The sequence below is a fragment of the Roseivivax sp. CAU 1753 genome, from assembly GCF_054482575.1.
The window spans coordinates 96,939-207,880 of sequence record NZ_JBTLRF010000006.1 but is presented as its reverse complement, the minus strand read 5'-3'; the positions used below and the strand labels follow the sequence as shown (position 1 = coordinate 207,880).

112 protein-coding genes and 1 tRNA gene (1 of these 113 only partly in view) are annotated in these 110,942 nt (G+C 65.5%); 58 read left to right on the top strand and 55 right to left on the bottom strand.

The annotated features are described in order from the left end of the window. The 3 genes in view from ACXYMN_RS14265 to ACXYMN_RS14255 are tightly spaced (at most 30 nt apart) and all read right to left on the bottom strand, a layout consistent with a single transcriptional unit that may run on beyond the window. A protein-coding gene (locus ACXYMN_RS14265; RefSeq protein WP_459014387.1) for a C45 family autoproteolytic acyltransferase/hydolase crosses the window boundary here: on the bottom strand, positions 1-569 show its beginning. The gene continues 580 nt to the left of window position 1, outside the view; 569 of the gene's 1,149 nt are visible here — the first part of the coding sequence; its start codon is at positions 567-569; its stop codon lies off the left edge, out of view. 1 nt (position 570) lies between these two features. Beyond that, positions 571-1,653: an extracellular catalytic domain type 1 short-chain-length polyhydroxyalkanoate depolymerase gene (locus tag ACXYMN_RS14260; protein WP_459014386.1), complete on the bottom strand. Its 1,083-nt coding sequence runs from the start codon at positions 1,651-1,653 to the stop codon at positions 571-573. 30 nt (positions 1,654-1,683) lie between these two features. Continuing rightward, the gene (locus ACXYMN_RS14255; RefSeq protein ID WP_459014385.1) at positions 1,684-2,100 is read right to left on the bottom strand and encodes a CopG family transcriptional regulator; all 417 of its coding nucleotides are present in this window, start codon (positions 2,098-2,100) and stop codon (positions 1,684-1,686) included. A gap of 209 nt (positions 2,101-2,309) precedes the next feature. Here ACXYMN_RS14255 and ACXYMN_RS14250 point away from each other — a divergent pair, with 209 nt between their 5' ends. After that, a complete protein-coding gene (locus tag ACXYMN_RS14250; RefSeq protein ID WP_459014384.1) occupies positions 2,310-2,900 on the top strand; it encodes a glutathione S-transferase family protein in 591 nt (196 codons plus the stop codon). On the opposite strand, the gene ACXYMN_RS14245 is transcribed toward ACXYMN_RS14250, so the two are convergent. Then, positions 2,897-4,102, bottom strand: coding sequence for a TIGR03862 family flavoprotein (locus ACXYMN_RS14245; protein ID WP_459014383.1), 1,206 nt, complete (start codon positions 4,100-4,102; stop codon positions 2,897-2,899). The genes ACXYMN_RS14250 and ACXYMN_RS14245 overlap by 4 nt on opposite strands. 63 nt (positions 4,103-4,165) lie before the next feature. On the opposite strand from ACXYMN_RS14245, the gene ACXYMN_RS14240 reads away from it, so the two are divergent. After that, positions 4,166-4,459 carry an HNH endonuclease family protein gene (locus ACXYMN_RS14240; RefSeq protein ID WP_459014382.1) on the top strand — a complete coding sequence of 98 codons (294 nt, stop codon included), beginning with the start codon at positions 4,166-4,168 and terminating at the stop codon, positions 4,457-4,459. Positions 4,460-4,679: 220 nt separating this feature from the next. Here ACXYMN_RS14240 and ACXYMN_RS14235 read toward each other — a convergent pair whose 3' ends face one another. Genes ACXYMN_RS14235 through ubiA form a run of 3 tightly spaced genes read right to left on the bottom strand, consistent with a single transcriptional unit; the run spans position 4,680 to position 7,926 of the window. Next, positions 4,680-5,009: a hypothetical protein gene (locus ACXYMN_RS14235; protein WP_459014381.1), complete on the bottom strand. Its 330-nt coding sequence runs from the start codon at positions 5,007-5,009 to the stop codon at positions 4,680-4,682. Beyond that, the gene (locus ACXYMN_RS14230; RefSeq protein ID WP_459014380.1) at positions 5,006-6,907 is read right to left on the bottom strand and encodes an OmpA family protein; all 1,902 of its coding nucleotides are present in this window, start codon (positions 6,905-6,907) and stop codon (positions 5,006-5,008) included. Before ACXYMN_RS14230 ends, ACXYMN_RS14235 begins: the two co-directional genes overlap by 4 nt. Before the next feature lie 59 nt (positions 6,908-6,966). Further along, positions 6,967-7,926, bottom strand: a complete 960-nt coding sequence (ubiA, locus tag ACXYMN_RS14225) for a 4-hydroxybenzoate octaprenyltransferase (RefSeq protein ID WP_459014379.1) — start codon at positions 7,924-7,926, stop codon at positions 6,967-6,969. Between the two features lie 11 nt (positions 7,927-7,937). Here ubiA and ACXYMN_RS14220 point away from each other — a divergent pair, with 11 nt between their 5' ends. From ACXYMN_RS14220 to ACXYMN_RS14210, 3 genes are all read left to right on the top strand, one after another. After that, positions 7,938-8,675 carry a 16S rRNA (uracil(1498)-N(3))-methyltransferase gene (locus ACXYMN_RS14220; protein ID WP_459014378.1) on the top strand — a complete coding sequence of 246 codons (738 nt, stop codon included), beginning with the start codon at positions 7,938-7,940 and terminating at the stop codon, positions 8,673-8,675. Continuing rightward, positions 8,672-9,202, top strand: a complete 531-nt coding sequence (locus ACXYMN_RS14215) for a hypothetical protein (protein ID WP_459014377.1) — start codon at positions 8,672-8,674, stop codon at positions 9,200-9,202. The genes ACXYMN_RS14220 and ACXYMN_RS14215 overlap by 4 nt, the downstream gene beginning before the upstream one ends. Positions 9,203-9,265: 63 nt before the next feature. Continuing rightward, positions 9,266-10,636 carry a glutamate--cysteine ligase gene (locus tag ACXYMN_RS14210; protein WP_459014376.1) on the top strand — a complete coding sequence of 457 codons (1,371 nt, stop codon included), beginning with the start codon at positions 9,266-9,268 and terminating at the stop codon, positions 10,634-10,636. Between the two features lie 105 nt (positions 10,637-10,741). Here ACXYMN_RS14210 and ACXYMN_RS14205 read toward each other — a convergent pair whose 3' ends face one another. The 4 genes from ACXYMN_RS14205 to ACXYMN_RS14190 all read right to left on the bottom strand — a co-directional run bounded on the left by ACXYMN_RS14205 (position 10,742) and on the right by ACXYMN_RS14190 (position 14,646). Continuing rightward, positions 10,742-12,316, bottom strand: a complete 1,575-nt coding sequence (locus ACXYMN_RS14205) for a gamma-glutamyltransferase family protein (RefSeq protein ID WP_459014375.1) — start codon at positions 12,314-12,316, stop codon at positions 10,742-10,744. Positions 12,317-12,816: 500 nt separating this feature from the next. Continuing rightward, positions 12,817-13,275, bottom strand: coding sequence for an ATP-binding protein (locus tag ACXYMN_RS14200; protein ID WP_459014374.1), 459 nt, complete (start codon positions 13,273-13,275; stop codon positions 12,817-12,819). A 4-nt stretch (positions 13,276-13,279) separates the two neighbouring features. Continuing rightward, a complete protein-coding gene (locus ACXYMN_RS14195) occupies positions 13,280-13,618 on the bottom strand; it encodes an STAS domain-containing protein (protein WP_459014373.1) in 339 nt (112 codons plus the stop codon). Between the two features lie 116 nt (positions 13,619-13,734). After that, positions 13,735-14,646, bottom strand: a complete 912-nt coding sequence (locus tag ACXYMN_RS14190) for a zinc-ribbon domain-containing protein (RefSeq protein ID WP_459014372.1) — start codon at positions 14,644-14,646, stop codon at positions 13,735-13,737. A gap of 112 nt (positions 14,647-14,758) precedes the next feature. On the opposite strand from ACXYMN_RS14190, the gene ACXYMN_RS14185 reads away from it, so the two are divergent. The 4 genes from ACXYMN_RS14185 to ACXYMN_RS14170 are packed head-to-tail and all read left to right on the top strand — an operon-like array spanning position 14,759 to position 17,700. Then, entirely contained in the window at positions 14,759-15,475 is a 717-nt protein-coding gene (locus ACXYMN_RS14185; protein WP_459014371.1) for a cell division ATP-binding protein FtsE, read from the top strand. Then, positions 15,472-16,377 (top strand): cell division protein FtsX, encoded by a 906-nt coding sequence (locus ACXYMN_RS14180; RefSeq protein ID WP_459014370.1) that lies wholly within the window; start codon positions 15,472-15,474, stop codon positions 16,375-16,377. Before ACXYMN_RS14185 ends, ACXYMN_RS14180 begins: the two co-directional genes overlap by 4 nt. Further along, a complete protein-coding gene (locus tag ACXYMN_RS14175; protein ID WP_459014369.1) occupies positions 16,377-17,111 on the top strand; it encodes a lysophospholipid acyltransferase family protein in 735 nt (244 codons plus the stop codon). The genes ACXYMN_RS14180 and ACXYMN_RS14175 overlap by 1 nt, the downstream gene beginning before the upstream one ends. Next, a complete protein-coding gene (locus ACXYMN_RS14170) occupies positions 17,098-17,700 on the top strand; it encodes a pyridoxamine 5'-phosphate oxidase family protein (protein ID WP_459014368.1) in 603 nt (200 codons plus the stop codon). Before ACXYMN_RS14175 ends, ACXYMN_RS14170 begins: the two co-directional genes overlap by 14 nt. 128 nt (positions 17,701-17,828) lie before the next feature. On the opposite strand, the gene lpdA is transcribed toward ACXYMN_RS14170, so the two are convergent. The 9 genes from lpdA to sucC form a co-directional block, all read right to left on the bottom strand. Next, positions 17,829-19,217: a dihydrolipoyl dehydrogenase gene (gene lpdA, locus ACXYMN_RS14165; RefSeq protein ID WP_459014367.1), complete on the bottom strand. Its 1,389-nt coding sequence runs from the start codon at positions 19,215-19,217 to the stop codon at positions 17,829-17,831. Positions 19,218-19,251: 34 nt separating this feature from the next. Then, the gene (locus tag ACXYMN_RS14160) at positions 19,252-19,647 is read right to left on the bottom strand and encodes an MAPEG family protein (protein WP_459014366.1); all 396 of its coding nucleotides are present in this window, start codon (positions 19,645-19,647) and stop codon (positions 19,252-19,254) included. Beyond that, complete coding sequence (locus ACXYMN_RS14155) at positions 19,644-19,877, bottom strand: hypothetical protein (RefSeq protein ID WP_459014365.1); 234 nt, start codon at positions 19,875-19,877, stop codon at positions 19,644-19,646. Before ACXYMN_RS14155 ends, ACXYMN_RS14160 begins: the two co-directional genes overlap by 4 nt. A 57-nt stretch (positions 19,878-19,934) precedes the next feature. Continuing rightward, positions 19,935-20,480: a uracil-DNA glycosylase family protein gene (locus tag ACXYMN_RS14150; protein WP_459014364.1), complete on the bottom strand. Its 546-nt coding sequence runs from the start codon at positions 20,478-20,480 to the stop codon at positions 19,935-19,937. Between the two features lie 3 nt (positions 20,481-20,483). Then, a complete protein-coding gene (gene odhB / locus ACXYMN_RS14145; protein WP_459014363.1) occupies positions 20,484-22,073 on the bottom strand; it encodes a 2-oxoglutarate dehydrogenase complex dihydrolipoyllysine-residue succinyltransferase in 1,590 nt (529 codons plus the stop codon). A 5-nt stretch (positions 22,074-22,078) separates the two neighbouring features. Further along, positions 22,079-25,051 carry a 2-oxoglutarate dehydrogenase E1 component gene (locus tag ACXYMN_RS14140; RefSeq protein ID WP_459014362.1) on the bottom strand — a complete coding sequence of 991 codons (2,973 nt, stop codon included), beginning with the start codon at positions 25,049-25,051 and terminating at the stop codon, positions 22,079-22,081. Between the two features lie 187 nt (positions 25,052-25,238). After that, the gene (sucD, locus tag ACXYMN_RS14135; protein WP_459014361.1) at positions 25,239-26,126 is read right to left on the bottom strand and encodes a succinate--CoA ligase subunit alpha; all 888 of its coding nucleotides are present in this window, start codon (positions 26,124-26,126) and stop codon (positions 25,239-25,241) included. A gap of 52 nt (positions 26,127-26,178) precedes the next feature. Further along, positions 26,179-26,478 carry a hypothetical protein gene (locus ACXYMN_RS14130; RefSeq protein ID WP_459014360.1) on the bottom strand — a complete coding sequence of 100 codons (300 nt, stop codon included), beginning with the start codon at positions 26,476-26,478 and terminating at the stop codon, positions 26,179-26,181. Further along, the gene (gene sucC / locus ACXYMN_RS14125) at positions 26,475-27,668 is read right to left on the bottom strand and encodes an ADP-forming succinate--CoA ligase subunit beta (protein WP_459014359.1); all 1,194 of its coding nucleotides are present in this window, start codon (positions 27,666-27,668) and stop codon (positions 26,475-26,477) included. The genes ACXYMN_RS14130 and sucC overlap by 4 nt, the downstream gene beginning before the upstream one ends. 290 nt (positions 27,669-27,958) lie before the next feature. Here sucC and ACXYMN_RS14120 point away from each other — a divergent pair, with 290 nt between their 5' ends. Further along, positions 27,959-28,999 carry a glycosyltransferase family 2 protein gene (locus ACXYMN_RS14120; protein ID WP_459014358.1) on the top strand — a complete coding sequence of 347 codons (1,041 nt, stop codon included), beginning with the start codon at positions 27,959-27,961 and terminating at the stop codon, positions 28,997-28,999. Between the two features lie 3 nt (positions 29,000-29,002). Next, entirely contained in the window at positions 29,003-29,962 is a 960-nt protein-coding gene (locus ACXYMN_RS14115; RefSeq protein ID WP_459014357.1) for a glycosyltransferase family 2 protein, read from the top strand. 52 nt (positions 29,963-30,014) lie between these two features. Here ACXYMN_RS14115 and mdh read toward each other — a convergent pair whose 3' ends face one another. Beyond that, positions 30,015-30,977: a malate dehydrogenase gene (mdh, locus tag ACXYMN_RS14110; protein WP_459014356.1), complete on the bottom strand. Its 963-nt coding sequence runs from the start codon at positions 30,975-30,977 to the stop codon at positions 30,015-30,017. A 171-nt stretch (positions 30,978-31,148) separates the two neighbouring features. On the opposite strand from mdh, the gene ACXYMN_RS14105 reads away from it, so the two are divergent. Next, on the top strand, positions 31,149-31,901 hold the full coding sequence (locus tag ACXYMN_RS14105; RefSeq protein ID WP_459014355.1) for a sulfite exporter TauE/SafE family protein: 753 nt from the start codon (positions 31,149-31,151) through the stop codon (positions 31,899-31,901). 3 nt (positions 31,902-31,904) lie between these two features. On the opposite strand, the gene ACXYMN_RS14100 is transcribed toward ACXYMN_RS14105, so the two are convergent. Next, the gene (locus tag ACXYMN_RS14100) at positions 31,905-32,210 is read right to left on the bottom strand and encodes a hypothetical protein (RefSeq protein ID WP_459014354.1); all 306 of its coding nucleotides are present in this window, start codon (positions 32,208-32,210) and stop codon (positions 31,905-31,907) included. Between the two features lie 228 nt (positions 32,211-32,438). Between ACXYMN_RS14100 and ACXYMN_RS14095 the strand changes: the two genes are divergently transcribed. From ACXYMN_RS14095 to ACXYMN_RS14035, 13 genes are all read left to right on the top strand, one after another. Further along, positions 32,439-33,290, top strand: coding sequence for an HpcH/HpaI aldolase/citrate lyase family protein (locus ACXYMN_RS14095; protein ID WP_459014353.1), 852 nt, complete (start codon positions 32,439-32,441; stop codon positions 33,288-33,290). Positions 33,291-33,295: 5 nt separating this feature from the next. Beyond that, the gene (locus ACXYMN_RS14090) at positions 33,296-33,841 is read left to right on the top strand and encodes an NnrU family protein (protein ID WP_459014352.1); all 546 of its coding nucleotides are present in this window, start codon (positions 33,296-33,298) and stop codon (positions 33,839-33,841) included. Between the two features lie 19 nt (positions 33,842-33,860). Further along, the gene (locus tag ACXYMN_RS14085) at positions 33,861-34,064 is read left to right on the top strand and encodes a DUF1737 domain-containing protein (protein ID WP_459014351.1); all 204 of its coding nucleotides are present in this window, start codon (positions 33,861-33,863) and stop codon (positions 34,062-34,064) included. Further along, entirely contained in the window at positions 34,064-35,116 is a 1,053-nt protein-coding gene (locus ACXYMN_RS14080) for a MaoC family dehydratase (protein ID WP_459014350.1), read from the top strand. The genes ACXYMN_RS14085 and ACXYMN_RS14080 overlap by 1 nt, the downstream gene beginning before the upstream one ends. A gap of 57 nt (positions 35,117-35,173) precedes the next feature. Next, entirely contained in the window at positions 35,174-35,908 is a 735-nt protein-coding gene (locus tag ACXYMN_RS14075; protein WP_459014349.1) for a DUF4344 domain-containing metallopeptidase, read from the top strand. A gap of 212 nt (positions 35,909-36,120) precedes the next feature. Then, positions 36,121-36,504 carry a succinate dehydrogenase, cytochrome b556 subunit gene (gene sdhC / locus ACXYMN_RS14070; RefSeq protein WP_459014348.1) on the top strand — a complete coding sequence of 128 codons (384 nt, stop codon included), beginning with the start codon at positions 36,121-36,123 and terminating at the stop codon, positions 36,502-36,504. A gap of 11 nt (positions 36,505-36,515) precedes the next feature. After that, entirely contained in the window at positions 36,516-36,887 is a 372-nt protein-coding gene (locus tag ACXYMN_RS14065) for a succinate dehydrogenase, hydrophobic membrane anchor protein (RefSeq protein WP_459014347.1), read from the top strand. Between the two features lie 21 nt (positions 36,888-36,908). After that, entirely contained in the window at positions 36,909-38,714 is a 1,806-nt protein-coding gene (gene sdhA / locus ACXYMN_RS14060; protein ID WP_459014346.1) for a succinate dehydrogenase flavoprotein subunit, read from the top strand. Continuing rightward, positions 38,714-39,031, top strand: a complete 318-nt coding sequence (locus ACXYMN_RS14055) for a hypothetical protein (protein WP_459014345.1) — start codon at positions 38,714-38,716, stop codon at positions 39,029-39,031. The genes sdhA and ACXYMN_RS14055 overlap by 1 nt, the downstream gene beginning before the upstream one ends. 94 nt (positions 39,032-39,125) lie before the next feature. Next, positions 39,126-39,905, top strand: a complete 780-nt coding sequence (locus ACXYMN_RS14050) for a succinate dehydrogenase iron-sulfur subunit (protein ID WP_459014344.1) — start codon at positions 39,126-39,128, stop codon at positions 39,903-39,905. Between the two features lie 196 nt (positions 39,906-40,101). Further along, positions 40,102-40,254: a hypothetical protein gene (locus tag ACXYMN_RS14045; RefSeq protein ID WP_459014343.1), complete on the top strand. Its 153-nt coding sequence runs from the start codon at positions 40,102-40,104 to the stop codon at positions 40,252-40,254. Between the two features lie 86 nt (positions 40,255-40,340). After that, on the top strand, positions 40,341-40,535 hold the full coding sequence (locus ACXYMN_RS14040; RefSeq protein ID WP_459014342.1) for a hypothetical protein: 195 nt from the start codon (positions 40,341-40,343) through the stop codon (positions 40,533-40,535). Positions 40,536-40,665: 130 nt separating this feature from the next. Further along, complete coding sequence (locus ACXYMN_RS14035) at positions 40,666-41,514, top strand: urea carboxylase-associated family protein (RefSeq protein ID WP_459014341.1); 849 nt, start codon at positions 40,666-40,668, stop codon at positions 41,512-41,514. A gap of 33 nt (positions 41,515-41,547) precedes the next feature. Here the strand turns inward: ACXYMN_RS14035 and deoD are convergent, their stop codons facing one another. The 3 genes from deoD to ACXYMN_RS14020 all read right to left on the bottom strand — a co-directional run bounded on the left by deoD (position 41,548) and on the right by ACXYMN_RS14020 (position 44,689). Beyond that, the gene (gene deoD / locus ACXYMN_RS14030) at positions 41,548-42,255 is read right to left on the bottom strand and encodes a purine-nucleoside phosphorylase (RefSeq protein WP_459014340.1); all 708 of its coding nucleotides are present in this window, start codon (positions 42,253-42,255) and stop codon (positions 41,548-41,550) included. Then, positions 42,255-42,566, bottom strand: coding sequence for an H-NS histone family protein (locus ACXYMN_RS14025; RefSeq protein WP_459014339.1), 312 nt, complete (start codon positions 42,564-42,566; stop codon positions 42,255-42,257). Before ACXYMN_RS14025 ends, deoD begins: the two co-directional genes overlap by 1 nt. 143 nt (positions 42,567-42,709) lie before the next feature. Further along, positions 42,710-44,689 (bottom strand): methylmalonyl-CoA mutase family protein, encoded by a 1,980-nt coding sequence (locus ACXYMN_RS14020; protein ID WP_459014338.1) that lies wholly within the window; start codon positions 44,687-44,689, stop codon positions 42,710-42,712. 278 nt (positions 44,690-44,967) lie between these two features. On the opposite strand from ACXYMN_RS14020, the gene ACXYMN_RS14015 reads away from it, so the two are divergent. The 6 genes from ACXYMN_RS14015 (at position 44,968) to ACXYMN_RS13990 (ending at position 51,889) form a co-directional block, all read left to right on the top strand. Beyond that, complete coding sequence (locus ACXYMN_RS14015; RefSeq protein WP_459014337.1) at positions 44,968-46,332, top strand: 1-acyl-sn-glycerol-3-phosphate acyltransferase; 1,365 nt, start codon at positions 44,968-44,970, stop codon at positions 46,330-46,332. A 143-nt stretch (positions 46,333-46,475) separates the two neighbouring features. Beyond that, complete coding sequence (gene ccrA, locus ACXYMN_RS14010) at positions 46,476-47,762, top strand: crotonyl-CoA carboxylase/reductase (RefSeq protein ID WP_459014336.1); 1,287 nt, start codon at positions 46,476-46,478, stop codon at positions 47,760-47,762. Positions 47,763-48,105: 343 nt separating this feature from the next. Continuing rightward, positions 48,106-48,852 carry a helix-turn-helix transcriptional regulator gene (locus tag ACXYMN_RS14005; protein WP_459014335.1) on the top strand — a complete coding sequence of 249 codons (747 nt, stop codon included), beginning with the start codon at positions 48,106-48,108 and terminating at the stop codon, positions 48,850-48,852. Positions 48,853-48,947: 95 nt separating this feature from the next. Continuing rightward, complete coding sequence (locus ACXYMN_RS14000) at positions 48,948-49,586, top strand: acyl-homoserine-lactone synthase (RefSeq protein ID WP_459014334.1); 639 nt, start codon at positions 48,948-48,950, stop codon at positions 49,584-49,586. Positions 49,587-49,625: 39 nt separating this feature from the next. After that, a complete protein-coding gene (locus ACXYMN_RS13995; RefSeq protein ID WP_459014333.1) occupies positions 49,626-51,164 on the top strand; it encodes an ATP-dependent DNA helicase in 1,539 nt (512 codons plus the stop codon). Then, on the top strand, positions 51,161-51,889 hold the full coding sequence (locus ACXYMN_RS13990; protein WP_459014332.1) for an SDR family oxidoreductase: 729 nt from the start codon (positions 51,161-51,163) through the stop codon (positions 51,887-51,889). Before ACXYMN_RS13995 ends, ACXYMN_RS13990 begins: the two co-directional genes overlap by 4 nt. A 136-nt stretch (positions 51,890-52,025) precedes the next feature. Here the strand turns inward: ACXYMN_RS13990 and ACXYMN_RS13985 are convergent, their stop codons facing one another. Next, positions 52,026-53,042 (bottom strand): NADP-dependent oxidoreductase, encoded by a 1,017-nt coding sequence (locus ACXYMN_RS13985; RefSeq protein ID WP_459014331.1) that lies wholly within the window; start codon positions 53,040-53,042, stop codon positions 52,026-52,028. A 103-nt stretch (positions 53,043-53,145) separates the two neighbouring features. Here ACXYMN_RS13985 and ACXYMN_RS13980 point away from each other — a divergent pair, with 103 nt between their 5' ends. Genes ACXYMN_RS13980 through ACXYMN_RS13965 form a run of 4 tightly spaced genes read left to right on the top strand, consistent with a single transcriptional unit; the run spans position 53,146 to position 57,467 of the window. Beyond that, positions 53,146-54,777: a long-chain-fatty-acid--CoA ligase gene (locus tag ACXYMN_RS13980; RefSeq protein ID WP_459014330.1), complete on the top strand. Its 1,632-nt coding sequence runs from the start codon at positions 53,146-53,148 to the stop codon at positions 54,775-54,777. Continuing rightward, positions 54,767-55,216 carry a MaoC family dehydratase gene (locus tag ACXYMN_RS13975; protein WP_459014329.1) on the top strand — a complete coding sequence of 150 codons (450 nt, stop codon included), beginning with the start codon at positions 54,767-54,769 and terminating at the stop codon, positions 55,214-55,216. Before ACXYMN_RS13980 ends, ACXYMN_RS13975 begins: the two co-directional genes overlap by 11 nt. After that, complete coding sequence (locus tag ACXYMN_RS13970; protein WP_459014328.1) at positions 55,216-56,451, top strand: acyl-CoA dehydrogenase family protein; 1,236 nt, start codon at positions 55,216-55,218, stop codon at positions 56,449-56,451. The genes ACXYMN_RS13975 and ACXYMN_RS13970 overlap by 1 nt, the downstream gene beginning before the upstream one ends. After that, on the top strand, positions 56,451-57,467 hold the full coding sequence (locus ACXYMN_RS13965) for a phosphotransferase family protein (RefSeq protein WP_459014327.1): 1,017 nt from the start codon (positions 56,451-56,453) through the stop codon (positions 57,465-57,467). Before ACXYMN_RS13970 ends, ACXYMN_RS13965 begins: the two co-directional genes overlap by 1 nt. Before the next feature lie 81 nt (positions 57,468-57,548). On the opposite strand, the gene ACXYMN_RS13960 is transcribed toward ACXYMN_RS13965, so the two are convergent. The 7 genes from ACXYMN_RS13960 to ACXYMN_RS13930 all read right to left on the bottom strand — a co-directional run bounded on the left by ACXYMN_RS13960 (position 57,549) and on the right by ACXYMN_RS13930 (position 64,888). Next, positions 57,549-58,484: a 2-hydroxyacid dehydrogenase gene (locus tag ACXYMN_RS13960; RefSeq protein ID WP_459014326.1), complete on the bottom strand. Its 936-nt coding sequence runs from the start codon at positions 58,482-58,484 to the stop codon at positions 57,549-57,551. A 5-nt stretch (positions 58,485-58,489) separates the two neighbouring features. Continuing rightward, complete coding sequence (rodA, locus tag ACXYMN_RS13955; protein ID WP_459014325.1) at positions 58,490-59,629, bottom strand: rod shape-determining protein RodA; 1,140 nt, start codon at positions 59,627-59,629, stop codon at positions 58,490-58,492. Next, a complete protein-coding gene (mrdA, locus tag ACXYMN_RS13950; protein WP_459014324.1) occupies positions 59,626-61,569 on the bottom strand; it encodes a penicillin-binding protein 2 in 1,944 nt (647 codons plus the stop codon). Before mrdA ends, rodA begins: the two co-directional genes overlap by 4 nt. Next, positions 61,566-62,102 carry a rod shape-determining protein MreD gene (locus ACXYMN_RS13945; RefSeq protein ID WP_459014323.1) on the bottom strand — a complete coding sequence of 179 codons (537 nt, stop codon included), beginning with the start codon at positions 62,100-62,102 and terminating at the stop codon, positions 61,566-61,568. Before ACXYMN_RS13945 ends, mrdA begins: the two co-directional genes overlap by 4 nt. After that, a complete protein-coding gene (gene mreC, locus ACXYMN_RS13940; protein ID WP_459014322.1) occupies positions 62,099-63,040 on the bottom strand; it encodes a rod shape-determining protein MreC in 942 nt (313 codons plus the stop codon). The genes ACXYMN_RS13945 and mreC overlap by 4 nt, the downstream gene beginning before the upstream one ends. 32 nt (positions 63,041-63,072) lie before the next feature. Further along, complete coding sequence (locus tag ACXYMN_RS13935; protein ID WP_459014321.1) at positions 63,073-64,119, bottom strand: rod shape-determining protein; 1,047 nt, start codon at positions 64,117-64,119, stop codon at positions 63,073-63,075. 130 nt (positions 64,120-64,249) lie between these two features. Continuing rightward, a complete protein-coding gene (locus ACXYMN_RS13930) occupies positions 64,250-64,888 on the bottom strand; it encodes an alpha/beta hydrolase family protein (protein ID WP_459014320.1) in 639 nt (212 codons plus the stop codon). 218 nt (positions 64,889-65,106) lie between these two features. Here ACXYMN_RS13930 and ACXYMN_RS13925 point away from each other — a divergent pair, with 218 nt between their 5' ends. From ACXYMN_RS13925 to mutT, 4 genes are all read left to right on the top strand, one after another. Beyond that, a complete protein-coding gene (locus tag ACXYMN_RS13925; RefSeq protein WP_459014319.1) occupies positions 65,107-65,502 on the top strand; it encodes a hypothetical protein in 396 nt (131 codons plus the stop codon). A gap of 166 nt (positions 65,503-65,668) precedes the next feature. Beyond that, on the top strand, positions 65,669-68,170 hold the full coding sequence (locus ACXYMN_RS13920) for a GcvT family protein (RefSeq protein ID WP_459014318.1): 2,502 nt from the start codon (positions 65,669-65,671) through the stop codon (positions 68,168-68,170). A gap of 173 nt (positions 68,171-68,343) precedes the next feature. After that, a complete protein-coding gene (locus tag ACXYMN_RS13915; RefSeq protein WP_459014317.1) occupies positions 68,344-69,042 on the top strand; it encodes an alpha/beta fold hydrolase in 699 nt (232 codons plus the stop codon). A gap of 82 nt (positions 69,043-69,124) precedes the next feature. Then, complete coding sequence (mutT, locus tag ACXYMN_RS13910) at positions 69,125-69,523, top strand: 8-oxo-dGTP diphosphatase MutT (protein WP_459014316.1); 399 nt, start codon at positions 69,125-69,127, stop codon at positions 69,521-69,523. A 174-nt stretch (positions 69,524-69,697) separates the two neighbouring features. Here mutT and infB read toward each other — a convergent pair whose 3' ends face one another. The 6 genes from infB to ACXYMN_RS13880 all read right to left on the bottom strand — a co-directional run bounded on the left by infB (position 69,698) and on the right by ACXYMN_RS13880 (position 76,675). Beyond that, the gene (gene infB, locus ACXYMN_RS13905; protein ID WP_459014315.1) at positions 69,698-72,223 is read right to left on the bottom strand and encodes a translation initiation factor IF-2; all 2,526 of its coding nucleotides are present in this window, start codon (positions 72,221-72,223) and stop codon (positions 69,698-69,700) included. Next, positions 72,220-72,867: an RNA-binding protein gene (locus ACXYMN_RS13900; protein WP_459014314.1), complete on the bottom strand. Its 648-nt coding sequence runs from the start codon at positions 72,865-72,867 to the stop codon at positions 72,220-72,222. The genes infB and ACXYMN_RS13900 overlap by 4 nt, the downstream gene beginning before the upstream one ends. Positions 72,868-72,874: 7 nt before the next feature. Next, positions 72,875-74,500, bottom strand: a complete 1,626-nt coding sequence (gene nusA, locus ACXYMN_RS13895) for a transcription termination factor NusA (RefSeq protein WP_459014313.1) — start codon at positions 74,498-74,500, stop codon at positions 72,875-72,877. Between the two features lie 3 nt (positions 74,501-74,503). After that, entirely contained in the window at positions 74,504-75,076 is a 573-nt protein-coding gene (rimP, locus tag ACXYMN_RS13890; protein WP_459014312.1) for a ribosome maturation factor RimP, read from the bottom strand. 232 nt (positions 75,077-75,308) lie between these two features. Beyond that, the gene (locus ACXYMN_RS13885) at positions 75,309-75,929 is read right to left on the bottom strand and encodes an enoyl-CoA hydratase/isomerase family protein (RefSeq protein WP_459014311.1); all 621 of its coding nucleotides are present in this window, start codon (positions 75,927-75,929) and stop codon (positions 75,309-75,311) included. Then, positions 75,926-76,675, bottom strand: a complete 750-nt coding sequence (locus ACXYMN_RS13880) for an SDR family oxidoreductase (protein ID WP_459014310.1) — start codon at positions 76,673-76,675, stop codon at positions 75,926-75,928. The genes ACXYMN_RS13885 and ACXYMN_RS13880 overlap by 4 nt, the downstream gene beginning before the upstream one ends. Before the next feature lie 136 nt (positions 76,676-76,811). Here ACXYMN_RS13880 and ACXYMN_RS13875 point away from each other — a divergent pair, with 136 nt between their 5' ends. Further along, on the top strand, positions 76,812-78,332 hold the full coding sequence (locus ACXYMN_RS13875) for a DUF2125 domain-containing protein (protein ID WP_459014309.1): 1,521 nt from the start codon (positions 76,812-76,814) through the stop codon (positions 78,330-78,332). 268 nt (positions 78,333-78,600) lie between these two features. On the opposite strand, the gene ACXYMN_RS13870 is transcribed toward ACXYMN_RS13875, so the two are convergent. Genes ACXYMN_RS13870 through ACXYMN_RS13860 form a run of 3 tightly spaced genes read right to left on the bottom strand, consistent with a single transcriptional unit; the run spans position 78,601 to position 80,935 of the window. Continuing rightward, positions 78,601-79,068, bottom strand: coding sequence for a GNAT family N-acetyltransferase (locus ACXYMN_RS13870; protein WP_459014308.1), 468 nt, complete (start codon positions 79,066-79,068; stop codon positions 78,601-78,603). Next, a complete protein-coding gene (locus tag ACXYMN_RS13865; protein WP_459014307.1) occupies positions 79,065-79,868 on the bottom strand; it encodes an SDR family NAD(P)-dependent oxidoreductase in 804 nt (267 codons plus the stop codon). The genes ACXYMN_RS13870 and ACXYMN_RS13865 overlap by 4 nt, the downstream gene beginning before the upstream one ends. 59 nt (positions 79,869-79,927) lie before the next feature. After that, the gene (locus ACXYMN_RS13860; protein ID WP_459014306.1) at positions 79,928-80,935 is read right to left on the bottom strand and encodes a DNA topoisomerase IB; all 1,008 of its coding nucleotides are present in this window, start codon (positions 80,933-80,935) and stop codon (positions 79,928-79,930) included. Between the two features lie 108 nt (positions 80,936-81,043). Between ACXYMN_RS13860 and ACXYMN_RS13855 the strand changes: the two genes are divergently transcribed. Next, entirely contained in the window at positions 81,044-82,528 is a 1,485-nt protein-coding gene (locus ACXYMN_RS13855; RefSeq protein WP_459014305.1) for an AMP nucleosidase, read from the top strand. A gap of 129 nt (positions 82,529-82,657) precedes the next feature. Next, entirely contained in the window at positions 82,658-82,945 is a 288-nt protein-coding gene (locus tag ACXYMN_RS13850; protein ID WP_459014304.1) for an HU family DNA-binding protein, read from the top strand. 189 nt (positions 82,946-83,134) lie between these two features. Here the strand turns inward: ACXYMN_RS13850 and ACXYMN_RS13845 are convergent, their stop codons facing one another. Both ACXYMN_RS13845 and ACXYMN_RS13840 read right to left on the bottom strand, forming a co-directional pair. After that, the gene (locus tag ACXYMN_RS13845; RefSeq protein WP_459014303.1) at positions 83,135-84,526 is read right to left on the bottom strand and encodes an aminotransferase family protein; all 1,392 of its coding nucleotides are present in this window, start codon (positions 84,524-84,526) and stop codon (positions 83,135-83,137) included. An 81-nt stretch (positions 84,527-84,607) separates the two neighbouring features. Continuing rightward, a complete protein-coding gene (locus tag ACXYMN_RS13840) occupies positions 84,608-85,987 on the bottom strand; it encodes a multicopper oxidase family protein (RefSeq protein ID WP_459014302.1) in 1,380 nt (459 codons plus the stop codon). Between the two features lie 110 nt (positions 85,988-86,097). On the opposite strand from ACXYMN_RS13840, the gene crcB reads away from it, so the two are divergent. The 5 genes from crcB to ACXYMN_RS13815 all read left to right on the top strand — a co-directional run bounded on the left by crcB (position 86,098) and on the right by ACXYMN_RS13815 (position 90,108). Then, entirely contained in the window at positions 86,098-86,475 is a 378-nt protein-coding gene (gene crcB, locus ACXYMN_RS13835) for a fluoride efflux transporter CrcB (protein WP_459014301.1), read from the top strand. Further along, entirely contained in the window at positions 86,472-87,515 is a 1,044-nt protein-coding gene (locus tag ACXYMN_RS13830) for an RluA family pseudouridine synthase (RefSeq protein WP_459014300.1), read from the top strand. The genes crcB and ACXYMN_RS13830 overlap by 4 nt, the downstream gene beginning before the upstream one ends. Next, on the top strand, positions 87,512-88,192 hold the full coding sequence (locus tag ACXYMN_RS13825) for an HAD-IA family hydrolase (RefSeq protein ID WP_459014299.1): 681 nt from the start codon (positions 87,512-87,514) through the stop codon (positions 88,190-88,192). The genes ACXYMN_RS13830 and ACXYMN_RS13825 overlap by 4 nt, the downstream gene beginning before the upstream one ends. Beyond that, positions 88,189-88,926 carry an ATP12 family chaperone protein gene (locus ACXYMN_RS13820; protein WP_459014298.1) on the top strand — a complete coding sequence of 246 codons (738 nt, stop codon included), beginning with the start codon at positions 88,189-88,191 and terminating at the stop codon, positions 88,924-88,926. The genes ACXYMN_RS13825 and ACXYMN_RS13820 overlap by 4 nt, the downstream gene beginning before the upstream one ends. Before the next feature lie 168 nt (positions 88,927-89,094). Continuing rightward, the gene (locus ACXYMN_RS13815) at positions 89,095-90,108 is read left to right on the top strand and encodes an amino acid ABC transporter substrate-binding protein (RefSeq protein WP_459014297.1); all 1,014 of its coding nucleotides are present in this window, start codon (positions 89,095-89,097) and stop codon (positions 90,106-90,108) included. 160 nt (positions 90,109-90,268) lie between these two features. On the opposite strand, the gene ACXYMN_RS13810 is transcribed toward ACXYMN_RS13815, so the two are convergent. From ACXYMN_RS13810 to ttcA, 7 genes are all read right to left on the bottom strand, one after another. Beyond that, complete coding sequence (locus tag ACXYMN_RS13810; protein ID WP_459014296.1) at positions 90,269-90,760, bottom strand: SixA phosphatase family protein; 492 nt, start codon at positions 90,758-90,760, stop codon at positions 90,269-90,271. Between the two features lie 3 nt (positions 90,761-90,763). Then, complete coding sequence (gene argB / locus ACXYMN_RS13805) at positions 90,764-91,639, bottom strand: acetylglutamate kinase (protein ID WP_459014459.1); 876 nt, start codon at positions 91,637-91,639, stop codon at positions 90,764-90,766. Positions 91,640-91,729: 90 nt separating this feature from the next. Continuing rightward, the gene (gene yihA, locus ACXYMN_RS13800) at positions 91,730-92,380 is read right to left on the bottom strand and encodes a ribosome biogenesis GTP-binding protein YihA/YsxC (RefSeq protein WP_459014295.1); all 651 of its coding nucleotides are present in this window, start codon (positions 92,378-92,380) and stop codon (positions 91,730-91,732) included. Continuing rightward, on the bottom strand, positions 92,377-93,144 hold the full coding sequence (locus ACXYMN_RS13795; protein WP_459014294.1) for an MOSC domain-containing protein: 768 nt from the start codon (positions 93,142-93,144) through the stop codon (positions 92,377-92,379). Before ACXYMN_RS13795 ends, yihA begins: the two co-directional genes overlap by 4 nt. Further along, a complete protein-coding gene (gene yidC / locus ACXYMN_RS13790) occupies positions 93,141-94,979 on the bottom strand; it encodes a membrane protein insertase YidC (RefSeq protein WP_459014293.1) in 1,839 nt (612 codons plus the stop codon). Before yidC ends, ACXYMN_RS13795 begins: the two co-directional genes overlap by 4 nt. A gap of 145 nt (positions 94,980-95,124) precedes the next feature. Continuing rightward, a complete protein-coding gene (locus tag ACXYMN_RS13785) occupies positions 95,125-96,642 on the bottom strand; it encodes an EAL domain-containing protein (protein ID WP_459014292.1) in 1,518 nt (505 codons plus the stop codon). Between the two features lie 96 nt (positions 96,643-96,738). Then, positions 96,739-97,635, bottom strand: a complete 897-nt coding sequence (ttcA, locus tag ACXYMN_RS13780; RefSeq protein ID WP_459014291.1) for a tRNA 2-thiocytidine(32) synthetase TtcA — start codon at positions 97,633-97,635, stop codon at positions 96,739-96,741. Positions 97,636-97,774: 139 nt separating this feature from the next. Between ttcA and ACXYMN_RS13775 the strand changes: the two genes are divergently transcribed. After that, the gene (locus tag ACXYMN_RS13775) at positions 97,775-98,176 is read left to right on the top strand and encodes a hypothetical protein (protein ID WP_459014290.1); all 402 of its coding nucleotides are present in this window, start codon (positions 97,775-97,777) and stop codon (positions 98,174-98,176) included. Between the two features lie 3 nt (positions 98,177-98,179). Here the strand turns inward: ACXYMN_RS13775 and yidD are convergent, their stop codons facing one another. From yidD to rpmH, 3 genes are read right to left on the bottom strand one after another with little or no spacing between them, the layout of a single operon-like run. Continuing rightward, complete coding sequence (gene yidD, locus ACXYMN_RS13770) at positions 98,180-98,401, bottom strand: membrane protein insertion efficiency factor YidD (RefSeq protein ID WP_459014289.1); 222 nt, start codon at positions 98,399-98,401, stop codon at positions 98,180-98,182. Beyond that, positions 98,398-98,892 (bottom strand): ribonuclease P protein component, encoded by a 495-nt coding sequence (rnpA, locus tag ACXYMN_RS13765; protein WP_459014288.1) that lies wholly within the window; start codon positions 98,890-98,892, stop codon positions 98,398-98,400. The genes yidD and rnpA overlap by 4 nt, the downstream gene beginning before the upstream one ends. 28 nt (positions 98,893-98,920) lie before the next feature. Further along, positions 98,921-99,058, bottom strand: a complete 138-nt coding sequence (gene rpmH, locus ACXYMN_RS13760) for a 50S ribosomal protein L34 (protein WP_459014287.1) — start codon at positions 99,056-99,058, stop codon at positions 98,921-98,923. 296 nt (positions 99,059-99,354) lie between these two features. On the opposite strand from rpmH, the gene ACXYMN_RS13755 reads away from it, so the two are divergent. The 5 genes from ACXYMN_RS13755 (at position 99,355) to ACXYMN_RS13735 (ending at position 103,885) form a co-directional block, all read left to right on the top strand. Beyond that, the gene (locus tag ACXYMN_RS13755; RefSeq protein ID WP_459014286.1) at positions 99,355-100,107 is read left to right on the top strand and encodes a TVP38/TMEM64 family protein; all 753 of its coding nucleotides are present in this window, start codon (positions 99,355-99,357) and stop codon (positions 100,105-100,107) included. Positions 100,108-100,110: 3 nt separating this feature from the next. Then, entirely contained in the window at positions 100,111-101,529 is a 1,419-nt protein-coding gene (locus ACXYMN_RS13750) for a dihydrolipoyl dehydrogenase family protein (protein ID WP_459014285.1), read from the top strand. Between the two features lie 23 nt (positions 101,530-101,552). Then, complete coding sequence (locus ACXYMN_RS13745; RefSeq protein WP_459014284.1) at positions 101,553-102,932, top strand: sensor histidine kinase; 1,380 nt, start codon at positions 101,553-101,555, stop codon at positions 102,930-102,932. A gap of 68 nt (positions 102,933-103,000) precedes the next feature. After that, a tRNA-Arg gene (locus tag ACXYMN_RS13740) sits at positions 103,001-103,077 on the top strand. A 439-nt stretch (positions 103,078-103,516) separates the two neighbouring features. Next, complete coding sequence (locus ACXYMN_RS13735) at positions 103,517-103,885, top strand: DUF6768 family protein (RefSeq protein WP_459014283.1); 369 nt, start codon at positions 103,517-103,519, stop codon at positions 103,883-103,885. Positions 103,886-104,020: 135 nt separating this feature from the next. Here ACXYMN_RS13735 and ACXYMN_RS13730 read toward each other — a convergent pair whose 3' ends face one another. Continuing rightward, a complete protein-coding gene (locus tag ACXYMN_RS13730) occupies positions 104,021-104,977 on the bottom strand; it encodes a UDP-glucuronic acid decarboxylase family protein (protein ID WP_459014282.1) in 957 nt (318 codons plus the stop codon). Positions 104,978-105,431: 454 nt separating this feature from the next. On the opposite strand from ACXYMN_RS13730, the gene ACXYMN_RS13725 reads away from it, so the two are divergent. The 5 genes from ACXYMN_RS13725 to ACXYMN_RS13705 all read left to right on the top strand — a co-directional run. Continuing rightward, positions 105,432-106,403 carry a radical SAM/SPASM domain-containing protein gene (locus ACXYMN_RS13725; RefSeq protein WP_459014281.1) on the top strand — a complete coding sequence of 324 codons (972 nt, stop codon included), beginning with the start codon at positions 105,432-105,434 and terminating at the stop codon, positions 106,401-106,403. Next, positions 106,400-107,368 (top strand): phosphopantetheine-binding protein, encoded by a 969-nt coding sequence (locus ACXYMN_RS13720; protein ID WP_459014280.1) that lies wholly within the window; start codon positions 106,400-106,402, stop codon positions 107,366-107,368. Before ACXYMN_RS13725 ends, ACXYMN_RS13720 begins: the two co-directional genes overlap by 4 nt. Before the next feature lie 332 nt (positions 107,369-107,700). Beyond that, a complete protein-coding gene (locus tag ACXYMN_RS13715; RefSeq protein ID WP_459014279.1) occupies positions 107,701-108,327 on the top strand; it encodes a hypothetical protein in 627 nt (208 codons plus the stop codon). Positions 108,328-108,367: 40 nt separating this feature from the next. After that, positions 108,368-108,826, top strand: a complete 459-nt coding sequence (locus ACXYMN_RS13710; RefSeq protein ID WP_459014278.1) for an NUDIX hydrolase — start codon at positions 108,368-108,370, stop codon at positions 108,824-108,826. A gap of 404 nt (positions 108,827-109,230) precedes the next feature. Continuing rightward, positions 109,231-110,942: Ig-like domain-containing protein (locus ACXYMN_RS13705; protein WP_459014277.1), on the top strand; the 1,712-nt coding region annotated here is incomplete at its 3' end.

The following is a 110,942-nucleotide window of genomic DNA, read 5'->3' as shown; positions in this document are numbered from 1 at the left end:
TGCAGCGCGGCCACGGCATCGTCGACGGTCTCGCAGGTCTCGAGCAGATAGCGCAGGATGGTCGTGATCCCGAAACCCTCACTGGTGTCCGAGCGCCCGCCATAGGCCAGTGCAACGCTGAGGCCCGCATCGTTGATCCCGTCCGACAGCCCCCAGAGGAACTCGACCATGCCCATCACCTTGCGTCCGGTCCATTCGGTGCGCAGCATCAGGCCTTCGTTCAGGTCGGGCGACAGATCGTAGTTGCGCACCAGGCGGACATTGCGATCGTCCGCCATGGCCGCAATCGAGCAGCCGCCAAGGTAATGCGGCGGGCACCAGGTCGACAAAAAACGCGCCGCCCGGTCAGAGCCGCCCGCCAGCGCCACCAGCCGGTCGTAAAGCGCGACGATCTCGGGCATGTGGCGTTCAAGCGCCGCGCGGCATTCCCGGGCCGACGGCCCCCGATCGCCGCCCCTGCCGATGAACCAGGCCTCGTAGGCGGGCCAGGAGCGGTCCCAGCGGGCGGCCCATTTCGGCCCCGGCGTCGGTTCGTCGACCGCATCGAAGGTCAGTGTCATTGTCGTCATCTCATTGCCCTCCGGCAGTTGTTTCAAGAAAAAAGCGGATCATCTCGGCGCTGGCGTCCGGACCTGCGGGATCGGTATAGCTGCCCGTCGGTTGACCGCCCGACCAGGCATGGCCCAGCCCCTCGATGCGCCAGTGTTCCAGGACCGGCGCGCCAAGCGTGGTGGTCGCGACCGTGCGATGCACACCGCGTCCCGCAACGGTGCGGCGGTCCTCGGTCTCGACGATGTCCTGACCGACCGCGCCGCGCACATGCCGCGCGATCCGGTCCCCGTTCGAAGCATGCACGGTCGCATCGGTGCTGCCGTGAAAGACGATGGTCGGAACCGCCGCGGTGGCCGCCGGGCGGGGCGGTTCGGCGCCTTGACCGGCCATCGCCGCGAAGGCCGACGGAACGTCGGTCGCGGCCCCGAAGGGCAGGCCGGAATGCGCACCCACGGCGGCGAAAACGTCCGGGTAGGTTTCGCCCAGAACGATGGCCATCGCCGCCCCCGCAGAGAGGCCCGCAACGAAGGTGCGGCTGGGCGGCAGATCATGCACGCCCATCACGTCCCGCGAGATGCCCGCAAGGATCGCAGGCTCGCCCCGGTCCCGAAGCTGATCGCCCCGACGGAACCAGTTCCAGCACGATTGCGCGTTCTCGCCGCGGGCCTGATGCGGATAGATCACCACCAGCCGGTGCAATTCGGCCAGCGCGTTCATGCCGGTCCCGGCGGCGAAATCCTCGGGCGTCTGGGTGCAGCCATGCAGCATCACGACCACCCCGGTCAGTCCCTGGCTGGCGGTGGACGGCACATAGGTGCGATAGGCCCGGCTGCCCTCGGCACAGGTGAATGTCTGGTGCCGGAACGTGGCACCATCGGGCAGCGGCGCTTCGGGCGTCCTTGCCCCCGGCAGCGACAGCCCGCCCAGAAGTGCGGTCATGTCCGGCAATCCGGCGTTCAGGCCCGACAGGCCGTCGCCGGTTTTGCCCGGCATCAGGCCATGTTGGGCAAGCGTGCGGTTGACGAGATCGTTGGCGGCGGCGAGGCGCGCAGAGCGTGCGTCATCCGTCGCCGGGCGCGGTGCGCCGGCGTTGAATTTCATGGGAAGGTTTCCTTTTATCGGTGGCGACGCTTACTTGATGCGATCCGCCAGCGCTTTCCTGATGTCCGGGCTGGCCTGCAGCGCACCCAGCACGGTGATGGATCCAATCGTGGCCAAGGCCAGTTCGGGGGTGACGTCCTTGTCGATCCGGGCAAGACCGACGACCTTGACGTGCAGGACCTCCCCGGCGTCGCGCAGCGCCTCGAGGTCGGCGCGGGAATAGTCTCGCAGCCCCAGCTCCATGGTGTGGCGTTCGATGGACTGGCGCACCACGTCCACATGCCCGTCCAGGTGATTGCGGATCGCTGTCCGGATGAAATCGCTGCGGTTCGAGTAGAATCCCTCCTGCACCAGAAGGTCGATCCGCCCGAGATCCACATACCCGAGGTTGATGGTGATCTTTTCGCTTTCCGGGGTCTTGTCGCGCAGCTGTCTGACGTTGCTCATACTGATTTCTCCATCTGTATGGATGGTATATAGATGTTATGTGGCTGTTGCAAGGATACGGGCCACCGGAAATCCGGCGCATGACGCGACGTTGAGTGGCGCGGCCGCCACCGAATGACCGAATGACAGAAGGGCCGAACCACCGACCTCGTGCGCTCTTGTGATCGGCTTGCCCGGCTGGCACCGTACCGGCGACACAGGAGGTTCCCATGCGCTACACCTTGATCGGGACGTCGAAGACCCGCGCCTTTCGTCCGCTCTGGCTGCTGGAAGAGCTGGGCGTCGACTACACCCATGACCCGGCGGCCCCGGGCTCCGAGGCGGTGCGCCGGGCCAGTCCGCTTGGCAAGGTTCCGGTGCTGATGGCCGACGACGTGGCGATTCCCGATTCGGGCGCGATCCTGCAATTTCTGGCCGACCGGCATGGCGCGTTCACCCACGCGCCGGGCACCACCGACCGCGCGCTGCAGGATGCCTGGACCTTCCGGATCCTCGACGAGCTGGATGCGCTGCTCTGGACCGCCGCGCGGCATTCCTTCGTCCTGCCGGAAGCCGACCGGGTGCCCGCGATCAAGGACAGCCTCAAGGCCGAGTTCACGCGCAACCTGTCCCGCATCACCGACAGCATCGAGGGTCCGTATCTGATGGGGGCCGAGATGACTGTGCCGGACATCCTGCTGGTGCATTGCGGCGGATGGGCGCTTTCGGCGAAGTTCCCCGAGATGCCGTCGGCGTTCAAGGCCTATGCCAAGGGGCTGCGCGCGCGACCGGCCTTTCTGCGCGCCGCGGCGCTGCCCTAACCCGGCTGTGTGCCGCTTGCCGCCCAGGCCGCCGCATGGCGCCCGGCCCATCGCCCGGTGGCAAGGCAGGCGGACAGCAGGTAGCCACCGGTCGGCGCCTCCCAGTCGAGCATCTCTCCGGCGGCGAATACCCCCGGATGCGCGCGCAGCATCAGCCCGTCGTCGAGCGCGGCGCGCGGCAGCCCCCCGGCGGTCGAAATTGCCTCGTCCAGGGGGCGCAGCCCCGCATGGGGAATGCGCAGCGCCTTGACGCATTGTGCCAGCGCCGCCGCATCCTCGGGCAGGGGGCGGGCGCATTCCATCAACAGCGCCTGCGCCTGCGGCGGCAGTTTCAGCGTCTTTCGCAGCCAGTTCGAGCGGCTGTCCTTGCCGCCCTTGCCCCGCGGACGCGACAGCCGCGCGATCAGCGTCTCGCGGTCCAGATCCGGCGCAAGGTCGAGGGTCAGGGCCGCGCTGGTCCGCAACGCCGGGGACAGGGGATAGAGGCCACCGCCCTCCAGCCCCGTCGCGGTGATCACCGCCTCGCCGCGCGCGGTTCGATCGCCCGCGTGAAACGCCACGTTCTTCAGCGGCGCACCGAAATGCCGCCGCATGTGATCGGACCAGAGCACCGAGAGCCCGGCATTGGCCGGGGCGAACGGGGCAAGCTCGATCCCCAGATCGCCCAGCACACCCGCCCATGCGCCGTCCGACCCGAGCCGTTGCCAGGACGCGCCGCCAAGCGCCAGCACCGCAACCTCGGGAGCCAGCGCCGTGCTGCCTTCGGGGGTGTCAAAGACGAACGGCCCCAGCCCGCCTGTCCAGCGCCAGCGCGTCCGGGTCACGAGGCCCTTGTCATGCAGCCGCCCAAGCCAGGCCCGCAACAGCGGCGATGCCTTCATCGCACGCGGGAAGACACGCCCGGTGGAGCCGGTGAACACCGTCTGCCCCAGCGCTTCGGCCCAGGCCGTGACCGCGGCAGGCGGCATCGCGTCAAGCATCGGGGCCAGCCAGGGGGCCGCATCGCCATAGGCCGCGCGGAAGGCCGTCGGGTCTTCATCTTTCGTCAGGTTCAGACCCGATTTGCCGGCCATCAGGAACTTCCGCGCCAGGCTGGGCTTCTGATCGACCAGCAGAACCTGCCGCCCGGCATCGAGAAGCGCCTCTGCGGCCATCAGCCCCGCCGGTCCGCCACCCAGCACCAATGCGTCGCAATGTGGCATGCTTGACCCCTTGTTGCCCCGTGCCATTCTCTTGGCGGAGCGATGTCAGAGGCACAAGCATTCATGTCCGATCCGATCTGCCCCCTTTGCCTGCGGCCGATCCCGCCCGAGGCACGACAGAGCCTGCACCATCTGGTTCCGAAGCTGAAAGGCGGCAAGGGCGGCCCGGTCGTGCTGTTGCACCAGATCTGTCACAACGAGATCCACGCGACCTTCACCGAGGCGGAACTGGCGCGGCAATACAACACGCCCGACGCGTTGCGGGGGCATTCCCGGATGGCGGCGTTTCTGCGATGGGTCGCAAAACGCCCGCCGAGCTTTCACAAGCGGTCATCGGGCGGACGGCGCAAGCGGTGATCCGGCGGTGTGCGCGGTGCCCGCGCACCCATGTCTGGCCCGCTGATCGTACCGATCCCCGGGCGGGCAGAGGGGCCTTGCCCCTCTCTTGGCGGCAGGCCGCCAATTCACACCCCGCGCGTTTTTCTGGAAAGGCGAAGCGAAAAGGGGCCGGGGCTGAAATGCGCGCGCCCTGAGTTGCGGGGTCAGGCAGGGCCGCGGGCCATCCGGGGGCTGGGGGTCAACTGGCCGCCTGGGAGCGTTCGAGATAGGCGCGCAGCTCTTCGGCCTCGTGGCGTGCTTCGCGCAGCCCTTCCATTGCGGCGGACAGTTCAGCTTCGGTCTGGATCAGCTGGTTGGTCAGCTCGGCCTCGCGCTGCTGCAGATAGGTGATTGCCTGATCGCGCGTTTCCTCGGCCTCGTGAAGTTCCTGGCCCATTCTTTCCAGTTCGGACAGGTCGCTCTGGCTGACCCGGGTGAAGCGGTGCACCAGCCAGTTCGCGAACCAGCCGAGGCAGAAGGCGACGAACAGGATAATCGCCGTCGTGATGATAAACTCGGTACGGTTCACTCGCCTGTCCCATTCGTCCCGGAGGTGTCACCCCCTTGTGCCCCATCTTGGGCAGTGGCTTCAACGTCTTCCGACGTTGTTTCTTGTTCGGATGCGATCAGGGTGAACTCGATCCGGCGATTGGCCTCGCGCCCGTCGGCGGTGCCGTTGTCGGCAATGGGCTGTTCTTCGCCATAGCCCACCGCGCGGTAGGACGACGTCAGGACCCGACGTTCGGTCAGCGCCATCAGCACCGACTGGGCGCGCTGTTGGCTCAGTTGCTGGTTCATGGTCTCGCGTCCCTGGCTGTCGGTATGGCCCTGGATCTCGAGCGGGATATCCCCGCAGATCTTCAACAGGTCCGCGATTTCGTCGAGAATGTCCTTGGCCGAGGCATCGAGCGTCGCGGACCCCGGCTCGAAGGTGATCTTGCGGGTGCCGACGATGATTCGGATGTCCGCGACGCATTTCTCGGGGGTGGGGATGCCGAGCGAGGGGTCGAGCCGTTCGCGATAACTGATGACCAGATCGAAAACCTCGGTGCCGAGCTTTTCGGTCATCATCGCGGCGATCTGGACCGAGGCGTCGGGATTGCCGGTGTCGCCGGTGATCTTGATGGTTTCGGGGGTGACGACGGCCGAGCCGTGTTCAAGCTGTGACAGGGCCTCGAGCGCGGCCAGAACGCGGGTGCGCCAGCCCTGCGGCAGATCGTCGTCGATCCGCGCCCCGACGCGCACCGCGTCCGAGCCGAAGGCCGCCCGGGCGAAACTGTCGACGGCGGTGCGGGTGATCGCGTCATCGACCAGTCCGCGCAGCGCCACCTGACCCTCGGGGCTGACCGTTGCCACAAACTCGACCGGGCCGCGATCCGCCACGTCTTCGGGGGGTTCGGGCAGAACCGCATCCAGCACGAAAGCCTCGGTCAGGGCGTTTTCAAGCCCACCGACGGCCTGATCGAAAGCGGCGGCATCGCTGCCCTGTGCCGCCAGCAAGGCGATATCGGTATTGGAAAAGGTCACCGTGCCCGCGCCGATGTCGCCGAGCGCGTTGATCGCCGCAGACACCGCCTTGCCCCAGTCCGGCGATGGCACGCCGAGGGCAAGGGTGCAGGACGCTTCCGCGGAGGCCCCGGCGTCGCGTGCGGCGGCGAGGATGGCGGCGCGGGCCACTTCGGTGTCGGCGGCGCAGGATTCGAAGCGCGCGCCGTCCTCGTCGATCACGAAGCGCATGGCGAAGGGCGACACCACCGGGCGCGGCGATTCGATGTCGAGATCGAGCGCGACACCCTCGGGCACCAGCCCCTCCAGCTTGGCGATGATGACGCTTTCATCCGCCGCACTTTCGGCCATGGCCTCGATGGCCACCCTCTCGGCATCGACGGAGATCTTGGCGCGCGGCAAGTCCTCGAGCGCGCGGGCGGCAAAGCGCATCACCTGGTTCCAGGTTTCGGGGGCGGGATAATCCGCGGTCTCGAGCAGGTCCGAGACGGTCATGGAGTCGCGCACCAGCGTGCTCAGCTCCTCGACCAGGCGGTCGCGGTCGAAGCTCGTGGGAACCAGGCCGATCAGCGACAGGCGATTGTCGTTGCGCAGGATCTCGACCGAGAAGCGCGGGGCGTCGATCGCCATTTCGTCCTCGACGATCAGATCGTCGATCACGCGGGCGGCGTCCACGATCTGACCGGCGATCGACAGCGCGCGAAAGCGGTCGGCTTCGGAGGGGGCGGTGCCGAAGACGAAGACCTGCAGGCCGTTGGCGTCGACCTCGGCCCAGTCGATGCCGTTGTTTTCCAGCGCCCGGGCCACGCCCGCCATCGAGCTGTCCTCGACCACCCGTGCCGACAGGCTGGCAGCAAGGACGGACAGCGCCGCGGCAGCGAGGAAGGTTCCGGAGAGGGTCGCGAATGTGGAAAGACGCATCTTGGCACCGATGTTTTGTTTGGCAGCAGCCTTCTAGGCGTCTGATCCACCGGGCGCAATCAGACCAGCAGGGCAGCGGCGAAAAACAGCACAGGCAGAAACCCCGCATCGCGGTTGGACCGAAAGAGCGCGAGCAGGCCGTCATGGTCATCGAGCTTGAGCCGACGCATCTGGCGGAAGAGGTGCCAGCCCATCGCCAGGACACCGGCGAGACAGAGCGCCAGGGCGGTCGTGTTGTCGCGCGGAACGGCGAGAACAACGGCGAGCGCCATCAGCGCCACGGTCAGGACCAGAAACGCCGCAAGATAGCGGGGCGTGGCGTCACCGAACAGGCGCGCGGTCGATTTGACGCCGATCAGCGCGTCGTCTTCCTTGTCCTGATGGGCGTAGATCGTGTCGTAGAACAGCGTCCAGGCCATGCCGCCCGCATAAAGCAGCACGGCGGGCAGCCCCAGCGTGCCGGTATGCGCGGTCCACGCCAAGAGCGCGCCCCAGTTGAAGGCCAGCCCGAGGAAGATCTGCGGCCACCAGGTAAAGCGCTTGGCATAGGGGTAGATCGCCACCGGCAGAAGCGCGAGAATGCCCAGATAGACCGCCGTCGAGGTGTAGGTGATGAGGATGCCGAAAGCGATCAGGCATTGCAGCGCGGCCCAGGCCATTGCCTGCCGCACGCTGACATCGCCCGCCGGAATGGGCCGTTGCGCGGTGCGCGCCACCAACCCGTCGATGTCGCGGTCGGTGATGTCGTTCCAGGTGCATCCCGCGCCGCGCATCAGGATTGCGCCGATGCCGCAGCTGACGCCGATCCAGAGATCGTAAAGCCCGAACCAACCCGACGACACCGATGCCAGCGACAGCCCCCACCAGCAGGGCAGCAGCAAGAGCCAGGTGCCGATCGGACGGTCGAGGCGCGACAGGCGGAAGTAGGGCTTCCAGCGGCTCGGTGCGCGTCTGTCGACCCAGTTTCCTTTGACGGCGTCGGCAATCTGGCCCTCTGGCGCTTTGTCTTGGTGGGTCATAGGGTCCGCCCATGGCTGAGATCAGGCTCTTTGTATCAGCGCCCTTAGCAGAGGGCCAACAGATCGTGCTCGACCGCGATCAGGCGCATTATCTCTTCGGGGTGATGCGGCTGGCCCCGGGCGACCAGGTGACGGTGTTCAACGGGCGCGACGGGGAATGGCGCGCGCAGGTCGCGGAGGCGGGCAAGCGGCGCGGGGTGTTGCTGTGCCGGGTGCAGACCGCGCCGCAATGGCTGCCGCCCGATCTGTGGCTTGTCTTTGCGCCGGTGAAAAAGGCGCGCACCGATTTCATCGTCGAGAAGGCGGTGGAGATGGGCGTGCGCCGGCTGGTTCCGGTGGCCACCGACTTCACCAATTCGGAACGTATCCGGCAGGACCGTCTGCAGGCCCATGCGCGCGAGGCGGCCGAGCAATGCGGTGCGGTTTACGTGCCCGAGGTCGCCGCGTTGCAGAAGCTGTCGGCCTTGCTGGACGGGTGGGATGCGGCGCGCCATCTGATGTTCTGCGACGAGACGCAGGCAGGCGGCAGCTTATCGGCCCGGGCGGGCCTCTTCGCCGACGCGCCCGCAGCGGTGCCCTGGGCCGTGCTGATCGGACCGGAAGGTGGCTTCTCGGAAGCGGAGCGCGCGCGCCTGCACCGCATGGAGGGCGCGCATGTGGCCGGTCTCGGCCCACGGATCCTGCGCGCGGACACGGCGGCGGTGGCGGCGCTGACCCTGTGGCAGATGCGCTTTGGGGACTGGGCATGAGCTTCGTGCGACCCGAAGCGCAGGCGGTCTTGCGCCGCTGGCGCGAGGCGCTGGCAGGCTTTGCGCTGATAGCCATCGGCGGGCTGGTCTATCTTGGCGCGCTGGGCTGGGTCTTTGCCGCATTTGGCGCGGTTCTGGCGCTTGCGGGCGCTGTGCTGGCCTTCATCGGGGTACAGCGCGGGCGGTTCCGGTCGGGCGAGGACGGACCAGGCGTGGTCAATGTGACCGAGGGGCGGCTGGCCTATTTCGGCCCGCTGTCGGGGGGCGTTGCCGATCTTGACGATGTGACGCAGATCCTGATCGACCGGTCGGCCACGCCGGACCACTGGTGCATCGAACACCGTAGCGGGCCGTCGCTTTACATCCCGCTGACCGCCGCCGGGGCCGATGGGCTGTTCGATGCCTTCGCCGGATTGCCGGGCTTCGACACCGAGGCAATGCTGCGCGAGATGCATCGCAAGGGCACCGGCCGCGCGCTGATCTGGGCCCGCGCGCGCCCCGCCGAGGCCCCCCGCCACCTGCATTGACACCCGCGCCATTCCTGACCATGCCTTGAACCCAGTTTCAGGCAACACAGACGGAGCGCCACCATGTCCATTCCCCAAAGCGGCGGCGGGCTGATCGAGGATCAATCCCAATTGGCGGACTACCTCGCGGATGGCTGCAAGCCCAAGGACGACTGGCGCATCGGCACCGAGCACGAGAAGTTCGGCTACCTGAAAGGGTCGCTCGATCCGTTGCCCTACGAGGGCCGCCAATCGGTGCGCGCGATGCTCGAGGGGCTGCGCGACCGGCATGGCTGGACAGAGGTCACCGAGGCGGGGCACCTGATCGGCCTGGAAAAGGACGGCGCCAACATCTCGCTCGAGCCGGGCGGGCAACTGGAATTGTCGGGGGCGCCGCTCGAGACCATTCACCAGACCTGCGACGAGGTGAACAGCCACCTCGCCGAGGTGCGCGACGTCGCGGATGCGCTGGATGTGGGCTTTATCGGGCTCGGGGCAGCGCCGCACTGGACGCACGAGGAAATGCCGATGATGCCCAAGGGCCGTTACCGGCTGATGACGCGGTACATGGACGAGGTCGGCACCATGGGGAAATCCATGATGTACCGGACCTGCACCGTGCAGGTGAACCTCGACTTCAGCTCCGAAGCGGACATGGTGCAGAAGCTGCGCACGGCGATCGCGCTGCAGCCGGTGGCCACGGCGCTGTTCTCGAATTCGCCGTTCTTCGAGGGCAAGCTGAATGGCCACAAGAGCTGGCGTTCGCGCATCTGGCGCGATCTGGATCCGGCGCGCACCGGCACGCTGCCCTTCGTATTCGAAGACGGCTTCGGCTTCGATGCCTGGGTCGATTACGCGCTCGATGTACCGATGTATTTCGTCTATCGCGACGGCGAATACATCGACGCGCTGGGCCAGTCCTTCCGCGATTTCCTGAAGGGCGCGCTGCCCGCGCTGCCCGGCGAAAAGCCGATGATGTCGGATTGGGCCGATCACCTGACAACGATCTTTCCCGAAGCGCGGATCAAGAAGTTCATCGAGATGCGCGGCGCGGATGGCGGCCCCTGGCGGCGGCTTTGCGCGCTGCCGGCCTTTTGGGTCGGGCTGATGTATGATCAGGGGGCACTGGACGCGGCCTGGGACATCGCGAAAGACTGGGATGCGGACACCCGCGAGGCGTGGCGCGTTGCGGCCTCGGTCGACGGGCTCGCGGCAGAGGTCGGCGGACGCCGAATGATCGACCTTGCGAAAGACGTGGTGGCGCTGGCCGAGGGCGGGCTGAAGGCGCGCGCACGCCCCGGCGCGGGCGGGCTGCTGCCCGACGAAACCCATTTCCTGAACGCGTTGAAGGATAGCCTGGAAACCGGCGAGACCCCGGCAGACGAGTTGATCCGCCGATACAACAGCGACTGGGACGGCGATGTCACCCGCGTCTTTCAGGAATATTCCTACTGACGCGAGACCCGGTGCGCAGCCTGACCTGATCTTGACGGCAAAGGCGTTATCGGTTGGGCTGTGCCGGGACGTCCCGCGCGGGGCTGACGCCCTGCGCAGGCACCGCTAGTACCCCAGGGCAGCGCCGTCCTTGCGGGGGTCCGATGCCCCCTCGAGAGTGCCGTTGTCATGCATGCGGATGGCCTGCGCGCCGCCGATCGGTGCCTCGGGGATCACCACGTCATGGCCCATCTCTGCCAGTGCTGCGCGCACCTCGGGTGCATATCCGCGTTCGATCTGCAGCGTCGTGCCCTCGGCGAAGGACCGCGGCGCGTCGATGGCCGCCTGCGGGTCAAGCCCGAAGTCCAGCAGGTTGGTGACCATCCGCGCATGGCCGGTGGACTGATATTGGCCGCCCATCACTCCGAACGGCATGGTCACCTGCCCGGCGTCGCGCAGCATGGCGGGGATGATGGTGTGCATCGGACGCTTGCCCGGCGCCATCTCGTTGGGATGACCTTCGCTCAGCGAGAAGCCCGCCCCGCGGTTTTGCAGCAGAATGCCGAATTTCTCCGATGCGATGCCCGAACCGAAGCCATGGAAGATCGAATAGATCAGCGACACCGCCATGCGATCGCGATCCACGACCGTGATGTAGACCGTATCCTTGTGCACCGATTCCGTGACCGCCGTCACCGCGCGCTGGGCGCGTTTGGGGTCGATCAGCCCGGCCAGTCGATCGGCGGTGGTGTCGCTGAGCATGTGGTCGAGCCGGGTCATGTGGTCGGGGTCGGCCATGAAGCGGTTGCGCGTGTCATAGGCAAGCTTCGTGGCCTCGGCCTCGAGATGCGCGCGCTGCACACCCCAGGGGTCCAGCGCCGCCAGATCGAACCGCTTGAGAATGTTGAGCAACAGGATCGCCGTCGCACCCTGGCCGTTGGGCGGGTGTTCCAGCAGGTCCAGCCCCTTGTACCGACCCTCGACCGGGGCGGCGATGGTCGCTTCGACGGCGGCGAAATCCTCGGTCGTTTGGGTGCCGCCCGATGCGCGCAACGCCGCGACCATGTCTTCGGCCACCTCGCCCCGGTAGAACGCGTCTGCGCCGTCCCGGGCGACGCGCCGCAGCACCTCGGCCTGGCCGGGCAGGGCGAATATTGCGCCGCAGGGAAGTGGCTGGTCGTCCTTCAGATAGTGCCTGCGGGCCGCCCCTTGCAGCACGTCGCGCTTGTCGGCCCAGTCGAACGCCACGCGCGGGGCGACGGGCACGCCCGCGTCCATATAGCGGATCGCCGGTGCCAGGCTGTCGGCGAGGCCCAGCTTGCCCCAGCGGTCGGACATGCGGGCGAAGGCGTCCATCGCCCCCGGGATCGTGACCGCCTCGGGGCTGTTGACCGGAACCGACGTATGGCCGGCATCGCGCAGGGTCGCGGCATTGGCTGCGGCATGGGCCCGGCCCGAGCCGTTGACCGCCACGACATCCTTCCCGGCCTCCGAGATCAGCGCGAAACAGTCGCCGCCGATACCGGTCATCTGCGGTTCGCACAGACCCAGAAGCACGGCCCCGGCGATGGCGGCGTCGACGGCGTTGCCCCCGGCCTTGAGAATGTCGATCGCGGTCGCGGCGGCCAGAGGATGCGAGGTGGCGGCCATGCCGTTGGCGGCATACACCGCCGAGCGACCGGGATGATGGAAATCGCGCATGCCAGGGTTTCCTTCCAATGGTTTGGAACGGACCTTATGCCGGTGGAGCGCGACGTCAACGATGCGGGGGGATCCGGGTTCAAGAACCTCGACGTCACGCACTGGGTGGGGGCTATTACAGCGTGACGCCGAGGGAAGCTTATTGCAGCTACAAGACGATGTTTGCCCGCCCACTGTGTCGCGAGTGGGCGCAAAATAGGGTCTTTTTGCGGCGTTGCGCCCGGTGTGCGTGAAAGGCGCACGCAGAGTTTGAAACCGGCCTTGGACAGGGTCGGAACAAAGGGAAAATGGCGGCGGGGCGGATGTGTGCATCGCCGGGATCGTCGCCAAGGTAGCGCGATCGGGGCTTGCGGCCGCCGGATGCCGCGCGCGGCGCGGGCGGACCGTGGTGGGGTGGGGTGGCCACCGGGTCGGGGGCGTGCGCCGCGCCCGCGTGGGGCCGTTACAGCCCGGGCCGATGATCGGCAGACCCGGATGTCCGGACCTGCCCGCGCCTGCGCTTACCTGAGCGTGACGCGCAGCGTGTTTTCACCGTCTTCGTGGCTGTAGTCCAGGTCCGACGACAGACTGCGGATCAGCAGCCAGCCAAATCCCCCCTCGGGCAGGCTCTGGGTCGATTGGCCGGGCATTGCGGGCCGACCCTGCGGCAGGATGCCATCCGTGATCGGGGCACCGTTGTCCCGAAAGGTGATCTGGCAGGGCGTATCGGTCCGGACCGCAACCCTGATCCAGCCACCTTCGCGGTCGGCATGCGCGTGCTCGACGATGTTGTTGAGCGCCTCGGCGCAGATCAGCGCCATCCGCACCGCGTTTTCCGGTGGAACACCCGCCGCGACCAGATCGGATTCGATCTGGACGCAGGTCCGGCTGACGTCCCCCATGCCGGGATCAAGCGTATAGCGCAGTTTTCGGCCGCTGGCGGTGCAATCCGATCCGGGCGACTCGGGTGGTCTGGACATGCGTCTAAGCTGCATCTTGAGACAGCCCGTCATCCACGCTTTGATGGATCGGAAAGATCGTATCCATCCGGGTCAGCCGAAACACGGTTTCGACAATCGGGGACAGCGCCACAAGTTCGAGCTTCTGGCCGCCGTCGAGTTGTTTCATCGACGCGACGATGGCCCCGAGACCGCTGGAATCGATAAACCGGACCGACCCCAGATCAAGCAGGATGCGACCGGGGGCCCCGGCACTGCGGTCGCGCATCATGTCCTTGAATTGCAACGCCACGGCGGCATCGATGCGTTCCGCGTCCACGTGGATGATCCTGGCCTGGCCTGAATCACTGGCAGTAAGCTTCATCCTGATGACCCTTTTATTCCGTCCTTGGGGTCACGCTAGGGGCAAAAACTTACCATTCCATGTCGATCAGAATTCGAATTGAACGGATTTTGGACGAAAAAGCCGCGCGCTGGCGATCAGTTCCCGCCCGGGGTCTCGGACCCGGCGACATTGCCGCCCACCATCTGGCCCAGCCCTTCGAGCATCGATTGCAGCCAGACCCGAAGATCGTTGGCCTGCGCCACGTAGACATCGAGGACGGGCGCGAGCGCAGGGACCGCTTCGGCAATGGGGGCCGCGAAGACATACACCGCCAGCAACAGGATCGCGATCAGAACGCCGATACTCAGACCGCGCGCAAAGCCGGATCGCGGCGGCTCGGCCTCGTCCGGGGCACGGCCCTCGGCGGTTTCGACCGGGCGGCGGTCCGTGGCCGCGCGCAGCGTCTGGTTGATTTCGTCGATATCGGGCAGCATTTCGCTGCGCGAGGATGCAGTCGCCCGCGATATGGCTTCGGGTTTGGGGGCCGCGTCCGCGCCACTTGCGGTGTCGTCCGCGTCGGCAGAGGCGGCGGCGGGGCCGCGCATCTTGGCCATGCGGTCCCGGGCCTGACGGGCACGGCGCTCTTCCTCGGTTTCGACGGGGCTTTCAAGGCCAAGCTCGGGCTGGCTCTCGAGGCCACCGCCGTTGACGCGGCGGGCCTGAGCCTCGCGTTCGGCCTCTTCGCGCAACACTTCGGCGACCGACGGATCAAGTCCGCGCCGGGTTCCGGTCGAAGGCGGCGTCGGCTGGGTTTCGGGGGCGGGAAGCTGCGATGTGTCGGCATCGGTATCGTTCGACGCTTCGGCGGATCCTGCCGCTTCGGCATCACTGTCGCCCGACCGTGCCAGATCCGCGTCCGGGTCAGCCTCCTGTTCGGGCGCGTTGTCGGGATGGTGCTGAAACCACGTGTGTCCGCAATTCGAACACTGCACGTCGCGACCGGCCTCTGGGATGACCTCGGTGGGCACTTCGTACTGTGCGCTGCAATTTGGACAGATCAGTCGCATTGTGGTCGCGGGTTCCCTTTGGCCGCCGAAAATTCTTTGTTTGGAAACAATAAGCCGCGGAGCAGGCCGTTAAAAGCCGTTTTCGACGTGGCGATGGATTGAAACCGCGACGATGCTCGGGCACAACATCGCCGATGGTGAGGGGGCTCAAGTGATCGCGTTTGACAAGGTGGGCTACAGCTATGGCGGCGGCGAGCTTCTGACTGACCTGTCGCTCAGCCTGCCGCCTGGCTCCTTCCACTTTCTGACCGGACCTTCCGGCGCGGGAAAGACGACATTGCTCAAGCTGTGTTACGGTGCCCTTTTCCCGACGTCGGGACAGGTGCGGCTGTTCGATCAGGACGTGAACCAGATGGATCGGGACGGCGTTGCCATGGCGCGGCGACGGATCGGGGTGGTGCATCAGGACTGCCGCTTTCTGGACCATCTTTCGGTGGCCGAAAACATCGCCCTGCCGCTGGCCGTCGCGGGTGAGGACAGCGGCGCGATGTCCGGCGATCTGGACGAATTGATGACCTGGGTCGGGCTGACCGACCGTGCCGATGCCTTGCCGCCGGAGCTTTCGGGCGGCGAACGTCAGCGCGCGGCGCTGGCCCGCGCGGTCATCATGTCGCCCGACGTGATCCTGGCCGACGAGCCCACCGGGAACGTCGACTGGGAGATGTCGCAACGGCTGTTGCGATTGCTCATCGAATTGAACCGCATGGGCAAGACCGTGATGATCGCGACCCACGACCTGAGCCTTATCCGGGCCGCCAAGGCCCATGTGCAGGCGCGGGTGCTGCGGATCTCGAACCGGCGGCTGCAACTTGCGGGGGCGGATCTGTGACGGGGCTTCTGGCGGATCTGCGCGGCGTGTTTTCCCGCGATGCGGGGGCCGACCGGGTGGTGCCGCCGGCCGGGTTCACGGTGCAGCTGACGCTGTTTTCCGCCGCCGCGATGGCGTTTCTGGCGATCTTCGCGTTGGCGATGTCGCTGGCCGCCGGGCGTCTGGCCGAGCGTTGGGGCGACGAGCTTGCCCGGTCGGCCACGATCCGCATCTCGGCCCCCGTTGAGGAAATGGGCCGCCAGACCGCCGCGACCCTTGCCGTTCTTGAAACGACGCCCGGCATCGCGTCGGCCCGTGCCCTGGACGACGCCGAACAGCGCGCGCTGCTCGAACCCTGGTTCGGACCCGATCTGCCGCTTGAGAACCTGCCCGTGCCCCGCCTGATCGAAATCGTCGAGACCGAAGAGGGTCTCGATCCCGCCGGGTTGCGGCTGCGGTTGCAGGCCGAGGTGCCGGGGGCGGTGCTGGACGATCACGCGCGCTGGCGCGAACCGCTTCTGGCGGCAGCGGGCGGGCTGCGGCTGCTGGGCTGGGCAGCGCTCTTGCTGATCTTCGGGGCGATGGCGGCGATGGTCACGCTGGCGGCCAACGCGGCACTCGCGGCCAATGCGCAGGTCATCGCCGTGCTGCGGCTGGTGGGCGCGACCGACGCCTATATCGCCGGTGCCTTCGTGCGGCGGTTTACCTTGCGGGCGCTGGGCGGTGCTGCCGCAGGCGCGCTTCTGGGCATGGTGGCGGTGACGCTGATGCCCGATACCGGCGACGCCGGTGGCGTGCTGACCGGCCTGGGGTTCCGGGGCACCGACTGGTTCTGGCCGCTTCTGGTTCCGCCGCTTGCGGCGCTGGTGGCACTGCTGGCCACCCGGCACTCCGCGAAACGCGTCTTGGAGGAGCTCGCCTGATGGCCTATGCGATACAGTGGCTGCGCTCTCTGGCGCATATCGCGACGATTTATGTCGGCATGCTGGTGGTGGGGATCGTCTATTTCCCATGGGCGGTGATGTCCGAACGCGGCGCGCGGGCGGCCTGCAACGCCTGGTGCGTCTGGGTCAAATGGACCGCGCGCTGGATGATCAACCTGCGCTACGAGGTCCGTGGCACGCCGCCCACCGACGAGGTGCTGGTCGCCGCGAAACACCAAAGCTTTCTTGACATCATCCTGATCTTCCACGCCGTCCCGGCGGGCAAGTTCATCATGAAGCGCGAGATCATGTACACGCCGATCATCGGCCAGTACGGGCTGCGCATCGGGTGCGTTCCGGTCAATCGCGGCAAGCGCGGGCAGGCGATCAAGAAGATGGTGGCCGACGTGAAAAAGGGGCGTGCATCGCCCGGCCAGCTGATCATCTATTCGCAAGGCACGCGCGTGCCGCCGGGGGTCAAGGCCCCCTACAAGGTCGGCACCTCGGTCCTGTTCGATCAACTGGGGCAGGATTGCGTGCCGGTGGCGACCAACGCGGGCATCTACTGGCAGCGCAAGGGGATCTACCGCAAGCCCGGCGTGGCGGTGATCGAGTTCCTGCCGCGCATCCCGGCGGGCACCGAACGGGCCGAATTCCTCAGGCTGCTGGAGGAGGAGGTTGAAACCGCGTCCGACAGGCTGATGGCCGAAGCGGGATTTCATGCGCCGGATTGACAGCATCGCGGCGCTCGAGGCGTTTTATGACGCGCCGGTGCCCGCATCGCTGGCCAAAGTGACGACGCGGCTGGGCCACGCCCATCGCCAGTGGATCGCGGCGTCGCGTTTCTGCGTCCTGTCGACCGTTGGCCCCGAAGGCACCGACGGCAGCCCGCGCGGCGATGACGGCCCGGTGGTGCAGATCGTCGACGACCGAAGGCTGCTGCTGCCCGACTGGCAGGGCAACAACCGCATCGACACCCTGCGCAACATCGTGCGCGACCCGCGCGTCGCGCTGATGTTCTTGGTGCCGGGCTGCAAGAACGTGCTGCGCCTGAACGGCACTGCCTTCCTGACCGACGATGCCGGAACGCGGCAGCGGTTCGAACAGCGCGGACGGCATCCCAAGACGGTGATCGTGATCGACATCAACGAGGCCTACGGTCAATGCGCCAAGGCGATCATGCGCTCGGGCCTCTGGGGCCGCAACGATGCGGACCGGGTTCCCAGCATGGGCACGCTGATCGCCGAAGCCTCGGACGGGGCGGATGGCGGGCCCGCGTACGACGATGGCTATGAGGAACGCGCGCAGCCCCGGATGTGGTGAGCGCGGGCGGGTCTCGGACCGGGATCAATCCCCTCGGCAAGGCCGCATCCGGAACATCGGCGCGCATGGTCTACAAACGAAAGGGGCCGCACCCGAAGGCGCGGCCCTGTCGTGTCGCGGAAACCGGATCACATGTGGATCGGGCCGTCGCCGCAGGCCATTGCCGCCTCGCGCACCGCTTCGGAATAGGTCGGATGCGCGTGGCAGGTCAGCGCCAGATCCTCGGCGGCGGCACCGAACTCCATCGCGACGCAGATCTCGTGGATCAGATCGCCCGCCATCGGCCCGATGATATGCGCGCCCAGAATGCGGTCGGTCTTCTTGTCGGCCAGCAGCTTGACGAAGCCATCCCCCGAGAAGTTGGCCTTGGCGCGGGCGTTGCCCATGAACGAGAACTTGCCGACCTTGTAGTCGTGCCCCGCTTCCTTGAGCTGCTCTTCGGTCTGACCGACCGAGGACACTTCAGGGTGGGTGTAGATCACGCTCGGGATGACACCGTAATTGACGTGCCCGGCCTTGCCCGCCAGCACTTCGGCGACGGCCATGCCCTCATCCTCGGCCTTGTGCGCCAGCATCGGGCCTTCGGTGGCGTCGCCGATCGCGTAGATGCCGTCGGTCGTGGTCTTCCAGTGGTCGTCGGTCTTCACGAAACCCCGGTCGGTAAGCGCGACCCCGAGATCCTTCAGGCCAAGCCCGTCGGTCACCGGCACGCGGCCCGTCGCGACCAGCACCACATCGGCATCAAGCGTCTCTTCGCTGTCGTCCTTCTTGAGCTTGTAGTTCACCTTGGCCTTGGTCTTCATCGTCTCGACGCCCTGTACCGCCGCACCGAGGATGAAGGCGATCCCCTGCTTCTGCAGCAACTTCTGAAAGGTCTTCGACACCTCGCCATCCATCGTCGGGGTGATCTTGTCGAGATATTCGATCACCGTGACCTCGGTGCCGAGGCGGGCATAGACGGACCCCATCTCAAGCCCGATCACGCCCGCGCCGATCACCACCATCTTCTTGGGGATCTTGGGCAGGGTCAGCGCGCCGGTCGAGGACACGACGATCTTCTCGTCGATCTCGACCCCCTTGAGGGTCGCCACGTCCGAACCGGTGGCGACGACGATGTTCTTGGCCTCGTGGATCTCGTCGCCGACCTTGACCTTGCCCTTCTCGGGGATCGACCCCCAACCCTTGAGCCAGTCGACCTTGTTCTTCTTGAACAGGAACTCGATGCCCTTGGTATTGGTCTCGATGGTTTCGGCCTTGTAGGTCTGCATCTGGTCCCAGTCGACCGACGGGGATTTGCCCTTGAGACCCATCTTGGCGAAGTTGTGCTCGGCCTCGTGCAACTGGTGCGTTGCGTGCAGCAAGGCCTTGGACGGGATGCAGCCGACGTTCAGGCAAGTGCCGCCCAGCGTCTCGCGCCCCTCGACGCAGGCGGTCTTGAGGCCAAGCTGTGCCGCGCGGATCGCGGCAACATAGCCGCCGGGGCCGGAGCCGATGATGATGACGTCGTAAGAGGCCATGGGGTCGTCCTTTCAGTTCGAATCGAAGCGCGTCTCAGAACAGCGCGTAAAGCAGCATGAAAACGGTGGCGAGCCAGCCGACCATCCAGATCAGCGACCGCCAGGGCCGAAGCCCGAAATAATAGGCCGGCACATAGAGGATCCGCGCCAGCAGGTAGAACGCCGCCGCCAGCGCCGTCCGTTCGTCGGCGATATCGGCATAGGTCACCACCATCACGGCGATGCCGAACAGGATCAGCCCCTCGAAATGGTTGTTCAGCGCCCGCTGCATCCGCGCTGTCCGCTCGCGCATCGGGCGGGACGGGGCGCGGTCGCGCGGGGACGTGGTGTAACCCGTCCCGAGGTCGCGATTGGCCATGACCGAGAAGACCACGAATTGCAGGCATTGCAGCAGCGCCGCAAGTGTCAGGATGGTCAGTTCCGGGGTCATGCGGTCTCCAGGAAATGCGACTCCGACGGTCCGTGGCCGAGGGCGCCGCTCTTATCCAGCCAGCCGCGCGCTTTGTCGACATCGTTCACCTGGAACAGCGCCCAATGCGCGCCGCCCTCCGACCGCCAGAGCTGAAGCAGCGACAGCCCCGCATTGCCACGGTTCTCGGCGTCGTCATCGAAATCCGCCCGGTCGAAGGTCGCGTAGCGGACGAGAAGCTGGTGGCTCATGGGAAGGCTCCTGTTCGGGACCGTGCCTGACTTGGCCGGTCTGGTTTTAGCGGTGGCTCATGTCTGGGCCAGGGATCGGGCAATGATCGCGGCGCGGTCCCGATAGGCAAGGCCCCGTGCCGAGGGGTGGATGGTCTTGATATGGTCGATGCCGAAGTGATCGAGCACGCGCCCCGCATCGGACCCCGCAGCAATCGGGCGGCGGCCCATCAACTCGAAACGGGTGACGGCCTCGAACGAGGCGCGCGCCTCGGACGACGTGATCGGGTGCGAACGGACCGGCGGCAGCAGCTTGAATACCGGCGTGATGTAGATGTCTTCGCGGCGCATCCCGACCAGCGCCAGCGCGCGGTCGATCACCTGGTTGAAGGGGATGCCGGGCAGATAACCCGTCTTCGCGAGAACCGGGCGGTTGGCGATGGCGGATGGCGCATCCAGCCAGTCCTTCGTGATCAGCATCGGCCCCTCGAGATTGCCCGAGGTGATCTGGATCGGCGATACATACGCGCCGTCGAACCCGGTCTCGGCCAGCGTCCGGTACCCGGGCAAAGCAAAGCGTCGACGTCGCGCGACGGCCTCGTCATATTGCTCTGCCCGGGTCACGGTTTACAGGTCCATCAACAACCGGCGCGGATCTTCCAGGGCTTCTTTCACCCGCACGAGGAAGGTCACGGCACCCTTGCCGTCGACAATGCGGTGATCGTAGCTGAGCGCCAGGTACATCATCGGGCGGATCTTGATTTCGCCGTCGATCACCATTGGGCGGTCCTGGATCTTGTGCATCCCGAGGATCCCCGATTGCGGCGGGTTCAGGATCGGCGAGGACATCAGCGAGCCGTAGACGCCACCGTTCGAGATGGTGAAGGTGCCGCCCTGCATTTCGGCCATCGAGAGCTTGCCGTCGCGGGCGCGCTTGCCCTTGTCGGCGATGTCCTTTTCGATCTCGGCGAAGGACTTGGCATCGGCGTCGCGGATCACAGGCACGACAAGACCCTGCGGCGTGCCCGCCGCGATGCCCATGTGCACGAAGTTCTTGTAGACGATGTCGGTGCCGTCGATCTCGGCGTTGACCTCGGGCACTTCCTTCAGCGCATGGCAGCAGGCCTTGGTGAAGAAGGACATGAAGCCCAGCCGCGCGCCATGTTTCTTCTCGAACAGGTCCTTGTATTGCGACCGCAGCGCCATCGTCTCGGTCATGTCCACCTCGTTGTAGGTGGTCAGCATCGCAGCGTTGTTCTGCGCGTCCTTGAGGCGCCGCGCGATGGTCTGGCGCAGGCGCGTCATCTTCACGCGTTCTTCGCGGCCCTCGTCCTCGGCCGAGACCGGCGCGCGCGGCGCGGATTTGGCCGCGGAACCGGCGGCAGGCGCGGATTTGGCGGCGGCGATGGCGGCATCGACATCCGATTTCATCGCCCGACCGTCGCGGCCCGAGCCCTGAACCTGATCGCGGCTGATGCCCTTTTCGGCCATGGCCTTCTTGGCCGAGGGCGCGTCCTCGACATCGGCGCGGCCCTTGCCCGCCTCGGGGGTGGAGTACTGCGTGTCGCCCTCGGGGGCCGCGGCCTTGTCGCCGCCATCTGACTTGCCGGCCCCGGGCCTGGCCTTGCCGCTTTCCCCGGCTGCGCCCTTGGCGATCACCGCGAGATGGCCATTGGCCTCGACGGTGGTGCCTTCCTCGGCGACGATTTCCGCCAGCGTGCCCGCGGCGGGGGCGGGCACCTCGACCGACACCTTGTCGGTTTCCAGCTCGCACAGCGTCTCGTCGGCCTCGACGCTGTCGCCGACTTTCTTGAACCAGGTCGAGACCGTGGCCTCGGACACCGATTCGCCCAGGGTGGGCACCATCACGTCGACCTTGTCGCCCTGCGCGTCGCCCTGATCGCCGCCGTCGCCCGCGACCTCCTTCGGCGCGGCCTCCTCGGTCTCTTTCGAGCCCTTCTCGGCCTTGCCGCCCTCGGCCCCTTCCGAGATATTCGCCAAAAGCGCGTCGACGCCGACGGTTTCGCCTTCGCCCGCGACGATGTCGGCCAGCGTTCCGGCGGCGGGCGAGGGCACTTCCACGGTGACCTTGTCGGTCTCCAGTTCGCAGAGCATCTCGTCAACCTCGACCCGGTCGCCGGGCTTCTTGAACCAGGTGGCGACAGTCGCCTCTGAGACGGATTCACCCAAGGTGGGCACTCGGACTTCGGTGGTCATGTCGGTCACTTTCCTTCGATCGTGAGCGCTTCGTCGACAAGCGCCTTTTGTTGTTGCTTGTGCGTGCTGGCAAGGCCGGTCGCCGCCGAGGCCGAGGTCGCGCGGCCCACGTAGCGCGGACGCTTGTGATCGGCACCGATGCGACCCAGGACCCATTCGATATTGGGTTCGATGAAGCTCCAGGCCCCCTGGTTCTTGGGCTCTTCCTGGCACCAGATGATCTCGGCGGTCTTGAAGCGCTCAAGCTCGTTGACCATCGACACGGCGGGGAAGGGATAGAACTGCTCGACCCGCATCAGGTAGACATCGTCGATGCCCTGGGCATCGCGCTCTTCGAGCAGGTCGTAATAGACCTTACCGGAACACAGAACGACGCGCTTGATCTCGGCGTCGGGTCTGAGCTCGTTGTCGGAATGGCCCTTCTCGGCATCGTCCCACAGAACGCGGTGGAAGGACGATCCGGTCACGAAGTCTTCCTTGTCCGAAATGCACATCTTGTGGCGCAGCAGGGACTTCGGCGTCATCAGCATCAGCGGCTTGCGGAACGACCGGTGCAACTGGCGGCGCAGGATGTGGAAGTAGTTCGCCGGGGTCGAGCAATTGGCCACGATCCAGTTGTCCTGACCGCAAAGCTGCAACCAGCGTTCCAGCCGGGCCGAGGAATGTTCGGGGCCCTGGCCTTCATAGCCATGCGGCATCAGGCACACGAGTCCCGACATCCGCAGCCACTTGCTTTCGCCCGACGAGATGAACTGGTCGAACATGATCTGCGCGCCGTTGGCGAAGTCGCCGAACTGCGCCTCCCAGAGCGTCAGCGCGTTGGGTTCGGCCAGCGAGTAGCCATATTCAAACCCCAGCACCGCATATTCCGACAGCGCCGAATCGATGACCTCGTACCGGGCCTGGCCCTCGCGGATATGGTTGAGCGGATAGTAGCGTTCTTCGGTTTCCTGATCGATCAGCGCGGAATGGCGCTGCGAAAAGGTGCCGCGTGTCGAATCCTGGCCTGACAGGCGCACCGGAAAGCCTTCGGTCAGAAGCGAGCCGAAGGCGATGGATTCCGCCGTTGCCCAGTCAAAACCCTTGCCGGTGTCGAACATCTTCTTGCGGGTTTCGAGCAGGCGACCGACGGTCTTGTGGATCGGAAAACCGTCCGGGGCGCGGGTGATCGATGCGCCGATATCGGCGAAGGTCTCGGGCGCGACCGATGTCTTGCCGCGCTGGTACTTGCCCTGCTTCTGCCGGTCGAGATGCGACCAGCGCCCATCCAGCCAGTCGGCCTTGTTGGGCTTGTAGTTCTTGCCGACCTCGAACTCGTCGTTGAGAAAGCTCTGGAACGACGCCTTCATGTCCTCGATCTCGCCCTCGGGGATCAGACCGTCCTTCACCAGCCGTTCGGTATAGAGCGACAGGGTCGTCTTGTGCCCCTTGATCTTCTTGTACATCAGCGGGTTGGTGAACATGGGCTCGTCGCCCTCGTTGTGACCGAACCGGCGATAGCAGAAGATGTCGATGACGACGTCCTTGGCGAATTTCTGGCGGAACTCGGTGGCCACCTTGGCGGCATGCACCACCGCCTCGGGGTCGTCCCCGTTGACGTGGAAGATCGGCGCCTCGACCACCAGCGCGTTGTCCGTCGGGTAGGGCGACGAGCGCGAGAAATGCGGCGCGGTGGTAAAGCCGATCTGGTTGTTCACGACGATATGGATGGTGCCGCCGGTGCGATGCCCGCGCAGACCCGACAGCGCGAAACACTCTGCCACCACGCCCTGGCCCGCGAAGGCCGCGTCGCCGTGCAGCAGGATCGGCAGGACCTGGGTGCGGGCGCTGTCCTTGTACTGGTCCTGCTTGGCGCGCACCTTGCCCAGAACAACCGGGTTCACCGCCTCGAGGTGGCTGGGGTTCGCAGTCAGCGACAGGTGGACCTCGTTGCCGTCGAAGGCGCGGTCCGACGAGGCCCCGAGGTGATATTTCACGTCGCCCGATCCGTCCACGTCCTCGGGTTTGAAGCTGCCGCCCTGAAACTCGTTGAAGATGGCGCGGTAGGGCTTGCCCATGACGTTGGCCAGCACCGACAGACGACCGCGATGCGGCATGCCGATAACGACTTCCTTCAGACCCAGCGCGCCACCGCGCTTGATGATCTGCTCCATCGCCGGGATCAGGCTTTCGCCGCCATCGAGGCCGAAACGCTTGGTGCCCATGTATTTGACGTGCAGGAACTTCTCGAAGCCCTCGGCCTCGACCATCTTGTTGAGGATGGCCTTGCGCCCTTCACGGGTGAACTTGATCTCCTTGCCGTACCCTTCGATCCGTTCCTTCAGCCAGGCGGATTGCTCGGGGTCGGAAATGTGCATGTATTGCAGCGCGAAGGTGCCGCAATAGGTGTTTTTGAGGACCGACATGATCTCGCGCAGGGACGCGATTTCGAGGCCCAGAACGTTGTCGATGAAGATCGGGCGGTCGATGTCGGATTCGGTGAAGCCGTAGGACTTGTAGTCCAGTTCCGGGTGCTCGGCGTTGTCGCGCATGCCCAGCGGGTCAAGCTCGGCGGCCAGGTGGCCCCGGATCCGGTAGGCCCGGATGATCATCAGCGCCCGGATCGAGTCGAGCACGGCGCGCTGAACCTGATCGTCGGTCAGCTTGACCTCGGCGGCATCCGCCTTTGCCACGATCTTGTCCCGGGCGCCCTTCGCTTCGGGGGGCAACGCGGGCATCGGCCATTCGCCGGTCAGCGCGGCGGTCAGGTCGTCATGCGGCTGCGGCGGCCAGTCGGGGCGCGCCCAGGACGGGCCTTCGGCCTCGCGTCGGACCGAGGTGTCGTCATCGCCGAGGCTTGCGAAGAAGGCCTGCCAGGCGTCGTCGACCGCCGCGGGATCATTCGCATAGCGGGCATACATCTGTTCGAGGTATTCGGCATTGTGCCCCTGCATGAAGCTGGAGGCACGGAAGCCGTCATTTGGGGTTTGATCCGTCACTTTGGTATCCTTTCGACCGATCCCGGAGCGTCGTGAAAGAGGTCCGGACGTATGGGCGTCCATCGCGAACCTTCGGGGGTTTGTGCAGGGGCCCCGGGCGTGACCCGGGGCCTCGTCGATGTTGTTGTGCCCGGACCGGGCCGCGCCGGACCGGGGCGAGGTCCCGGATCGGGTCCGGGACCCGGCGTCAGCCCTTGTCGATGGCCGACAGAACCGCCTCGCCCAGCGTCGCGGGGCTGTCGGCGACCACGATCCCGGCGGCCTTCATCGCCTCGATCTTGTCGTCAGCCCCGCCCTTGCCACCGGCGACGATGGCACCGGCGTGGCCCATGCGACGTCCCGGAGGGGCCGTGCGGCCCGCGATGAAGCCCGCCGTGGGCTTCCAGCGGCCCTTCTTCCTCTCGTCGGCAAGAAACTGTGCCGCTTCTTCTTCCGCAGAGCCGCCGATCTCGCCGATCATGATGATCGCCTCGGTCTCGTCATCGGCCAGGAACCACTCCAGCACGTCGATATGTTCTGTGCCCTTGATCGGGTCGCCGCCGATGCCGACGCAGGTCGATTGGCCAAGGCCCACATCGGTGGTCTGCTTGACCGCCTCGTAGGTCAGGGTGCCCGAGCGCGACACCACGCCGACCTTGCCGCGCTTGTGAATGTGGCCCGGCATGATGCCGATCTTGCAGGCATCGGGGGTGATGACGCCGGGGCAGTTCGGGCCGATCAGCGTCGACTTCGAGCCTTCGAGCGCGCGCTTGACCTTCATCATGTCGAGCACCGGAATGCCCTCGGTGATGCAGACGATCAGCTCCATCTCGGCGTCGATCGCCTCGAGGATCGAATCGGCGGCGAAGGGCGGCGGCACATAGATCACCGATGCGTTGGCCTCGGTCCTGGCCTTCGCCTCGTGCACCGAGTTGAAGACCGGCAGGTCGAGATGGGTCTGCCCGCCCTTGCCGGGCGTCACGCCACCGACCATCTTGGTGCCGTAGGCAATCGCCTGTTCGGAGTGGAAGGTGCCTTGGCTGCCGGTAAAGCCCTGGCAGATCACCTTGGTGTTTTCGTCGACAAGTACGGCCATCGTTCAGTCATCCTTTTCTGTCACCGGCGGGCCCTTGCCCCCGGCGCGCCGGTCAGTAATCGGCGGTGTCATCATCCACGAGTTCATCGAGCGCCCGGACGGCCACGAGGGCGGCACCCATCAGGATCATCGTCCGGCCCAGCGATTTCGTGAGGTTCGCAGGCATGAAACCCGCGATCCCGTCCCGTGCGGCCCGCGCGGCATCCTTGCCGCTGCGGATCCCGCGAAAGTCGGGGCGGTCGCCGGGTTCCGGCAGGCGCAGCGTCTCGGGCTCGACCCGGCGCGCGGCCAGCCCGAGACCGATCAGCCCCAGCCCGATCAGGAAGGGCGTGTATTCAGCCTGACGGCTCACCCCTTCACCGCCTTCACGATCTTCTCGGCACCGTCCTTTAGGTTGTCCGCGGCGATCACGTCGAGGCCGGAATTGTTGATGATCTCCTTGCCCTTCTCGACGTTGGTGCCTTCGAGGCGCACCACCAGCGGCACCTTCAGGCCGACCTCTTTCACCGCCGCGACGACGCCCTCGGCGATCACATCGCAACGCATGATGCCGCCGAAGATGTTCACAAGGATGCCTTTGACCTGCGGGTCCGAGGTGATGATCTTGAACGCCTCGGTGACCTTTTCCTTGGTGGCACCACCGCCCACATCGAGGAAGTTGGCAGGCTCCGCGCCGTAAAGCTTGATGATGTCCATCGTCGCCATGGCAAGGCCCGCGCCGTTGACCATGCAGCCGATCTCGCCATCGAGCGCGATGTAGTTGAGGTCGTATTTCGAGGCTTCGAGTTCCTTGGGGTCCTCTTCGGTCTCGTCGCGCAGTTCGGCCACTTCGGGCTGGCGATAGAGCGCGTTGCTGTCGAAGCCGACCTTGGCGTCGAGCACCTTGAGATCGCCGCTGGTCATCACGATCAGCGGGTTGATCTCGAGCATTTCCATGTCGCGCTCGATGAAGGCCTGATAGAGGATGCCCATCAACTTGACGCATTGCTTGACCTGACCGCCGGTGAGGCCGAGCGCGAAGGCGATGCGGCGGCCGTGGAAGGCCTGGTAGCCGGTCGCGGGATCGACCGGGAAGGACAGGATCTTTTCGGGCGTGGAGGCCGCGACTTCCTCGATGTCCATGCCGCCCTCGGTCGAGCAGACGAAGGACACCCGGCTGGAGCCGCGATCGACCAGCAGGGCCAGGTACAGCTCTTTCTCGATGTCCGAGCCGTCTTCGATGTAGATGCGGTTGACCTGTTTGCCCGCGGGGCCGGTCTGGTGCGTCACCAGCGTCTTGCCAAGCATCTTGCGGGCTTCGTCCGCCGCCTCTTCGACCGACTTGGCCAGCCGCACGCCGCCTTTTTCGCCGGCATCGGCCTCTTTGAAGGACCCCTTGCCGCGTCCGCCCGCGTGGATCTGCGCCTTGACGACCCAGAGCGGACCGTCGAGGTTTGCCGCCTCGGTCTTGGCGTCCGCCGCCCGCAGCACGACCCGGCCATCGGAAACCGGCGCACCGTAGCTGCGCAGGAGCGCCTTGGCCTGATACTCGTGGATATTCATGTCATCCGTCCCGTTTTACATTGGTTGTTACCGCTATAGCCGACATGTCCCGGGCATTTGCACTGAAAATCACGTTGTCCTGCGCTAACATGGGTAAAATCCGACATTTGTGATCACAGGACTTTTGGTGTGATCACAATAGGCCCGAAGCAAATTCGAATCCGGCTGTCACGAGGCGCGGTGCGGGCTTGCATCACTCGTGCGGCATTCCCCCGGGGTGGTTTTGACAGGATCGGACCGCACGGCCTACCTTTCCGACAATTAAAAGAAAAACCGGCAGGTTCAGAGCAATGAGGTCCATCCCCCCGCCAGACGCGGGAGCGTCCGGGTTCGGCACGCCCCGCTGGAGCGTTGTCGCGACGGTGCGCGAGCCTGCGGCGCTGCTGGCGGCCTTTGCTGCGCATCACCTATATCTCGGGGCCTCGGCGGTGCATCTCTATCTCGACGGGCCAAACCCCGAACTGCGCAGGCTGATCGGCGACGATGCCCGCGTGACGCTGATCGACTGCGACGCGCAATTCTATGACAGTCTGGATCGCCGCTATCCGCAATGGATCAACCGACGCCAGATCATCAACGCCAACCATGCCGAGACGCAAAGCGCCGCCGACTGGCTGTTTCACCTCGATGCGGACGAGTTTCTGGACGGTAATCCGGGGGCCGAACTGGCCACCGTCCCACAAGAGGCGCGCAGCATCTGGGTGCCCAACGGCGAACGGGTGTTCCTGCATGCGGACCGCCCGGTGTCGATCTTCGACGGCGCGTTGGCGCTGCCGATGACCAATGTTGCGCGGCTCGACCGGGTGCGGGGGCCGGACCTGTCGTCGCTGACCCGCTTCGGACTCCTGGCGCATGACATGGGCAAGGGCGCGGTCCGGGTCGGTCACGGCGTCGGCGCGGGTATCCACCGGGCGCGGGTCGGACCCGACCAGACCCATGTGGCCGAAGGTTTGACGGTCAGCCATTTCGACGGCCTCACGCGGCTGCACTGGGCGCTGAAACTGCAGCGCCACGCGCGGAACGGGATAAAATCCAGGGACGGACGGACAACCTATCGGTATCGCGACCGGCAGATCGCGCTGGCCGCGGAAAGCGACGGCGCGCTTGAGGCGATCTTCGCACTGCATGACCGCCTGCGCGTCATCCCGCCCCGGATCGCGCGGCAACTGACGCGGATCGGGCGGCTGCGGCCCACCGGCGTAGATGCCGACGCGGCCATCGCAAGCGCGTTTCCCGGCCTGTCTGTGGACCTGTCGATTGCGGCTTTCGACCGTGCGCTGGCGGCGCATTTTCCGACCGCGACCGTGCCGCTTCAGCAAGACGCGGGCTGAGAAATGCGTTGGGGTGTCACCGCCACCGTGGCCGAACCGCCCGCCCTGCTGGCGGCCTTTGCCGCGCATTATGCGCACCTCGGGGCGGCAGCGATACGGCTGTACCTCGACCGGCCCGACCCTGCGGTCGCGCGCCTGCTGGCGACCGTCCCGGGTGTGGAGGTGATCGACGCGGACGCGGCTTTCTACGTGCAGTCGCTTGGCTGCCGGACCAAGCCCGGCGCGCTGAACCGCAAGCAACGCTTCAACGCGGACCATGCGCTCGAGACGATGGATGTGGACTGGCTGCTGCATGTGGATGCCGACGAATTCCTGGCCGCCGGTGATTTCGCGGCGGAACTGTGCGCCGTGCCGGACGATGTCGACAGCCTGCACATCCCCAACGGAGAGCGGGCCTGGCTTGCCGGAGCGCGCTCCGACACGATCTTTGACGGGGTGCTGCGCTGGCCGATCCCGGGACCGCCACGGCGCGTGCGGCGCATTCTGGGTGACGAGGTCGCGCGCTTCACCGACCGGGGTTTTTGCGGTCACATGTGGGGCAAGAGCGTCACCCGGACCGGGCGCGGGCTGAAACTGGGCTTGCACAAACCGCGCCGCGACCCGCCCGCGCGCCAGATCGAGGCTTCGGAGGCGCAGCTGTGCCATTTCGACGGACTGACGCGGGCGCATTGGGTGTCGAAACTGCTGCGCTACGCCAGGCTTGGCATGTATGCCAAACCGGTCGGCCCCCACCGGTGCCGCCATGAACAGGTGGCGTTCGTGCAGGCGGCGGGGTCTGACGCTTCGGCGGGATCGGCGCTGCATGACAAGGTGCGGATCATCTCGGCCACGGATGCGGCGGCCTGGCAAGAGGCGGGCTGGCTGGCGCCGATGCCGTGCGATCCCGCCGCCGCGACGCGCCTTTATTTCGGCGACAGCGTCGATCTGTCACCCGCCGCCTTCGATGCCATCCTGCTGAACTGAAAACGCGCGCCCCGGGTGGGACGCGCGCCTTGTGTTCGGGTCGCCGGAACGATCAGGCCAGACTGTCGTCGATCCCCTTGCAGGCGTCGACAAGTCCCTTGACCGCTGCGACCGAGCTTTCGAACATGGCCTTTTCGTCCTTGCTCATCTCGATCTCGACGATGCGCTCGATGCCGCCCGCGCCGATCACTGTGGGAACGCCCACATAGAACCCCTTGAGGCCGAACTGGCCGTCGCACCATGCCGCCGCGGGCAGGACGCGCTTCTGATCCTTGAGGTAGGCCTCGGCCATCTCGATCGCGGATGTCGCGGGCGCATAGAACGCCGAGCCGGTCTTGAGCAGGCCGACGATCTCGGCACCGCCGTCGCGGGTGCGCTGCACGATCGCGTCGAGCTTTTCCTGCGTTGTCCAGCCCATCTTCACCAGATCGGGCAGCGGCACACCGGCCACGGTCGAATAGCGTGTCAGCGGCACCATGGTGTCGCCGTGACCGCCCAGAACGAAGGCGGTGACATCCTTCATCGAGACGTTGAATTCGAGCGACAGGAAATGCCGGAAGCGCGCCGAATCGAGCACGCCCGCCATGCCGCAGACCTTTTCGTGCGGCAGACCCGAAAACTCGCGCAGCGCCCAGACCATCGCATCGAGCGGGTTGGTGATGCAGATCACGAAGGCGTCGGGGGCGTTGTCGCGAATGCCTTCGCCGACCGATTTCATGACCTTGAGGTTGATGCCCAGAAGGTCGTCGCGGCTCATGCCGGGCTTGCGCGGCACACCGGCGGTGACGATGCAGACGTCTGCGCCCGCGATATCGGCGTAGTCCTGTGTGCCCTTGAGATTGGCATCGAAGCCTTCCGAGGGACCCGATTCCGCGATGTCGAGCGCCTTGCCCTCGGGGGTTCCTTCGGAAATGTCGAACAGGACGACGTCGCCGAGTTCCTTCAGCGCGGCAAGGTGGGCAAGCGTGCCCCCGATTTGCCCTGCGCCGATCAGCGCGATCTTGGGTCTGGCCATGAATCTTACTCCGGTTCGGTCAAATTTCGTCCGTTGGCCTAAGCAATCGCGCGACCTCGCGCAAGCCTGCTGCGACACCCCCTGCAATTTGGCAGCGCTAACCTAACCCTGTCGCCTGCGACCGGAACGCGGTAATCACGCTGCAAACAGGCAATTTACGGACCGATCTCGATGGATTTGCTGACCTGGCCCGTTTTTGCGATCTGCGTGCCCGCGGTCGTCTTCGCGGGCATTTCCAAGGGCGGTTTCGGGTCCGGCGCGGCCTTCGCGTCGGCCTCGATTCTGGCCATCGTGCTGGAACCGGGCGCGGCGCTGGGCATCATGCTGCCGATGCTGATGCTGATCGACGTGGCCTCGCTTCCGGCCTATTGGCGCAAGTGGCGCTGGCCCGAGGCCCGCATCCTGATCTACGCGGGCGTGCCCGGCACGCTTCTGGGGGCGCTGTTCTATCAATCGACCAGCGACGACGCCATCCGGCTGGTGATCGGGCTGGTCTGCCTGCTGTTCATTGCGTGGCAATGGGCGCAGAAGGCGCAGCTGATCCAGCTCAGGCGGGACATGGGGGCAAAGACCGGCATCGCCATGGGCGTGCTGATGGGCTTTACCAGCTTCGTCAGCCATGCGGGCGGACCTGCCGCCGCGGTCTACCTTCTGGGGCGCAAGCTGCCCAAGACCGCGTATCAGGCGACGACCGTGCTGGTGTTCTGGGCGGTCAACCTGCTCAAGGCCGGGGTCTATGGTGGCATGGGGATCTTCACCCGCGACAGTCTGCTCCTCGACCTGGCGCTGGTACCCGCGGCGCTGCTGGGCACCTGGGTCGGCGTCAGGATGCACCATCTGGTGCCCGAGCGGGTGTTCTTCGGGCTGACCTATATCTTGCTGGGGGCCACCGGCACCAAGCTGGTCTGGGATGCGCTGAGCTGATCGTCAGGCCGGGCGACCCGGCAGGATCTGGGCCAGGGTCTCAAAGGCGGACCCGTTGGCGACCAGGCAAGAGATGCCGTCGGCACGGGTCATCAGGATCGTCCAGGTGCCGCTTTCATCCGAGGCGAACACTTCGATCAGGGTGTCGCTTGCCACCAGACCCACCGATTGCGGCGCTTCGCCGAATTGCCGCGCCAGGCGATCGACAATCAGGGCCCGCGGGGCGCAGGCGGTTTGTGCCGACGCCGGTTCGGCCAGCCCGAGGACGCCCGCACAGACCCCGGCAGGGACGAGAAGAAATACACGCATGGGATATCCCCCTGAAGTTGCCTGCCGTCCCGATGCGGACGACCTGAACACCCTGTCGCAAGGTGGCCCAAGATCGGGTTAACCCCGCGGGCGACGCGGGTGTTGCGCCCTCCGCTCTCTGCGCTGCGGCATTTTTCTGCTTGAATGTTATGTAAAAAACTGGTGGGTCTGGGCGCAACAATCTTTCGCGCCCAATCTCCTGCGTCTGCATCCCGAGGATACCCGCCCATGATGAACCGTCCGCTCCGTTCCGTCCTCTACATCCCCGGATCCAAGCCGCGGGCCATCGACAAGGCGCGGGGCCTGCCGGTCGACGCGATCATCTTCGACCTCGAGGACGCGGTGTCGCCGGACGAAAAGGCGCTTGCCCGCACGACCCTCGCCGAGGAGTTGGCCAAGGGCGGCTTCGGCGCGCGGCTGACACTGGTGCGGATCAACGGGCTCGATTCCGAATGGGGGGCCGAGGATGCCCGCGCCGCCGCAGCCATGCAGGCCGACGCGATCCTGCTGCCCAAGGTCGAAAGCACCGGGCAACTCGATGCGCTGGCGGCAATCACCGGCGACGCCCGGCTCTGGGCGATGATGGAGACGCCGCGCGGCATCCTTGCCGCCGCCGAGATCGCGGCGCACGGTCAGATGGACGGCTTCATCATGGGCACCAACGATCTTGCCAAGGAACTGGGCGCGCGGGCCACCCCCGACCGGGTCGCGATGCTGCCTGCCCTTGGACATTGCATGCTGGCGGCGCGCGCGGCGGGAATCGCCATCGTCGACGGCGTCTACAATGCCTTCAAGGACGCCGAAGGGCTGGCGGCAGAGTGCAGGCAGGGCCGCGACATGGGCTTTGACGGCAAGACGCTGATCCACCCGGCACAGGTCGACGTGGCCAACGCGGCCTTCGGACCCTCGGAGGCAGAGCTTGACCTCGCGCGTCGCCAGATCGAGGCTTATGAGGCCGCCAAGGCCCAAGGGGAGGGCGTTGCCGTGGTCGATGGCAAGATCGTCGAGAATCTGCACGTGGACACGGCGACCCGATTGCTGGCAAAAGCCAAGGCAATCGACGCCATCGCGAAAGGCTGAACCCCATGCTCCTGCTCATCCTCGGACTCCTGCTTTGGGTGGCCGCCCACCTCTTCAAACGTGTCGCCCCCGAAAAGCGCGCGGCGATGGGCAATGCCGGCAAGGGCGTCGTGGCTGCCGCAGTCCTTGCGTCGCTGGTGATGATCATCTTTGGCTACCGCGCGGCCCCCTTCATCAACGTCTGGACGCCGCCCGCCTTCATGGTGCACATCAACAACCTGCTGATGCTGGGCGCGGTGTTCCTTTACGGGATGAGCGCCACCACCGGACGTCTGCGCGGCGCGATGCGGCATCCGCAACTGACCGCCGTCAAGGTCTGGGCCGTGGCGCATCTTCTGGTCAACGGCGATCTGGCGTCGATCATCCTTTTCGGCGCGATGCTGGCCTGGGCCGTGGCCGAGGTGATCGTGATCAACCGCACCGCCACCTGGGACCGCCCCACGCCGGGGGACGCGAAGAAGGACATCCTTCTGGTCGTGATCACCGCGGTGATGTTTGCCGTCATCGCTGCAATCCACGCATGGCTCGGCGTCTGGCCGTTCCCCGCCTGATCCTTCCGGAGATCCCGACATGAAGCTTTACCGCCTGCTGACCGAGGACGACACATCAGCCTTTTGCCACAAGGTATCTGACGCGCTGTCGAAAGGATGGGAGCTTTACGGCGACCCGACCTATGCTTTCGATGCCGCGAACGGCGTGATGCGCTGCGGTCAGGCCGTGGTGAAGGAGGTCGAAGGCGACTACGCCCCCGACATGAAGCTCGGAGCCCAGTGATGAAAGACGACATGACCCCGACGCCCAAAACCAACCCTGGCAACTTCTTCGAGGATTATTCCGTCGGTCAGGTGCTCGAACACGCGGTGCCGCGCACGGTGGGCGCGGGCGAACGGGCGCTTTACCACGCGCTCTATCCGGCGCGGCATGCACTCTATTCGTCGGACGCCTTCGCAAAGGACTGCGGCCTGACGGTGGCGCCTCTCGACGACCTGATCGCCTTTCATGTCGTGTTCGGCAAGACCGTGCCGGATGTGTCGCTGAACGCGGTAGCCAACCTGGGCTATGGCGAAGGCCGTTGGCTGAAGCCGGTCTTTTCCGGCACGACGCTGCGTTCGCGGTCCGAGGTGATCGGGTTGAAACAGAACTCGAACGGCAAGTCCGGCGTGGTCTGGGTCCGCACCCGTGGCTTCGACCAGCACGACGCGGTGGTGATGGAATATTGCCGCTGGGTCATGGTGCGCAAACGCGACCCGAACGCGCCCGCACCCGCGACGGTGGTGCCAGATCTGAAGTCCACGCTTGGGCCCGGCGATCTGGTGATCCCCGAAGGGCTCGATTTCACGGGCTACGATTTTGCGCTTGCAGGCGAACCGCACCGCCTGGGCGACTACGCCGTGGGCGAGGTCATCGACCATGTGGACGGCGTCACCGTCGAGGAGGCCGAGCACATGCTGGCCACGCGGCTGTGGCAAAACACCGCCAAGGTGCATTTCGACGCCACCCAGCGCGAGGATGGCAAGCGGCTGATCTATGGCGGGCACGTCATCTCGATGGCGCGGGCGCTGTCGTTCAACGGGCTGGCCAACGCGCAGATGATCGTCGGGCTGAACGCGGGCGCACATGCCAATCCGTGTTTCGCGGGCGATACCATACGCGCCTGGTCCGAAGTGCTGGACACGGCCGAAACCGACACCCCCGGTGTCGGCGCGATCCGGCTGCGGCTTGTGGCGACCAAGGGCGGTGCGCCGGGCGCATTGCGCGGCGCGGACGGCAAATACCTGCCCGACGTGCTGCTCGACCTCGATTACTGGGCGCTGATGCCGATCTGAGTTTCCAGACCGGGGCGCGCCGTGCAACACTGGCACGACCCGTTCCGGATTTTGCCCATGACCCTGTTCCGCCCTGTTTGCCTGCTTTTCGCGCTTGGCCTTGCGACCGCGGCGCGGGCCGACGACGCCGAAGATGCCTTCGTCGAGGCCAACCTGCTGTCGGTCTTCTATCACGAGCTTGGGCATGCCCTGATCGACATCATGGCGCTGCCGGTCTTCGGGCAGGAGGAAGATGCCGCCGACGTGGCCTCGGTGCTGCTGATCGACTGGATCTATGACGCGGAAAGCGCGCTCGATCTGGCGTATGACTCAAGCTTCGGCTTCGCCGTCGAGGCGATGATGGAGGCCGATGACGATCCGGCCTTCTGGGATGTCCACGGGGCCAGCGCGCAACGGTTCTACAACGTCGTCTGCCTGTTCTACGGGGCGGATCCCGATCAGCGCGACGATTTCGCCGCCGACATGGACCTGCCCGAAGCGCGGCAGGAGACCTGTGAAGAGGAATTCACCCTTGCCGATGAAAGCTGGGGGCCGGTCTTTGACGAGGTGTTCGGTGCCACCGGCCCGCAGATCGAGGTCGAGATCTATTCGGACACCGGCCTGACCGCCGATCTGATCATCGGCGAGGTGGGCTTTCTCAATGACACGATGCGCCTGCCGGATCCGCTCGTGGTCTCGGTCGAGGATTGTGACGAGATCAACGCCTTCTACATTCCCGACCAGCGCGCCATCGTGATGTGCACCGAGTTCGAGGGCTATCTTCGCACGCTTTACCGCGCCAGCCCGGAGTGACGACCGGACCCGGCCAGTGCGCCAAGGCGGCGACACAGTGCAAGACGAAGATGTTAGCGCCGGACATGTGATCACAGAGTTGCGGCGCGTGATCACATATTGATAATCCTGTCGGCATACAGCGCCAAACCAGCGAAAATGCTGGCCTCTCCCCGTGACAGCGCGGCAAAAAACGTTAGAACCTTTCCCAAGGGAACCGAAAGGACACTTCCATGGCCGACGTGAACCGGGGCAACCGGCCCCTCTCGCCGCATTTGCAGATCTACCGCCCGCAACTCACCTCGATGACGTCCATCCTCACCCGTCTGACCGGCAACGCGCTGATCGTCGCGATGTTCATGATCGTGTGGTGGTTCATCGCCGCCGCGTCGGGACCCGAGCATTTCGCCACCGCCAACGGTTTCGTCACCAGCTGGTTTGGCGATCTGGTGATGTTCCTGTCGCTCTGGGCGCTTTGGTATCACAGCCTTGCCGGGGTGCGGCATCTGATCTGGGACCAGGCCATCGGGCTTGAGATCGACATCGCCGAAAAGCTCGGCTGGGGTGTGATCGGCGGCTCTGTCGTCCTGACCATCCTGACCGTCATCATTATCTGAGGGGCGCTGACATGGCATTTCTGACCGATCGCAAACGGGCCGAAAACTGGGGCAGCGCCAAGTCCGGCACGCAGCACGCCTGGCGCATGAAAGTGCAATCCGTCGGGCTGATGATCCTCATTCCGCTGTTCGTCTTCACCTTCGGCCCGATCCTCGGCGGCACCTACGAAGAGGTCGTCGCCTATTATTCGCGGCCGTTCCCGGCCATCGTGGCAGGGCTGACCATCGCTGTGACCTGCCTTCATTTCAAGGACGGTTTCCAGACCCTGATCGAGGACTATGTCCACGGCATCTGGGAAAAGGTGCTGATCCTCGGCATGACCTGCCTGATGTACGCCCTCGCGGCGACCGGCCTTTTCGCCGTCGCGCGCCTGGCGCTTTGAACTAGCGGAGCTTCTAGAGACATGGCTGAATACGAATACGAGACGCATGACTATGACGTCGTGGTCGTGGGTGCCGGCGGCGCCGGCCTTCGCGCGACGCTTGGCATGGCCGAACAGGGGCTGCGCACCGCCTGCGTGACCAAGGTTTTCCCGACCCGGTCGCACACCGTGGCGGCGCAGGGCGGTATCGCCGCGTCGCTGTCCAACATGGGCCCGGACCACTGGCAATGGCACATGTACGACACCGTCAAGGGGTCGGACTGGCTGGGCGACACGGACGCGATGGAATATCTCGCCCGCGAGGCCCCCAAGGCGGTCTACGAGCTTGAGCATTACGGCGTCCCGTTTTCGCGCACCGAAGAGGGCAAGATCTACCAGCGTCCCTTCGGCGGCCACACCACCGAATTCGGCGAAGGCCCCCCGGTGCAGCGCACCTGCGCCGCCGCCGACCGCACCGGCCACGCGATCCTGCACACGCTCTATGGCCAGTCGCTGAAGAACAACGCCGAGTTCTACATCGAGTATTTCGCCATCGACCTGTTGATGGACGCAGACGGGGCCTGCACGGGCGTCGTCTGCTGGAAGCTTGATGACGGCACCATGCATGTGTTCAACGCCAAGACCGTCGTGCTGGCCACGGGCGGCTATGGCCGCGCCTATTTCAGCGCCACCTCGGCGCATACCTGCACCGGCGATGGCGGTGGCATGGTGGCGCGCGCGGGTCTGCCGCTTCAGGACATGGAATTCGTCCAGTTCCACCCCACCGGCATCTACGGCGCGGGTTGCCTGATCACCGAAGGCGCACGCGGCGAGGGCGGCTATCTGACCAACTCCGAGGGCGAGCGCTTCATGGAACGCTACGCGCCCAACTACAAGGACCTCGCCCCGCGCGACTACGTTTCGCGCTGCATGACGATGGAGATCCGCGAAGGCCGCGGCGTCGGCAAGGAAGGCGATCACATCCATCTCAACCTATCGCATCTGCCGAAAGAGGCGCTGCATCTGCGCCTGCCGGGCATCTCGGAATCGGCCCGCATCTTCGCCGGTGTCGACGTCACCAAGGAACCGATCCCGGTCATTCCGACGGTGCATTACAACATGGGCGGCATTCCCACGAACTACTGGGGCGAAGTGCTCGACCCCACCGGGGACGACCCCAACCGCATCGTGCCGGGTCTGATGGCGGTCGGCGAGGCGGGCTGCGCAAGCGTCCATGGCGCCAATCGCCTCGGCTCGAACTCGCTGATCGACCTCGTGGTCTTCGGCCGGGCCGCCGCCATTCGCGCAGGCAAGGTCGTTGACCGCGACGCCAGCCCCCGCCCCGTTGACGCGGCCCAGGTGGACAAGGCGCTCGACCGCTTCGACGCGATCCGCCACGCCAAGGGCAACACGCCCACCGCCGAGTTGCGCCTCGAGATGCAGAAGACCATGCAGGCGGATGCCGCTGTGTTCCGAACCGGCGAGACCCTGAAGAAGGGCCTCGACGAGATGACCGCGATCGCGGGCAAGATGGATGATCTGAAGGTCACCGATCGCAGCCTCGTGTGGAACTCGGATCTGATGGAAACGCTCGAGCTGACCAACCTGATGCCCAACGCGCTGGCAACCATCGCCGGTGCCGAGGCGCGCAAGGAAAGCCGGGGCGCCCATGCCCACGAGGATCATTCCACCCGCGATGATGAAAACTGGCGCGTGCATACCATCGCGCGGGTCGACGACGCGAAGATAGACCTCAGCTATCGCCCCATCGTCACCGAACCGCTGACCAACGAAGACCAGGGCGGCATTTCGATGCAGAAGATCGCGCCCAAGGCACGGACGTTCTGATGCGTCTCGTCGCGCTTCTTGGCGGTCTGGTCATGGTTTCGGCCTGTTCGGTCGAGACGCAGGACCAGATTGCCCGGAACGCGGCGAAGTCGGCCGTCAACCGCGTCGTGCTGGAACGCTATCCCAGCCTGCCGATCGAGCCCGCGATCAACTGCGTGATCGACAACGCGACGTCGCAGCAGATCTATGCGCTGGCAACCGACAGCGTCGGCGGGCTGACCGCCGCCACCGGTGAAATCGTCGCCGGGATCGTGCAGAAGCCCGAGACGGTGCGCTGCCTGAGCGGCGCGGCCCTGACCGAACTGGCTGCGCAATGATACCGGCGCGACGCATCACCACACCGCCCCGCGGCAGCCTTTTCCCGGCCCGCACCGCGCGCTACATCCCTATTGCAACCACGGAGGCCCCGTCATGGTCCAACTGACGCTCCCCAAGAATTCGACCATCCGCACCGGCAAGACATGGCCGAAACCGGAGGGCGCGAACCGGCTCAAGACCTTCAAGATCTACCGCTGGACGCCCGACGACGGTGAAAACCCGCGGGTCGACACCTATTTCGTCGATCTCGACAGTTGCGGGCCGATGATGCTGGACGCGCTGATCAAGATCAAGAACGAGATCGACCCGACGCTGACCTTCCGCCGGTCCTGCCGCGAAGGCATCTGCGGGTCCTGCGCGATGAACATCGACGGGATCAACACGCTGGCCTGCATCTACGGCATCGACGAGGTCAAGGACGACGTGAAGATCTACCCGCTGCCGCACCTGCCGGTGGTGCGCGACCTGATCCCCGATCTGACGCATTTCTACGCGCAGCACGCGTCGATCATGCCGTGGCTCGAGACCAAGACCAACAAGCCCGCGAAGGAGTGGAAGCAGTCCATCGAGGATCGTGAAAAGCTCGACGGGTTGTACGAGTGCGTGATGTGCGCCTGTTGCTCGACCTCGTGCCCGTCCTACTGGTGGAACGGCGATCGCTATCTTGGACCCGCAGCCCTTCTGCATGCCTATCGCTGGATCATCGACAGCCGCGACGAGGCAACGGGCGAGCGGCTCGACGATCTTGAGGATCCGTTCAAGCTTTACCGGTGTCACACGATCATGAACTGCGCCAAGACCTGCCCCAAGGGTCTGAATCCGGCCAAGGCCATCGCGGAAATCAAGAAGACCATGCTGGAACGCGCGATCTGACATCGCCTGTCCATGTCGCGGATCAAAGCCCCGGTGCGCCATTGCGCCCGGGGCTTTTTCTGTCTGCTGGGCGGGGTTGCGGCGCATCGCCATGCAGTGAAGGCATACCGACTATGCGTTGGCGGGCGTATCCACGCGGTCGATTGACCCTAACTGTCACGATGAGGGAGGCAGACAAGCCAGAGCGAGGCCTATCATGCCTGACACCAAGACACCTGCCCAAGCCGACGAGGCGCTGAGGATCCTGGAAGACGCCTTTGCGTATTACGAGTTGCCGACCCGGCGCAGGACAACTGCCAACGGCCAGAATGACGCGCAGAAAGCCGACAGCGCGAAGCGGAACGCCTGATGTCGCGTGATCGCGATTGAATTGTCCCCCTGTCCGGAACCCGTTAACCCGGTCCGGGCAGGAATTGCGGCACGAAAGGCACAGCCATGCTTGTCCCGATCGGATTGATCATCGCCTTCATCATTGTCGCCATCGTGGCGCGCAAGGGCATGCGGGCGTGCCGCTGGCGCGAGACGCGCGATGGTCAGGGCCAAAGCGACTGGGTATGCGTGCAATGCGGCGCGACCATGCAAGGCCCCTCGGGCGTGCCCCCGAAACATTGCCTGCGGCCCAAAGGCTGAGCGCAGCGCCGTATCGGTCGCAAATGCGGGTCGCATCCGGCCTGCGACAACCGCGCCGATTGTCGGCGCCGCCCTTGCAAAGCCACCCGACAGAGCCGACGCTTGGCCCACCTAGCCCGGAGCGACCGCCATGTCCCAAGCCCCGCCCGACGCCGACCAACGGCGCGTCATTCCACCCGTGATCTGCTATCCGGACGACACGCTGCCACCTGCACCCCTGGCGCTGTACGCGCGCGCGCAGGCCACCGCGTCGGTCATCGACACGGTCGTGGCACCACCGCGCGACGCGGCCACCTTCGTTGTGCCCGCGGGCTGCTTTTTCCGGATCGTTTCGGTCGATGGTCCGCAGGTCGGCGACCTGAACCTGTGGAACGCGCAGGATCTGTCCGAGCGGTTCTACTCCGGCAAGACCCGCGCGCTCCATGGCACCCATGTCACCACCGGCGACAGGCTCTGGTCCAGCTTTCCGACCTTGCGCCCCATGGCCACGATCGTCGCCGACAGCCTCGACTGGTATGGTATCGATTCCTTTGGCGGGTCGGTGCATGACGTGATCGGCACGCGCTGCGACCCCTACACATCGCACCTGCTTTCGGGTGGGCAGCACTATCATCACTGCTGCCATTCGAACCTGACGCGGGCGCTGGCGGCGCATCTTGGCGTGCCGCTTCATGCGGCCGAGGCGCATATCCATGACGTGCTGAACGTGTTCATGTGCACCGGGTTCACCCGCGAGACCGGGCAATACTTCATGAAGGCCTCACCGGTGCGGCCCGGCGACGCCCTGACCTTCTTCGCCGAGATCGACCTTCTGGGGGCGTTGTCCGCCTGTCCGGGGGGCGATTGCTCGGCCCAGCATTCATCTGACAGGGCGGCGTGCTACCCGCTCGGGATCGAGGTGCTGCGCCCAGACCCTGACGCCCTGGCCGGGTGGCAGCGCCCCGCGCCCAACGGATATGACCGCAGCCACGGCGCCTGACAGGGGGCGTGCAGCGCAAAAGGCGACCGGTTCTCAGCCCGAGAACGCCGCTTCCAGCGCGATCTCGACCATGTCGCCAAAGCTGCGTTCGCGGTCCTCGGAAGGCAGGGCCTCTTTGGTCAGCAGGTGGTCGCTGACCGTCAGCACCGCAAGCGCCCGGATGCCGTGCCGCGCGGCAAGGTTGTAGAGTTCCGCGGCCTCCATCTCGACGCCCAGAATGCCGTGCCGGGTCATCTGCTCATTTAGGTCCGGGCGTTCGTCGTAAAATACATCCGCGGAATAGATCCCGCCGACATGGACCGCCGCGTCCTTTGCCTCTGCGGCGGAAACAGCAGCCCGCAAAAGACCCCAATCGGCGGGCGGCGCGAAATTCAATTCGCGGAATATCCCGCGCGACGGGGTAGACAGCGACGACGCGGTCATCGCGATGATCACATCGCGTATTTTGACCTGCGTCTGCATCGCACCGCAGGAGCCGATGCGAATAAGTTTCTTTGCGCCATAATCGCGAATAAGTTCATTGGCATAGATCGACAACGACGGCATGCCCATTCCCGAACCATGGATCGAGACGCGATTGCCTTTCCAGCTGCCGGTATAACCCAGCATGCCGCGGACGTCGTTGATGCATTCCGGATTGTCGAGGAATTGTTCTGCCGCCCAACGCGCCCGATAGGGATCGCCGGGCAGCAGTACCGTTTCCGCGATCTCACCCGGCTTTGCGCCGATATGGATCGACATCAGATTGCAAGGCTGTCCAGCGACTTTCCGGAGTCGAGCGCATCGTTGACCCATTTCGGCTTGCGTCCGCGTCCGGTCCAGGTTTGCGACGGATCCTCCGGGTTGGCGTATTTCGCAACGCCCTTGGTGCCCTTGGAGGATGTTCCTCCAATAAGATCATCAAGCGAGAAACCGTATTCCTTTGCCGCCTGATCCGCGGCGCGTTTTGCTTCGCCTTTTCGGCGAGCATCCAGCGTTTTCAAGGCGCGATCCACATCCTTGCGAAGTGTTTCGAGGTCCTCTTTGGACATCTTATCAAGATCGATTGTCATTCAACTTCTCCCATACCTAATTTCCCTATTAGCCAAAATTTCGAATTGGACAAGCTCTTTATTGTGACACTCGACAATGACGGGAACCCCGCGCAACGGCTGGTGCGCGGGGACTCGTCGGATTGCAACGTCTGGAAACCGGTCTATTCGGCGGCGACCGCTTCCGGATCCGCCAGCGTAACGATATCCATCATGATCGCATTCAGAATGAAGTCTTTCGGCGTATAGACCCGCGCCACACCCATCTGCCGGAGTCTGCGGGCATCGTCTTCGGGAATGATCCCGCCGACGATCAAGGGAATATGCCCCAATCCCGCAGACTTGAGGCGCGCCAGCGTGTCTTCCACCAAAGGCAGATGGCTGCCGGAGAGGATCGACAATCCGATCACATGCACATCGCCGGATTGCGCCGCGGACACGATTTCCTCGGGTGTCAGGCGAATGCCTTCGTATTCGATGTCCATGCCACAATCGCGGGCGCGGAAGGCGATCTGTTCGGCCCCGTTCGAATGACCGTCGAGGCCGGGCTTGCCGACAAGAAACTTCAACCGCCGCCCGAGCTTGTCCGACACGAGGTCGACGGCCTCGCGGATGTCGTCCAGCCCCTCGGTCTTGTTCGATACGGATTTCGACACGCCGGTCGGGCCGCGATATTCGCCAAAGGCCGCGCGCATCTCGCCGGCCCATTCGCCGGTGGTGACGCCTGCTTTCGCCGCGGCGATCGACGGCGGCATGACGTTGCGCCCCTCGCGGGCTGCGGCGCGCAGATCGGCGAGCGCGCGGGCCACGGCGTCGGCGTCGCGTCCGGTGCGCCAGGCTTCGAGGCGCGCCACCTGTTCGGCTTCGACCGCAGGGTCCACCAGCATGATGCCGCCATCTTCGCCCAGCAACGGCGACGGCTCTGTCTCGGTCCAGCGGTTGACCCCGACCACCACGGTCTCGCCGGTTTCCACGCGGTTCACGCGGTCGGCATTGCTTTCGACGAGGCGCGATTTCATGTAGTCGATTGCGTCGATGGCACCGCCCATCCCGTCGAGATTGGCCAGCTCGGCGCGCGCGCCATCCTTGAGGGCGGCGACTTTTCGCTCGACCGCGGGGTTCTGATCGAAGAGGTCGTCATACTCCAGCAGATCGGTCTCGTAGGCCATGATCTGCTGCATCCGCATCGACCATTGCTGGTCCCAGGGCCGCGGCAGACCCAGCGCCTCGTTCCAGGCGGGCAATTGCACGGCGCGGGCGCGGGCGTTCTTCGACAGGGTGACGGCCAGCATCTCGATCAGAATGCGGTAGACGTTGTTTTCGGGCTGCTGTTCGGTCAGGCCAAGGCTGTTGACCTGCACGCCATAGCGGAATCGCCGGAACTTGGCATCGGTCACGCCATAACGGTCCAGCAGGATCTCGTCCCAAAGATCGACGAAGGCGCGCATCTTGCACATCTCGGTCACGAAGCGGATGCCCGCATTGACGAAGAATGAAATCCGGCCCGCAAGCGTCGGGAAATCCGCGTCCGGGACGCGCGGCTTCAACTCGTCGAGCACGGCAATGGCGGTGGCCAGCGCATAGGCAAGTTCCTGTTCGGGCGTCGCCCCGGCCTCTTGCAGGTGATAGGAACACACGTTCATCGGGTTCCATTTCGGGATGTGCTTGTAGCAATACTCGGCCACGTCTCCGATCATCTTCAGCGATGGCTTGGGCGGACAGATATAGGTGCCGCGCGACAGGTATTCCTTGATCAGGTCGTTCTGCACCGTGCCTTGCAGCTTGGATGGATCGGCCCCCTGCTCTTCGGCGACGGCGATATAAAGCGACAGCAGCCAAGGCGCCGTGGCGTTGATCGTCATCGAGGTGTTCATCTGTTCCAGCGGGATCTGATCGAACAGGCTGCGCATGTCGCCCAGATGGCAGACCGGCACGCCGACCTTGCCGACCTCGCCGCGCGCCAGCACGTGGTCGCTGTCATAGCCGGTCTGGGTCGGCAGATCGAAGGCGACGGACAGGCCGGTCTGCCCCTTGGCCAGGTTGCCGCGATAGAGTTGGTTCGAAGCCTCGGCCGTGGAATGGCCCGCATAGGTCCGGATGAGCCACGGTTTGTCTTTCTGCGGCGGGGACTTGGTGTCGGTCATCTCGGTCCTCATACTGAATCGATGTGGTAATAATCTTGCGCTTGGCCGTGCATAGGCGAAACTTTGTGGCAAAGTCAATTCGCTGCGTTGCGGCGCACCCGCGACGGTTCTGGCGCTGTTGGTCCGGGGAATCAATGCCGGCCGGGCAGTTGCGCGGTCTGCATCCGGCCTGTTGCCCGAAATTTCCGGCGTTGCGCCACCGTATGGCCGTCGCAAGCGCAGGAACGTGACGCCATCGATGGGATTGCCCCGGTGCCGCTGCCGGGCAATGTTGGCGCATGACCGCGACTGTCTCGCTTCCCATCTGGCTTCTGGCGCTGATCCTGATCTTCGCGGGCATCACCTTTGCGTCGCATTTCCTGTTCCCATCGGTGCGCTGGTTCGTGCGTCGCCGGGCGGAGAGGATCGTCGCGCGTCTGAACCAGCGGCTCGAGCGCCCGATCCAGCCCTTCAAGCTGGCGCGGCGGTACGACCTCATCCAGCGGCTGATCTACGATCCGGAAGTGACCGAAGCGGTGCTTGTCCATGCCAGGGAAAACCAACAGCGCGAAGACGTGGCCTTCCAGGATGCCCGTCGTTACGCCCGCGAGATCGTGCCCGCCTTTTCGGCGACGGCCTATTTCGGCTTTGCGATTCGTGCCGCGCGCTGGCTGTCGGATGCGCTCTACCAGGTCGACGTCATGGATATCGATCACGCCGCCATCGAGGCAATCGATCGTGACGCGACGGTGATCTTCGTGATGAATCATCGCTCGAACATGGATTACGTGCTGGTGACGTACCTTGCCGCGCGCCGGTCGGCCTTGTCCTATGCGGTGGGGGAATGGGCGCGGGTCTGGCCGCTGTCGGGCCTGATCCGTGCGATGGGGGCCTATTTCATCCGGCGCAAATCGCGCAACGCGCTTTATCGCAAGGTGCTAGAGAAATATGTGCATATGGCGACCCGGGGCGGTGTGGCGCAGGCGATCTTCCCCGAAGGCGGGCTCAGCCTCGACGGGGCCATCAGGCCGCCCAAGGTCGGGCTGATGAAATACATGGCCGAGGGGGCGGATCTTGCCCAGCGCGATGTGGTCTTCGTGCCGGTGGCGCTGAATTACGACCGGGTTCTTGAAGACACCATCCTGATTGCCGCCGACAATCGCGGCGACCGACGCTTCCGGGCCGGCGTGTTGTCGGCGTTTCGCTATGCGTTCCTGCTGCTATGGGGGCGGCTGACCGGAAAGTTGCAACGCTTTGGCCTGACCGCCGTGCGATTCGGCACGCCGCTGTCGTTGCGGGCCAATGTCGCGCTCGCGCGTCGCCCCGAGGCGTTGAGCCGGGAAATCCTTGACCGCATCGCCGCTGCGGTACCGATCCTGCCGGTGCCGCTGGTCTCGTATCTGCTGCTTGAGCAGGGGCCGATGACGCGCAGCGAACTGGAAGCCGCGGTGGGCCGGGTCGAGGCCGCCACCGGGCACACGCTGGTGCTGCCGGGCAAGGATCGCTGCCACGCGGTGGATTATGCACTCGAGCGGCTTCGCGCGCGCGATCTGGTGACGCCGGACGGCGACCGGTTTGCGCCGAAATCGGCGGGTACGCCGATTCTCCGGTTTTACGCCAACTCGATCCGCCACCTGCTGGTCACCTATGCAGGCGCGGCGTAAAATGCTGCAATTGCTCGGTCATAAAGTTACAATCAGGGCTTATATCTGATTGCATTGTTGCGCGAGCAGCGATATTCCCGGCAAAGCATTTGCATTCATCGCCGCAGCGCGGCGCAATCTGAGAACTTCGACAGGAGGCAGCCATGGCTCTCGATACGCAAACCGGCATCGCGGAATACGATGCGCCCGAAAAGGATCTCTACGAGATCGGCGAGATCCCCCCGATGGGCTACGTCCCGAAGCAGATGTATGCCTGGGCGATCCGCCGCGAGCGTCACGGAGAGCCGGACAAGTCCTTCAAGATGGAAGTGGTCGATGTGCCTGTCCTCGATAGCCACGAGGTTCTGGTTCTCGTGATGGCGGCGGGCGTCAACTACAATGGCGTCTGGGCCGGGCTTGGCCAGCCGATTTCGCCGTTCGACGTGCATGGCGCAGAGTTTCATATCGCGGGTTCGGATGCCTCGGGTATCGTCTGGGCCGTGGGCGACCGGGTGAAGACCTGGAAAGTGGGCGACGAGGTCGTGATCCACTGCAACCAGGACGATGGCGACGACGAGGAATGCAACGGCGGCGATCCGATGTTCTCGCCGACGCAGCGGATCTGGGGCTACGAGACGCCCGACGGCTCGTTTGCGCAGTTCACCAACGTGCAGGCGCAGCAGCTCATGCCGCGCCCCAAGCACCTGACCTGGGAAGAAAGCGCCTGCTACACGCTGACGCTGGCCACCGCCTACCGGATGCTGTTCGGCCACCACCCGCACGAACTGAAGCCCGGTCAGAACGTCCTGGTCTGGGGCGCGTCGGGCGGCCTCGGCTCTTACGCGATCCAGCTGGCCAATACCGCCGGTGCCAACGCGATCGGCGTGATCTCGGAAGAGGACAAGCGCGAATTTGTCATGTCGCTGGGCGCGAAGGGCGTGATCAACCGCAAGGACTTCAAATGCTGGGGCCAGCTGCCGATCGTCAACTCGCCCGAATATAACGAGTGGCTGAAGGAAGCGCGCAAGTTCGGCAAGGCGATCTGGGACATCACCGGCAAGGGCGTCAGCGTCGACATGGTGTTCGAACACCCCGGCGAGGCGACATTCCCGGTCTCGACCCTTGTGGTCAAGAAGGGCGGCATGGTCGTGATCTGCGCCGGTACGACGGGGTTCAACGCGACCTTCGACGTGCGCTACATGTGGATGCACCAGAAGCGCCTTCAGGGGTCGCACTTCGCGCATCTCAAGCAGGCGGCGTCGGCCAACAAGCTGATGCTCGAGCGGCGGCTGGACCCCTGCATGTCCGAGGTCTTCCCGTGGAGCGAAATCCCCGACGCGCACATGAAGATGCTGCGCAACCAGCACAAGCCCGGCAACATGTCGGTGTTGGTGCAGGCACCGACGACCGGCCTGCGCACGCTTGAGGATGCGCTCGACGCCAGAGCTTAATCTGACTTGACGAATGTTAAGACGACAAGGCCCGCGGGTCGCCACTGGCGGTCGCGGGCCTTGCGCGTTCCCGAGCGGGCGAATCCCTGTTTTCAGCGGCTTCGAAAACCCGGCCTCACCATATTTGATGAGGGGTATTTTGCGAATATGCGACTTTAGGTTTGCATGTTAGGATTGTATTAACGTTTCGTTAACCATTTAGGGTTGAGCATTCTCATGGGACATGACTGGATAATCGACGTTCTCTCGGACTTGAAAAGATTTGCTAACGCAAATGCGTTCGACCTGTTGGCTGCTCAACTGGACGAAGCGCAAATGGTCGCCCACGCCGAGATAGCGTCCCATGGAAGGGAATCTGCCGGTGGGAATTGTGTTGCCGAGTTCCGGCTTGGACGAACAGCTAGCGCGGCTCGAGGCCGCTAGGTCGCAGGACGATCTGCAACCCCTGATCGAGGCGCTGCGCGATCACTACGGTGTCGATCACATCGTCTATCACTGGGTTGCTGCCGACGGGGAACAATTTGGCTGCGGAACCTATGCGCCGGAATGGGTCGCGCACTATCTCGACAAAGGGTATCTGCGGATCGATCCGGTCATTCAGGGGTGTTACCAGCGCTTTCACCCGGTCGACTGGAAACGCTTTGACTGGTCGTCGCGCGCCGCCCGCGCCTTTCTGCGCGATGCGGTCGAACACGGGGTCGGAAACCAGGGGTATTCGGTTCCGATCCGGGGGCCGAACGGGCAGTTCGCGCTGTTCACGCTCAACCACTCTTGCGATGACGCGGAATGGACCGCCTTCACCGAGACGCATCGCCGCGAGCTGATCCTGATCGCGCATTACTTCAACCAGAAGGCGCTTGAATTTCAGCCCGGACGCGGCCTGCAACCCACCCCATCACTCTCCCCGCGCGAGATCGACGCCATGACCCTGATCGCGGTCGGCTATTCCCGCGCGCAGGTCGCCAACACGCTGTCGATCTCGGAGAATACGCTGCGGGTCTATATCGAAAGCGCCCGGTTCAAGCTGGGCGCGCTGAATACCACGCATGCCGTCGCGCAGGCCCTGCAACGGGGGTTGATCGTCGTCTGACGGACCGGTTGAACGGACGCAACGCCCGTTCGGGTTAACCACCGTTAACGGCCCAAACGCTTAGCTCATTCTGTCATTACAGAAAGGGCTGACCGATGATCCGCTACCTTTACGCCGCCGACCTCGTGCGCCACCCCAAACTGGCCCGCAGCATGTTTCGCGACCGTGCGGACCAGTTCAAGACGCGGCTCGGCTGGGAGGTCTCGGTCGACGCCGACGGTGAAGAGCGCGATGCCTATGACGCGATGAACCCGCTTTACGTGATCTGGGAACGCGCCGATGGCAGCCACGGCGGCTCCATGCGGCTGATGCCCACCACCGGGGCCACGATGGTCAACGACCACTTCGGCCATCTGACCGACGGCGTGCGCATCGAAAGCCCGCTGATCTGGGAATGCACCCGCTTCTGTCTGGCGCGCGACACCGACCCCGGCGCCGCCGCCGCGCTGATGCTGGCGGGCGGCGAGGTCATGACCGGGTTCGGCGTGAAGCACTACGTCGGCGTGTTCGACGCCCGCATGGTGCGCATCTACAATCGGATCGGTGCGGCCCCCGAGGTTCTGGGCAGCGAAGGCGCGGGGAGGGCGCGCATCTCGGTCGGGTTGTGGTCCTTTTCGGACGCGGCGCGGGCGCGGGTCGCGGCCTCTGCGGGGATCGATCCGGCGCAGTCGCGCTACTGGTTCGACCATGCCTTCACTGCCGCGGCGGCAAAGCTCGAAGCCAACGCCGCCTGACCTCTGGCGAAGCCTCGGGCGGGCATATAGTGTCCGCCCATGACCGTGCCTGCGCTTACCTTTTCCGACGACCAGGCCCAGGCCTATGACCGCGTGGCCGAGATGCTGCGCGGTGCGGGCGTCGATCTGGAGGCAGGGTTCTGCACGCCGCCTCAGGAGGGTCAGAGCCAGGTCATGGCGCTGATGGGCAAGGCCGGATCGGGCAAGACGATGCTGCTGGCGCAGCTGGCCCGGGCGCTGGGCGAGGCGGGCGTCGAGACGGTGTCGGGCGATTACGAGAGCCGGCGCCGCAAGGATCGCCGCACCCTCGCCATTCTTGCCCCCACCAACAAGGCCGCGAGCGTGCTGCGCAATCGCGGCGTTCCGGCCACCACGATCCACCGCATTCTCTACACGCCGGTCTATCACCCGGAATACGAAAAGATCGCCGAGTGGCTGATGGGCAATGGCGAGAAGCCCGAGATCGAGGCGCTGACCGAGGCCGCGCTCGATCGCGCCTTCGCGTCGTTCCAGGGCCACAAGTCGGTGCCCGCGGCGCTGGCGGCGGCGGGGCTTCGGGGGTCGGATTTCATCACCGGCTGGAAGCGCCGCGAGGATCCGCTGGATATCGGATTCGTCGACGAGGCCTCGATGCTGGACGATCGCCAATACGCCGATCTGCAGGAGATCTTTCCCAACCTTCTGCTGTTCGGCGACCCGGCGCAGCTGGCCCCGGTAAACCAGTCGGGCGCGATGGTCTTCGACGGCATGCAGGACGCCCAGAAGATGGAATTGGCCCGCGTCCACCGGCAGGAGGCCGACAACCCGATCCTCGATCTGGCGCATGCGCTGTCCGACCCGGCGCTGACGTTCCAGGATTTCGAGCGGATGATCGAGGACAAGGCGCGGCAGGACGACCGCGTCGTCTGGGCGCAACGGGTCGAGGTCGACCGGATGGCGCGGTCGCCGTGCCTCGTCTGGCGCAATGCCACGCGGATCCGGCTGATCCAGGCGTTCCGCGCCGTTTACGGGGCCCCCGATACCGAGCTGCTGGAGGGTGAGCCGCTGATCTGCGACGGCATCGAGCTGCCGCTCAAGCACCGCAAGAAACGGCTCGACCTCGAGGCGCGCGGGCTGATCAAGGGCGCGCAGGTGATCTACCTCGGACCCGGCAGGAAGCCCGGGTTTTCGCGGTTGCACGTGATGGGCGCGCCGGAGCCGCGGATTTCCGCTGCGTCGATCGTGAAGATCGAGAAACCCGGCGAGGAAGAGCCGTTCATCCCCTTTGCCGCGCGGATGGGGGCGACGTTCCTGCACGGGGCGGCGGTGACGATCCACAAGGCGCAAGGGTCGCAATGGGACGCGGTGCAGGTGTTTGCGCCGGATCTGTTCGTGGCGGCGCGGATGGGGCGGTCAGAGGCGGGGCAGCCATTGTGGAAGCGGCTTGCCTATGTGGCGATCACCCGCGCGCAGGAGCGGCTTTTCTGGGTGGTGCGCAACCGGCTGGCGAAACCGACCCTGCCGCTGAGCGTCGACGACCTGCGCACCGCCCCGGCCGCGCCGCTTGAATTGAGCGCACAGACGGAGGACGAGATATGAAGAGCATCCTGGTGACCGGGGCCAGTTCGGGCATCGGCGCGGCGGTGGCGCGGGACTTTCTTGCGGCGGGTTGGCACGTGGGGCTGCTGGCGCGACGCGAGGACGCGCTGCGCGCGGTCGCGGCAGGATACGAGGCCGCCACGGTGCTTCCCGTCGACGTGCGCGACGCGGACGCGGTCGAGGCGGCGTTCGACAGGTTTGTGGCGCGGGCGGGTCGGTTGGACGTGCTGTTCAACAATGCCGGTCTCTTCGGCCCTTCGGCCCTCATCGACGATGTCGCGCTGGCGGAATGGGACGCGGTCGTCGGGGTCAACCTGACGGGCATGTTCCTGTGCGCCCGCGCCGCCTTTGCCCGGATGCGGCGGCAGGACCCGCAAGGCGGGCGGATCATCAACAACGGCTCGATCTCGGCGCATGTGCCGCGCGAGACCTCGGTCTGCTACACCACCACGAAACACGCGATCACCGGTCTGACCAGGAGCCTCAGCCTCGATGGCCGCGGCTTCGACATTGCCTGCGGGCAGATCGATATCGGCAATGCCCGGACCGAGTTGCTGGAGGGGATCATCGAGACCAATCGCGCCAGGGGACTGGCGGAACCCGCGGTGATGGATGTGGCCGAAGCGGTCGCGTCGGTGCGTCTGATGGCGGAGATGCCGCTGTCGGCCAATGTGCAGTTCATGACCGTGATGGCCACCAGTATGCCCTATATCGGGCGCGGCTGACCCGGTCTGCTGACCCGGGCGGCGGTGCGGGCGGCATCGGCGGGATTGCGTTTTTTTGGAAAGATGAAGGGGCAAGGGTGGGATTGCCCACCCCCGCCAGGGTGCGGCGGCAGGTGGGTCGATGGCTGTCGGCAGCTCAGATCCGGACGATCTGCTTGCCGGTATTGCCGCCCTTCAGCATCGCCATGAAGGCGCCGGGTGCGGCCTCGAGCCCTTCGGCCACGTCCTCGAGCGCGGCAATCTCGCCGCTGGCGACCCGCGGGGCGACGTCGCGCAGGAAGTCGGGGTAGTGGTCCCAGTGGTCGAAGATGATGAAGCCGTTGACCGACAGGCGTTTGACCAGGATCGACCGCCAGGCCATCGGCAGGCGGTCCGCGTCGCTGTCGCTGCCGCCATACCAGGCAACCGCGCCGCAGAGCGGGATGCGGCCATGGGTGTTCATCAGCGGCAGCACCGCCTCGAGCAGTTTGCCCGCGACGTTTTCCCAGTAGATGTCGACGCCGTCCGGGGCCGCCTCGGCGATGGCGGCGCGCAGGGAACTGGCATTGTCATGGGCGCGGTGGTCGATGGCGGCGTCGAACCCGAAGGTGTCGCGGGCGATGCGGCACTTTTCGGCCCCGCCGACAATGGCCACGGTGCGCAAACCCGCAAGCCGGGCCAACTGGCCGACCATCGAGCCGACAGGGCCGGTCGCGGCCCCCACCACCAGGGTTTCGCCCGCCTTGGGCCGACCGTATTCGTGCAGGCCGCGCCAGCCGGTGAAGCCCGGCATGCCGAGCACGCCCAGCATCGCCGAGGGCGGCGTTCCGGCCTCGAGCTTGCGGCATTCGGCGGCGGGTAGCACCGCGTGATCGGCCCAGCCGGTCATGCCGGTGACCATGTCGCCTTCGGCGAACCCTTCGGCCTTGGACCGCAGCACCCGGCCCACCCCCTGACCGGTCATGGTGCCGCCGATGGCCACAGGTTCGGCATAGCTCTTGGCGTCGTCCATCCGGCCCCGCATGTAGGGATCAAGCGACAGCCATTCGGTGGCGATCAGAATGTCGCCCGCGCCGGGTTCCGGCAGCGGATCGGTCTCGAGCGAGAAGTCCGCGGGCACCGGCGTCCCCTTGGGGCGACGGGCAAGGGCGATGCGGCGATAGGTTTCGGTCATGTTGAGACTTTCGTTGCAAGTTGGGGGCTTTGCGGTTGCGGAAGCAGGGCAGCCCCGCCACGGTAAGGTGGCATGATACGCTTGGACGGCAAGGGAGGGCCAGATGAACGGCATGATGATGAACCAACCGCTGTCGATTATCGAGATCCTGCGATATGCGGCGGGGGCGCATCCGGGCGGCGAGGTCGTATCGGTGCGAACCGAGGGCGACATGCACCGCGAAACCTATGCCGAGGCCTATGCGAGGGCCGGGCAACTGGCGCACGGGCTTGCCGGGATCGGTATCGGACAGGGCGACCGGGTCGCGACGCTCGCCTGGAACGGATACCGGCATTTTGAGCTGTATTACGCGGTGTCCGGCATGGGCGCGGTCTGCCACACCATCAATCCGCGCCTGTCGGCAGAGCAGATGCTGTATATCATCGGCCATGCCGAAGATAAGGTGCTGTGCTTCGATGTGACCTTCACGCCGCTGCTCGAGGCACTGGCCGACAAGCTGCCCGAGGGGCTTGTGCTGGTGGCGATGACGGATCGCGCGCATATGCCCAACAGCCCGCTTGACCTGACGTGCTACGAGGATCTGATCGACGGCAACCCGACCACGTATGACTGGCCCGACCTGCCCGAAGAGACCGCCGCGGCGCTGTGCTATACGTCCGGGACGACCGGCCACCCGAAGGGCGCGCTGTATACCCATCGCTCGACCGTGATGCATGCCATGACGGTGGCCATCGCGCTGTCGAAATCGCTGACCGAGGGCGCGAAGGTCCTGCCCGTGGTGCCGTTGTTCCACGTCAATGCCTGGGGGCTGCCCTATGCCGCGCCGCTGACCGGGGCGTCGCTGATCATGCCGGGGGCGAAACTGGACGGGCCGTCGCTGTTCGACCTGATGGATGCCGAGAAGGTCACCTCGGCCTGGGGCGTTCCGACGGTCTGGCAGGGCCTGCGCGCCGAGATCGACAAGCGCGGGCGCAACCCCGAAGGCTTTGCGCAGGTGGTGGTCGGCGGCTCGGCGGCACCCCGTTCGATGATCGAGGGGTTCGAGGCGTCGGGTGTCGAGGTCTGCCATGCCTGGGGCATGACCGAAATGAGCCCCGTGGGTACGCATGGCCTGCTGTCCGCGCCGATGAAAAAGCTGCCCCGCGAAGAGCAGATGGCGCTCAAGGCCAAGCAGGGGCGGCGTCTTTTCGGGGTCGAGCTGAAGATCGTCGACGAAGCGGGCAAGCGCCTGCCCCATGACGGCAAGGCCGCGGGCGAGTTGTACGTGCGCGGCAACACGGTGGTGTCTGGCTATTTCAACAACGAAGAGGCGTCGCGCAAGGCCATCGATGCCGAGGGCTGGTTCGGCACCGGCGATGTGGCGTCGATTGACGAGCTGGGCTTCCTGACGATCCAGGACCGCACCAAGGATCTGATCAAGTCGGGGGGGGAATGGATCTCGTCGATCGATCTGGAAAACGTGGTGATCGCCCATCCCAAGGTGGCCAGTTGCGCGGTCATCGCCGTGGCGCATCCGAAATGGGACGAGCGCCCGGTGCTGGTCGTGGTGCCCGCGGGCGACGAGGCTCCGACGCTGGAAGACCTGCATGCCATGCTGCTGGACCACGTCGCCAAGTGGCAGTTGCCCGACGCGCTGATCTGCGTCGAGGAATTGCCGCTGACCGCGACGGGCAAGGTCTCGAAGCTTACCCTGCGCAAGCAATTCGCCGACTACGTGTTGCCCGATGCTGGCTGACTCGTTCCGGACAGGCAAACCCAAGGCGTCGCGCTGGTATGATGTGACGCCCGCGCGGGTGCAGGCCTTTGCCGATGCCACCGAGGACTGGCAGGGCATCCATCTCGACGATGCCGCGGCGCGGGCGGCGGGATTCGACGGGCCGGTGGCGCATGGTTTTCTGGTGCTGTCGATGCTCTCGGCGATGGTCTTCGAGGTGCTGGAGGAGTTGCCCAAGGGGGCCGTGACGGTGAATTACGGCTTCGACCGGGTGCGCTTTCTTGCGCCGACGCTGGTCGGCAGTCGGGTGCGCGGCAACTTCCAGATCGCCGAGATGCAGGATCGTGAGGGCGGTGTGTTGCTGCGCTGGGACGTGACGGTCGAGCGTGAAGGCGCGGAAAAACCCGCGCTGGCCGCGGATTGGCTGACGCTGGTCAGCTGGCAGGAAGGGGAAAGCTGATGGATCTTGGAGTGACCGACACGGTGCGTCCGCTGATCGAGGCGGTGCGGCGCATGGTCGAAGACGATATCGCGCCGCTGGATGCGGAATTTCACGCCGAGGTGGGCAAGCACCCGTCGGGCGACCGGTTCCGGCATACAGACAGGCAGCTTGAGATCCTCGACGGGCTCAAGGCGCTGGCGCGCGAGCGGGGGCTGTGGAACTTCTGGCTGACCGACAGCGACCGGGGCTACGGGCTGACCACGGTGGAATATGCCTATTTGGCCGAGGAAATGGGCAAGGTCGCCATCGCCGCCGAGGTGTTCAACTGCAACGCGCCCGACACCGGCAACATGGAGGTGCTCGAACGCTACGGCGAAGACTGGATGAAAGAGCGCTGGCTGGGGCGGCTTCTGGCGGGCGAGATCCGGTCGGCCTATGTGATGACCGAACCGGAGGTGGCCTCGTCGGATGCGGCGCAACTGGCCTTCGAGGCCAAGCGCGATGGCGATGATTTTGTTCTGAACGGCGAGAAGTGGTGGATTTCGGGGGCGGGCGATCCGCGCTGCGGGCTTTACATCCTGATGGCCTGCACCGATCCGGACGCCCCCAAGCATCAGCGCCACACGATGCTTGTCCTCGATCCGGATCTGCCGGGCATCGAGGTGCTGCGCCCGATGACCGTGTTCGGGGCGGATGACGCGCCGCACGGCCACATGCATATTCGCTTTACCGATGTGCGCGTGCCCGCGAAGAACATCGTGCTGGGCGAAGGGCGCGGCTTCGAGGTCGCGCAGGGCCGTCTTGGGCCGGGACGTATCCATCACTGCATGCGCGCCATCGGGCAGGCCGAAAAGGCGCTTGGAATGATGTGCGCGCGGGGTCTCGACCGCGAAGCCTTCGGCAAGCCGATTGTCGAGTTGGGGGCGAATTACGACATCATCGCCAATGCCCGGATGGAGATCGAGATGGCGCGCCTTCTGTGTCTGAAGGCGGCGTGGATGATGGACACGGCGGGCGTGCGCGCGGCGCAGCCCTGGATCTCGAAGATCAAGGTTGTGGCACCGTTGATGGCGGGCCGCGTCGTCGACGAGGCGATGCAGCTGTTCGGGGCCGAGGGGATCAGCCAGGACACAGATCTGGCGCATATGTGGACCCATATCCGCACCCTGCGCTTTGCCGACGGGCCGGACGCGGTGCACCGCCGACAGGTCGCCCGGGCCGAGTTGAAGAAGCACGTGCAGCGGGCGGGCTGATGGCCGAGCTGGATCTTGCCCGCGTCGCGGACTGGATGGCCGCGGCGGTGCCCGGCTTTTGCGGGCCGCTGACGGCCAGCAAGTTCGCGGTCGGACAGTCGAACCCGACCTACAGGCTCGACGCGCCGTCGGGGTCCTATGTGCTGCGCCGCAAGCCGCCGGGGCAGTTGCTGAAGTCGGCCCATGCGGTGGACCGCGAGTACCGGGTGCAGAAAGCGCTCTATCCGACCGATGTTCCGGTGCCGAAAGTGCTGGCGCTGTGCGAGGATGACAGCGTCACGGGCGCGATGTTCTATGTCATGGAGCACGTGGCGGGACGCAATATCGACGACCCGTCGATGCCCGGTCTCGGTCCTGCTGCGCGCGGCGCGATCGTGGCGGAAATGGCGCGCGTCCTCGCCGCGATCCACGATGTCGACCTCGATGCCACGGGACTGGCGGACTATGGCCCGCCGGGGCACTACTTCGAACGGCAACTGGCGCGCTGGTCCGCGCAATACCGCGCCTCCGAGACCGGGGCGCTGACCGACATGGACCGCCTTATCGCGGCGCTTGGCGCGCAGATGCCGGACGACGACGGCGCGCGCACGCTTGTGCATGGCGATTACCGCATCGACAACATGCTGTTCGACGAGGACGGACCGCGCTGCAAGGCGGTGCTCGACTGGGAATTGTCGACGCTGGGCCATCCCTATGCGGACCTTGCCGGTGTCGTCATGCAATGGCAGATGCCGACCGGGGCCGAGGGGCGGGGGCTGGCCGGGCTCGACCGGGGCGCGCTTGGCCTGCCCACCGACGCGGAGTTCGTGGCGCTGTATTGCGCCGCACGCGGCATCGCGCCGCCGGAGCGGTTCGGTTACTACGTGGCGTTCGCGTTTTTCCGCATGGCGGCGATCCTGCAGGGCGTCAAGAAGCGCGCGCTTGACGGCAATGCGTCCAATCCTGCCTCGGCGCTGCGGCTGGGCGCGTTCGTGCCGCGCTTTGCCGCGATGGGGCTGGAATGGCTGGCGCGCTGAAGCCCGGCGGCAAGCAAGGGGGGCTCTGCCCCCCTTGAACCCCCCGGAGTATTTCCGGTCCGATCGTGAGCAGGGGCCGCGTCAGTAACCGGCGGTGCGGTCGACCAGATGCAGCAGGGGCAGGCCTGCCGCGCCGCGCCGGATGTTGTCGGCCACCACGCGGGCGGCGCTGGTGCTGCGGGTTTCCGAGGCAATATGCGGCGTTACGGTCACCTTGGGGTGCGCCCAGTAGGGGTGGTCGGCGGGCAGGGGTTCGGTGCGGAAGACGTCGAGCGTCGCGTGGCCGACCTGGCCACTGTCCAGCGCCGAGAGCAGGGCGTCGTCGTCGATCAGCGGCCCGCGCCCCGGGTTGATCACCACCGCACCGTGCGCCAGCAATGACAGGGTATGCGCGCAGAGCACGTTTTCCGTCGCGGGGGTGTCGGGCAGCAGCAGCACGACGATCTCGGCGCCATCGAGCGCGTGGGCGAGCCCGTCCGGGCCCGCATGGCAGGCGACCCCGGGAACCGTCTTGCCCGACCGGCTCCAGCCCCGAACGTCGAAGCCGATCCGCACCAGCATCTCGGCGCAGGCCGCCCCCAGCGTGCCAAGGCCGAGGATCGTCACCACCCGTTCGCGGGCCAGCGGCGGGGCGGTCTCGATCCATTGATGGGTCGGATTGACGATATGTGCATCCATCCCGAGGTGATGACGCAGCACATGCCCGGTCACCCATTCGACCATGCCCTGGGTCAGCCCTTCATCGTCGACCATGCGCGCCAGGGGGATCGTCAGCGTCGGGTTGTTGACGACGTTTTCGACCCCCGCCCAAAGGTTCAGCACCGCCTTGGCGCGGGTGAAGGGGGTGAAGTCCTCGATGTCGCTGTTGGGCGCGTAGACGATGTAGTCGACGGTCTTCGGCGGCATTCGCGTGTCGAGCCGGTAGTCGAGGCCGGTGGCATCGAGCGCCCGGGTCAGCGGCCCCTCGTAGGTGGCCCAGGCGGCGGGCTTGGCGGCGAAGAGGACATTGACGGTCATCGGGCTTACCTCGGGCGGTGGATATGGGCGGACTGAACCAGCCCGAACGCGATCATCAGCACAAGCATGGCAGAGCCACCATAGCTCACGAGGGGGAGCGGCACGCCGACCACGGGTGCGAGGCCCATCACCATCGACATGTTCACCGCGAAGAACAGAAAGAAGGTGAGGCCGACACCGAGGATCAGCAGCGACGAGAAGCGGTCCTTGTTCTGCAGCGCCGCGATGATGCAGAACACCAGGATCAGCACATAGAGCGCCAGCAGCGACACGCCCCCGACGAAGCCGAATTCCTCGGCCAGGGTATTGAAGATGAAGTCGGTATGTTTCTCGGGCAGGAAGTTCAGGCGCGATTGCGTGCCCTGCATGAAACCGCGGCCGGTCCAGCCACCCGAGCCCATGGCGATCTTGGCCTGGGTGATGTGATAGCCCGCGCCCAAGGGGTCCGAACTGGGGTCGAGGAAGGTGTCGATCCGGCGGAACTGGTAGTCCTTCAACAGTTGCCAATCGGTGCCACGGCTTTTGAACACCGCCGAGATACCACCCGCGCCCGCGGCGATGACAATGCCGAAATAGGCCCAGTGCACCCCCGCGAGGAACATCATCAACCCGCCCGCCGTGACCAGCAGGATCGCGGTGCCGAGATCGGGCTGCGCGATCACCAGGAATGTCGGCACTATGATCAGCGCGATGGGCAACAGCACGTAGAACGGGTTCGAGGTGCGCCTGAGCGGCAGCCAGTCGTAATAGGCCGCCAGCGCCATCACCAGCGCGATCTTCATCAGCTCGGAGGGTTGCAGCCGCATGAACCCCAGATCGATCCAGCGCTGCGCACCCATGCCGACCGAGCCCACGAACTCGACCGCGACCAGAAGGCCGAGCGCGACCAGGTAGATCACGAAGGCCATGTTGCGCCAGAACCAGATCGGCACCAGCGCCACCATGAACATCGCCGCCAGGCCCAGCACGTAGCGTTTCATCTGCGGTTCGGCCCAAGGCGACAGGGTGCCGCCCGCGACCGAGTAGAGCATCAGGAAGCCGACCCCCGCCACCGCTGTCAGCAGCACGATGATCGGCCAGTTCAGGTAGAAGATCTTGCGCCAGCCCGAAGGGACGGTCTTGACGGTGTATTCGAGGTAACTCATGCGCGGCTCTGCCCGTCCCTGAGACGCTGTTCACGGACCTGCGCCAGGCGTTCCTGCTGTTCGCGGATGCGCTCGCGGTCCTTGGTCGGATAGGCCTCGAGCGGGGGATCGCCCTTGAACAGCGCCTGCAGGGTCACGTCGCGGGCGATCGGCGCCGCCGCCGTCGAGCCGCCGCCACCGTGTTCGACCACGACCGATACGGCGATCTGCGGGGTCTCGTAGGGGGCGAAGTTGACGAACAGCGCGTGGTCCCGCCGTTTCCAGGGCAGGTCCTCGTTGCGGGTCACGCCGCGGGCGCGTTCGGCGGCGGTGATGTTGCGGACCTGGCTGGTGCCGGTCTTGCCCGCCATCCGCTTGGTATCGTCGATGATGCGCGACCGGTAGGCCGTGCCGCGCCGGTTGTTCGACACCGCGAACATCGCGCGGCGCAGCTGCAGCAGGTGGTTTTCGTTGAAGCCCATCGGTGCGCCCGGATCGCGGGCCGTCTCGATGCCGTCGATCGATTTCACCAGGCGCGGCGATATCGCCCGACCGGTCGCCAGTCGCGCCGCCATCACCGTCTGCTGCAGCGGCGATGTCAGCACGAAGCCCTGCCCGATGGACGAGTTGACGGTATCGCCGATCACCCAGCTTGCGCCGCGATTGCGCTGTTTCCACGCCTTGTCGGGGATCAGCCCGGCGGTCACCGCCGACATCGGGATGTCGTGAATTTCGCCCAGACCCATGCGGCGGGCGGTTTCGGCGATCTTCTCGATGCCGACTTTCAGCGCCAGGTCGTAGTAGAACACATCGCAGCTTTCGCGCAGCGACAGTTCCAGGTTCATATGGCCGTGACCCGCGCGCTTCCAGCAGTGGAACCTCCGCCCGCCAACCTTGAGATGGCCGGGGCACCAGACCGTTTCGCTGGGCGACACGATGCCTGCATCCATGGCCGCGAGCGCGGTGATCATCTTGAAGGTCGAGCCGGGGGGATAGGCGTCCTGCACCGTCTTCGAGGCCAGCGGGCGCCGTTCGTTTTCGCGGTAGATGGCGTAGTCGGACACCGAGATGCCGCGCACGAACTTGTTGGGGTCGTAGGACGGCGACGACACGATGGCCAGCAGGTCGCCGTGTTCGAGATCCATGACCACGACCGAGGCGCTTTGTTCGCCAAGCCGCGCCTGCACGTAGTTCTGCAACTCGCTGTCGAGGGTCAGTTGCACGTCTGACCCCGCCTCGCCTTCGCGGCGGTCCAGTTCGCGCATGACGCGCCCGACGGCGTTGACCTCGACGCGCTTGGCCCCGGCACGGCCGCGCAGGGTTTCTTCGTAATTGCGCTCGACGCCGACCTTGCCGATCTGGAAACGCGGGATGCGCAGCACTGGCTCGGGGTCTTCGTAGCGGGCCAGATCGCGCTCGGAGACCGGGCCGACATAGCCGACCGCATGGGCGAAGGTTTCGCGGTCGGGGTAGAACCGGCTCAGGCCGACCTCGGGCGACACGCCGGGCAGGGCGGGCGCGTTCACGGCGACGCGGCTGACGGCATCCCAGGTAACGCGGTCCGCGACGGTGACCGGAAGGAAGGGGGCCGAGCGGGCCATCTCGGCTTTGGCGCGTTCGATATCGGCGGGGTCGAGGTCGACCAGGGTGGCCAGACGCGCGATCACGGCGTCCACGTCCTCGGCTTCCTCGCGCACCATGGTGATGCGGTAGGCGGGTTCGTTGGCGGCGATGAGGCGCCCGTTGCGGTCGAAGATCTGCCCGCGCGACGGCGGGATCAGGCGCAGGTTGATGCGGTTCTCTTCGGCCAGAAGGCGGAATTCGTCGGCCTGATCGACCTGCATGTAACGCATGCGCAGGCCCAGAAGTCCGGCAAATCCCAGCTGCAACCCGCCCAGGATCATGCCGCGTCGTGACACCCGGGCGTAGCTGTCGGACAGTTCTTTCGACGTGCGTTTCATATGCCAAGTCCCAATCGATCGCTGTCTCCGGGGGCCGAACGGGCCACTCCGAACAGCCGGGTGACCACGACGACAGCCGGATAGACCAGTACCGAGGTCACGGCGGACGAGATTGCCAGCACCCAGCCCACAGGTTCGATAATAAGCACGACCTTGGCAAATTGGTAGATCAGCGTCATCGCGCCGAGGCTGACCGCGACACTCAGCCACTCCATCATGAAGTTGGTCTCGCGTTGCCGTCGCTCACCGCTTTTCAGGCCCTCGGCGAACATGACGGTCAGCGCGGCCCAGAGACCGGGGGGGCGCTGAAAGATGAAATCCGCCGTCAGCGCAACCGCCGCGATCAGCCAGGCCGGGACATATTCGGGTTTTCGCAGTGCCCAGGCGAAGATCAGAAGCGTGATGATGTCCGGCCCGGCAAGGCGGGCGGGCAGGTGGTGCAGTGGCAGGAGCTTGAAGAAAATCACCGCGACGGCCAGCGCCACGAGGCAGAGCCGCATGAGCAGGATCTTCAGGTAAGTGCCGTCGATCATTGCCCGACCTCGGGGCCATCGGGCGCGGCGATATCCGTGCCGTCGGTGCCGTCGGCGCCCGCGGCGTCACCGTCGCGCGGATCGGGCGCGATCAGCGCCGAGGGTTGCGTGACCTGCCGCGCCCCGTGATCGCGCAGCACGCGCAGAAACTCGAGCCGTTCGTAATCCGCCGACAGCCGCACCCGCAGTCGCCCGCCCGGGTCTTCCGCCACCTGCCCGACCAGCAGACCCGGCGGGAAGACCTTGCCGTCGCCGGATGTCACGATCCGGTCGCCGGGGCGCACCAGATCGGGGTTTTCCAGAAAGTCGATCGGCGGTGCCGAAGTATTGTCCCCGGTGATCAGCGCCCGTTGCCCCGACGGCTGGATCACCGCCGGGATGCGGCTTGTCGCATCGGTCAGCAGGATCACCCGGCTGGTATTGGCCCCGACGCCCGAGATGCGACCCACAAGCCCGATCCCGTCGATTGTTGCCCAGCCGTCAACAATACCGTCGCGCGAGCCGACATTGATCAGCACCGTCTGGCGGAAGGGCGATCCGGCATCGGCCAGCACCACACCGGTGATGTAGGTCAGCTTGGGGTCGAGCTGCACGTTGTTGAGGTCGCGTAACCGGGCGTTTTCCTGCTCAAGCTGCAACGCCGCCTCTTTCCAGGCGGTCATCTGCCGCAACTCGCGCCGCAACTCCTGGTTCTGTTCGTAGATCTGCTGGTAGCTGCGAAAGTCGCCCGCCAGGTTCACCACGGCGGTGACCGGCGCCATGGCCCAGGAAAAGCTGGGCACGACGGCGTCGATCACCTGCGCGCGAAATCGTTCGACGCGCGGCGAATCGATCCGCCAGACCAGAAAGATCGTCAGCAGACACAAGACCAGCACCGCCAGAAGCAGACGCTTCAGCGGGCCGGTATAGTCATCGCTTCCGGCGCGATCCCGTGGCATCCAGGTCTCCCTCCGGTACGAGGGTCGTCAGATCAGCTGTCGTAGTCAATCGCGTGGCGCAGCTGTTTTTCGTATTCCAGCGCCTTGCCGGTGCCCAGTGCCACGCAGCTCAGGCTTTCGTCCGCAATGGACACGGCAAGCCCGGTCTGTTCGCGCAGCGCGAGGTCCAGATCGCCCAGAAGCGCACCGCCTCCGGTCAGCATGACACCGCGATCGACGATGTCTGCGGCCAGGTCCGGCGGTGTCGCTTCGAGCGCGGTCATCACCGCCTCGCAGATGGCCTGCACCGGCTCTGACAGCGCCTCGGCAACCTGCGCCTGGCTGATCTCGGTCTCTTTCGGCACACCGTTCAAAAGATCGCGACCGCGGATCTGCAACGATGTGCCGCGCCCGTCATCGGGCATCCGGGCGGTTCCGATGGTGGTCTTGATCCGCTCGGCGGTCGATTCGCCGATCAGAAGGTTCTGCTGGCGTCGCAGGTAGTTGATGATTGCCTCGTCCATGCGGTCGCCGCCGACCCGGACAGAGCGCGCATAGACGATGTCGCCCAGCGACAGGATCGCGACTTCCGTGGTGCCGCCGCCGATATCGACGACCATGTTGCCGGTCGGATCGGTGATCGGCATGCCCGCGCCGATGGCCGCCGCGATGGGTTCCGCGATCAGGCCCGCCTTGCGCGCGCCTGCCGACAGAACCGAGGTGCGGATCGCGCGTTTCTCGACCGGTGTCGCGCCATGCGGCACGCAGACGATGATCTTCGGCTTCGAGAACATCGAGCGCCGGTGAACCTTGCGGATGAAGTGCTTGATCATCGCTTCGGCGGTGTCGAAATCTGCGATCACCCCTTCGCGCATCGGGCGGATCGCCTCGATCGAGCCGGGCGTTCGGCCCAGCATCAGCTTGGCGTCCTCGCCGACGGCCAAAACCTTCTTCACGCCATCCTTGACGTGATATGCAACAACGGACGGCTCTGCGAGCACCACGCCGCGGCCCTTGACGTAGACCAGCGTATTCGCGGTCCCGAGGTCAATGGCCATGTCCGCCGAAAAGGCGCCCAGCAGCTTGTCCAAACCAAACATGAATTCGTTCCCCTAAAGCGTCATCGGCCCGCGACTCCCCGCAGGGCCGAGCGTGCCACTTATAGGTCCCTCTCGGCGCGTGCGAAAGGGTGCGTCTGCGGTCGATCAGCGTGAATCTGCCGCATCGACCTTAACGTGGCCAACTGGTCGGAACCCGGCTTTTCACCCGCGCCTGGGACAGCAGTTCGGTGTAGTTCTCGATGCGGTGCTGTTCGCCCGGGTCGGCCTCGGTCGGGGTTAGCCAGTAATGGCTGCCAATGGTTCGAAAGCCCAGAAATGCGGGCGGAACGTGACAGACCGTGTCGTCGATCCGGCAGATATTGACGACCCATCCCTCGCCCGGCATCCGTTGCCGCGACTGGCAGGTCTTGGGCGAGGCGAAGGCAATCGTGGGCTTGGCCAGCGACGCTCCGACGATCTGCGCCGACGCGGCCCCGAGGCTGTGACCGACGATGAATTTCGGACGCAGCCCCTTGGCGAAGGTATAGACGATCTGCGCATGCGCCAGGAACCCGGCGTGCCAGAGCGTGCCGCTGTCGCCGGGCACCACGTCGAAGCCATGCCCGGGGGTGTCGTAATGCCCGAAGCGTAGGTTGTAGTCGAACCAGTCCGAGAACTCGTTGGTGCCAGGAATGACCAGCGTGCGGTCCTTGAGGTAGAACGCCTGCACGCCGCGGATGTCGATGGTGGTGTGCAGCCGGTCGCCCAGATTATTGGCATAGGCATCGCGGATCAGCTCGGCAGCATCGAGAAGGTTCAGCTTGGCCATGAAATTTCTCCAACAACAGGTCTGAAAATGCGTCATTCTACCACAGTCGGGCGCATCCGCGCAGCGATCCGGGGACGACTGCCGAAAATGCCCTCGGGCGACGACAGGCGGGAACGGCGTTGCGGAACGGGATTCGTCATTTCTTCACGTCGCCGCCGTGTTCCCGCCTGAATCGCGCGCAAGTCTGGTCATCGGGGCCGACAAAGGTGATCTCTGCGATGTCTGAACGAGCATTGAACGAAGTTTTCCGCCCGGCTGGCGTGCAGAAGAAAGCGCAGGCTCAGCGCGGGTGGTTTCGCGACTACGCGGTGCGCCGATTGCGCCAGATGGCGTTCTCCTGGATGATGATGGCCGCCCTCGGTGTCGGGGCGAACATGGCGTTCCAGCGCTATGCCCAGGAAAAATACGGCATCGACCTGCAGGATCAGCTTGCCGCTCTCGATGAGGTCAGCGGCGGTGTGCTGGGCCTGTCCGCGCTGATCGGCGACGGGACCGGTTCGGGCGCGACCGTGATCGCCTCGGATGTGTCGATGGCGTCCGGGCAGACCCCTGGCCTCGGCGGACTGGACCGGACCGGCGCGCGGCGCATCCTGGTACCGCAAAGCGGAAACTGACGGTCCGACACGGCCCGGCGCCTGGCCGTTCGGCCCCCCGAACACCGCGCTGGCGCGCCCCTGATCCCGTGTATGTCGCTTTCCTGCCGCGACGTGTCGGCAGGCATGAACAGCCCGCTGCCGTCCCGCGCTACGAGGGTGGAAACGGACAGGGAAGGTCGGCTTCATGAAAACGCATGTAAAAGCTCTCGTGGTCGGCGGCGGTGCGGTCGGCACCTCGATTGCCTATCACCTGGCGCGGCACGGCTGGGACGACGTGATGCTGCTGGAGCGCGACGAACTGACGAGCGGCAGCACCTGGCATGCGGCGGGCCTTTTGCCCTATTTCAACATGTCCTTCGCCACGACCCATATCCACGACTACTCGATCAAGTTCTACAAGAAGCTCGAGGACGAGACCGGCCTGAACGCGGGCTTTTCCGTCGTCGGCAACCTGCGCATGGCGCAGACGCAAGCGCGCATGGACGAATACATGGTCTATGCCACCACCGCCGAGACCTGCGGCGTGCCTTACGAATGGATGACCCCCGCCCAGATCAGGGATCGCTGGCCGCTGGTGCGCACCGAGGATCTGAAGGGCGCGATCTACCATCCGACGGACGGCTACATAAACCCCGCCGATGTCACCATGGCGATGGCCAAGGGCGCGCGGCAACGCGGTGTCACGATCGAGCGCAAGTGGCAGGTCGATGGCTATCACTGGACCGGCGATCACTGGGACGTCACCGTCACAAAGATGGTCGAGAAGGGCGGCAACCTCGTGCCCTCGGACGAGCAGACCGTGATCCATGCGGAACATGTGGTCACCGCCACCGGCAACCACGCGCAGCGCACGGCGCGTCTGCTGGGCATCAAGGTGCCCGCGATCCCGGTCGAGCATCAGTTCATCGTCACCGAACCCGACCCCAAGCTGGTCGAATATCGCAAGACCCATGGCGAGCATCCGGTGCTGCGCGATGCGGATGCCAAGTGGTACGTGCGCGAGGAACGCGGCGGCTGGATTCTTGGCCCCTATGAACGCAACGCGCCAGCGCGCTTCGCCTATGGCGTGCCCGACAGCTTCCGCGCCGACCTCTTCCCGCTCGATCTGGAGCGGATCGAAGAGGAATACATGTCGATGATCCACCGCATCCCGTCCTCGGAAGAGGTCGGCCTCAAGGACGATTTCAACGGGCCGATCTGCTACACGCCCGACGGCAACCCGCTGATCGGCCCGGCACCCGGCCTGCGCAACATGTGGCTCGCCGAGGGGTTCTCGTTCGGGATCACCGCCGCGGGCGGGGCCGGGCATTACCTCGCGCAGCTCATGGTCGCAGGCGAGGCCGAGATCGACATGGCGTCACTCGATCCCCGACGCTTCGGACGCTGGATCACCACCGATTATGCCGTGGCCAAGAACGAAGAGGCGTATGAGCACGTCTACATCCTGCACCACCCCGACGAGGAACGCCCCGCCGCGCGTCCCCTGCGCACCGGCCCGGCCTATGACCGGCAAAAGGCGCTGGGCGCGCAGTTCGGTTGCGTCAACGGCTGGGAGCGCCCGAATTATTACGGCCCGCTGGATGCCCCCGACAGTTTCGACCACGACGCCCGCAGCTTCCGTCGTGGCGGCTGGTGGCAACACGCGGTCGACGAGGCGCGCGCGATCCGCGAAGGCGTTGGCCTGATCGACGCCACCGCCTTTACCAAGCACACCCTGCGCGGACCGGGGGCCACCGCGTTTCTCGACTGGTTCACCTGCAACAGACTGCCGAAGGTCGGCCGGATCAACCTGACCTACGCGCTGACCGCTGCCGGGACCACGCGCACCGAATACACCATCGTGCGTCTGGCCGAGGATGAGTACTACCTGGTCAGCGCGGGCGCATGGCAGGCCTATGACAGCGACTTCATCGCCAAGGCGGTGAATGACAAGGTGCCCGAATTCGGACCGATGTATTTGTCGGACGTCACCAACCAATACGGTGTCTTCGCCATCGCCGGCCCGAAATCCCGAGAGGTCCTGAACCGCCTGGTGCGCGATGCCGATCCTGGCACGGTGCTGTCGAACAAGCGGTTTCCGTGGCTGTCCATGCGCCAAATCGAGCTGAAGATGTGCCCCACCATGGCGATCCGTGTCGCCTATACCGGCGAATTGGGCTGGGAATTGCACCACCCGATCGAGATGCAGAATTACCTGTGGGACCAGCTCATGACGGCGGGGGAACCCAGTGGCATGAAGCTGGTCGGCGCGCGCGCGCAGAACTGGCTGCGGCAGGAAAAGTCCTATCGCGCCTTCGGCAACGAGCTTGGCCGCGATGCCACCCCGCTCGAAGCCGATCTGCCGCGCTTTGTCGATCTGTCGAAGGACTTCCACGGCAAGGCCGAGATGGCGGCCCACGGTATCCGCTCGAAATGCGTGACGGTTCTGATCGACGGGCCCGACGATGCCGATCCCTGGGGGCGCGAGGCGCTGTATCTGGCGGATGGCACCCGCGTCGGGCGGCTGACCTCGGGCGGCTATTCGGTGGCGTTCGGCAAGTCCATCGGCATGGGCTACGTCAAACCCGACGTGGCAGTCGTCGGCCAGGCCTTGAAGGTCAAGATGTTCGACCGGCTTTGGGATGCGGTCATCACCGAGGACAGCCCCTACGATCCGTCAAACGCGACAATCCGGCAGGACGGCTAGGCCACAACACCGCGACGCGCATCCATGCATTCGGCCCGCGTCGGCCCTCTGGGGCGGGCGAGGTCGTGCCGGAGCTACGGCCGGGCCAGGTCCGGCGGAGGGTCAGGAATACGCGACTTGTGGCCGCAAATCGCACGTTCTACGCTCAGGTTTTTGATCGTGAGTGTATTGTTATGGTTTCGTTTTATCATGGCCTGGTCGGGGACCACCGCCACTTCGCGACGGCAAGATCGCAGCTGCCGGACGCGATCGGCACCGTTTCCGCGCCGGACATGCCGTTTCTCGACGTCGATTACCCCGAGATACTGGAGCGCTACGGCGCGCCGTCCCCAGTGGCTTCGGTCCGGGTCGGAAACTCTATCGGTTGCGGTGTGGCACTGCATGCGGCCGGTCCCCACGACCAGGTCATCCTGACCGCGCCGTCCTTCGACTTTTCGACCGGAATGGTGCCGCTGCGCAAGGCGCTGGTGGGTGCCTGGGTCACGGAATTATACGTGCGGCACGGGGAAATCCCGAACGAGGCCGAATTCCTCGATCATGCCAAGTCGCAAATGCTGCAATTGCTGGGAAGCAGGCGGCAAATCAAGCGGTTGCGCAGCTTCCGGGCGATTGCGCAATCGTTCTGGTCCGACCCGGCGCTGGCGCGGCACGAGGACCGGATCACCTTTGTGATCGGTGCCGCGGATTTCACGACGCCCCCGGATGCGTTCCGCGCCTATGTCTCGGCACATCTGCCAAAGGCGCGGGTCGAGGTATGGACGCAGTGCGGTCATGCCGTGCCGCTCGATGCGGCGGGGCGTCTGGCCACGCTGATCGGTCGGCGCTGGGGTGAGATGCAGCGCGATGTCGCGGTGAAGGCAATCTCGGTCTGACGGCCCGGGGCGGGGCGGGACTTGCGTCCGCCTGCCTGCTGTCGCATGACGCCGGGCATCATGCACGCCCGGAGCTTTGCCCATGAAAACCGTTCTCGTCTCTGCCGTGGCCCTGATCGACATCGATGGCCGGGTGCTTCTGGCGCAGCGGCCCGACGGCAAGTCGATGGCGGGGCTCTGGGAATTTCCGGGCGGCAAGGTCGAGGCGGGCGAGACACCCGAGGCGGCGTTGATCCGGGAACTGGCCGAGGAACTGGGCATCGACACCTGGTCGTCCTGCTTGGCACCGCTGACATTCGCATCGCACAGCTATGACGATTTTCATCTGCTGATGCCGCTTTTCGCCTGTCGGAAATGGGACGGCATTCCGCAGCCGCGCGAAGGACAAACGCTGAAATGGGTGCATGCGAAGGACCTGTCGCGCTACCCGATGCCGCCCGCCGACGTGCCGATCATCCCGATCCTGCGCGACTGGCTGTAAAAGCGCAGGTCCGACCGTTTGCTGTCCCGGTCTTGAACCGGGACCTCCCGACGCGCCGGCCCGTGAGGCCACGGATCAGCTCCGGGGCGGGCCGCCGCATCTGAACGCTTGGGCGGCAACGGAAAAGGGCGGCCACGAAGGACCGCCCCTGTTCATGTCGCGGAATGCTCCGGATCAGGTGAGCGAGCGCTCGACCTCTTCGCGGGTGAAGATCTCGATCACGTCGCCCTTGCGGATGTCGTCGTAATTCTCGAACGCCATGCCGCATTCCTGACCGGACTGCACTTCCGGCACTTCGTCCTTGAAGCGCTTGAGCGTTTTCAGCGTGCCTTCGTGGATCACCACGTCGTCGCGCAGAAGGCGCACACCGGCAGAGCGGCGCGCCACGCCTTCGGTCACCAGACAACCGGCAACCGTACCGACGCCCGAGACGCGGAAGGTGTCCTTGATCTCGGCGTAACCGATGAAGTTCTCGCGGATTTCGTTCGACAGCAGGCCCGAGGCCGCCGCCTTCACATCGTCCACGAGGTCGTAGATGACGCTGTAGTAGCGCAGCTCCACGCCCTTCTGGTTGGCCGCGTTCCGGGCCGAGGCATTGGCGCGGACGTTGAAGCCCAGGATCGGCGCGTTCGAGGCTTCCGCAAGGCCGACATCGGTTTCGGTGATGGCACCGACACCGTAATGCAGAACCCGCACGCGGACCTCGTCGTTGCCGACCTTTTCGAGCGCCTGGACGATGGCCTCGGCAGAACCCTGCACATCGGCCTTCATCAGCACCGGCAGTTCGGAGATGCTTTCGTTGTCCTTGGCCTGCTGCATCAGCGACTCGAGCGTCGTCGCCGCACCGGCCGCCGCGCGCTTGTCCTTCGAGACCTGCTGGCGATACTCGGCGATCTCACGGGCCTGCGCTTCGGTCTCGACGACGTTGAGAACGTCGCCTGCCTCGGGCGTGCCATTGAGACCCAGAACTTCGACCGGAACCGAGGGACCGGCTTCCTTCACGCGTTCGCCACGGTCGTTCTCCATGGCGCGGACCTTGCCCCACTGTTCGCCGACGACGAAGATATCGCCCTGGCGCAGGGTGCCGTTCTGCACCAGCACCGTCGCGACCGGGCCGCGACCCACATCGAGCTGCGCCTCGATCACCGCACCCATCGCGGCGCGATCGGGGTTGGCCTTCAGTTCGAGGATCTCGGATTGCAGCGCGATCGCCTCGAGCAGCTGGTCGATGCCCTGGCCGGTCACGGCCGAAACCTCGACGTCCTGCACATCGCCCGACATTTCTTCGACGATGACCTCGTGCTGCAGAAGATCGGTGCGGACCTTGGTGGGGTTCGCCTCGTGCTTGTCGATCTTGTTGATCGCCACGATCATCGGCACACCGGCGGCCTTGGCGTGATGGATCGCCTCGATGGTCTGCGGCATGACCGCATCATCGGCGGCGACGACCAGCACGACGATATCCGTCACCTGTGCCCCGCGCGAGCGCATGGACGTGAAGGCGGCGTGGCCCGGCGTGTCGAGGAAGGTCAGCAAGGAGCCGCTGTCTGTCGTGACCTGGTAGGCCCCGATATGCTGGGTGATGCCACCGGCCTCGCCCTGGGTGACCTTGGTCTTGCGGATCGCATCCAGCAGCGAGGTCTTGCCGTGGTCGACGTGACCCATGACCGTGACGATCGGCGCACGGTCTTGCAATTCCTCGGGGTCGTCCTCGGTCTGGAAGATGACCTGCTCCACGTCCGAATCCGAGACCCGGGTGACCTTGTGGCCGAACTCTTCGATGATCAGCTCGGCGGTGTCCTGGTCGATTGCCTGGTTCTGCGTCGCCATGATGCCGCTGTTCATCAGCGACTTGACGACGTCGGCCACGCGCTCTGCCATCCGGTTGGCCAGTTCGGCCACGGTGATCGATTCGGGCAGTTGCACGACGCGCACGACCTTTTCGCGGTTCACCGGTCCGCCCATCGCCTTCTGACGCGCACGCTCCTGCTTGCGCTTCATCGCGGCCATGGATTTCTGTCGGCCACCTTCGCCACCGGACAGGGCCTGGTTCAGCGTCAGCTTGCCGGAGCGGCGTCCGCCATCCTTCGACTTGGGCGCGCGGTTGCGGTCTTCGCCGCTGCGTTCCCGATCGGTCTTGCGCGCCTGCGTCGGCGCGGCCTTGCCGCCGCCGCGCGGACCGCCAGCGGCCTCGGCCCCCGGTTCGGCATCCACGGGGGCTGCCTTGGCGCGCAGTTCGGCCTCTTCGGACTCGCGCTTCTTGCGCTCCTCGTCCGCGGCCTTCTGGCGTGCCTTTTCCTCGGCTTCGCGCTGTTCGCGCTCTTTCTGTTCCTTTTCGGCGCGCATGCGGTCGCGCTCTTCGGCGCGGGCCTTTTCCTCGGCCTCGCGCTTGGCGGTCTCGCCCGCTTCGCGGGCCTTGGCGGCCTGCAGCGCCTTCAGTCGACGCTCCATCTCCGCGTCGGAAATACCTGCCGGGCGCTTGGCCGAGGCCTGGGCCGCAGCACGCTGCGCGGCACCTGCGCCGTCATCGACCCCGGCCCGCGCTGCGCCACCGGCACCGGCCTTGGGGACCACAACGCGCTTGCGCTTGGTCTCTACCACGACATTCTTGGTCCGCCCGTGGCTGAAGCTCTGCTTCACAGATCCCGACCGGGGACCGCCGCGTACACCCAAGGTCTTCTTGTCGTCGTTATCGCTCATGAAGCTCTCTTATCCTTTCCGGCGACCCCTGCCGCCGCATCGCGCACCATCGTATCAGCGCGCATGCCCTTAAGACGTTGGGCCTCCTCTACAACACGTTTCGTGAGACCGCCAGCGCCGAGCGCCGCGTGAATCACTTTATCGCGTCCGAAGGCCTGCCCCAATTCCGCCGCCCCGAGCCAGCCGATATAGCTGCCGAAATGGGGGGTGGAAAGTTTGGTTTTCCCGCGTTCCGAGCCATCCTCGGCCTGGATCAGAACCTCGGCTTCTTCCTTCTGAAGCCAGTCCTTCACCTTTTCATAGCCTGACACAGCGTTGCCTGACTTGCGTGCCAGGCTGATCAGATTGATCACGCGCTGTGTCAGCATCCGTTCGACCCGGTCCGAAAGTCCGTCGGGCAGGGTCACCTGTTGCTTCGCCGCGCGCGAGAAGAGCTTTTTTGCCACAGCCAGGTCCATCGCCGCGCGATCGGCGGCGACCCAGATGCCGCGCCCGGGCAGTTTGCCGGCGATGTCCGGCACGATTTCGCCGTCCGGACCGACCACGAAACGCACCAGGCCGGACACCGGCTGCGAATCGCCTGTGGCGATGCAGCGGCGTTCGGGGCCGTCGTCCCGGTCCTTGATGCGTCCCCCGCGCGACATCGTCAGGTTACACCTCTTCGGTCTCTTGCGAGCCCTCTTCGGCGTCGCCCGCGTCTTCTTCCTCCGCGTCAAGCTCGGTCGGATCGACCCAGCCCAGAAGGACCCGCGCGGTCATCACCATGTTCTGCGCTTCCTCGAGGCTGACATCGAAGGGTTCGAGCAGACCTTCGTCCTTGATCCGCTGACCATCCACCGTGGTCCAGCCGCCGGCCAGTTCCCAGTCGGCGCAGGTCGCGAAATCCTCGAGCGTCTTGACGTTGTCCTTCGCCAGCACCTCGAGCATCTGGGGTGTCAGGCCCTGGAATTCAACAAGGCTGTCCTCGACGCCAAGCGCGCGGGCGCGTTCCAGCGCTTCGGCGGCCTGCGCCTCGAGCACGTCGCGGGCCCGGGCCTGCAATTCCTGTGCCGTGTCCTCGTCGACGCCGTCGATCACCGTCAGTTCGTCGATCTCGACATAGGCCACCTCCTCGAGATTGGTGAAGCCTTCCGAAACCAGAAGCTGGGCGAAGAATTCGTCCACATCCAGATTGGCGACGAACAGCTGCGTGCGCTCTTCGAATTCCTTCTGGCGACGGGCGGATTCCTCTTCCTCGGTCATGATGTCGATATCGAGACCGGTGAGCTGCGACGCGAGGCGCACGTTCTGACCGCGACGGCCGATGGCGAGCGACAGTTGCTCGTCCGGGACCACCACCTCGATGCGCTCGGCGTCCTCGTCGAGAACCACCTTCGAGACCTCGGCGGGTTGCAGCGCGTTGACCAGGAAGGTCGGCATGTCCTCGTTCCAGGGAATGATGTCGATCTTCTCGCCCTGAAGCTCGTTCACAACGGCCTGCACGCGGCTGCCGCGCATGCCGACGCAGGCGCCGACCGGGTCGATCGAGCTGTCGTAGGAGACAACGCCGATCTTGGCGCGGCTGCCGGGATCGCGGGCCACGGCCTTGATCTCGATGATGCCGTCGTAGATTTCGGGCACTTCCATCTTGAACAATTCGGCCATGAACTCAGGCGCGGTGCGCGACAGGAAGATCTGCGGACCGCGCACTTCGCGACGCACATCCTTGATGTAGCAGCGGATGCGGTCGTTCGGGCGGTAGCTTTCGCGGCCGATCTTCTCGTTGCGGCGCAGGATGCCTTCGCCCCGGCCCACGTCGACGATGACGTTGCCGTATTCCTCGCGCTTGACTACACCGTTGATGATGGTGCCAGCGCGGTCCTTGAATTCCTCGTACTGGCGGTCCCGCTCGGCTTCGCGAACCTTCTGCAGGATCACCTGCTTGGCCGATTGGGCGGCGATGCGGCCCAGCTCGACGGGGGGCACTTCCTCTTCGAAGGTGTCGCCGATCTTGGGGTCGGCCATGTATTGCTTCGCCTGCTCGACGGTGAACTCGGCCTGGTAATTCTCGAGCTCGTCATCGGCGACGACGGTGCGCACGCGGGTAAAGGTCGCCCGACCGGTGCGGCGGTCGATCTTCACGCGGATGTCCATCTCGGCGCCATAGCGGGACTTGGCGGCCCGCGCGAGGCTTTCCTCCATCGCTTCCACGACAAGGCCGGGGTCGATCATCTTCTCCCGCGCGACCGCCTCCGCGGTCTGCAAAAGCTCCAGCTGGTTGGCTGATGTGATGGCCATCTGTTATTGCTCCTCGGTTTGGCCGTCATCGGCCTCGATTTGGTCGAAATTCGTGTCAACGGGCCCCTGCGCCTTGCGCGCCTTGAGCATCTCGCGGATGAGCTCGTCGGTCAGCACCAGCTTGGCATCCGCCAGCCAGTCGAACCGAAGGCCGATGGTGCCCGCATCGACATTGATCAGCACCTCGCCGTCCTCGACACCGGCCAGCACGCCCTTGAAGCGTTTCTGCCCGCCGACGAGGTCATGCGTCTCGATCTTGGCCTCGTATCCCTCGAAGGTCTCGAAATCCTTGAGCCGGGTGAGGGGGCGGTCGATGCCGGGCGACGACACCTCGAGCGTGTAGGCATCGAGAATCGGGTCCTCGACATCGAAGGTGGCGGACAGCGCGGTCGAGATCTCGGCGCAGGCGTCGACGTCGATGCCGCCCTCGGGACGCTCGGCCATGATCTGCAGCAAGGGCGTATTGCCGCTTTGCAGGCGCACGCGCACCAGCTCATAGCCCATGTCCTCGATCACCGGCGTGGCGATTTCGGCAATGCGCTTGTCCATGGCGGTCTTGGCGATCAGGTCGGTCATGGTGTCCTGTCGGTCGGGTTGCTTGAAACACAAAAAAACGGGCGCGCGGCCCGTCCCGATGATCCGGTGGTGCGTTGGGTTTGGACCCCACCGCGCCGCTGTTGAGAGCGATATACGGATCGCAACCCGAGTCTGCAAGGGTAAAGGTTGGCAGATGCCTGCCCGGCCTGACGTCAAGGGGGCCGCATCGCACCGGCGACAGGCCATTCGCGGGCCGTTGTCCCCGGCGGCCCTAGGCCAGCGGGCGCGCGCACAGCGCCTTGATCGCCGCCACATGGTCCGGCGCTGCGGCCAGCGGGGCCTCGGCCAGCGCGCGGGCCTTGTCCATCAGCGCGTCCGGTGCCACCAGATGATCCACAAGACCCCAGCGCTCGGCCTCGTTGGTGCTGATCCGTTCGCCTGCCATCAAGATGCGTTTCGCCCGTGACGCCCCGGCGATGGCCCGCAGGCGCGCGGGATCGGAAGGCTGCGGCAGGAAGCCCAGCCTCATCACCGGGTAAAAGATCCTGGCCCCCGGCACCGCGATGCGCAGATCGCAGGCGATGACCATGCCCAGCGCACCCCCGGCCGCCGAGCCATTCAGCGCCGCGATGGTCAGCGCGGGCAGGGCGGCAATCGCGCCGGACAGACGTTCCCACAGGGGCGAAACCGCCAGTCCGGCCTTCGCGGCGTCCAGATCGGCGCCTGCCGAAAACACCTTTCCGACCCCGGTCAGGATCAGGCAGCGCGCGTCGCCCGCATCCTCGACCGCCTCGCATAGCGCGCCCAGCATCTCGGCGGTCAGTGCGTTGGCCTTGTCCGCCCGGTCAAGGGTGACGATCCGAAGCGCGCCTTCGTCCTGGACGCGGATCATGCCACACCCACGGCCTGCCGGATATCCGGATCGCGCAGCGACACCTCGGCGCCGAGATATGCATCGGCATCGGGACCGCACATCCACAGCAGCGTCTCGGCGACCCATTCGGGCGGAATGTGGTCGGACCAGTCAAGCTGGCTGATCGGATTGATCCCCGAGGCCTTGATCTCGCGCTGCATCTCGGTCGCCACCGTGCCGGGCGACAGCGACAGCGCTCGGATACCGGCGTCGCGGTTTTCCTTGTCCGCCATGCGGGTCAGCATCAGCGCCCCCGCCTTTGAGGCGCAATAGGCCGACCACGCCTCGACCGGGTTGTGGGCCGCGCCGGATCCAATCGTCAGGATCGTGCCCCGGCCCTGTCCCTGCATCACCGGCAACGCCGCGCGCATGCCGTGAAAGACGCCCTTGAGGTTGACGTCGATGACGCTGCCCCAGGCGGCGGGGTCCACATCGGCAAGATGCGCGATCGGTTCGATCACGCCGGCGTTGTTCACCATCACGTCAAGTTGCCCGAAGGTCCGCACGGTCTTTGCGACCGCTTCCTCCAGTTCCCAGAAGCGTGAAATGTCGCAGGGGATGGCGATGGCGGCGTCGCCGATCTCGCCCGCGATTTCCGCGATCCGGTCGGCGGTGCGGGCCAGCAACGCGACCTGCGCCCCGGCCTTGGCGAACCGCCGCGCGGCGGCCTCGCCGATGCCGCGGCTGGCACCGGTGATAAGGACGGTCTTGCCGGTCATATCCATGAGCGAGCTCCCTTGAATTGTCTGCGTCTTTGGGTAGCGGTGCAGGTCCGGACGGTCCACCCCCCTTGACCGTCGGTCCGACTGGGAGGAAGCTGTGCGTCAGATTGATTTTGTCATTTTGCGGGAAGGAAACTCCATGACGCGCCGCATTCGCGCCCTGTTGGGCGGCACTGCCTCACTGCTGATCGTCGGGACCCAGCCGGTTCTGGCCGATGTCACCCCCGAGCAGGTCTGGGAGGGATTTCGGACCTATCTCGAAACATCGGGCTATACTGTCAGCGCCGATCGCAACGACGCGGGTGGCAATGTCGTTGTCGCGGGGCTGACCGCCACGATGGCGATGCCGGAAGAGAACGGCGCGCTGGTCTTCGAGGCCTCCGAGGTGGTGTTCGAGGATCAGGGGGATGGCACCGTTCTGATCCTTTTCCCCGAAAGCATGCCGATCACCATCACCACCGACACCGACGACGAACCCGAGACGGTCGTGTCTCTCGATTATTCCCATTCCGGCCTTGCGATCGTCGCCTCGGGCACCGAAGCCAAGACCAGATACGACCTGTCGGCGGACCGGCTGGGAATAGACCTGGCCGGGATCACGGTGGACGGCACGCCGCTGCCCGAAGAGATGGGCAACGGGTCATTCGCCATGGCGGGCATGTCCGGGTCGATGTCGCTGGACTACGGCGATCTGTTGCAGGTCACCCAGGCCATGGAGATCGCCGAACTGAGCTACGGCGTCTCGTTCACCGATCCCGAAACCGGCGACACCGGCAACCTGTCCGGGGCATTGACCGAGGTGGCGATGGAAGGCTCGGGCGACATTCCCGAAATCAAGCCCGACCTGACCGGGGAAGCCCTGATCAAGGCAGGACTGAAGGCGCGCGCCACATTCAGCTATGCCACCGGCCAGTCGCAATTCAGCGGCACGTCGGACGGAGACGCCGCCGAGGGCCAAAGCTCGTCCAGTGGCGGGTCCTTCGCATTTGCGCTGTCCGAGGATGGCATGCAGTACGATGTCGGCACCGAGAACCTGCAGATGTCGGCGACGGTTCCGGACCTGCCATTCCCGGTATCCGCCTCGGCCGACCGTATCCAGCTGGCCTTCAGTGTTCCGGTCATGGCCTCGGACGACCCGCAGGACTTCAAGCTGCTGTTGCAGCTGGCCGGTCTTGAAATGGCCGATGTGATCTGGTCGATGCTCGATCCACAAGAGATCCTGCCGCGCGATCCGGCGACGCTGATCGTCGATGTCACCGGGCAGGTCACCACCTTCCTGTCGATCCTCGACCCCGAAGCGATGGAGGCCGCCGATGGCGCGCCGGGCGAGGTCAATTCCGTCACCATCAACGCGCTGCAGCTGATGGCAGCGGGGGCCGAGATGAAGGGCGAGGGCGCGTTTACCTTCAACAATGACGATCTCGAAACCTTCGACGGCATGCCCGCGCCGACCGGCGAGGCGACCCTGTCGCTCGAGGGCGGCAACGCGCTGATCGACAAGCTGATCGAGATGGGGATCATGTCCGAAGAGGACGCGATGGGCGCCCGGATGATGATCTCGATGTTCTCGGTACCGGGCGGTGGTGCAGACAGGCTGACATCGACCGTGACGATCACCGAAGAGGGCCAGATCCTGGCCAACGGCCAGCGCATCCGCTGATGCGCCAAGTGCCCCGAGCCCCCGGATCACGTCCGGGGGCCGGTGGCCGGGAACAGGGCGCACCCAGTCGTCGCGCATGTTCGGCTGGTGTTCCGCCGCCACGTCTGCCCCTTGTCGCAAGCGGTCCCTCGCGCCTTGCTGCGGATACCGGGTCAACGGCACGGACCCCGGACCTGATCCGGGGGCTCGTCTGCCGTCACCGCACCACCAGAACGCACCCGAGGGCGCGCGGGCAGCGCCGGACCGGATGCGCCCGCCGCCGCTTCCGTTACAGCGTCCGCTCGAAGAACGCGTCCGGATAGGGGTCGTCGTTGAAGCGCCCGATCTCGGTCCAGCCCAGCGCCCGGTACATCGCCACCGCTTCGTGCAGCGCGTTGTTGGTATCGAGCCGCAGCACCCCCATGCCGAGCGTCCGCGCCTCGTCCTCGAGCGTCGCCATCAACCGTCGCGCAAGGCCCAGACCCCGCGCCTCGGGCGACACCCAGAGCCGCTTGACCTCGCCCCAGTCGCCATGTCCCTTGAGGCCGACACAGCCCATCGCCCGACCGTCGACATCTGCCAGCAGGAAGGTGCCCTTGGGCGGCGTCATGCTGGCGGCTTCGGGATCGGCGGACCGGGTCACGTCAAAGCCGTGATCGAAGCGGCGGTTCAACTCGGCATAGTAGGACTGGAGGCAAGCCACAGCCTCGGCGTCGCGCGGATCGCACGCCCGGATGACAACGGCAGCGTCGGTCACGGGCGCAACGCGGGCAAGCCCACGCCCGCCGTGTCGAACCCGCCGTCGACGGCCAGGACCTGTCCGGTGATGTAGGACGCGGACGGCGATGCGAGGAAGACGATGGCCTCGGCAATCTCGCGCTCGTTGCCATAGCGATTGAGCGGGATCGCGTCGTGATAGGCGTCGATGATGTCCTGGCTGTGTACGGCCATGGCCAGCTTGGTGCGCACCGGGCCGGGGCAGACGCAATTGGCCCGGATGCCGAACTCGCCCAGCTCGACGGCCTGTTGCTTGCTCAGATGGATGATCGCGGCTTTCGAGGTGCCATAGGCCACCCGCAGCGTCGACGCCCGCAACCCCGAGATCGAGCCGATGTTCACGATCGCGCCGCGCGCCGCCTTCAGCGCCGGAACCAGCGCCTGCGAACACAGGAACGCACCGTCGAGATTGGTCGCCATCACCTTGCGCCAGGTGTGGAAGTCGGTGGCTCCGATGGGGCCGAAATCGGCAATACCGGCATTGTTGACAAGCGCGTCGATGCGGCCCGTGAAACCGGTGGCGGCATTGGTCATGTGGTGCACATCGCCGATATCCGAGATGTCGGCCTCGACCGCGAGGACCCCCGACAGCGTCGATGCCGCGCGGGTCAGTTCCGGGCCGTCGCGATCGACCATGACCACTTTCCAGCCCTTTTCCAGGAACAGCTGGGTGGTGGCCAGCCCGATACCGCGGGCCGCCCCGGTCACAACTGCCGTGGGGGTCTCGGTGGATGTGTGTGTGGCTGTGTGGATGGCTGTGTCGGGCGGGGTGTCTGTCATCGGGCCTCCGGGCGGCGCGCGCCTGCGTCTTGCGTTTCTCGCGCAACGGTCGCACGGAGCTAGGGCGAAGGAAACCCGTCCGCCTCCGACAGCAGCGCCAGAAGCCCGGCCTCGGCCTGCCGCAAACCGCGTGTTTCGGACGCGCGGTCCATCCAGACGCGGCGCGCGGGCAATTCGGCGTCCGCCAGCGCGATCACGCGGGGATGCACATAGCTCGTCCGGCAGATCGCAGGGGTATTGTGTAGCCGCTCAGCGGCGGCCTCGGTCATGGCCTTGATGGTCGGCGGATCCTCGGCCATCGCCGTTTCGAACGCCGCAACCGTGCCGTTCCAGGTGCGAAAGGTCTTGGCGGTGATCGCGTCGGACCCGGTCAGGTCGGCCAGCGTCGCGTTGACCTCGCTGGCATTGACCGCGCGGGTCCTGCCATCCGCGTCCTGCCAAGACACGAGCGTCGGGCCGCCCAGATCGTCAAGCCGTTCGAGCACGCGGTTGAGGGTTTGGTCGCGCAGGCGTTTCCGAACCCGTTCGCCACCCTTGGCACGATAATCGAGCCGCACCTCGGTGCCGTCCAGGTCGAGGTGTCGGGACTTCAGCGTGGTTGCCCCGAAGGTGCGGTTCCGCCGGGTGTAGTCGGCATTGCCGACGCGCAGATTGGCCCGGTCGAGCAGCGCCAGGATCGCGGCGATGGCAAAGGCATGATCGCCCGCATCGCCCTCGCGCAGATCGCGTCGGATGCGGGCGCGCAGCCCCGGCAACGCCGCGCCGAATGTCGCCAGGTGCCCGAATTTCCGGCGCGCGCGATAGGCGGTCCAGTCGGCGTGGTAGCGGTATTGCTTGCGCTTCTTGTCATCGCGCCCGGTGGCCTGAAGATGCCCGCTGGGATCGGGGCACATCCAGACGTCCCGGTAGGCGGGCGGCACCGCGATCGCGTCGAGGCGTCGGCGCTCGGTCGCGGCGTCGATCCGGGTGCCGTCGGGGGCAAGATAGCTCCAGCCGCGGCCCTGCTTGCGGCGTGTGATCCCCGGTCGGCTGTCGGGGTAGTATGTGAGTTCGGGCGTGACCTGCATGAGCGGAAAACGCCCCCATCCGCCGCCGGGTTCCCGCGACGCGACGGCGTTCCTTGAACCTGCCCCTGCTTGGTGTCACGGTGCGGCCAACACGAAAGCGAGACCAGAATGCAGGATTTCATTGCGGGCGTGGAGCTTGTGACGCCGGACGCGCCCGAGCCCGCCCTTTTTACCGTGCCGAAGGAAGCCGTCGATCGCCTGTGCGATCTGTACGAGCAGGCCACCGAGTTTCTGTGCGACCGGTTCCAGGCAGCCATCGAGACCGGCCACCCCGGGGTGCGCTTCCGGGCCTATTACCCGGAAGTGCGGATCGCCACGACGAGCTTTGCCAAGGTCGACAGCCGGCTGGCCTTCGGCCATGTCTCCGCGCCCGGCGTGCATGCCACGTCGATCACCCGGCCCGACCTGTTCCGCGCCTATCTCGAACAGCAGATCGGACTTCTGATCGAGAACCATGGCGTGCCGGTGCAGATCGGCCTGTCCGCAACGCCGATGCCGGTCCATTTCGCGGTGTCCAATCGTGAAGGCGTGACCGTCCCGCAAGAGGGTGCGGCGGACTTCATCCTGCGCGATGTCTTCGACGTGCCGGACCTGACGACCACGGATGACGACATCGTCAACGGCACCGCCCGCCCCGCGCCCGACGGTGCCGAGCCGCTGGCCCCCTTCACCGCGCAGCGGGTGGATTACTCGCTGGCACGGCTGGCGCATTACACCGCGACCGATCCGGGACATTTCCAGAACCATGTTCTGTTCACCAACTACCAGTTCTACGTGACCGAGTTCGAAGCCTATGCCCGCGCCGCGCTGGCCGATCCCGACAGCGGCTATACCAGCTTCGTATCGACCGGCGATGCCGAGATTACCGACCCCGATGGCGCGCTGCCAGTCAGCCCGAAGATGCCGCAGATGCCGACCTATCACCTCAAGCGGGCGAACGGTTCGGGCATCACGCTGGTCAATATCGGCGTCGGCCCGTCCAACGCAAAGACCGCGACCGATCATATCGCGGTGCTGCGTCCGCATGCCTGGATCATGGTCGGGCATTGCGCCGGTCTGCGCAATTCGCAATCGCTGGGCGATTTCGTGCTGGCCCATGCCTACCTGCGCGAGGATCGCGTGCTTGACGACGATCTGCCGGTCTGGGTGCCGATCCCGGCGCTGGCCGAGATCCAGACCTCGCTCGAAGAGGCGGTGGCGGTCGAGACCGAACTCAAGGGCTACGACCTCAAGCGGATCATGCGGACCGGCACCGTTGCCAGCGTCGATAACCGCAACTGGGAATTGCGCGAAACCCACGGTCCGGTGCAGCGCCTGTCGCAATCGCGCGCTATCGCGCTGGACATGGAAAGCGCCACCATCGCCGCGAACGGCTTTCGGTTCCGGGTGCCCTATGGGACGCTTTTGTGCGTGTCGGACAAGCCGCTGCATGGCGAATTGAAGCTGCCGGGCATGGCGTCGGACTTCTACAAGACCCAGGTCACCCGGCATTTGCGCATCGGAATCCGCGCCATGGAGGTGCTGCGTGAAATGCCGATCGCCCGCATCCACAGCCGGAAGTTGCGCAGTTTTGACGAAACGGCCTTCCTTTAAAGGCCCGATACACGTAAAAAGTGCTGGTTTTGAGTGTTTGCCTAACCGCTAATCGTTGTGTTTCGACGCAATATAAGGTTCAAATAGCCGATAACGCCCCAACAAGGGGGGAGGCTGAAGGAGAATACCATGTCAAAGCCGATGACAAAGACCCAGCTTGTCGCCGCTCTTGCAGAAGAGATGGACAGCGACAAGAAAGCTGCCGGTGCCGCGCTGGATGCGATCACCAACATCATCACCCGCGAAGTGGGTGGCGGCGGTGCCGTGACGATCCCTGGCATCGGCAAGATCTACTGCCGCGAGCGCCCCGAGCGCATGGTGCGCAACCCCGCCACCGGTGAGCAGTTCAAGAAAGAAGCCGACAAGCAGGTCAAGATGACCATCGCCAAGGCTCTGAAAGACAGCGTGAACGGCTGATCCGCCGCCGCGTTAACGACAAGACCGCGTCCATCGGGCGCGGTTTTTTTGTGTTCGGCGACCAGCTTCTGTCGGGGCGGAGCATCCCGCACCGGGCAGGCCACCCGCCTGACCCGTCACATGGGATCGTGGCATCGGGTCAGCGGCCCCGGATCCTGTCCGGGGCAGGGTGCGCGACGCCCCCCGAGGTTACCCGAAGACCCGACCCAACGCGTTGTCCACGCCTGCGATGATCTCGTCGATATCGTCCTTCGTGGCGATCAGCGCGGGCGAAAAGCACAAGGTGTTGTTCTTTCCCGGCACCGACCGGTTGGTCGCCCCGATGATCAGGCCCTGCGCCATGCAATCGCCGACCACGGCCTTGACGCGCGCTTCTTCCACCGGCTCTTTCGAGTCGCGGTCGGTGACAAGTTCGGCCCCGAGGAACAGGCCCTTGCCGCGCACGTCGCCGATGACCCGGTGCTTGTCCTTCAGCGCGCCCAGCTGGTCCAGCATGTAGGCCCCCATCCGGGTGGTGTTGCCCAGCAGGTCCTCGTCCTCGATGATGCGCATGTTTTCCATCGCCGCCGCCGGACCCGCCGTGCAGCCCCCGAAGGTCGAGATGTCGCGGAAATAGTCCATCGGATCGGCGGCGTCGGTCTTGAACATGTCGAACACCGCCTCCGTGGTCACGAGGCAGGCAATCGCCGCATAGCCCGAGGCCACGCCCTTGGCCATCGTCACCATGTCCGGCGCGACGCCGTATTGCTGGTAGCCGAACCAGTCGCCGGTACGCCCGACGCCGCAGACGACCTCGTCGATATGCAGCAGGACGTCGTATTTGCGGCAGATCTCCTGCACCCGGGGCCAGTAGCCCTCGGGGGGCAGGATGACGCCGCCGCCCGCGGTGACCGGCTCAAGGCAGAGTCCGCCCACCGTGTCGGGACCTTCGGCAAGGATGACTTTCTCGATCTGGTCGGCGGCCCATTCGCCGTAATTCTCGACCGGCGCGCCGTCCTGTTCGTGGCGGCGGTATTCAAGGCAATGCGGCACCCGCACGAAGCCCGGCGCGAAGGGGCCGTATTCCGCGTTGCGTTCGTCCTGACCGCCCGCCGACAGACAGCCGATGGTGGTGCCGTGGTAGTCGCGGTCGCGGTAGAGGATCTTGTGCTTCTTGCCGCCATAGCGCTTGTGCGCGATCTGGCGGATCATCTTGAACGCCTTCTCGTTCGCCTCGGACCCGGAATTGCAGTAATAGACGCGGCTCATGCCGGGCATCTTGCCGATCAGCTTTTCCGCGAACAGCGCGCCGGGCACCGTGCCCGCGGCCCCCGCGAAATAGTTCATCTTGCACAGCTGGTCATAGACCGCGCGGGCGATCTCTTCGCGGCCATAGCCGACATTGACGGTCCAGACCGCGCCGGACACCGCATCGAGGTGTTCCTTGCCGTTCTGGTTCCAGACCCGCATCCCCTTGCCCTCGATCAGGATATTCGGGTCCGAGGTTTCCCATGGCTTGTGCTGGCTCAGGTGATGCCAGACATGCGCCTTGTCGGCAGTGACGATGTGCGACAGATCGTTGGCGGTAAGCGTGCCGTCCATGGTGGACCTCCGGGTCAGGCGGGAATTTTGATCATTTGATCAAGCCTTGTCCGAAAGGGCCGAGTCGCGCAAGTCCGGGCCTTATGCAGTGACGCGGATGAAGCTGCCCATGCCGCCCGCGTGATGGCCGAGCATATGGCAATGAAACAGCCAGTCGCCGGGATTGTGCGCGGCAAACGCCACCTCGCGCACCTCGTCCGGACCCAGCAGGATGGTGTCGCGCAAGGGGCCGAGACCGCCATCCGCCAGCACCTCGGCGAAATGCATCCCGTGCAGATGCATGGCATGTGGGAAGGCGCTGTCATTGACCATGCCGAGCCGCACGCTTTCGCCCCGCGTCACCTGCAGCAGGGGCGTCGCATCGCGGCCCGCCTGCCCGTTGATCGCCCAAACCATGCCCTGCTGCGCCAGATCGCGGCCCGACAGCATCTTGCCGTCAAGGCGCGCCTCGGGCAGGCCCCGCATAGCACCGCCCTGCAAAAGGATGCGCTGCGGCACCGCACCGGCGAGATCGATGGGGAAGTCGGGATTGGGCGGCAGCGGGGCGGGGGGGCCGCGCCGGGCGCGTGTCCCGGGTCCGACCTCGAAGGTCGCCTGCGCATAGCCGCCGCTGCGGTCGAAATGCAGCAAAAAAGCCTCGTCCGGGTCGGTGACATCGACGATCAGATCGACGCGCTGGGCCGGGGCGAGGGTCAGCAGATCGCTTACCGTCGGCGGTTCGGCCAGCGGCATGCCATCAAGCGCCACGATCCAGCCCTCGAGCCCTTGTAGCCCCAGCGTGAAGATCCGGGCATTGGCGGCGTTGATGATCCGCAGCCGCAACCGGTCGTGCCGACGCACGCCGTAACGCGCCTCGGGGGCGCCATTGGTCAGCACCACATTGCCGATCCGCCCGGCATGGGCGCGGTCGTGCAGGTTGTCGAAATCCGGGGTGATCTGCGCGTCGCGCCCCAGCCGGATGTCGTCGATCACCAGCGTCAGATCCCGGTCGATATCGGGGGTGTCCGGCTCATCCACGATCAACGCGCCATAGAGGCCACGCTCGACCTGTTCGACGCTTTGCGCATGGCTGTGATACCAATGCGTCCCGGCATCCGGCAGGGCGAAGTCGTAGTCGAACCCGGCGCCCGGCGCGATCGGGTCCTGCGTCAGCCCCGGCACCCCGTCCATGGCGTTCTCGATCCGGATGCCATGCCAATGCACCGAGGTCGGTTGCGCGAGACCATTGGTCACCCGCCATTGAAAGCGGTCGCCCTGTCGATAGCGCAATTCCGGCCCCGGAAAGGCGGCGTTGAAGGTCCAGAGGTCGGTGGCGGCCATGCCCTCGGGCGCGATCTGGTGGGTGCCGGGCGCAACCGCCAGTTCCGGCAGGGATGCGCCGAGCCGCGCGGGCAGGCCGCCCAGAGCAGCGGTCGCGGTCGTGGCGGCGATGCCCCGAAGCAGGGCGCGGCGTGTCGGCATGTCAGGTCCTCCATTCGGGTCGGACGCTACCCCGTGTCAGTCCGAAGGGGAATGACCCCGGATGTCACCATTGCTTGACAAGCCAGCGGCAAGGCGCGATGCGCGCGGGCATGGTTGGCACGTTGATACAGGTCGCCCTTGGCGGCGCGCTGGGCGCGATGGCCCGGTACCTCGCCGGGATCGCGGCCGTGCGCGCCTTGGGGCACGGCTTTCCCTGGGGCACGCTGTCGGTCAATGTGCTGGGGTCCTTTGCGATGGGGATCATCGTGGTGGGGCTGGCGCATCTTGGCGGCAACCGGCTGTCGCCCTTCCTGATGACCGGGCTGCTGGGCGGGTTCACCACCTTCTCGGCCTTCTCGCTCGATGCGGTGAGCCTATATGAACGGGGGGCGCCGGCGCAGGCGGCGGCCTACGTGGCCGCGTCGGTCATCCTCTCTCTCTCGGCCCTGGTACTGGGCCTGATCCTGGCAAGGAGCCTGACCCAATGAGCGGCGTGCAGACACTCACGATCGGTCCCGACGACAGCGATCAGCGCCTTGACCGCTGGCTGAAACGGCTGTTCCCGCAACTGGCGCAGGGGCGGATCGAGAAGCTGTGCCGCAAGGGCGAGTTGCGCGTCGATGGCGGCCGCGTGAAGGCGAACCACCGGCTTGCCACGGGCCAGGAGGTGCGCATCCCGCCGATCCCCGACGCGGGCGCGATCACCGCCCGCCCGAAGCCGCAGATATCCGATGCCGATGCCGAGATGATGCGCGCCTGTGTGCTGTTCCGCGACGACCACATCATCGCGATCAACAAGCCGCCGGGCCTGCCGACGCAGGGCGGATCGAAGCAGACGCGCCATGTCGACGGCCTGTCGGACGCGCTTTGCTTCGGCTACGACGAAAAGCCCCGGCTGGTGCACCGGCTCGACAAGGACACGTCTGGCGTGCTGCTGCTGGCCCGCACCCGGGCGGTGGCCAAGGCACTGACCGACGCATTCCGCGCGCGCGAAACCCGCAAGATCTATTGGGCCGTGGTCGCGGGCGTGCCGATCCCGGCGATGGGCACGATCCAGCTGGGCCTGGTGAAGGCACCGGGCCACGGCAAGGGCGGCGAGGGCGAGAAGATGCTGCCGGTGCACCCGCGCGACATGAAATCCACCGAAGGCGCGAAGCACGCCACCACCGATTACGCGGTGCTGTCGAAGCTGGCCCAGCGCGCGGCCTGGGTGGCGATGGTTCCGGTCACCGGGCGCACCCATCAGCTGCGCGCGCATATGGCGGCGATCGGGCATCCCATCGTCGGCGACGGCAAATACGGCGGCTCGGGGCAGGAGAACCTGGGCGATGGCTGGGGCGCGCAGCTGGGCGGAGAGATCAGCCGCAAGCTGCACCTGCACGCCCGGTCCCTGTCGATCACACACCCGGTCAGCGGCGCGCGGATCACAGTCACAGCACCGTTGCCGGACCACATGGCGAACACCTGGAGCTACGTCGGCTGGGACGCCGCCGACGTGCCCGCAGACCCCTTTCTGGACGACGCATGAGCGGCGATCTGCGATTGGTGGTCTTTGATGTCGATGGCACGTTGGTGGACAGCCAGGCCGATATCCTGGCCGCGATGACCGCGGCTTTCGAGGGGCAGCACCTCGTCACGCCGCCCCGGGCGGCGATCCTCGGCATCGTCGGCCTGTCGCTGCCCGAGGCGATGGCGGAGCTGGCCCCCGGGGTCGATGCCGCTACGCGCGCACGAATGGTCGCGGGCTACAAGGACGCCTATGCGACGCGGCGCAGGGCCGTCGGTGCGGCGGAGGGCGCGCCGTTGTTCCCGCAGGTGCGCGAGACGCTGGACGCCATCCACGCGGTGCCGCACTGGCTGTCCGGCATCGCCACCGGCAAGTCGCGGCGCGGGCTCGATGCGCTGCTGGACGGTCACGCGCTGCGCGGACGATTCGCCACCGAGCAGGTCGCGGACCATCACCCGTCCAAGCCGCACCCCGCCATGCTGCAGGCCGCGCTGTCGGAGACCGGCGTTGCCGCCCGCCACGCGGTGATGATCGGCGACACGGCGTTCGACATGGCCATGGCGCGGGCCGCCGGACTGGTGGCGATCGGCGTCACCTGGGGATATCACCCGCGCGCGCGGCTGACGGATGCAGACCATATCATCGACGAGATGGCGGCGCTGCCGGGGCTGTTGCAACAGATATGGAGCCAGACATGAGCGGATGGGCGATGAAGCGCTTCTGGACCGAGGCGCGGACCGAACCGACCGATACCGGCTGGCAGGTTCTGCTGGACGCGCGTCCGATCAAGACACCCGCGAAAGCGCCGCTGGTCGTGCCGACCGCCGCCTTCGCCGACGCCATCGCGGCGGAATGGGACGCGCAGGTCGACGTGATCGACCCGGCCACGATGCCGGTCACCCGCAGCGCCAATGCCGCCATCGACAAGGTGCATATCCAGCGCGCCGAAGTGGCCGACATGCTGGCCGCCTATGGCGACAGCGATCTCTTATGCTACCGGGCCGATGCACCCGCCGATCTGGTGGCGCGGCAGGCCGAGGTCTGGGACCCCTACCTCGAATGGGCCGCCGAGACCTTCGGCGTGCGGCTGGAGCCTCGGGTCGGCGTCATGCACATCCCGCAGGACCCCCGCGCGGTCGAGACGCTGCGCGGCTATGTCCACCGGATCGATCCCTTCGGTCTGGCCGCCTTTCACGATCTGGTGTCGCTGACGGGCTCGCTTGTGCTGGGCTTTGCCGCCACCCGCGGTCACGACCCCGAGACAGTCTGGCAGGCCTCGCGGCTGGACGAGGAATGGCAGGCGGAACAGTGGGGCGCGGACGAGGACGCCGCGGCCCTGGCGGAGATCAAACGGCGCGCTTTCGCCGACGCGGTGCGCATCTGGCACCTGTCCCGGGACCATGCAAACGATGCGCGGGACGCTATCGCCTGACAGCCCTCGGGACAGCTGTTTTCAGGGCGTCCGGGTTGACCTTCGAATTGGAATGCGACCAGAGTTGCGCAGGCCAAGCGGAAATCCGCTTCTGCACGATATGCGATGCATCCCTTGTGGCTGCGCTGAATCTGCCCGATGAGTGGCGGAAAAAAGGAAGAGGTAGACATGTACAGAACCGTAATTCTTGGCGTATTGGCTGCGGTCGGCCTGACGGCCGGAGCGGCTGCGGCGCAGACCCTCGATACCGTCAAAGAACGCGGAAAACTGAACTGCGGCGTGTCGACCGGACTTGTCGGCTTTGCGACCGAGAACGCGAACGGTGAGTGGAGCGGCTTTGATGTCGGCTTCTGCCGCGCCATTGCCGCCGCCGTGCTGGGCGATCCCTCGGCGGTCAACTTCGTGCCGACCACCGGAAATACCCGCTTCACGGTCCTGGCGGCGGGCGAAATCGATGTCCTGGCCCGCAACACCACCTGGACATTCGAGCGCGACGTGGACCTGAAATTCGACTTCGTCGGGGTGAATTACTACGACGGACAGGGCTTCATGGTGCCCAAGGCGCTGGGCGTTTCGTCGGCGACCGAACTTGACGGCGCCACGGTCTGCATCGAAAGCGGCACCACGGCGGCCCTGAACCTCGCGGACTACTTCCGCAACAACAACATGGACTACACGGCGGTCGCGATCGAGACCAACGCCGAGGCCCAGCAACAATACCTGTCGGGGGCCTGCGATGCCTACACCACCGACGCGTCGGGCCTGGCCGCAACCCGCGCCGCGTTCGAAACCCCGACCGATCACGTGGTGCTGCCCGAGATCATCTCGAAGGAACCGCTGGGCCCGCTGGTGCGCCACGGTGACAACGATTGGGGGGATGTGGTCCGCTGGACCCTGAACGCGCTGATCGCAGCCGAGGAATATGGTGTCACCTCTGCCAATATCGAGGAGCTTGCGACCAAGGGCAGCCCCGAGGTCAAGCGAATCCTCGGCACCGAAGGCGAGCTGGGCGCGATGCTGGGCCTCGATGCGGACTGGGCGCGCCGGGCCATCCTGGCCGGGGGCAACTACGGCGAGATCTTTGCCAAGAACATCGGGGAGCGGACGCCGGTCAACCTGTCGCGCGGGCTGAACGCCCAGTGGACGGACGGTGGCCTGCTATACGCGCCGCCGTTCCGCTAGGGCGCCACACACAGATCCGGACAGCGCAGGACAGCGCAGGATGCGGGGGGCAACCACCCGTGTCCTTGGCCGGGGTGTAAATGTAGGGGGCCGGTGCAGCGGGCCGGGTGGCAAAGCGCAGGGTTCCCCGAGGGACCGGCGCAGGGCCGGTCCGTGGCGCTCAGCCGCCGGTCAGTTCCCTTGGCACGACGAAGTCGCGGGCGATGCCTGTGCCCATGGCGACGGCGTCCCATGAGGCCACGTCGAATTCGGCCACCAGTGTCGCCCCGGTCGGGTAGTCGCGGAAATCCGCGTGATCAGGCACCGCCGACACCAGTTGCGACGCCGCATAGGCAATGCCGGGATTGTGGCCGATCAGCAGAAGCGTCTCGGCGGTTTCGGCGCGCAATTCAGCCATGATCTCTTCGACATCGGCGAGGTAAAGCCGCCGCGTCTTGCGCACGGCGCAGTCGAGATCGAGCCGCCCGAACGTTTCGACCGTGCGCATCGAGGACGATATCAGCGCCGCGTCGGGCAGGTAGCCCTTGTTGCGCAGCCACCGACCCAGCGCTGGCGCGGACTTCTGCCCGCGCTTGTTGAGCGGACGGTCGTGGTCGTCCACACCCTGTAGCCAATCCGACTTGGCGTGGCGCATGAGAATCAGGCGGCGCATCGCTCAGCGCCGCTCGTGCGGGGGAAGTTCCGCGTGTCGGATCAGCGACCCCGCGCCATGTTCGGTGAAAAGCTCAAGCAGGCAGGCATTGGGCACGCGACCATCCAGGATGACCACCGCGCGCACACCTGCGTCGATGGCGCTGAGCGCGGTTTCGGTCTTGGGGATCATGCCGCCGGCGATGGTGCCGTCCTGGGTCATCCTGCGCACCTCTTCGGGGGTCAGCGCGGTCACCACCTCGCCGCTGCCGTCCTTGACACCGGCCACGTCGGTCAGCAGCAACAGACGGTCGGCTTGCAGCGCCCCGGCAATGGCGCCTGCGGCGGTGTCGCCGTTGACGTTGAAGGTTTCGTTCTGGCCCATGCCCGTCGCCACCGGGGCCACCACCGGAATGATCCCGGCATCGAAAAGGTCGCGCAGCACCTGCACGTTCATCTCGACCGGCTTGCCGACAAAGCCAAGGTCCGGGTCGTCGGCGACACAGACCATCAGGTCGTCATCCTTGCCCGACAGTCCGACAGCGCGCCCGCCCTCATCCATGATCGCCTGCACGATGCGCTTGTTCACAAGGCCTGTCAGCACCATCTCCACGACCTCGACGGTGGCCTTGTCGGTCACCCGCTTGCCACGCACGAATTGCGAAGAGATGCCCAGCTTGTCCAGCATCTGGTTGATCATCGGACCGCCGCCATGCACCACGACCGGATTGATCCCGACCTGCCGCATCAGCACGATGTCGCGGGCGAACTCGGCCATGGCGTCCTCGTCGCCCATGGCGTTGCCGCCGAATTTCACCACCACCACCGCGCCGGAATAGCGCTGCATGTAGGGAAGCGCCTCGGAAAGGGTGCGTGCCGTGGCGTGCCAGTCTCTGTTCATGTCCTGGGTCTTCATGCTTGGGTCCGGGATCGGGTGTGCCCCGGGGTTATCGACCCTGCGGGCGAGCGGTGCAAGCACCACGGTACGGCGTCAGTCGAGACCGGCGATAATCGCCCGCAACTCGGTGATGCCTTCGCCCTTTTCGGACGAGGTCAGCACGATCTCGGGGAAGGCGGCGGGGTGCTTTGACAGCTTCTCGCGGACCTGATCAAGGACCTTGTCACGCTCGGACGTCTTGACCTTGTCGGCTTTGGTCAGCACCGCCTGAAAGGTGACCGCTGCCCGGTCGAGCAGGGTCATGATCTCTTCGTCGACCGCCTTGATGCCGTGGCGTGTGTCGATCAGCACGAAGGCGCGGCGCAGGTTGGCCCGACCCGACAGGTACTGCTTCAGCAGGCGTTGCCATTTCTCGACGATGGGCAGCGGCGCATTGGCATAGCCATAGCCCGGCAGATCGACGATGTAGTGGCTTTCTCCCAGGGTGAAGAAGTTGATCTCTTGCGTGCGGCCCGGCGTGTTCGACGCCCGCGCCAGACCCTTGCGACCGGTCAGCGCGTTGATCAGGCTGGACTTGCCGACATTGGACCGGCCCGCAAAGCAGATTTCGGCGCGGTCACCCGGGGGCAGCCCGTCCATGGCGACGACGCCCTTGAGAAACTCCGTGCCACGCGCGAACAGGAGGCGCGCGGCCTCGGCGGTCTGCGCATCGGGGGCGTCGACCAGCGGAAAGGGCAGCTTCATCGGATGACCTCTGCCGGGTTGCCGGTTGCGATGTCGCCCGCGGCGATACAGACCGCCTGGACCGAGAAATCCGTGTGGCCCCAGCTTTCCAGCGCGGTCAATGTGTCGGCATCGCGGATGCCGGTGTCGGGGTTGGATTCGGTGGCCCTGCAGCGGCCCGTCCGGTCGATCACCCGGAAGGTGGCATCGCCGATCCGGATGCTGCGATCCAGCCAGTCGAACTCTTCCCACGGGGCCAGCCCGTCCAGCCAGATATTGCCGCGCCAGCGATGCGGCGACAGGGCCTTGCCCACACGCCCCTCGACCGCCCGGTGCGACGCCGCGTTGCAGATCGTGACCGTGGGTTCGGGATTGTCGGTGAAGCCGCGTGCGGCCGCGCGAATGACAGCCACGGGCGCGGGCCGGTTGTCGGCGACCAGCGGTGCCAGCCATGCCATCAGGCGGTCGCCTTCGGTTTCCGGGTCAAGTGTGATGGCGTCCTGATCGGGATGCGTCAGCGTGATGAGCCCGGTCGCGGGATCATAGGCCGAGGCGACTGCCATCAACCGGGGGGAGCCTGCGGCACGGATATAGTTGCGACAGAACGCCCAGGCACCCGAGCGCGCAGCGTCATCCGCGGCATCATGCGCCACCGCCCAGATCCGGTCGCCCGGCATGGTCGCGCCCGGAGTGAAGCTCGCCCGCGCCACCTCCTCGCGGCCCACACCCTTGATCGGATGTCGCCACAGGCCGGTGACATGAGGGCCAGTGACGCGCGGGGTCATGTCTTGTCGGTGCCCTTTTTGCGGAAGCTGGACAGGATGTTGCCGAACACATCCGGCTTGTAACCCTGGCTGCGCATGATCGCGTATTGCTGGGTGAAGGTGATCGTGTTGTTGGCGATCCAGTAGACCACGAGCCCCGACGCAAAGCTGCCCAGCATGAACATGAAGACCCAAGGCATCCAGGCGAATATCATTGCCTGGGTCGGGTCGGTGGGCGCCGGGTTCAGCTTCTGCTGCAGCCACATAGAGACGCCCAGCAGCAGCGGCAGGATGCCGATGAAGACCAGAGCCATGATCGAGCCTTCCGGCGGCGCGCCCCAGGGCATCAGGCCGAAGAAGTTGAAGATCGACGTCGGGTCCGGCGCCGAGAGGTCCTGGAACGGTCCGAAGAACGGGGCGTGCCGCAGCTCAAGCGTGACGAAGATCACCTTGTAGAGCGAAAAGAAGATCGGGATCTGCATCAGGATCGGCAGACAACCCGAGGCGGGGTTCACCTTTTCCTTCTTGTACAGGCCCATCATCTCCTGCTGAAGCTTCTGGCGGTCGTCGCCTGCACGCTCCTTGATCTTCTCCATCTCGGGCTGAAGCTCTTTCATCTTGGCCATCGAGACGTAGGATTTGTAGGCCAGCGGCAGCAGCAGTGCCTTGATCAGCAGCGTCAACGTGATGATCGAGATGCCCATGTTGCCGATCACCTGATTGAGGTTGTGCAGAACCCAGAAGATCGGCTTGGTCAGGAAGAAGAACCAGCCCCAATCGATGGAATCGACGAACCGGTCGATCCCGTTGCGCTGGTAGTCACGGATGGTGTCCCATTCCTTCGCACCTGCGAAAAGCTGGGTGGTCACTTCGGTCGCGGCGCCGGGTGCCAGTTCGACCGTCGGTAGCACGGCCTCGGTCTGGTAGATGTCGCGGGTGGCGTCGTATTTCGCCGAGGCGCGGAAGGCGCTGCCCGGGGACGGCACAAGCGTGGCCATCCAGTAGTGATCGGTAAATCCAACCCAGCCATTGTCGGTCACTTGCAGGATCTCGGCGCGCGCACCGGCCTGCGGCACAACCGGCAGATCGGTCATGTCGCCCCAGTCGATCTCGGTCAATTCGCCATCGGTCATGGCGATCGCCCCTTCGTGCAGGATGAAGAAGTTCTTGGCGTTCACCGGTTCGCCGTGGCGCGCCAGAATGCCGTAGGGGGCCAGGCGGCGGGTCGCGTCGGTGGGGTTTTCGACCGATTGGGTGACGGTGAAGAGAAAGTCCTCGTCGACGGCGATCTGCCGGCGGAAGGTCAGGCCCGACGGGCTTTGCCACTCCAGCGCGATGGGGGTCTCGACCGTCAGCCGGTCGCCCCCTGCCAGCGTCCACTCGGTGTTCGGGCCGGGCACGTCCTCGGCCACGAGACCCGCGCCGGGCGCCCACCCGTAGAGGGCGTAATAGGCCGCGGGGCCGCCGACCGGGTTGAACAGATGCACGATTTCAGAGCCGGGCGCGATGGTCTCGGTGTAGTCCTTGAGCGCCAGATCGTCGATGCGACCGCCCAGCAGGGAGAGCGATCCCTTGAGACGGGGTGTTTCGATCTCGACGCGGGGGGCCTGGGCGGCGGTCTGTACGCCGCTTGCCGAGGCACCGGGCGTGCCGGTCGAATTGGGGCCGGTCGCTGAATCGGGCGCGACGCTTGGAACGACGGCGGTGGTCGAGGTCGGCGCGCCGACCGTCTCGGTGACCGCTGTCGCGTTCGGATCCTCGGTGACTTCCGGCGGTGGAAAGAGCAGGAACCATACGAGAATCACGGCAAAGCTGAGCGCCGTCGCGATGATGAGGTTCTTGTTCTGATCGCCCATTTGGACCCGTACCTGTGCTTGCTGCAAGTGGTGTCGGGTTCAACAGCCGGAGGGGCGGAAGGTCAAGTCGATTCGAGTGTCGGCGGCGTTCGCGGCACCGGTCATTCGGCACATCGTCACGGGAACGGAACCGCTTTGCAAGACCTCAGGCTTTTCGCGGCAGGCGCGGAATGTCGGCGATATGAGCTTCGTGTGCGGGCAGCCACGCGGCGAAGTCGTCTGCAGGCATCGGTTTCGCGATGCTGTACCCCTGCACATAGTCGCAGCCCAGCTGGGCCAGAAGCGCGTGCTGGCCGGTGGTCTCAACGCCTTCGGCAAGGGTGTCGAGGCCCAGTCGGTCGGCAAGGCTGAGGATCGCGGTGAGGATGCGCCGCTGTTCGGCATCCTCGTCGATGCCGGTCACGAAGGACCGGTCGATCTTGATGCGCTGGATCGGCATCCGCCGCAACGTGGCGATCGGGGCGCGACCGGTGCCAAAGTCGTCGAGGTCGATCCGGCATCCAAAGCCGCTCAGGGCCGCGACATTGCGCGCGACAACGCATTCGTCACTGCTGGCAAGCACGGTTTCGAGCACCTCGATGGACAAGCGGTCCGGCGTAAGGTCGTAGCGGTCCAGTTCCCACTTGATGCGTTCGCACAGGCGCGGGTTCTTCAGATCGGCCTCTGCTAGGTTGATGCTGACACCGGGCACGTCAAGCCCCGCACGGTCCCATTGGTGCAGCGCGGCAAGGCTGCGCGACAGCATGACCTCGCCCAGTCGCATCATGCGTCCGGACCGTTCCAGCGCCGCCAGAAACTGGCCCGGCGTGATCACGCCGCGTTCGGGATGGACCCAGCGGGCCAGAGCCTCGACGCCGCTGACACGTCCGGTCGAGGTGCAGATCTGGGGCTGGAACCATGGCTCTATCTGGCCCTGCTCCAATGCCGTGACCACATCGGTCCGGATCATCCGCCGGGTTGCGACGTTGCGGTCGAGCACCGGTGACCAGACCCGGATCGCGGATGTTCCGTGCAGATGCGCTTCGTCAAGGGCGGCTTCTGCGGCATCGAGGAAACCCGCACCGGTTGCGTCGGCCGCGATCCGGCGCGAATGCGCGAGGCCAAGGCACCCGGTGAGGAAATGGGTCGTCTCGGACAGGGCGGCGGGATCTTCGACACCCGATTGAAGGCGTGCGGCCAGTTGCAAGAGCGCCTCGAGATCGAGATGCACCGCCGGACCCACCAGCACCAGGTAACGCGCGTCGCCGATGCGAAACGCCGCGTCCCCCGGGCGCAGTTGCGCCTTGATCCGGATCAGGCACAGATCCTGGGCCGCCCGCATGGCGGCGCTGCCCAGTTGCAGCGCCACGTGATCGAGCCCACCGACGTCGATGAGGATACAGGCGGCGCTTTGATTGATGTCGCGGGCATCCGACAGCAGGGCATCCGCCGCAAGTGGCGCGGCGGCGGAATCGAGAAAGCTGGGCGGTGCCGCACGCGGTGCCCGCACGTGCAACGCGTTTAATCCGCCGGTCCGCCAGAGATAGACCGGAAATCCCGCCGCGAGGGCCATCATCAGCCACGGACCGCCGATGAGATGCGCCGTCAGGGCAAGCGCGGGCAGGAAAGCCAATGCCTGCGGACCCGACAGAATACGCCGAGGCCAGGTCAGAACCTGTCTCATCAACCGTGTCATAAACGCGCGCCCCCGTGCGATACCAGAACCAAATGTTTCGTATTTGTTCTCGTGCACGCTAGCGCTGATTCGCTGAATTCGCTCTTAACGCAAACGCGGTATTTCCGGAGTATTCGCGTCATTCGGGGCTGAATTTCGCATCAAACCGGCAAAATCGAACAGTTTCGGGTCCAGAAGGTGCGATGGACGGGCGTTCATCAAGGCCCGGAACATGACCTGCCGACGCCCGGGGCTGTTGCGTTCCCAGCCATCGAGGATCTGCTTGACCTGCTGGCGCTGCAAACCGTCCTGAGAACCGCAGAGATCACAGGGGATGATCGGATAATTCATGGCATTGGCGAACTTCGCGCAATCGGCTTCGTCGACATGGGCAAGGGGCCGGTAGAGAAACAGATCGCCCTCTTCGTTGACCAGTTTCGGCGGCATCGTGGCCAGCCGCCCACCATGAAACAGATTCATGAAAAACGTTTCGAGAATATCGTCGCGATGATGGCCGAGCACGATCGCCGAGCAGCGTTCTTCCCGCGCGATCCGGTAGAGATGCCCCCGCCTCAGCCGCGAACAGAGGGCGCAATAGGTGCGCCCGGCAGGCACCTTGTCCTTCACGATGGAATAGGTGTCCTGATACTCGATCCGGTGCGGCACCCCCATCTTTTCAAGAAAGGCGGGCAGAACCGTCGCGGGAAACCCGGGCTGGCCCTGATCGAGGTTGCAGGCCAGAAGCTCGACCGGCAGCAACCCGCGCCATTGCAGCTCGTGCAGCACCGCAAGAAGCGTATAGCTGTCCTTGCCGCCCGACATGCAGACCAGCCATTTCGGCTTTTGTCCGCCCTCGGCAAGGCCCGGCGCTTTTTCGATCATGCCGTATTGATCGACCGCTTCGCGGGTGGCCTGCACGATGCGTTTGCGCAGCTTCTTGAATTCGGTGCTTTTGGGGGCACCGGCAAAAAGCGGATGGATATCGTCGGCATCATCGAACATCAGGCATCCCTAGGCCAAGTGCCGTGCACCGGCAAGCGCGGCAAACGGGGCGCGGCTTGATTTGCGTCAAACGGGTGGCGGCGGAACGTGGAACAAGCGGCTTGAACACGGTAAACGCATGATCCGCAGGAGTGACTCCATGTCGTCTTTCAAAGTGATCCTGGCAACCGGCGGTCGAAGCGCGACGCTGCGGTTCACGATCCCCGACATGCCGAAACCGGGCGTGTCGACGCCGCAGGGCCTGGGCGAGAAATGGCTTTGCATGCCAGCCGATTTCCTGGCCCCGGGCGAGGTCTGCGACAAGGGGGTCGTGGCCTGGAAAGGGCACTCGCAGCTGGGCGTGTTCGAATATCACGACATGGAATACAACAAGGAAACCCGGTACTGGCAGGTCAAACCGGGCGCGACCGCCCTGGCGATCATCGACATCCCCGATGACGGGCTGGAGGCCCTGCCGCTGGGCTATGAAGGCACCGCCCGGTTCGAGCATCACAAGCCCGGCACATGGCGGTTGGACAGCAAGCAGATCAAGGCCTGGTAGGGGTCAATCCGGCACGTTGTCGATGCCGCTGCCGCCCCAGGGGTGGCAGCGCGCGATGCGCCGCGCGGCAAGCCAGCCGCCCTTGAACGCGCCATGGGTCTCAAGCGCTTCGAGCGCGTAGGCCGAACAGGTGGGTTGAAACCGGCACGACCGCCCCAGCCATGGCGACAGGAACAGCCGGTAGCCATGAACGGGCAGCGCGAAGAGACGGGCGAGCGGGCTCATTTCGCGGCTCGGTCTTGCGGTGTCCGACCGTCCGGTGCCGGACGCTGCGATGCCGGGCGATCCGACGCCCGGCCATGCAGTTTGCGCAAGGCCTGGGCCAGGTCGGATTGCAGCGCCTCGAACGGGCGCGCCGCGGTGGCATCGCGTTTGCCGATCAGCACGTAGTCCCAGCCGGGCCGCCCCTGCCGGGCGATCACCGCGCGGGCCGCTTCGCGTAGACGCCGTTTGGCCCGGTTGCGCGCCACGGCATTGCCGACCTTCCTGGAGCAGGTGAACCCCACGCGCACGGCATCGGACCCGTCGTTGCGCGCCAGCCCCTGTACCAGCATGGAGCCCACGCCCTGCTTGTCAGCCCGCGCCGCCCGCAGGAATTCCGCGCGCTTGGTCAGGGTGACCAGCGGCGTGACGGACGGTGGCTTGGCCCCGGCGCAAGACAACGCCGCCGAAGGCGGGGTCCCGTCCCGGGGGTCGGGGGCCTTCGGCGGCGTCATGTTCGTGAACCCTGAAGCCGGATGCGGCTTACGCGCTGAGGCTCTTGCGGCCACGCACGCGGCGGGCGTTCAGAATCTTGCGACCGGCCTTGGTGGCCATGCGTGCGCGAAAACCGTGGCGGCGCTTGCGCACCAGGTTGGAAGGCTGAAACGTGCGTTTCGACATCTGTCTGTCTCCGTCGTCTCTGGCCGTGCGGGGACAGCGTCCGCCAAGCCGATGAATCTCTTGAAGACCGCGCTATAGGCAAGAAGCAATCCCAAGTCAAACGCCCGGACGGCGACTTCTGCAACAATTTCCGGTCGGTGTCGCACGGATTGTTACAGAATGCGGGTCCAGGGCGCCCCGGACCCCGCGAATCCGCCTTTTGCCATCAAGCACCCGTGACACGCCTGTCGCAGGGCCGCGTTGAGCTTCATGTAATAGGGACACCTTCGCGCCGTTATTTCAGGAGGTCCATCCCAATGGACAGTGACACGCCCCAAGACGATCCTTCCGCAGATGACGGGCGCTCGCCGCTGCTGCGCAACCTTCCGCTCATCGCCATCCTGATCGTCGCGGCCATCGGGGCGTTCACCCTGCGCGACTATCTGACCTTCGACACCCTGCGCGAAAACCGCGAGGCCTTGCTGGCCTTCCGCGACGCCAACTACCTGCTGACCGTCGGGGTTTTCATCCTGGCCTATGTGCTGATCGTGGCCTTCTCGCTGCCCGGGGCCACCATTGCCACGCTGACCGGGGGGTTCCTGTTCGCGACCTTTCCGGGCGCGCTGTTCAACGTCACCGGCGCCACCATCGGTGCGGCACTGATCTTTTCGGCGGCCAGTTGGGGGCTGGGCGACAGGATGGCGCAGAAAATGAACGCGTCGGACGGGCTGGTGCGGCGCATCAAGACCGGCATCGACGAGAACCAGTGGGAAATGCTGTTCCTGATCCGACTGATCCCCGCCGTGCCATTCTTTGTCGCCAACGTGGTCCCGGCCTTTGTCGGCGTGCGGTTCTGGCGATTCGTCGTCACCACGTTTCTGGGCATCATTCCCGGCGCGGTGGTCTATACCTCGGTGGGCGCGGGCCTTGGCCAGGTGTTCGAGAGGGGCGAGACACCGAACCTCGGCATCATCTTCGAGCCGCAGATCCTGCTGCCCATCCTCGGGCTCTGCGCATTGGCGGCGCTGCCCATCATCCTCAAGGCCGTGCGCGGCAAGAAAGGGCTCTGAGCCATGGAAACGATCAAGACGGATCTGCTGGTCATCGGGGCCGGCTCTGGCGGGTTGTCGGTGGTTGCGGGGGCCGCGCAGATGGGCGCGGACGTGGTCCTGCTCGAGCGGCACAAGATGGGCGGCGACTGCCTGAATTACGGTTGCGTGCCCTCGAAGGCGATCATCAAGGCGGGCAAGATCGCCCACGCGATGCGCCATGCGGCGACATACGGCATCGCCTCGGTCGAGCCGCAGGTCGACTATGCGGCGGTCAAGGATCATGTCCATGGCGTCATCGCCAATATCGCGCCGCATGACAGCGTCGAGCGGTTCGAGGGCTTTGGCGCGCGGGTCATCCAGGAGCATGGCCGCTTCGTGTCCGAAGACACGGTCGAGGCAGGCAACACCCGCATCACCGCGCGGCGGATCGTGATCGCCACCGGGTCGACCGCGCTGGTGCCGCCGATCCCCGGGCTCGACACCGTGCCTTACCTGACCAACGAATTGCTGTGGGACCTGCGCGAATTGCCCCGGCATCTGCTGGTCGTCGGCGGCGGGCCCATCGGCATGGAGATGGCCCAGGCGCATCGCAGGCTCGGCTCGGACGTGACGGTGATCGAGGGCATGAAGGCGCTGGGCAAGGACGACCCCGAACTGGCCGCCATCGCCCTTGAAAGTCTCCGCGCCGAGGGCATCGCCATCGAGGAAGACGCGCTGGCCAAGGAAATTCGCGGCACCGCCGGGGCGATCGAGGTCGAAACCAAGGACGGCCGCGTCTTCAAGGGGTCGCACCTGTTGATGGCGGTGGGGCGCAAGTCCAATACCGGCGATCTCGGGCTGGAGGCGGCGGGCATCGAGACGACGAAGACCGGCGTGAAGGTCGACGACTACCTCAAGACCACCAACCGCAAGGTCTATGCCATCGGTGACGCGGCGGGCGGGCTGCAATTCACCCATGTCGCGGGGTATCACGCGGGCATCGTGGTGCAATCGGCGCTGTTCGGGCTGCCTGCCAAGGCCAAGACCGGCCATCTGCCCTGGGCCACCTATATCGAGCCGGAGCTGGCGCAGGTCGGCCAGACCGAGGCCGAGGCGAAAGCGGCGCATGGCGACAAGCTCGATGTCGTGCGTTTTCACTACGACGGCAATGATCGCGCCCAGGCCGAACGGCAGACCACGGGCCTCGTCAAGGTCATGGTGGCGGGCGGCAAGCCGGTGGGGGCGTCGATCGTCGGGCATCAGGCGGGCGAGCACATCAACCTGTGGGCCCTGGCCATCGCCAACGGAATGAAGATGAAGGCCGTCACCAGCATGGTTTCGCCCTATCCGACCTACGGAGAGCTTAACAAACGGGCGGCGGGCGCTTACTTTTCGCCTAAGTTATTTGAAAGTGCCGCCGTCAAGCGCGTCGTCGGCCTGGTTCAGCGATTTTTGCCCTAAGCAGCAGGAGATCTGCAGCGCCCATGTTCCGCACCCTCTCAGGACGATTTCTGATCCTCACGGTGCTGTTCGTGATGCTGGCAGAGGCGTTCATCTTCTTCCCGTCGATTGCCCGCTTCCGGCTCGACTATCTCAATGACCGGCTCGAGCGGGCGCAGATCGCGTCGCTGGCGCTTCTGGCCGATGACATGATCGACCGCGACCTCGAGGAAGAGCTGCTGCTCAATGCGGGCGTCTTCAACGTCGTGCTGCGGCGCGACGCGGCGCGCCAACTGGTGCTGTCCTCGCCGATGCCGGGGCCGATCGGGCAGACCTTCGATCTGCGCGAGGCAGGCCCCGCCATGCTGATCTACGACGCGGTTGCGCGGCTGGTGGATCCCGAACCCGAGATCATCCGCATCATCGGCAACCCGTCGCGCGACGCGGGCCTTCTGATCGAAGTGACCATGGATACCGCAGCCTTGCGCACCGCGATGATCGACTACGGTCTGCGCATTCTGGCGCTTTCGCTGTTCATCTCGGTGATCACGGCGGGGCTGCTGTTCCTGGCCGTGCGGCAGTTTCTGGTCAAGCAGATCAAGTCCGTCGTGCGCAACATGCAGGCCTATGCCAGATCGCCCGAGGACGCCCGCCAGATCATCCGGCCCTCGGCCAATGTGACCGAGATCCGCGAGGCCGAGGAGGCGCTGCAATCGCTGCAATCGCAACTTACCCATTCGCTGAAACAGAAGGAACGGCTGGCCCAGCTTGGCGGGGCGGTGGCGCGGGTCAGCCACGACCTGCGCAACATCCTGACCTCGGCGCAGTTGTTTACCGACCGGATCGAGACCTCCGAGGACCCGCTGGTGCGGCGCATGGCCCCGAAACTGGTCAATTCGATCACCCGCGCTGTCAGTCTGTGCGAGACCACGCTGGCCTTCGGGCGCGCGGAAGAGCCGACGCCGGTGCTGACCCGTTTCAACCTGGCCGAACTGATCGACGATGTGCTCGAGGCCGAACGCCTGGCCATCGGTGACGACGATGTGTCTCTGTCGGCGGATATTCCCGCATCACTGACCATGCGCGGCGATCCCGAACAGGTGCACCGCATGGTGTCGAACCTGATCCGCAATGCACGGCAGGCGATCACCGGCGCAAACCGCAGCGGCGAGATCAACGTGTCGGCCCGCGCCGACGACACCCACTGGATCATCGAGGTCTGCGATACTGGGCCGGGCCTGCCGCCGAAGGCGCGCGAGTTCCTGTTCCAGCCGTTTCAGGGCGGCGCGCGCAAGGGCGGCTCGGGGCTGGGACTGGCCATCGTGGCCGAACTGGTGCGCGGTCATGGCGGCGCGCTCGATCTGGTGCGCTCGGACGCGACCGGCACGCTCTTCGTGATCCGCCTGCCGATGGGCGATCTCTGACCGCGGCGCAACTTTCTGCGCCGCGCCCTCTTGCAATCATGCGGCCCGGCGGATAATTCGCCCCTCACGGACCGATAGCTCAGCTGGATAGAGTACCTGACTACGAATCAGGGGGTCGGGGGTTCGAATCCTCCTCGGTCCGCCAGTTTTTCGAAAAGCCGCGCAATCCCGATGGGTGCGCGGCTTTTCTTTTGGCGTGTCCGGTATGTGCCGGTGCGCATGACGCAAAGTGCACCTGCCGCCCGGTCGCGTTTGCGCGCAGGGGCCTCGTCCGTCGCACTGACGGATCGCCGCGAGGATGGATTGGCAGAAGGGCGGGCGAAAGGGCGGGCAGAGGGCCTGACCGTGCGCAACGGCTGCGATCGGCCCGCGCGGCTGTGGGTTGCCATCCAAAAATGCAGCCACCTGCAGAACCCTTGGTCCGGGCGGGGAAGCCAAGACCCGAGGCAGCGCATGCAGGTGTCGGCGGGGCCATGGGGCGGGTCCTCTCGGAACGAACGGTGCCCCCGACTTGAGCGTTGCGGATGCGGCATCGCGGGTGTATCCGCCGCTGCAGAAAAGCGGCATTAACGAAAAGAGGCGTCATGTCCTATCTCGACACGCGCGTTGACGAACTGACAACCGAGACCGACAAGCATCTTTTGCGCTCTTCGCAGCCACATGGCTGGCTTGGCACGGTAAGGGCCATGCGCAACAGCCGGTTGGCATGGGTGTTCTGGATCAGCTGGGTGATCCATATCGCGCTCTTCATTCTGGGTATCATCTGGGGCTTCCGGTTTCTGGCTGCCACCGATGCGCTGAGCGCGCTCAAATACGGCCTGCCTTCGGCCACGGCGCTGATCCTCGCCGTGCAGATCAAGACCGGCATGGCGCCGCATCTGCACGCAGAGCGCATCCTGCGCGAACTGAAGCGGATCGAAGTCCTGATCCTTGCGCGGAGCGGCCAGGACTGACCGTTTCCGCACAGATGACCGCCTGAGCCCGCCGCGCCGCAAGGGCCCGGCGGCAATCGCCGTGCGTTCGGCCAGCGTCGACCGCGCGATCCCTGTCCGCCACCGGTTCTCGGGTGGCGCAACGCGGGACAGGAATTACCGACGGGACGTCCCGAACGGCACCGCGTCGTCGCGCTGCAGCACGTCACGGAAATAGTGAATCGTGGCCTGCATTCCGGTTCTCAGATCGGTTTGCGCATGCCAGCCAAGCAGATCGGCGGCCAGCCGAAGGTCGGGCAGTCTGCGACTTGGGTCGTCGACCGGCCTGTCGGTGAATTTGGCGTCGGCGGTCGTATCGGTCAGTTCCGCGACCAGAGCCGCCAGGTCCTTGATCGAGCATTCCTGATCACTACCCAGATTGACCGGGCCCGATACCGTCTCCGGCGTCGCCATCAGGGCCCGCAGCCCCGCAACCAGATCGTCCACATAGCAGAAGGTTCGGCTTTGTTCGCCCGTTCCGTGTACCGTGATGCTGTCTTCCGACAGGGCCTGCACGATGAAGTTTGAAACGACACGACCGTCATCCGGGCGCATTCGAGGCCCGTATGTATTGAAGATCCGCGCGATCTTGATCTTAACCCCATGCTGCCGATGGTAGTCGACGAACAGCGTTTCGGCGCACCGCTTTCCTTCGTCATAGCAAGAGCGGATGCCGACAGGGTTCACGTTTCCCCAATAGGTTTCGCGCTGCGGATGCTCTAGCGGGTCACCGTATACTTCGCTGGTGGAGGCCTGAAGAATCCTGCAGCCCAGGCGTTTGGCCATGCCCAGCAGGTTGATCGCACCGTGAACGGATGTCTTGAGCGTCTGCACGGGGTCGTGCTGGTAATGGATCGGCGACGCGGGACAGGCGAGGTTGTAGATTTCGTCCACCTCGAGATGAACGGGATGGGTAACATCGTGGCGCAGAAATTCGAAGCTGCGGTGTCCGAGAAGATGCGCGATGTTGCGCATCTCCCCGGTAGACAGGTTGTCCAGGCAAATCACCTCATGCCCCGAGGCCAGCAGGCTGTCGCAAAGGTGGGATCCGATAAACCCCGCCCCGCCGGTCACGAGGCTGCGTGTGCGGTGCCGTGTTGTCATCCTGCGTCCACTTCACCGATCGACCTTCGGAGGCGTGCAAGACGTCGCGCGCCAACCTCCTTGTGTGCCACAGGTTTGCCTGAAAATCAGACAAGGGGATCGAATGATCAAGTCTGAAATCTCTGCACGTCCGATTGATGTCGCGGCCTGGCCGCGAACCAGACGCCGGATGACCTTGCAACTGTTCTGGCATGAGGGCGTCGGATGACAGCGCGCATGGCCTGATGCCCTGCAACGGGGCGGATGGGCACCGGGCTTGCAAGTCAATCGGCAGGGGGCGGGCCGCGCCATTTTCCTGCCCCGCACGCTGTATCAAAGCCACCACACCGGCTGCGCACAATTTCGGAAAATTGATTTATGTCAAGTCCGCGGCGCGGGTTCTGCCGTAATTTCGCGCGTGGGGGCAATTCAAACGATCCAGCGAATGGAAGTGAATTGCGTGGAAAACTCTGATCATCTTGCCGAACTGACCCGCATCGAGTCCAGGCTCAAGAACCCGACCTTTCCGAAGATATTCGCCGTCGAGCTTTGCGCCGATTGCGACCTCAACTGCACCATGTGCCACCACGATCAGATGCAGCGACCGAAGGGCAACCTTCCGATGCAGCTGTGGAAGAAATGCGCGGACGAAATCGCCGAAGTGGCCCCGGAAACCAACGTCTGGTTCTCTTTCTGCGGCGAGCCGCTGCTGATGCCGGACCGCCTGATCGAGATGTTGGACTATGGCCGAAGCGTGGGCTTGCTGTCGCTCAACCTCAACACCAATGGCATGCGCCTTACCAAGGACGTGGCCCAAAGGCTGCTCGATACCGGGCTTTCGACGATCGTGATCGGGATCGACGGGTTCGAAAAGGCGACGTACGAAAAATACCGCTTTCTCGGCAACCGCGACATCGTCTACGCCAATGTCCAGTTCTTGCTGGAAGAACGCGGTCGGCGCGACGTCGGACCCGAGATCATGGTCCAGTTCATCGAGATGGACGACAACGTTCAGGAGTTCGAGCAGTACCGCGATCACTGGCTGGGGCTTGGGGCGACGGTGAAACTTCGCAGGCAGCTAAGCTGGGGCGGGAAGTTCGAAACCGCAATCGATGTCGCCAACGAGAAGCGTATCGCCTGCCCCTGGGCGATCACCATGATGCACCTGTTCTGGGACGGTCGCGTGCCTCGGTGCCCGGGTGATACCGAGGGCGAAGAGAGTGCCGGGAACGCCTGGGACGACAGTCTGGTCGATCTGTGGGCCAATCTGCGCGGCTATCGGCAACTGCACCTGGACCACAAGTTCGACGCGCTGCCCGCCCGGTGCGACACCTGTACGGACTGGAAAACCGGCGCATCGGTGAAACTGCGGCCCGGCCAGACGGATCATTCGCATCGCCGGAGGCCGTCGCGATGACAACCCTCTATCTGTGCGCCGCGGGGAACCCCGAGGCGGTCAGGCTCGCGCTTACGGTGAACGATGCAGAGCAGCGGTGGAATCGCATCGTGCTTCTGGACGATGATCCCGTCAAACATGGCCGCGAGATCATGGGGGTCCCGGTGGCGGGGCCCTTCACGTTGCTCGCCGATCATCGGGATGGCGACGCGGCGGTGAACCTGGTGGCACTCTCGACCCGGGGACGCGACGGCGCACGCGCCAAGATCGAAAGCTTCGGGATACCGCTGGTGAGCCTTGTCCATCCCAGCGTGGACCTGCGCGGCACGACCTTGGGTCGGGCGGTCACCATCTACGACGGGAGCGTCATCTCCGCCCTGTCGACGGTCGGCGATCACGCTGTGGTCTTCACCCGGGCGGTCCTCGGGCACGGGGCCACGCTCGGTGCGGGGGCAGTGCTTGCACCCGGGGCGGTGGTCAATGCGCGCGTCCGCATCGGCGACCGCGCCTATATCGGTTCGAATGCGTCGGTGCTTCCCGACCTCGTGGTTGGACAGGAGGCAACGGTCGGCGCATGCTCTGCGGTATTGTTCGACGTCCCGGCTGGCAGCACAGCCCTTGGCGTCCCCGCCGAGATCATGGGCGGGCAGACATCGTCGGTGCCCGATACCGCGGCCCGGAAATACGCACCGGACAGCGATGCCCCGGCCCTGCTGGCCGAAGTGCAAGCGATCTATGCCGACATCCTTGGCCTGCCGTCTGTGGGCAGCGACGTCAATTTCTTCCACGCAGGCGGCAATTCGATGCGCGCGATGGAACTGCGCGTTTCACTGAGCGAGAAGCTCGGGATGCCGGTGCGGATCGTCGACATCTACCGCTTTCCAACCCCCGGCAAGCTGGCATCGCATCTGTCAGGCGGGGGGAAGGATCCGTCGCGTTCGCCCGGGTCGGCACCACGTCAACGCCGGCTTTACGTGCGCTCCTGAGGTATCGTGCGCGGTCTGTCGCGTGCGTCTGCGACAGGACCCAGCCCGCCCGCGCGTTGGGTTTCACGGATGCCTTCTGGGTTTTTCGGTCGCCGACACCGGATTGACACCGTCATGGCGTTGGCCGTCAGACATCAACGGTTGAACGTCCTTGGGTCCATGCGTGGCTTCCATCCGTCCTGATCGCCTCTAACCCCCTGAAATCATGATTTTTGACTTGTCGTCTCCGGTCCGCCAGAGTGACCCGAGGCCGCGCCCCGGCAACCGGACACGGCCTTTTGCCTGCCCCGGCCCATGCGCCGGACCCAACCGGAGGAACCAGATCGCGCCTGATGCCCCTGCAAAACCGTGTCACCCCGTTCGGAGAGATCGTCGCCGTGCCCGCGCGCGGTCGTCTGATGGGCAATCGCGGCTGCCTGCACGGGGCCGACCGGACGCTCGGGCGGGCGCGGTGGCGCGGCAAGGCGTGGATATCCTGCGTGCTGGACTTCAAGGGCCGACAGCGCCGGGTCATGACCCCCCGCAGCTATACCGAGCTGTTCTTTTCGGATGAAGCGGTTGCCCTGGCCGCAGGGCATCGCCCCTGCGCCGAATGCCGCCGCGCCGACTATCTGGCCTTTCGCGCGACGATTGCGGCGGCGGTTCCGGCCCTTGGGCAGGTGCCGCGCGCGGCCGAGATCGATGCCCACCTGCACGCCGCGCGCCTGACCGATCCGCCGACCTGTGCCGCCGACCCGAACGCCTTGCCCGACGGCACGTTTGTCAGTCCGGGCAAGGCCGTGGCACTGCTGCGGTGGCGCGCATCCTGGTGGCACTGGTCGTGGCAAGGATACGTGGCGGCAGACAGTCCGGGGGCCGACTGCCGCATCCTGACGCCCGCCCCCCTGGTCGCGGCGCTGCGCCACGGATACCGGCTTGCTGCCCCTCCGGATATGAATGATTCGTTGACGGATCGATGATACGGGTTAGAGTCAACAAAAATATGAAGGCCCGAAGAGAATGCCCATCGAAGGCGAGCAAATCGCGGCATTGCCCCTCAAGTTGACCAAGGAAGGCAACGTCGAAATCCTCATGGTTACCTCACGCGACACGGGTCGCTGGGTGATGCCGAAGGGGTGGGAAATGGATGGCAAGAAGCCCTGGCGCGCCGCCGAGATCGAGGCGCTCGAAGAGGCCGGTGCCGTGGGCTACATCGGTCAGGATGCCATCGGCACCTACCGCTACCCCAAGGTTCTCGATGGCGGCAAGATCGTGCCCTGCGTCGTGCGGGTCTACCCGATGATGGTGGAAAAGCTGAAACGGCGCTGGAAGGAAAAAGGTCAGCGCAAGCGGCGCTGGTTTACCCCAAAGGATGCCGCACGGCGCGTAGCCGAGCAGGAGCTTGCCGACCTGCTGATGACCTTGCACAAGAAGCCGCTCAAGGAACCTGCGGTGCGTGACCTGCTTCGGGCGGGCTAGGCGTTCCTGCATCCCCGTCCTGGGCGGACCGACCGCCGGGTCGGCGTGAAATGCTTGCCGTAAATCCCCCAAGCGCGGGCAAGATGGGTCGGTCGTCTGGTCACATGGCGCAGGCGCACGGGGGGCCGCGGCGCGTCCACCCCGGTCGATCGCACAGGCGCGCCCCGGCAAATCCGCGGTCGCTGGAAGCATACAAGATGCTGAAATACATCTTAAATTTCGCGCGCGACAGATCGGTTTTCAAGTGTTGAATTTTCACAACAGACCGCTCCAAATTGGGGCGATCAGACAAATGTGTCAAAATTTTGTGGCGCGATTCCGCCGAGCGCAGTACCCTGACCACATAAATTAAATGGAAGGCGGCCCGGCAAGAGGCTGCCCCCTAGGCAAGAGCGGTAAAAATTATGCAAGCGATTGATGTCGCTGTACGCGCCCCGTCGGGCGACGTGCAGTTCAGTTCCGTACCCATCAAGGGCCAGTCCTACGCCATTCAGGCGCTTCCCGGACAGGCCATCTCTCTCAATGTGGCGGAATCCAGCTTGCGCGGATATGCGCGCGCGGAATCGGATCTTGTGGTCGAGTTGGCCAATGGCCAGACCGTTGTCATTCAGGACTATTTCTCTGCCGACGGTGCGCGGCTCTTCATCAGCGCCGGAGGGACCCTCTCCGAGGTCACTTTGACCGACGCGGGCGACGGCGTGCTTATCGCCAACTACGGCCCCGCCGAAACCTTCGGCAAGTGGAGCCCCAACGACGAGATGATCTTCCTCGACAGTCCGGCGGTTCTTGCCGACACGATGATGGTCGAGGACGAGGAAACCTCGATGCTCGCGACCAGCCTGCTCGGCACCACGTTGGCCGGTGGCACCGGCCTCGGTGCGGCGGCGGGCGCGGCAGTGGTTGGCGCGGCAGTGCTCGGGGGCGGCGATGATGACGGCGGTGGCGGTGGCGGCGGTGGCACACCGTCGGCAGTTCCGGCCGCCATAGATGGCGCTGGCGAAACCGTCACGATCTATGGCGACGACGCGCAGGAAATTACCGTGACCGGCGTCGCCGAGCCGGGGGCCGTGGTCGTCGTGACCATCGGCGACCAGCAGATCGAAACCGTCGCGGCTGATGATACCTCGTGGGCCGTGGTCTTCACCGGCGACCAATTCCCGGATGACGGCAACTACACCGTGACGGCAGTTGTCACCGATCCCGATGGTCTGGTCACCGATCTCTCCGGTCCGATCTTCGACATCGATGTCACCGCACCGCCGCTGGATGTGGACTCGGGCACCGAAAGCACCGGCACCTTGATCAACGCCGAGATGCAGGCGGGCGGCGTAACCCTGTCGGGCAGCGTCGAGCCGGGGGCCATGGTCATGGTCGAGATCGACGGCATGATCCACGAGGCCACCGTCACCGACGGGACTTGGTCGCTGACGCTTGATGCGAACGCGGTCGGCACCGGCACCTACAGCCAGGCCGTCACCATCACCGCAGCGGACGCCGCGGGCAACACCACCGTGATCACCGATGCCATCGTGGTCGATACCGAAATCTCGCTGACCGCAGACACCGCAGCCCTGGGCGGCGACGGAACCATCAACGCCGCCGAGGCCGCAGAGGGCGTGACCCTGACCGGCACGACCGAACCCGGCTCGACCGTTTCGGTCAGCATGGGCGGCGTGACGCAGCCCGCAACCGTCGCCGAGGATGGCAGCTGGACGGTGTCCTACGCCGCCGCCGACCTGCCGCAGGGCGAGACCACGCTGGACGTCACCGCAACCGCGACCGATGCGGCGGGCAACGTGGCGACGCTCAGCGATACCGTCGCCATCGACACGCTGGTCAGCAACTTCGCCATCACCTCGACCCCGGGCGGAGCGGACGCCATCGTCAACGCCGCCGAGGCCGCGGAGGGCGTGACCCTGACCGGCACGACGGAACCCGGCTCGACCGTTTCGGTCAGCATGGGCGGCGTGACGCAATCGGCGACCGTCGCCGCGGATGGCAGCTGGACGGTGTCCTACGCCGCCGCCGACCTGCCGCAGGGCGAGACCACGCTGGACGTCACCGCAACCGCGACCGATGCGGCGGGCAACGTGGCGACGCTCAGCGATACCGTCGC

Excerpts from the sequence above, each read along its gene's own strand:
- ACXYMN_RS13825 (WP_459014299.1), top strand. The coding sequence starts at position 87,512 with ATGAGCGGCGATCTGCGATTGGTGGTCTTTGATGTCGATGGCACGTTG.
- rnpA (WP_459014288.1), bottom strand. The coding sequence starts at position 98,892 with ATGACGCCGCCGAAGGCCCCCGACCCCCGGGACGGGACCCCGCCTTCG.
- ACXYMN_RS13775 (WP_459014290.1), top strand. The coding sequence starts at position 97,775 with ATGTCGTCTTTCAAAGTGATCCTGGCAACCGGCGGTCGAAGCGCGACG.
- ACXYMN_RS13725 (WP_459014281.1), top strand. The coding sequence starts at position 105,432 with ATGGAAGTGAATTGCGTGGAAAACTCTGATCATCTTGCCGAACTGACC.
- ACXYMN_RS14115 (WP_459014357.1), top strand. The coding sequence starts at position 29,003 with ATGCGTTGGGGTGTCACCGCCACCGTGGCCGAACCGCCCGCCCTGCTG.
- ACXYMN_RS13970 (WP_459014328.1), top strand. The coding sequence starts at position 55,216 with ATGGATCTTGGAGTGACCGACACGGTGCGTCCGCTGATCGAGGCGGTG.
- ACXYMN_RS14240 (WP_459014382.1), top strand. The coding sequence starts at position 4,166 with ATGTCCGATCCGATCTGCCCCCTTTGCCTGCGGCCGATCCCGCCCGAG.
- ACXYMN_RS14230 (WP_459014380.1), bottom strand. The coding sequence starts at position 6,907 with ATGCGTCTTTCCACATTCGCGACCCTCTCCGGAACCTTCCTCGCTGCC.
- sdhC (WP_459014348.1), top strand. The coding sequence starts at position 36,121 with ATGGCCGACGTGAACCGGGGCAACCGGCCCCTCTCGCCGCATTTGCAG.
- ACXYMN_RS13960 (WP_459014326.1), bottom strand. The coding sequence starts at position 58,484 with ATGACCGTCAATGTCCTCTTCGCCGCCAAGCCCGCCGCCTGGGCCACC.
- rpmH (WP_459014287.1), bottom strand. The coding sequence starts at position 99,058 with ATGTCGAAACGCACGTTTCAGCCTTCCAACCTGGTGCGCAAGCGCCGC.
- ubiA (WP_459014379.1), bottom strand. The coding sequence starts at position 7,926 with ATGACCCACCAAGACAAAGCGCCAGAGGGCCAGATTGCCGACGCCGTC.
- ACXYMN_RS13930 (WP_459014320.1), bottom strand. The coding sequence starts at position 64,888 with ATGGCCAAGCTGAACCTTCTCGATGCTGCCGAGCTGATCCGCGATGCC.
- ACXYMN_RS14195 (WP_459014373.1), bottom strand. The coding sequence starts at position 13,618 with ATGAAGCTTACTGCCAGTGATTCAGGCCAGGCCAGGATCATCCACGTG.
- mreC (WP_459014322.1), bottom strand. The coding sequence starts at position 63,040 with ATGCCACGGGATCGCGCCGGAAGCGATGACTATACCGGCCCGCTGAAG.
- ttcA (WP_459014291.1), bottom strand. The coding sequence starts at position 97,635 with ATGTTCGATGATGCCGACGATATCCATCCGCTTTTTGCCGGTGCCCCC.
- ACXYMN_RS14170 (WP_459014368.1), top strand. The coding sequence starts at position 17,098 with ATGCGCCGGATTGACAGCATCGCGGCGCTCGAGGCGTTTTATGACGCG.
- ACXYMN_RS14075 (WP_459014349.1), top strand. The coding sequence starts at position 35,174 with ATGACCCTGTTCCGCCCTGTTTGCCTGCTTTTCGCGCTTGGCCTTGCG.
- ACXYMN_RS14020 (WP_459014338.1), bottom strand. The coding sequence starts at position 44,689 with ATGACCGACACCAAGTCCCCGCCGCAGAAAGACAAACCGTGGCTCATC.
- ACXYMN_RS14095 (WP_459014353.1), top strand. The coding sequence starts at position 32,439 with ATGATGAACCGTCCGCTCCGTTCCGTCCTCTACATCCCCGGATCCAAG.
- ACXYMN_RS13875 (WP_459014309.1), top strand. The coding sequence starts at position 76,812 with ATGACGCGCCGCATTCGCGCCCTGTTGGGCGGCACTGCCTCACTGCTG.
- ACXYMN_RS14045 (WP_459014343.1), top strand. The coding sequence starts at position 40,102 with ATGCCTGACACCAAGACACCTGCCCAAGCCGACGAGGCGCTGAGGATC.
- ACXYMN_RS13715 (WP_459014279.1), top strand. The coding sequence starts at position 107,701 with ATGCCCCTGCAAAACCGTGTCACCCCGTTCGGAGAGATCGTCGCCGTG.
- ACXYMN_RS13935 (WP_459014321.1), bottom strand. The coding sequence starts at position 64,119 with ATGTTTGGTTTGGACAAGCTGCTGGGCGCCTTTTCGGCGGACATGGCC.
- ACXYMN_RS13850 (WP_459014304.1), top strand. The coding sequence starts at position 82,658 with ATGTCAAAGCCGATGACAAAGACCCAGCTTGTCGCCGCTCTTGCAGAA.
- ACXYMN_RS14200 (WP_459014374.1), bottom strand. The coding sequence starts at position 13,275 with ATGTCCAGACCACCCGAGTCGCCCGGATCGGATTGCACCGCCAGCGGC.
- ACXYMN_RS14250 (WP_459014384.1), top strand. The coding sequence starts at position 2,310 with ATGCGCTACACCTTGATCGGGACGTCGAAGACCCGCGCCTTTCGTCCG.
- mrdA (WP_459014324.1), bottom strand. The coding sequence starts at position 61,569 with ATGAAACGCACGTCGAAAGAACTGTCCGACAGCTACGCCCGGGTGTCA.
- ACXYMN_RS13720 (WP_459014280.1), top strand. The coding sequence starts at position 106,400 with ATGACAACCCTCTATCTGTGCGCCGCGGGGAACCCCGAGGCGGTCAGG.
- lpdA (WP_459014367.1), bottom strand. The coding sequence starts at position 19,217 with ATGGCCTCTTACGACGTCATCATCATCGGCTCCGGCCCCGGCGGCTAT.
- crcB (WP_459014301.1), top strand. The coding sequence starts at position 86,098 with ATGGTTGGCACGTTGATACAGGTCGCCCTTGGCGGCGCGCTGGGCGCG.
- ACXYMN_RS14005 (WP_459014335.1), top strand. The coding sequence starts at position 48,106 with ATGGAAGGGAATCTGCCGGTGGGAATTGTGTTGCCGAGTTCCGGCTTG.
- yidC (WP_459014293.1), bottom strand. The coding sequence starts at position 94,979 with ATGGGCGATCAGAACAAGAACCTCATCATCGCGACGGCGCTCAGCTTT.
- ccrA (WP_459014336.1), top strand. The coding sequence starts at position 46,476 with ATGGCTCTCGATACGCAAACCGGCATCGCGGAATACGATGCGCCCGAA.
- ACXYMN_RS13840 (WP_459014302.1), bottom strand. The coding sequence starts at position 85,987 with ATGCCGACACGCCGCGCCCTGCTTCGGGGCATCGCCGCCACGACCGCG.
- yihA (WP_459014295.1), bottom strand. The coding sequence starts at position 92,380 with ATGAAGCTGCCCTTTCCGCTGGTCGACGCCCCCGATGCGCAGACCGCC.
- nusA (WP_459014313.1), bottom strand. The coding sequence starts at position 74,500 with ATGGCCATCACATCAGCCAACCAGCTGGAGCTTTTGCAGACCGCGGAG.
- ACXYMN_RS13710 (WP_459014278.1), top strand. The coding sequence starts at position 108,368 with ATGCCCATCGAAGGCGAGCAAATCGCGGCATTGCCCCTCAAGTTGACC.
- ACXYMN_RS14080 (WP_459014350.1), top strand. The coding sequence starts at position 34,064 with ATGAAAGACGACATGACCCCGACGCCCAAAACCAACCCTGGCAACTTC.
- ACXYMN_RS13810 (WP_459014296.1), bottom strand. The coding sequence starts at position 90,760 with ATGCGCCGCCTGATTCTCATGCGCCACGCCAAGTCGGATTGGCTACAG.
- ACXYMN_RS13820 (WP_459014298.1), top strand. The coding sequence starts at position 88,189 with ATGAGCGGATGGGCGATGAAGCGCTTCTGGACCGAGGCGCGGACCGAA.
- ACXYMN_RS13785 (WP_459014292.1), bottom strand. The coding sequence starts at position 96,642 with ATGAGACAGGTTCTGACCTGGCCTCGGCGTATTCTGTCGGGTCCGCAG.
- ACXYMN_RS13925 (WP_459014319.1), top strand. The coding sequence starts at position 65,107 with ATGTCTGAACGAGCATTGAACGAAGTTTTCCGCCCGGCTGGCGTGCAG.
- ACXYMN_RS14205 (WP_459014375.1), bottom strand. The coding sequence starts at position 12,316 with ATGCGCGATTTCCATCATCCCGGTCGCTCGGCGGTGTATGCCGCCAAC.
- ACXYMN_RS14185 (WP_459014371.1), top strand. The coding sequence starts at position 14,759 with ATGCTCGGGCACAACATCGCCGATGGTGAGGGGGCTCAAGTGATCGCG.
- ACXYMN_RS13900 (WP_459014314.1), bottom strand. The coding sequence starts at position 72,867 with ATGTCGCGCGGGGGACGCATCAAGGACCGGGACGACGGCCCCGAACGC.
- ACXYMN_RS14155 (WP_459014365.1), bottom strand. The coding sequence starts at position 19,877 with ATGAGCCACCAGCTTCTCGTCCGCTACGCGACCTTCGACCGGGCGGAT.
- ACXYMN_RS14255 (WP_459014385.1), bottom strand. The coding sequence starts at position 2,100 with ATGAGCAACGTCAGACAGCTGCGCGACAAGACCCCGGAAAGCGAAAAG.
- rodA (WP_459014325.1), bottom strand. The coding sequence starts at position 59,629 with ATGAGTTACCTCGAATACACCGTCAAGACCGTCCCTTCGGGCTGGCGC.
- ACXYMN_RS13745 (WP_459014284.1), top strand. The coding sequence starts at position 101,553 with ATGTTCCGCACCCTCTCAGGACGATTTCTGATCCTCACGGTGCTGTTC.
- ACXYMN_RS13755 (WP_459014286.1), top strand. The coding sequence starts at position 99,355 with ATGGACAGTGACACGCCCCAAGACGATCCTTCCGCAGATGACGGGCGC.
- ACXYMN_RS13995 (WP_459014333.1), top strand. The coding sequence starts at position 49,626 with ATGACCGTGCCTGCGCTTACCTTTTCCGACGACCAGGCCCAGGCCTAT.
- ACXYMN_RS13815 (WP_459014297.1), top strand. The coding sequence starts at position 89,095 with ATGTACAGAACCGTAATTCTTGGCGTATTGGCTGCGGTCGGCCTGACG.
- ACXYMN_RS13885 (WP_459014311.1), bottom strand. The coding sequence starts at position 75,929 with ATGATCCGCGTCCAGGACGAAGGCGCGCTTCGGATCGTCACCCTTGAC.
- yidD (WP_459014289.1), bottom strand. The coding sequence starts at position 98,401 with ATGAGCCCGCTCGCCCGTCTCTTCGCGCTGCCCGTTCATGGCTACCGG.
- ACXYMN_RS13985 (WP_459014331.1), bottom strand. The coding sequence starts at position 53,042 with ATGACCGAAACCTATCGCCGCATCGCCCTTGCCCGTCGCCCCAAGGGG.
- ACXYMN_RS13830 (WP_459014300.1), top strand. The coding sequence starts at position 86,472 with ATGAGCGGCGTGCAGACACTCACGATCGGTCCCGACGACAGCGATCAG.
- infB (WP_459014315.1), bottom strand. The coding sequence starts at position 72,223 with ATGAGCGATAACGACGACAAGAAGACCTTGGGTGTACGCGGCGGTCCC.
- ACXYMN_RS13845 (WP_459014303.1), bottom strand. The coding sequence starts at position 84,526 with ATGGACGGCACGCTTACCGCCAACGATCTGTCGCACATCGTCACTGCC.
- sucD (WP_459014361.1), bottom strand. The coding sequence starts at position 26,126 with ATGGCCGTACTTGTCGACGAAAACACCAAGGTGATCTGCCAGGGCTTT.
- ACXYMN_RS14120 (WP_459014358.1), top strand. The coding sequence starts at position 27,959 with ATGAGGTCCATCCCCCCGCCAGACGCGGGAGCGTCCGGGTTCGGCACG.
- sucC (WP_459014359.1), bottom strand. The coding sequence starts at position 27,668 with ATGAATATCCACGAGTATCAGGCCAAGGCGCTCCTGCGCAGCTACGGT.
- ACXYMN_RS14040 (WP_459014342.1), top strand. The coding sequence starts at position 40,341 with ATGCTTGTCCCGATCGGATTGATCATCGCCTTCATCATTGTCGCCATC.
- ACXYMN_RS13880 (WP_459014310.1), bottom strand. The coding sequence starts at position 76,675 with ATGGATATGACCGGCAAGACCGTCCTTATCACCGGTGCCAGCCGCGGC.
- odhB (WP_459014363.1), bottom strand. The coding sequence starts at position 22,073 with ATGACCACCGAAGTCCGAGTGCCCACCTTGGGTGAATCCGTCTCAGAG.
- argB (WP_459014459.1), bottom strand. The coding sequence starts at position 91,639 with ATGAACAGAGACTGGCACGCCACGGCACGCACCCTTTCCGAGGCGCTT.
- ACXYMN_RS13750 (WP_459014285.1), top strand. The coding sequence starts at position 100,111 with ATGGAAACGATCAAGACGGATCTGCTGGTCATCGGGGCCGGCTCTGGC.
- ACXYMN_RS13945 (WP_459014323.1), bottom strand. The coding sequence starts at position 62,102 with ATGATCGACGGCACTTACCTGAAGATCCTGCTCATGCGGCTCTGCCTC.
- ACXYMN_RS14065 (WP_459014347.1), top strand. The coding sequence starts at position 36,516 with ATGGCATTTCTGACCGATCGCAAACGGGCCGAAAACTGGGGCAGCGCC.
- ACXYMN_RS14035 (WP_459014341.1), top strand. The coding sequence starts at position 40,666 with ATGTCCCAAGCCCCGCCCGACGCCGACCAACGGCGCGTCATTCCACCC.
- ACXYMN_RS13855 (WP_459014305.1), top strand. The coding sequence starts at position 81,044 with ATGCAGGATTTCATTGCGGGCGTGGAGCTTGTGACGCCGGACGCGCCC.
- ACXYMN_RS14160 (WP_459014366.1), bottom strand. The coding sequence starts at position 19,647 with ATGACCCCGGAACTGACCATCCTGACACTTGCGGCGCTGCTGCAATGC.
- ACXYMN_RS14210 (WP_459014376.1), top strand. The coding sequence starts at position 9,266 with ATGTCCATTCCCCAAAGCGGCGGCGGGCTGATCGAGGATCAATCCCAA.
- ACXYMN_RS14175 (WP_459014369.1), top strand. The coding sequence starts at position 16,377 with ATGGCCTATGCGATACAGTGGCTGCGCTCTCTGGCGCATATCGCGACG.
- ACXYMN_RS14025 (WP_459014339.1), bottom strand. The coding sequence starts at position 42,566 with ATGACAATCGATCTTGATAAGATGTCCAAAGAGGACCTCGAAACACTT.
- ACXYMN_RS14000 (WP_459014334.1), top strand. The coding sequence starts at position 48,948 with ATGATCCGCTACCTTTACGCCGCCGACCTCGTGCGCCACCCCAAACTG.
- ACXYMN_RS13920 (WP_459014318.1), top strand. The coding sequence starts at position 65,669 with ATGAAAACGCATGTAAAAGCTCTCGTGGTCGGCGGCGGTGCGGTCGGC.
- ACXYMN_RS13975 (WP_459014329.1), top strand. The coding sequence starts at position 54,767 with ATGCTGGCTGACTCGTTCCGGACAGGCAAACCCAAGGCGTCGCGCTGG.
- rimP (WP_459014312.1), bottom strand. The coding sequence starts at position 75,076 with ATGACCGACCTGATCGCCAAGACCGCCATGGACAAGCGCATTGCCGAA.
- ACXYMN_RS13965 (WP_459014327.1), top strand. The coding sequence starts at position 56,451 with ATGGCCGAGCTGGATCTTGCCCGCGTCGCGGACTGGATGGCCGCGGCG.
- ACXYMN_RS13865 (WP_459014307.1), bottom strand. The coding sequence starts at position 79,868 with ATGACAGACACCCCGCCCGACACAGCCATCCACACAGCCACACACACA.
- mutT (WP_459014316.1), top strand. The coding sequence starts at position 69,125 with ATGAAAACCGTTCTCGTCTCTGCCGTGGCCCTGATCGACATCGATGGC.
- ACXYMN_RS14085 (WP_459014351.1), top strand. The coding sequence starts at position 33,861 with ATGAAGCTTTACCGCCTGCTGACCGAGGACGACACATCAGCCTTTTGC.
- ACXYMN_RS13860 (WP_459014306.1), bottom strand. The coding sequence starts at position 80,935 with ATGCAGGTCACGCCCGAACTCACATACTACCCCGACAGCCGACCGGGG.
- ACXYMN_RS13795 (WP_459014294.1), bottom strand. The coding sequence starts at position 93,144 with ATGACCCCGCGCGTCACTGGCCCTCATGTCACCGGCCTGTGGCGACAT.
- ACXYMN_RS14220 (WP_459014378.1), top strand. The coding sequence starts at position 7,938 with ATGGCTGAGATCAGGCTCTTTGTATCAGCGCCCTTAGCAGAGGGCCAA.
- ACXYMN_RS13990 (WP_459014332.1), top strand. The coding sequence starts at position 51,161 with ATGAAGAGCATCCTGGTGACCGGGGCCAGTTCGGGCATCGGCGCGGCG.
- ACXYMN_RS14090 (WP_459014352.1), top strand. The coding sequence starts at position 33,296 with ATGCTCCTGCTCATCCTCGGACTCCTGCTTTGGGTGGCCGCCCACCTC.
- ACXYMN_RS14105 (WP_459014355.1), top strand. The coding sequence starts at position 31,149 with ATGGATTTGCTGACCTGGCCCGTTTTTGCGATCTGCGTGCCCGCGGTC.
- deoD (WP_459014340.1), bottom strand. The coding sequence starts at position 42,255 with ATGTCGATCCATATCGGCGCAAAGCCGGGTGAGATCGCGGAAACGGTA.
- ACXYMN_RS14245 (WP_459014383.1), bottom strand. The coding sequence starts at position 4,102 with ATGCCACATTGCGACGCATTGGTGCTGGGTGGCGGACCGGCGGGGCTG.
- ACXYMN_RS14055 (WP_459014345.1), top strand. The coding sequence starts at position 38,714 with ATGCGTCTCGTCGCGCTTCTTGGCGGTCTGGTCATGGTTTCGGCCTGT.
- ACXYMN_RS14190 (WP_459014372.1), bottom strand. The coding sequence starts at position 14,646 with ATGCGACTGATCTGTCCAAATTGCAGCGCACAGTACGAAGTGCCCACC.
- ACXYMN_RS13980 (WP_459014330.1), top strand. The coding sequence starts at position 53,146 with ATGAACGGCATGATGATGAACCAACCGCTGTCGATTATCGAGATCCTG.
- mdh (WP_459014356.1), bottom strand. The coding sequence starts at position 30,977 with ATGGCCAGACCCAAGATCGCGCTGATCGGCGCAGGGCAAATCGGGGGC.
- ACXYMN_RS13915 (WP_459014317.1), top strand. The coding sequence starts at position 68,344 with ATGGTTTCGTTTTATCATGGCCTGGTCGGGGACCACCGCCACTTCGCG.
- ACXYMN_RS14100 (WP_459014354.1), bottom strand. The coding sequence starts at position 32,210 with ATGCGTGTATTTCTTCTCGTCCCTGCCGGGGTCTGTGCGGGCGTCCTC.
- ACXYMN_RS13735 (WP_459014283.1), top strand. The coding sequence starts at position 103,517 with ATGTCCTATCTCGACACGCGCGTTGACGAACTGACAACCGAGACCGAC.
- ACXYMN_RS14015 (WP_459014337.1), top strand. The coding sequence starts at position 44,968 with ATGACCGCGACTGTCTCGCTTCCCATCTGGCTTCTGGCGCTGATCCTG.
- ACXYMN_RS14260 (WP_459014386.1), bottom strand. The coding sequence starts at position 1,653 with ATGAAATTCAACGCCGGCGCACCGCGCCCGGCGACGGATGACGCACGC.
- sdhA (WP_459014346.1), top strand. The coding sequence starts at position 36,909 with ATGGCTGAATACGAATACGAGACGCATGACTATGACGTCGTGGTCGTG.
- ACXYMN_RS14215 (WP_459014377.1), top strand. The coding sequence starts at position 8,672 with ATGAGCTTCGTGCGACCCGAAGCGCAGGCGGTCTTGCGCCGCTGGCGC.
- ACXYMN_RS14050 (WP_459014344.1), top strand. The coding sequence starts at position 39,126 with ATGGTCCAACTGACGCTCCCCAAGAATTCGACCATCCGCACCGGCAAG.